The organism is Pseudomyxococcus flavus (genome assembly GCF_050038885.1).
GTDB lineage: Bacteria > Myxococcota > Myxococcia > Myxococcales > Myxococcaceae > Myxococcus > Myxococcus flavus.
On sequence record NZ_CP143624.1, the window covers coordinates 8,615,938 to 8,731,280 of the forward strand.

Genomic DNA, 115,343 nt, shown 5'->3' on the forward strand with positions numbered 1-115,343 from the left:
CGTGCATCAGCCTGCCGTTGTCTCCGGGAATCATGCGCAGCCGCTGCGCTCCGAACACCTGGACGAGGAAGTCGATGGTCCTGAGCGCGCCGTCGACGACCAGGTACGGCGCCACGGATGTGTAACCGTCGGGTTTGTAGGCCATGGGTCCTCCAGGGAAGTCAGCCGCACGAATCGACGGATGAACGTGCCCCCGCTCGCCTGGGGTGGCAAGCGCCAGGGCGCGTCCTCGCAGCAGCGGCGCACCCGCGACCCACCCGCACGGCATGAAACACAGCGGCCCGTGAAACATGGACCGTGACGCCGTCACCCGCTCCAGGAACGGACCGGCAGGCTGCCGAGGCCGCTCAATCCCTCGCACGCCCGGCCCGGCTCCGGATGTCTCACCCGGGCCCGGCAGCGCTCCGTGAGCGCGCCGCCCCTGCCCTCCTGCTGCCTCGCGCGGAGGACACCCCGACGCAGCGTGCGACCTCCCGGTTTTCGCGACTTCGACCCACCATGCCCGTGCGTGTTCGTTGTGACATCCCCGCGCGTCGCGAGTAACCTGCCGGGGAGATGACCCCCGCCGCCAGGGCCGACATGGAGTCACGTGCCGATCGCGCCCTGCGCCGCGGCGAGCTCACCGAAGCGCTCGGATTGTACGAAGCGCTCGTCCGCGCCTTTCCGGACGACGCGACGCTCGCCCACAAGCTCGCCAGCGCACGCGAGCTGCTCCAGCCCGCCGAGCTCGAGGTGCTCGAAGCGGCCCGTGCGGAGGCCCACATCCCGCTGCCCGTGGGCCCCTCCTCCCCCGTCCAGGAGGGCGAGCGCCTCTTCGCCCTGGGGGACTACGCCGGAGCCGCCGCGTGCTACCGCCGCGCACTCCAGGAGCGGCCGGACAGCGAGCTGCTCAAGGAGCGGCTGATCGAGCTGTATGGCCTGGCGCGCGCGATGCCCCTACAGTCACCGACAGATCGGGCCCTCCCCGACAAGCCGGAGCCCCGCCTGCAGGCCCTGCTCGATAGGGTCGCCTCGCGCCGCCGCCTGAAGCGCGACTGAAGGAAGGGCCCGTCACCACTCGCGAATCCGCCCCGGTCGGTGATTCGCGCGTTGCACCCCCTGGGGGGCCCCCCTACAATCAGGTCCGACGTTTCTGTCATGGTGCAGCACCCTCCCTCTGACACCCGCGTCCGACCTGTATGACCCGACCCATGAGACTCGGAGTCCTGACCGGTGGCGGAGACTGCCCCGGCCTCAACGCGCTCATTCGCGGCCTCGTGAAGCGAGGCACGCACGAGTTCGGCCACGAGTTCGTGGGCATCGAGAACGGCTACATGGGCCTGGTGGAGCCGGGGCTCGCCCGCCCGCTCACCGAGGAGGACACGCGCGGCATCCTCCCCAAGGGCGGCACCATCCTGGGGACCTCCAACAAGGCCAACCCGTTCGCCTACGCAACCCGTGAGGACGGGCACTGGGTGGAGCGTGATGTCTCCGACCAGGTCCTCCGCCGCTGCGAGGAGCTGCGCCTGGACGGCCTCATCGCGGTGGGCGGCGACGGCACGCTGTCGATCGGCCACCGGCTCTCCGAGAAGGGCCTCAAGGTGGTCGGCTGTCCCAAGACGATCGACAACGACCTGTCCGGCACGGATCAGACGTTCGGCTTCGACACCGCGCGGCTCATCGTCACCGAGGCGCTCGACCGCCTGCACTCCACCGCCGAGGCCCATGACCGGGTGATGGTGGTGGAGATCATGGGCCGTCACGCCGGCTTCCTCACCCTGGAGAGTGGTATTGCCGGAGGCGCGGACGTCATCCTGATCCCGGAGATTCCGTACCGCGTGGAGGCCGTGGTGGAGAAGCTCCGCCGCCGCGCCACCCGGCGCCGCAGCTTCTCCATCATCGCCATCTCCGAGGGCGCGTTCCCGCAGGGCGGCGAGCTGGCCGTGCTGGACTCGGCGGAGGCCATCCCCGGCCGCGGCGTGGTGCGGCTGGGCGGCTCGGGCAAGGTGCTGGCGGACCTGCTGGCCCGGCACATCGAGGCGGAGATTCGCGTGACGGTGCTGGGCCACCTCCAGCGCGGCGGCAGCCCGAGCGCGGCGGACCGGGTGCTGGCCACCCGCTACGGGTGCAAGGTCCTGGACCTGGTGAGCGCCGGGCAGTGGGACCACATGGTGGCGCTGCGCGCGGGAGAAATCGTCGCGGTGCCCCTGAGCGAATCGCGCAAGGAGCGCCGGGTGGATCCCGCGGGCGAGCTGGTGCGCTTCACCAAGAGCATGGGCATCAGCTTCGGGGACTGAGGGAGTTCACCGCACGCCATGACGACGCTCGTCGGCCGCCATATCGGTCGCTATCGCATCCTGGAGCAGCTCGGCTCGGGGGGCATGAGCGTCGTGTACAAGGGGCTCGACACCGCCCTGGACCGCGAGGTGGCGGTGAAGGTGCTGCACCCGCACCTGGCTGGCAAGGACGAGTCGCGCCGGCGGCTGGCCCGTGAGGCCCGCGCGGTGGCCAAGCTGCACCACCCCAACATCCTCGAGGTGTTCGACTTCTCCGCCGCGGACGCGCAGGACGCGTTCATCGTCACCGAGTACATCCGTGGCCAGACGCTGAAGGCCTTCCTCGACGAGGGCCCCATGGATCCGCCGGAGCTGGCGGCCATGGTCATCCACGAGCTGGCCGCGGCCCTGGCGCACGCGCACGAAGCGGGCGTCATCCACCGCGACCTCAAGCCGGAGAACGTCATGGTGCGCGAGGACGGCGTCCTCAAGCTCATGGACTTCGGCATCGCCCGGCTGATGGACATCGAGGAGCGGATGACCGTCACCGGCACGCTGGTGGGCTCGCCCGCGCACATGTCCCCCGAAATCATCGAGGGCCTGGAGGCCGGTCCCCCGGCGGACGTCTTCAGCGTGGGCATCATGTTCTACGCGGCGATGACGGGCCGCCTGCCCTTCCTCGCGCCCAACACCACCGCCACGCTCAAGCGCATCCTGGACGGGGACTATGAGGACCCGCGCCGGCGCGTGCCCGCGCTGTCCGACGAGCTGGCGGACATCTGCGCCATCTGCCTCCAGCGCGACCCGCAGCAGCGCTACCCGGACGCGGCCCGGCTGCGCGACGCGCTCGCGGACTACCTCGCCGGGCTCGGCTTCGCCCGCGTGGGCGAGGAGCTGGTCTCCTTCTTCGCCGACCCGCAGTCGTACCGGAAGCTCGCCCGTCAACGCATCGTCGCGACCCTGCTGGAGCGCAGCGAGCGGCAGCTCGCGGAGAAGCGCACTCCGCGCGCCCTGGCCAGCCTCAACCAGGTGCTCGCGCTGGACGCCACCAACGAGCGGGCGCTCGCGCTCCTCAAGGGCATCCAGCGGACGCAGCGCCTCAAGACCTGGCGGCGCCGGGGCCTGCGGCTGGGAGTGGGCGTGGCCGCCGCGGGCCTGCTGGGCCTGGGCGGCTGGAAGGCCCGGCATGGCACCCATGACGTGGAGGCGCACGAATCCCCGATGACGAGCTCGCCGGGGGACGGCATGGCCTCGAAGCCTCCGTCGGAGCCCGACAGCGCGCCGCTCGCCACCACCGCGCCGCCCCGCGGCCCCGCGGGCGGGGGGCCCGGTGCCCAGGAGAACGCGGGACGGCCCGGCCCGGGCGCGGCACAGCTGACCCGACCCGCGGGGCCACCACCCCGGGCCGTCAAGGCGCCTCCGGGGCCCGGCGGTCTGCCCTCGCGGTCCGAGAGCACGCCGGCCGTCGGCGGCGCCGTCCGCACGGGCACGGCGCGCCCCTCCGCACCGGACGAAGAGGACGCGCCCCGCAAGCCGCTGGTGCGCAAGCTGCCCGTGTCCATCCTCGTGCGGCCCTATGGCAGCATCCGGGTGGATGACGGTGACCTCAGCGCCCAGCCGCTCCAGAAGCACGACGTGGAGATGACGCCGGGGCGCCATACCATCACCATCTCCTGCGACTACTGCGAGGACGTGGTGGACACCATCGACGTGCAGGCCGAGGGCGACAACGTCTTCCACCTGCGCGCCCAGCCCAAGCCCTCGCGCCTGTCGGTCGACTTCGAGCCCGCGGGCGCGCAGGTGCGCGTGGGCGACCAGCTTCGCACCGCGGCGGAGAGCCTGGTGACGCCCTTCGAGGTTCGTTCCCCGCGGGGCCCCGCGGGCTTCCAGCACACCGTGGTGGTGGAGGTCTCCCACCCGGGGTTCGTGCCTGAGCGGCGGGTGGTGCACCTGCGGCCGGGCGAACCCACTACCCTGCGCGGGAGCCTCCGCCCCGAATGAGCCGCTGCCTGCCGCTTCTCCTCATCGCGCTGACGCTGCTCGCTCCGGCCACCCCGTTTGCGCAGGAGGCCGGGGATCCAGAGGTCGCCGCGCTGCGCGCCAGCTTCGAGTACGGCAAGTACGCCGAGGTCCTGGACCGCGCGGGCTCGCGCATCGACCGGGGCGGCCTGGACGAGGACGACCTGGTGGAGCTGCACAAGCTGGCGGGCCTGGCCGCCTTCAACCTCGGACGCACCGAGGACGCCCGCCGTCACCTGCGCGCCCTGCTCCGGTTGGACCCGGACTACAGCCTGGACCCCTTCGTCGTCCCGCCGCCCGCGGTGGCCTTCTTCGACACGCTCAAGGAGGAGATGGACACGGAGCTGGACTTCCTGCGCCAGGAGCGGCGCCTGCGCAAGGAGCGCGAGAAGGCGGAGGCCGAGCGGCGCGAGCGAGAGCGCCTGGAGGCGGAGATGCAGCGCCGCCGCGCCGAGGAGCTGGCGTCCCAGGTCACCGTGCGCACGGTGGAGAAGCGCAACTTCCTGGTCAACTTCGTCCCCTTCGGCGCCGGCCAGTTCCAGCAGGGCCGCACCAGCCTGGGCATCGTCTTCGCCGCCACGGAAGGCGTGCTGGCGGTGACGAGCATCATCTCCTTCTTCGCGTACGAGTCCCTGTTCGAGGAGCGCACCATCGACCTGGACAACGTGCTGGACCCGGACGGCCGGGCCTCCGTCACCGTGCGCTACATCCCCACCAACCGGGCGAAGCAGCGGGACGCGTGGCAGCTGCTCAAGCTGTCCTCGGCCGCCGGCTTCTACGCCATCTACGCCGTGGGCGTGGTGGACGCGCTCTTCCACCATGAGGACCAGGTGGTGCGCAGCACGGTGGAGCCTCGCGCCGAGCAGCCCGAGGCCCCTCCCCAACGCCCCAGCCCCGCGCGAGCGAGCGCGCCGAAGACGCATGCGCGCGTGGGCCTCTACCCGACCTCCGGCGGACTCGGCGCCGGTCTCACCCTCTCCTTCTGACGGAGACTCCCTCCAGGTACGTGAAGCCATGGCCAGCCTCACCGTCCGCACCCCCGATGGAAAGGTCCGTGCGGTCTCCCTGCTCAAGCGCCTCACCAGCATCGGGCGGGGTCCGGACAACGACATCCAGCTCGAGGACGCCTCCGTTCCCTCCAGCGCCCTGCACGTCACCTTCGACGGCACGCGCTACGAGGTCGGCAGCCTGGGCGCCACCTTCCACGTCAACGGCAAGAAGCGCGACGCCCACGCGCTCTCCACGGGTGACGTGGTCCGCGTGGGCCACACCGAGCTCATCTTCGCCCGGGACGACGCCCCCCGCGCACCGGCGCCCGCGCCCACGCCCCGGCCCGAGGTGACGCGGACGTCCAGCCCGGACTCGCACACGGCGGAGCTGCCCGGCGTGCCCGGCCGCGAGCTGCTGCTGCTGCGCCGGCTCACCGCCTTCAGCGAGCGGCTGCTGGGCCTCTACGACCTGGACCGCATCCTGGAGGGCCTCATGGACGAGGCCATCGAGGTGACGCGCGCCGACAAGGGCTTCCTCATCCTCATGGAGAACGGGGAGCCGCGCATCAAGGTGGCGCGCAACGTGGCCCGGGAGAACCTCGAGGACACGGTGGAGAAGGACAAGATCTCCGACTCCATCATCGCCAAGGTCGTGAAGGAGCAGAAGGCGCTCATCGTCGCGGACGCGCTGGACTCGCCGGAGTTCAACAAGAGCGACTCCGTGGTCAACCTGCGCGTCCACTCCGTGCTGTGCGTGCCGCTGATGCAGAAGGGCGACCTCTTCGGCGTCATCTACGTGGGCAACGACCGGCTGGTGAACCGGTTCGAGCCCAAGAGCGCGGACATGCTCACCATCTTCGCGGCCCAGGCGTCGCTCATCCTGCAGAACGCGATGCTGGTGAGCGACCTCAAGCTGGACAACACGGAGCTGCGCCGGAAGCTGGAGGACCAGCGCTACGGCGACATCGTGGGCGCCTGCCAGGGCATGCGCGACGTGTACAAGCGCATCGACAAGATTGCCCCCACGGACATCTCCGTGCTCATCACCGGCGAGACGGGCACCGGCAAGGAGCTCATCGCCCGTGAAATCCACCGGCGCTCACCGCGCGCGAAGGGCCCCTTCGTCACCATCAACTGCGGCGCCATCCCGGAGAACCTGCTGGAGAGCGAGCTGTTCGGCCACGTGAAGGGCGCCTTCACCGGCGCGGTGGCCACCAAGGCCGGCAAGTTCCAGGCGGCCATCGGCGGCACGCTCTTCCTGGACGAGGTGGGCGAGATGCCCCTGCAGCTCCAGGTGAAGCTCCTGCGCGCGCTCCAGGAGAAGGTCGTCTACAAGGTCGGCGACAACCGCGGCGAGCCGGTGGACATCCGCGTGGTGGCCGCCACCAACAAGGTGCTCGAGGACGAGGTGAAGAAGAGCACCTTCCGCGAGGACCTGTACTACCGCCTCAACGTCGTCACCCTGAAGCTGCCGCCCCTGCGCGAGCGCGGCGAGGACGTGGTGGTGCTGGGCCGCTTCTTCCTCCAGAAGTACGCCCGGGAGTTCAGCTCCAAGGCGCGCGGCTTCACCCCCTCCGCCACCGTCTCCATGCGCAAGTACGGCTGGCCGGGCAACATCCGCGAGCTGGAGAACCGGCTGAAGAAGGCGGTGGTGCTGGCGGACAAGCCGCTGCTGGGCCCGGATGACCTGGATTTGAAGCCGGAGAACCTGGAGCCCATCATGCCCCTGCTTCAGGCCAAGGAAGAATTCCAGAAGCGTTACATCAACGAGGTGCTCGCCCGGAACAACGGGAACCGCACCAAGACAGCCAAGGACTTGGGCGTGGATCCGCGGACCATCTTCCGGCATCTGGAGAAGTTGGAAGCGGAGAAGTCGGGACGGCCTTTGCCGCCCGAGGAGGGCGACGAGCTACTCTGAGGGCGCGACTCGCACGGATGATGGAAGCCACGACGCGGCAAGACCCCGGGAGAAGACGGCTGCGGCTGCTGGTGGCCGCGAGCTGCGCCGCATCCGGCTGCCTCATTCCCCAGGACGACACCCTGCTGGACAACGTGCCGGACTTCATGAACCGGCCGCCGCGCATCATCGAGAGCCTGGTGGTGCCCCAGGAGCGCTTCATCCCGGACTTCGGCGAGGAGTCCTGCGACCTCACCTTCGAGGTGGCGGTGGAGGACCCGGACGTGGACGACCGCATCGTCGTCCACTGGTACGTGGACTACAACCCGCAGGACCCGCGTGGCCCCTACCGCCAGTACGAGCTGGCCAACACCCGCGAGCCGCGGCGCTCGGACCGGGGCACGCTGCTCATCAGCCTCGCTTCCGCCAACAACCCGCTGGGCACGCCCGGCCCCCACCTGGTGGAGGCGCTGGTGAGCGACGCGGAGCTGGTGGACCGGGTGGTGCGGCCCCGCCCGGTGCAGTTGCCGGACGGAACCGAGGTGGAGAACCCGGGCTTCGTCGTCACCTACTCGTGGGTGGTGAACACCGTCCAGGGAGACTGCCGGTGAGGCGCGGGCGACAGCTTGCATGGGCGGCGCTGCTGGCCGTGCTGGGCGGCACCGGCTGCATGTTCCTGGAGGAGTCGCCGGACCCGAGCCAGCTCGTCTGCCGCGCGGACACCGACTGCGCGCACAACGAGGTGTGCTTCCCCGACGGGTGTGGTGACCCGGGCCGCGACATCGTGGTGGAGGTGACGCCCAACCCGGATGACGGCCTGCATGCCCAGGACTTCCGGGTGGAGGCCATCCGGCCCGAGCTGGACCTGGCGCTGTTCGGGCCCGCCACGGTGCAGGGCAGCACGGTGCGCGTCACGTCCGCGCCCGGAGAGGGAGGCACCACCACGCGCCCCTACTCCGAGCCGCTCCGCCTGAGCGCCAGCGGCGAGAGCGCGCTGCTGCCCGGCGTGGTGCGCAGCTTCACCGCGCACCTGGTGCCCATCAACGGCCGGTGGGAGCTGCCCGTGGGCACCGGGACGTACACGGTGACGCTCTCCCCGGAGGACCTGGGCCTGCCCCCCGTTCGAGGCTCCGCCACCGTGGAGCCGGGGGGCGCCGTGCCCCTGCCGCTGGTGCTGCCCTCCCCCCACCAGGTGGCGCGGCTGGAGGGCCAGGTGGTGCGCCAGGGCGCCGAGTTGGTGGACGCCGACCTGGAGGTGCAGGCGCTGGATGCGGACCTGACGCCGCTGTCCCAGCGCGTGCCGGTGGCGCGGGCGACGGGGGCCTTCGCGCTGGCCCTGCCCGTGGAAGCCGCCCAGCGGGCCAGCCTGCTCCTGCGGGTGACGGCGGCGGGCGCCCCGTGGGTGCCTCAGAAGACGTTCACCGTGGATCCACGCGAGCCGCTCACCGCCCCCCTGGAGCTGGGCGACGCGGGTGAGCCGGTGCAGGTGTCTGGCCGCATCCTGGCGCGCGACGGCCAGCCAGTGGCCCAGGCCTCGGTGTCCCTGCGGGGCACGGTGGGTGGCGGCGGAACGTTCCAGGGACCCCTGGCCGTCACGGACGCGGAGGGCCGCTTCACGGTGCAGACACTCCCTTCGGCGCCGGGCAGCCGCCTGTCGCTGGTGGTGGTGCCGCCTTCGGGCTCCACCGCCGGCCTGACGGTGCAGGCGGTGGACGTGCCTCGCGGCGGCGCCGTCCTTCCGGACGTCGTCTGCCCGGAGCGGCGCATCCTCCGGGGGACGCTCCTCCAGACGGACAACACGCAGCCAGCGCCGGGCGTGCGCGTGCTCGCGGAGCCCATTGGCCAGGTGCCAGGGTGGCCCCGGCCCCCCGCGGGCGGCGAGTCCCTGGGCACCACGGACGACACCGGCTCCTTCCGGCTGTGGCTGGACCCGGGCATCTACCGGGTGGACTTCATCCCCACGGAGAACCTGCCTCGCGTCAGCCGCGTCGTCACCGTACAGCCGGGGGACGACACGGGCGAGCAGGTGCTGGCCACCTTCCCGCTCCAGCGCGGCCGCACCGTGCGCGGCACGGTGACCGAGGCCGGCCAGGCCGCGCCCTATGCCTCCGTGCGCTTCTACCGGGTGGCGAATCTGGAGGGGAGGCCCTCCTCCGTGCTGCTCTCCCAGACGGTGTCGGACCACCTGGGGCGCTACACCGCGCTGCTGCCCGTGCGCTGAGGCTCAGGGCAGCCGGCCGGCGCCGGGGTTGCGGCCCGCGGTGTCGAGCGCCTCGTGCAGGGCGTCCACCGCGCCGCCGACCTCGCCCGCGTACTGCACCGCATGGATGGCATAGAGGTCCTGCACCCGCACCAGCCGGCGGAACACCTCACGCAGGGAGGCCCGCTCGCGGGAGTCGAGCGCGCACTCGGACTCGCGCACGCGCAGCTTCTGCAGCCACGCGGTGCGGAAGCGCATCCACTCCTGGTCGACGCTCTTCGCGGGGGAGACGTTCACCAGCTTCTCGCGCCCGGACTCCAGCTCCGTCCAGAGAGAGCGCGCGCCGTCCAGGCATTCGCGGTACGTGAGCGCCACGGGGGCGGGCGGCAGCTTGTCCGGCGTCATGGCCGACACCGAGCGGCCGACACACCAGATGAGCCACAGCGAGAACAGCGTGGTGACGGTGATGTAGATCCCATACGCGGCGCCTCGGAAGCGGCGGAAGCGGGGATCTTTCCGGGAGTCGGGAGCGGACACGGGGCCCAGGTCTTACGACCGTGGACCCCGTGTGGCAACGCTTCCGTGTGGCCACCGTCCGGTGGCGGGCCCCTGGCCCCCGGCGGACTACTGGCCGGGCTGGCTGGTGGCCTGCGCCGGGGCGGCGGGCGCGGCGCCGGACTCCGGGTTCATCAGCCGCTTGACGGTGGCGATGCGGCCCCGGAACTGGGACTGGTACTGGCTGTTGAGGTAGGTGCCGGCCGCGTCGCGGGCGACCTCGAGCGCCTTCTCGTACTGGCCCACCTCCTGGTAGGAGTGCGCCAGCAGCAGCATGGCGTAGTCACGCGTCTTCGACTTGCGGTCCCCTTCGACGAAGCGGGCCAGCAGGGGCACCGCCTTCTCGTGGTTGCGCGTGTTGTTGTACGCCGTGCCCAGGAAGAAGGACGCGTCCAGCGCCTGGTCCTGCGGCGGGTTCATGGCCAGGAAGCGCTCCATGTTGGAGATGACGCCGTCCATCTCGTTCTTGCGGAAGGCGATCTTCCCCTGCTCGAACGCGGCGTCACCCACCTCGCGGCGCAGCACGGCGGCGCGGTCGTTGAGGGCCTGGCGCTCCAGGTTGGACAGCCGCGAGGTGTCCAGCTTCACCAAGGCATCGATGCCCTTGAGGCGCTCGTCGCCGGGGAGGCTGGTCATCATCTTGTAGACCTTGTTCGCCTCCTGCTGCACGGACTGGTGCGCCGCGGTGTCCGCGCGCTGCTTCTCCAGCTGACCGGTGAGGTCGGCGACCGTCTTCTCCAGGCGCTCCTTCTCGTTGGTGGCGGCGGAGCTGCGCGCGCTGGTGATCATCAGCGCCGCGCCCACGGAGATGACCGCGAACAGCACGTAGGCCACCGCGGACGACAGCCACTGGCGCTTCTGGAAATCTTCGTGGCGCTTGCCAACCGCCTTCACCTCCGCATGGAGGTTCTTGAGCAGGTTGTCGCTCTTGATGACGAGGTTGCGTGCCTCGACGATCTCACGGCGCAGCTCCGTGAGCTCCTTTTCCACATCCGTCTTCGGCTGGTCTGGCATGGACATCTTCCTAGGCCCGGAAACGATCTCGGCCGATTCACGCATCGTAAGGAGTTCTCCCGGTCATGCGGCGATAATTTCCGCAGCGGAACAGCCCTGCTTCGCCCATGCATTTCCGGAACTGACCTGGCCGCGCCCGGCTCGCCTGCCTCCCCTACAGACTGCCTGAGAGCGGCCGGGATGGCTCGGCGGGAAAGCTGTATGTCACGCCCAGCGAGAGCCAGCTTCCCCCCATGCTGAACGAGCCCACGCGCGCGGTGGAGGGCCCCACCGGGCCTCGCAGGAAGGCGAGCCGATAGTCCGCGGTGATGCCCCACCGGGGCGTCAGCCGCAGGGTGGCCCCCACGTTGGCCATCCAGGCATGGGTGGTGGTCTCCTGGAGCTCCTCGCCCTTTCGCTCCGACGAGGCGAGCGTGGGCCCCGTGAGCAGGCCCGCGTAGGGCACGAGCCCGTGCGGTCCCAGCTGGGGCACGACCGTCTGGAAGCGCAGTCCGATGAGCGCCCCGTAGCCCAGCGTGTCCACCGGGCGGGCCTGGGCGGGCTCGCCCTCGGCGCCGGGCTCGTTCAGGTAGAGGCGGCTCTTCGTGCCGAACAGGTCGATGCCCACCTCCAGCAGGTCGGAGATGGCGTAGGCGAAGGACGCCACCACGATGGGCGCGCCCGTGACCTCCCGTGCGCGCGCCAGGCCCTGGTTGGCCGGGCGCTTGTACCAGCCGTCGTACAGCGTCTTGTTGGGAGTGATGCGCCAGCCGCCCTGGACGGTGATTCGCCCCACCCCGTTGAGCGAGGTGGATACCTCCTCGTCCTCGTAGGTGAAGTCCTGGGCGGCGGCGGGAGCGGAAAGCAGCAGTGCGAGCGGAAGGAGGCGTTGAAGCATCAGGGGCGGCTTGGCGTCAGGGGCGCTTGGGACACAGCGCGATTTCCAGGAAGGTGGTCCGCTGGCGGCGCAGCGACGCCACGAGACAGCGCACCACACACACCGCGCCGAACTCGCGCAGGACCACGCCAAGGTTCGCCACCACGTCCCGCAGGGTGATCACACCGTGCATGTGCCCGCTCCTGTGCGCTGCGGAGGTTGGCCTGGGTGCTACAGGCGTGTGGCGCACCGTAACAGCGAGGGCGGACCCGTCAACTTTCGGGGCGCTCAGCGGGCGCGGCGCTCCAGCTCCAGCAAGGGCATCTCCAGCACCACCACCGTGCCGTGGCTGCAGGTGGGATGGAAGTCGGCGCGGTCGAGCTCGCCGAGCAGCGCGCGGAACTGCGCGTCCGTGAGGGGCACGGCGCCGGCCTGGCGCGCGGCGTGACAGGCCATGACCCGCACCGCCTCCGCCAGGGTGACGGTGTCCAGCTGGGCGCCCTTGGGCGGCAGCGCCCGCGCGAGCGCCTCCAGCAGCGCGCGCGCATCCGCGCCCTCCAGGCCGGGCGGCACCGTCTTCAGCGCCACCGTGGTGCCGCCGAAGGGCTCCACGTCGAAGCCCAGGCGCGCCAGGGCCTCCCGGCCTTCCACCAGCGACTTCGCGATGGGGACGCTCAGCTCCAGCGTGGTGCCGAACAGCGTGGGCGCCGGAGGCGGCTTGCCGGCCTCCAGCGCGCGCAGGTAACCCGTCAGCCGCGCGCGCTCCAGCGCCGCGTGGGGATCCATCACCACCAGCGTGCCGCCGGGCCCTTCACAGACGTGGAAGCGGCCCCCCAGCATGCCCAGGGGCCGCAGCGCGCCGAAGTACCCCGGCGGGGGCGCCTCGTTGAGCTGGGGCTGGGCCTGACCGAAGGCGGGCGCCTGCCCCAGGGCGGCGGCGAAGGGCAATGCCCCGGGGCGCGGGCCCTGCCCCGCCGGCAGCATCGACGGCACACCGCCGGGCCCGGGGCCGGGGGCGTCCATGGCGGTGGGCAGCGGCGCGCCCCAGGCCGCTTCCTGGGCGCGGGTGAGGAAGCGCTCCACGGCGTGGGCGTAGTGGGCGGCGTCCATGGGCTGGCCCGCCTGGGGGGGCGCGCCCTCCACGCCCGAGCCCAGCCACGGCGCGGCGCGCAGCATGCGGTTGAGCGCGGCCGTCACCGCCTCCTGCACCCCCCGGGCGTCGGCGAAGCGGACCTCCTGCTTCTGGGGATGCACGTTGACGTCCACCGCGCGCGGATCCACGTCGATGTGGAGCACCACCACCGGCTGCCGGCCGGCGGCGAGGAAGTCCTGGTACGCCCGCTGGATGGTGCCAATCAGGCCCCGGTCCCGGATGTAGCGGCGGTTGACGAAGGTGTAGAGGCCGCGCGCGTTGTTGAACGTGAACTCGGGCGAGGCGGCATACCCGGTGACGGCCACGCCCAGCCGGCGCTCCTCCACGGGGAACAGATGCGGGTGGGCGGACGAGCCCAGCGCGGCGGCGATGCGCTCGCGCGGGTCATCCGGACAGGCCGCGCTGGAGAAGAGCGTCCCGCCCTCGTGCGACGCGAAGAAGCCGACCTCCGGGTACGCCAGGGCCAGGCGCACCACGGCCTCCTCGGCGTGCTTCAGCTCGGTGTCGCCCCGGCGCAGGAACTTGCGGCGCGCGGGGACGTTGAAGAAGAGGTCCTCCACGGTGATGACGGTGCCCATGCGCGGCGGCGCGTCCTCCACCTCCGCCGGCCCGCCCCCCTCCACCACCACCCGCGTGCCCACCTCCGAGTTCGGGTCGGCGGTGTGAAGTGTGAACCGGGAAACGGATGCGATGGCGGGGATGGCCTCGCCCCGGAACCCCATGGAGTCGATGTGGAACAGGTCGTCCAGCTCGCGCAGCTTGCTGGTGGCATGGCGCTCCAGACAGGCCACGGCGTCGACGCGCCCCATGCCGTGCCCGTCATCGGACACGATGATGCGGTCCACGCCCCCGCCGTCCAGCTCGACGCGGATGGTGCTGGCCCCAGCGTCGATGGAGTTTTCCACCAGCTCCTTCACGACGGACGCGGGGCGCTCCACCACCTCGCCGGCGGCAATCTTGTTGATGAGGACATCACTGAGGCGGGCAATCCGGGACATGACGGCCGGACACCCTCCGCCACCCAGCCGACGTTGTCCAGCAACACCACATGGCTGGCGGCTGACAATCCCAGGCGGCTGGGCTAACACACGACACCGCGTATGGACGTGTCACGACCAGGCAAGGGGCGGCTGCGCGTTGCGGTGACCGGCGCGAGTGGAGACTACGGACGGCTCCTGCTGTCGCGGCTGGAGCAGGACCCGGAGGTGGAGAGCATCCTGGTGCTCGACGTCGCCCGCCCTCCGGACGGCAACGCCAAGATGGAGTTCCACCGGGTGGACCTCACCCGCTACGACGCGGAGAGCGAGCTCACCGACGCGCTCACCGAGCGGCCCGTGGACGCGCTCTACCATCTGGCGTTCCTGTTCGGTCCCATCCGCAACGGCTCCATGGCGCACGAGCTGGAGGTCATCGGCACCATGAACGTGCTGACCGCGGCGGGCCGCTCGCGGCTGCCCCGGTTGGTGGTGCCATCCATGACGGCCGTCTACGGCGCGCGTGGCAACAACCCGGCGATGCTGCGCGAGGACTCCCCCCTGCAGGGTTGCCCGCACAGCCGCTTCGTCACCGACAAGGTCGAGGTGGAGGGCCAGGTGCGTGCCTTCCGCGAGCGGCATCCAGACATGCGCGTGCTGGTGCTGCGCTTCGCGCCGGTGCTCGGCCCCTCGGTGGACAACCCGGCCACGCGGTTCTTGAGGAACCCGGTGGTGCCCACGCTGCTGGGCTTCGACCCGCTCTGGCAGGGCCTGCACGAGGAGGACGCCGCGCGCGCGCTCCACCTGGCGCTGCGCGCGGACACGTCCGGTGAAATCAATGTCGTGGGCCGGGGCGTCATGCCGCTGTCCGGCCTCATCCAGCAAGCGGGAGCCCGGCCGCTCCCCTTGCCGGGGCCCCTGTTCCGAGCCGCGTTGCATGCGCTGGACGCGGTGGGGGCGGGCACGTTGCCCGTGGCCCTGCTCGACTACATCCATTACTCATGGGTCGCGGACGGCGAACGCGCCGAGTCCGCGCTCGGATTCATCCCCCTCCACCATGTCAGGGACGCCGCTGCGGCGCTGAAGAGGAGCTAGTCATGGCCAAGGGTGTCCTTGGGAACGATCCCTTCAAGCGCGGCGCTGCGTCGCGCCCTTCGGAGTCCGGCGCGCCGGAGACCCCGCCCGCGGAGGCCGCGCCGAAGAAGCCGGCGAAGGGCAAGGCCGCGTCCCCGAAGGCGGGAGGCAAGGCTGCGTCCGCCGCGTCCCGGAAGCCCGAGCCACGCAAGGCACCTGGCAAGGCCCGAGGCGGCAAGGCGGCCGCGGCGGACAACCGTCGGAAGGGCGCGAAGGCCCAGGGTGCAGCCCCGGCCAGTGCGCCGCCGCATGCGGCGCCCGCCCGGTCCGAGCCTCGTGAGGAGCTGCCAGCGACCTCCGCACGCGGCGCGAAGACGGGCGCCCCTGCCGAGCACGAGGGCTTCGCGTCCGCCGCGGAAGAGGCCGCCTTGCCACTGCGTGAGCCCGCGGCCGCCACCGAGCCAATCGCGGAGGGCACCGCCGCCGGTCCCGTGAACGAGGCGGGCCCCCGAACGGACAGTCAGCGCGAGGTGGATCATGCGCTGACGGAGGCCCTGGCGTCCGAGGTGGCCGAGGCGTCGGCCACGGCCGCGGTGGAAGAGGCCCTGGGCGGGGAAGCCGGGCAGGACGCGGACGTCGAGCGGTTGATGGCCACGGAGATGGCGACCGAGCTGGCGGAAAGCGCCGTGGAGGCGCTGCTGGAGCAGGGCCCACCGTCACAGCTTCCGGAACAGGAGCGGGAGCTCGCCGTGTCGGTGGCCGCACAGGTGGCGGAGGCCGCCGCGCGCGCCGCTGCCGACGAGATGCGGTCCATCGAGGCAGCGCAAGAGCTGATGGCGGAGGCGCCCGGGACGCAGGGCGCCCCAGAAGCCTCGAGCACGGAGGAGGCGTCAGCGGAAGCGACGTGGACGCACGAGGCCTCGGTCAGCGTCTTGGTGACGGAGGAGTCGGACACCACCGCCGTGGAGCCGGAGGTGGAGCTGCCGGATGCCACGCGCGACGAGTTCCCGCCGGGACGTCGCGGGCCGCTGTCGCTGGTGCCGCCACCCGCGTCCGCGTCCGCCGAAGACGCCGCGCGCGATGCCTTCCCACCGGATGCCGGGCGCAGCAGCCATGAAAACGTCCGCCCCCTGGCGGAGCGCGCCGTCGCGGCCCTGTCGCTGGCGCGGGACATCGCGGGTCAGGCGCTCGCGAGCGAGAGCCTGGGCCGCGCGCTGCTCGCGGTGAGCGGGCTGAAGGACATGGTCCGCGCCGGGCTGGGCACCGGCGGCGGAGCGAACCTCGACGAATACGGTAAGGATCCGGCGCTCGTCGAGCGGCTGGAGCCCGTGCTCGAGTTCCTCTACTCGCAATACTGGCGCGTGGCCGTGCAGGGCGTGGTCCACGTGCCGCAGGGCGCGGCCATCCTGGTGGCCAACCATTCAGGGGCCCTGCCCTACGACGGGCTGGTGATGTCCATGGCGCTCACCCGGGAGCGCCCCGACCTGCGAGAGCCTCGCTGGCTGGTGGAAGACCAGGTCTTCCATGCGCCCGTGCTGGGCACGCTCTTCAACCGCCTGGGTGCGGTGCGCGCCTGCCCGGAGAACGCCCTTCGCCTGCTGGACGAGCACCGCCCGCTCGTCGTCTTCCCCGAGGGCTACCAGGCGCTCAGCAAGCCCTTCGGCGAGCGATACCGGCTCAAGCGCTTCGGCCGCGGCGGCTTCGTGAAGCTGGCGCTGCGCACCGGCGCGCCCATCGTCCCGGTGGCCATCGTCGGCGCGGAGGAGACGTCTCCCCTGCTGGGACGCATCCCCGCCTCGTTCCTGGGCCTGCCCTATGTGCCGCTGACGCCGCTGGGCCCCCTGCCGCTGCCGGCCAAGTGGAGCATCCGCTTCGGCGAGCCCATTGGCGTCGAGGACTTCCCACCGGAGGCGGCGGATGACCTGGGCGAGGTGCAGCGCCTCACGGAGCGCACCCGCGAGGCCATCCAGAGCATGCTGCAGTCGCTGCTGCGCGAGCGCCGCTCCGTGTTCGCTGGCTGAGCGGCCTCCTCGTGCCTCCGCCCGGTGCAGGCGCCCGGGCGGCCGCGCGACCGGGGGGCCGGGCCATCAGCCCACGACGCGGTTGCGGCCCGTCGTCTTCGCCTCGAAGAGCTTCTCGTCGGCGTCGCGCACCAGCTCACCGGGCTCCCGGTGGAACGGCTCCAGCACCGCGAGCCCCACCGAGACGGTGACGGGAATCACCTGCCGGTCGAACTCGAAGCGCTGCTTCTCCACCAGCCGCCGCACCTTCTCCGCGAGCTGCCGCGTGCCCGCCAGCGACACCTCCGGCAGGAGGATGGCGAACTCCTCCCCGCCGTAGCGCGCGAACACGTCCTCGCGGCGGATCTTCGTACGCACGGTGGACGCGAGCTGCTTGAGCACCGAATCCCCCGCCAGGTGCCCGAACTTGTCGTTCACCGCCTTGAAGTGGTCGATGTCCAGCAGCACCAGCGACAGCATGCGCTCGTAGCGGCGGCTGCGCGAAATCTCCCGGTCCAGCTGCTCGTCGAAGTAGCGGCGGTTGTAGATCTGCGTCAGGCCGTCCATGGTGGTCAGCCGGTAGATCTCGTCATGGTACGCCGCCTCGATGTTGCCACCGGCGATGTACTTGAAAATGGTCCGGCCAATCTTCACCAGGTCGCCGTTGCGCAGCTCGCGGCCGCCTTCCACCAGCTCGTCGTTGATGAACGTGCCGTTGGTGGACCCGAGGTCGCGGATGCGCACACCCTCACGCGTGTTGGTGATGCTGGCGTGGTTGCGGCTGACCGACTCCTGATCGATCTGGATGTCCGCCTTCGAGGAACGCCCGATGAGGGTCTCCTCCGACGTGAGGTCGAACTTGCGCCCCAGGTCCAGGCCGTAGATCACCACCAGCGCCGCGTCGAGGTTGACCGGCCGGTCGGAGATCTTCGAGATGACCGTGACGACCGTCTCCTTCTGCACCTTGCCTCCCGGGGCCGCAACGCTACCACCCTGCAAATCAAGAAAGCGAGCCAGAGCACGGGAAGCCGGGTGGGTTCCCCGCAACTCGGGCGCCCTGCCCATCAGGGGATGTCCACTCGCCGCGTGGCGGTGACGAGCGGGCGCAGGGCGTCGCCGTCGGAGTCCACCAGGGTGGCCACCAGCGTCACGTCCAGGCCCGAGCACTCCGCGGGCAGTTCCAGCTCCACCTCACCCCGTCCGGGCGCAATGGGCTCGGCGCTCGTCAGCACCTGGCCTTCGCAGCCGCTGCCTCCCCGCAGGGTGACGCGCACCGCGCCCTGCCCTGTCGGCGCGCTGCCCAGCCGGAATCCGGAGATGCCGACCCGTACCGCGCTGCCGCGCGCCAGGCGCTGGCCATCCGCCTCGGGGTGCCGCCAGACCACCTCCGGCCGGCCCAGGCGCAGCACGGAGATGGCGTCCAGCAGGTCGGCGAGCCGCTCCATGCCCGGCCCGTCCGCCGCCGCCAGTACGGCCGGCCCGTCACCCTCGCGGCGCGCCAACCCGCTCGCGCGCAGGACCTCCACGTGGAGCCGCGAGCGGCCGCCCAGGAGCACGGAGTCATACGTGCGGTCCTCGACACCCAGGGGGGGACGCGGCACCCGCACGCCATCCTCCGTGTCGTCGGGGGTCATCAGCACCGTCCAGCGCCGGCCGGCGCGGGTGCTGAACTCGGCCCGCACCAGGCTGGCGCGCGGGTCCACCGTGGCCTTGAGCTCTCGGCCTTCGAGGCCCTGGTAGGGGTCGCCGTCGAAGTTGTAGCGAGCCGATTCGGGGATGGCGAGGAAGCCCACCCCCGCGTCCACGGGCTGGTGGCCCTCCGGGTCGAACCGGGGGCCGGGCAGTCCCACGACGAGCGTGCTCGTGGCCACCGAGCCATCCGACGCCTGCGAACCCGCCGCCGTCACCACCAGCCGGTAGGGTTGCCCCTCCAGGCCCTGGTGCGCGGGCGCCATGCGCACCGCCACCTGCCCCGGCCGACCCAGCCGCGCATCGGCATCCGTGTTCGGATCCGCCGGCGACACATTGGCCGCGGCGCCCAGCCCCAGGGGCACCATGCCCCGGCCCGGCACCGACACCGTGGCCAGCACGTAGGCCCGCGCCAGGTACGCGCCCTGGTATTGAGGAAGTGGCGGTACCCGCACCGCGAAGGGGAAGGACAGCCGCACGCCCGGAGCGTCCGGCGCGAACGGCAGCGGCTGCGCGTACTCGACGGCGCTCAGGTCCGGCTCGCCGGTGCCGATGCCCGGCGTGGGCGCCAGCGTGAAGCGCGCATCACGCGTCAACGTCGAGTAGAAGCCCGTCGAGCCCGGCAGCAGGCGCCCCAGTTGCAACAGCGGGTCCACTCCCGGCTGCAGCACGATGAGCGGCAGCTCCTTCAACGGCACCGCCCCCGTCAGGGCCCACGCCGTTCGGGTCCCGCAGGCACCGCTGCGAATGGCCTGCTCTACGTCCCCCACACCGGGCAGCGAGCTGTCGCATACACCCGCGATGCCCGGGGCCGCGACCTCGGGCGCGGCGCTGCCCGTCAGCCAGAGCGCGCTGCCCGAGGGAAGCGACACCGAGGACGGCCCCTGGCCTATGGGGAGCGCCACCTCCCGCTCGGGGCCCAGCAAGGACTCGGACGACAGCTCCGACGGCAGGCCAGGCACTGACAGGCCCGTGAGCCCCATGCGAAGCGACGTCGATGTCGTGAACGTCTGGTCCACCGCGGGGAAGGTGCCCTGGACACCGCCGAAGCGGTCCAGCGGGTTGCGCCGGAGCGCCAGCCGCACGTCGCGGAAGCGGCTGGCGTCGTGGCGCGCCAGCGTCAGGTAACCGTAGTCCGGGTGATAGGCCGTCAGCCCCACCTCGCCGGACGCGGGCACCCAGGTGGCGCCCTCCGCGTTCGTCACGAGCGCGCCCGTCAGCTCGCCGTCATCGTCCGACACCGCCACCAGCGCCAGGGGCACCGGGCGGCCCGTCAGCGCGTCCACCACCACCACCCGCACCCCGCCCGGCGGCACCTCCGGTGGGAGGACGGTGACGCGGGCCTGGCAGGAGGCGCGGCCCACCCGGACCGCCACGGCGGCGTGCTCGGAGGCGGGTTCGGCCAGGACGAAGGTCCCCGCCGCGCCGGAGCCGCTCCCCACCACGGACGAAGTCAGCGCCTCCCACGCGATGCCATCGCGCAGCACCACGGGGCGGCCGCTCGCATCCCGCACCCACACGCGGAAGTCCACGGACAACCCCGGGCTGCCGACGACGACGTCCGGCGTCACCTCGCAGGCCTCCGCCAGCGACGCCGAAGGCGGCGGTCCGCAGGCCCCGTCCCGGCACACACCGTCTTCGCCGCAGTCCGAGTCGGTGGCGCACACCGCGGGCACGCACCGGTTCATGTCGCACTGGCAGCCCATGCCACCGCTCTTGTCGCACACGGCCAGGGCATGGAGGCCCCGGCGTTCTCCGCGGCAGTCCTCGCGCGTGCGGCAGGCGGCCTCGCAGCGCGAGGTGGTCGTGTCGCAGATGAACAGGTCTGGATCCGGGCAGTCCTGGTCGACGGCACAGAAGCCACTTGGGGGGGGCGGCCCCCCGGGGACCGAGTAGCCCTCATCCATGGCGCCACAGCCGCTCACACACAGCAGCACGCAGGCCAGGCAAGCCAGTCGGGAGAAACGGGGGGTGGGACTCATACGGACACGGCTCCGGGGGGACCGTCCGCGACCTTACAGGCAGGCCGCGCGCTGCGCGACGGTACGCGGCGCCGGCCGCCGCCCTTCATGCGCCACTATACCCCGTCCGCCCGCCAGGCGCCCCTCCCGTGCAAGGGATGGTTGGCTTTCGGATTTCCCGGATGGATGATCGGCCCTCATGGCCCGCGGCGAGCCCAAGTCCCTGGAAAACCTCCTCCCTCGTGTCCTGGCGCGCCTCGCCGGTGAGTCCGGCAAGGGGCACCCCCTGGCGCCCGTGTGGGCGGCGGTGGTGGGGCCCCACCTGGCCCGGCACACCACGCCCCAGGCGCTGCATGGCACCACCCTGGTGGTGGCGGTGACGGGCGCCGAGTGGGCGCGCTCACTCGAGTCGGAGGCCGCCTCGCTGTGCGAGCGGCTCAACGCGCGGCTCGGCCCGGGCACGGTGACGGCGCTCACCTTCACCTTCGGGGTGAGCCGCCGATGATGGCCCTGTTGGTGCTGGGGGTCTTGCTCGCGGCGGCGCCTCCCACGACGGACGCCATGGAGCGCAGCGCCGCCCAGCACGTCGGCCGCGAGTTCGAGCGCGTGGGACGGCGCGTCCCGGTGGAGGACCCGAAGCTGTCCACCGCAGCCCGGCGTCTGGCCCGCGAGGTCCTCACAGACTACACCACGGGCGCCCCCGGCCTCTTCACCCTCACCCGCGCCGTCAGCGACGCGGGGGCCGCCGACCCGTCGCCGCGCACGCTCGTCATCCGGGCCTGGGTGCCACGCCACGCCATCGAGACCTTCCTCGACCGCGATGACTTCAACGGTGAGCGCGCGTCGCACTTCGGCGTCGGCGTGGCGGTGAAGGCCGAGCGCGCGGCCCTGGTGCTGCTCCTCGTGGACCGCAAGGCGGACCTCCAGCCCTTCCCACGCAAACTCGAGGAGGGCGAGCCCGCTGCGCGGACGCTCTGCGGCACCCTGGTGTCCCCCCTGCGCCAGGCGGAGGTGTATGCCACCTGGCCGGACGGCACCGTGCACCTGGTTCCCGTCCAGAAGCGAACACCCCGGGGCGGCTTCTGCAGCCGGCTGACCTTCGCCATGCACGGCACCTACACGCTGGAGGTGGTGGGCCGCGCGGAAGGTGGGCCGGAGGTGGCGGCCCTCTTCCTGGTGGACCATGGCACCCCCGGGACGCGCAGCGCGAGCGATGACGCGGCCGAGCCCACCACCCTGGAGGATGCCCGTGGGGCGCTGTACGAGCGCATCAACGCCCTGCGCCGCGCCCACGGCGTCCCCGAGCTCTCACCGGATGCGGTGCTGGAGCGCGTGGCCCTGGACTACAGCACCCGCATGGCGAAGGAGGGCTTCTTCGCGCACATCGCCCCGGACGGCTCCACGCTGGCGAAGCGGCTGCCGTCCACGGCGCGCTACGTGCGCGCGGGGGAGAACCTGGGCCTGGCCGCGGGCCCGCTGGCGGCCCACTTCGGCATCGAGCACAGCCCCGGCCACCGCCGCAACCTGCTGGACCCGGGCTTCCGCTACATGGGCGTGGGCGTGGCCTTCCACACCGTGAACGGGCGCCAGGAGGCCATCCTCACCGAGGTCTTCACCGTCGCGCCCCCGGCCACGCCGGAGCTGGCGGACCCGCAGCAGGAGGCGTACGACACGCTGAGCCGGCTGCGCGCCTCGCGCAAGCTGCCGCCGCTGACTCGCAACGCGGCGCTGGAGGCGCTGGCGCGCGCCCATGCGCGACGGGCCCTGGAGCTGGACCAGCCCTCCGCCCAGCCCGGTGAGGCCCCCGTGCACGACCGCGTCTTCGAGGTGCTGCCCGACGCGGGCACCGCTTCGGTGGACTTCTTCGTGGTGTCGGACCCCACGGCGATTCCGGAGTCCCGCAGCCTGGCCGACGCCACCAACAACCGCGTGGGCGTCGGCGTCGTCCGAGGAGACTCCCGCCGCTTCGGGACCAATCAGTACTGGGTGGCCGTCATCTACGCGGCCGTCCCCTGAAAACCCGCACGGCACGGCCCGTGCGGGTGTGCGCCTCGCCATCTCCGCGGGGACGGGAACCCCTGGCTCAGACGGGCCGACGCTGCGTCGCGTAGGCCTCGAGCCCCATCTGCGGCGGTGCCACCTGCTGATACATCGGGCACTTCATGCAGGTGAACGACTGCCATCCCCGCCGGACGGCTTCATCCAGGCAGTTGTCATACTGATGGCAGTTGAGATTGCGGTGGGTCTCGACGCCGGCACGCTTGGGCCCGGCTTCGGGGTTGATGGTTTGTGGCAGATCGGCTGGACACGGCTTCATGAAGCCCTCCCTCTGAACTGTTTCCCCCCCGAGCGCTGTGAACGAGCAGTGCTACCTGACGACAACGACTGGACCCGCCAGACAGTGGCGGACCGGAGTGGCGCTGAGCGGCGGCGCAAGGTAGTGATTCACTCCGGGTGACGCAATGGGTCGGCAGTTCCTACCCAAGTGCACGTAATCGCCTGGACGCTTTCAGCGAATGACATCTGGTGCTGAACAGTCAGGACTGGCCCGACGCCGCGCGGATCTAGGACTTGTCGCGCCCGCTGTCAAACCACCCTCCCCAAAGTGCAAGGGGAATGATCGGTGAGTCCGTCTCGTTGGCAGGCCGCAAAGCCGCGTCGTGAAAGGAAGACCACATGAGTTGGAGCGGGTGGGTTGCGGGGGTGGTTGCGGGGATGTCCCTGGGCCAGTCCCCCGCGACGCTGGAGGCCGTGCGGCTCCACAAGCCTGACGCGGCGGCCCTGGCGCGCGCCGAGCTGACGGCCTGCATCGAGAAGAAGTGCGAGGACGCGGGCAGGCTGGCGCTGCTGGCGGGAACGCTCGCCCTCTCGGACGGACAGGCCGCCGAGGCCCGGGAGCTGCTGGCCGCCTGGCCCGCCCCGCCGCTGCTGGCGCCCTACCATGCCTTCTACCTGGGCCAGGCCCGCTTCTACGCCGGAGACGCGGAGGGCGCCGCCAAGGACTTCGAGCGGGTGCTGGCGTCGAAACCACCCGCGGAGCTCGCGGCCCGGGCGCGCGCGCGGCTGGGCGAGTCGCTGCTGAAGGCCGGCAAGGCCAAGGACGCGGCGCGCGTGCTGGAGGCCGCCGCCAAGGCGTCTCCCTCGGTGGAGCTGCTCTTCCAGCGCGCCCAGGCGCGAGGCGCCACGGGGAACCGGGCGGGCCAGCGCGCGGACCTGATGACGGTGGCGCTGCGCTTCCCCACACATCCCTACGGCGACGAGGCCATGACCTGGCTGACGGAGGTCAGCGCGCCGCCGGTGAAGCTGGGCTTCACCGAGCGCACCACTCGCGCCGACCGCTTCCTGGATGCGGGCGTGACGAAGCGGGGACTCGACGAGCTCGCGGCGCTGGACGGCGTGAAGCTGGACAAGGCCCAGGCGGCGAAGGTGGCGCTGCTGCGCGCCCGGGCCTTCTTCGCGTTGGGGCAGACGGCGAACGCGGAGAAGGCGCTCGCCCTGGCGCGCAAGGGCCCCGCCGCCGTGGCCGCGCAGGCGGACCTGCTGGTGGCGCGGCGCGCGCTCCGCGCCGACGACAACGACAAGGCCCGCACGCTGATGGCGGCGCTGGACCAGAAGTACCCGTCACAACCGGCGGGTGACGAAGGGGCCTTCTTCGCGGGCTGGCTGGACCTGCAGTCGGGCCGCTTCGCGGACGCGGTGAAGGCCTTCGCTTCCTTCGAAAAGCGCTACCCGCGCTCGCGGCGCCGCGACGAGGGCATGTGGTTCCGCGCGCTGGCGCACCTGCGCCTGGAGGAATACGCGAAGGCGCGCGACGCGCTGGAGTCCTTCCTGGCGGCCTATCCCAGGAGCACCATGGGCCCACAGGCGCGCTACTGGATGGCGCGCAGCCGCGAGCTGGAGGGCGCGAAGGCGGACGCGCTGGGCCCCGCCTACACCGCCGTCATCACCACCGCGCCGGCGTCCTTCTACGCGCTGATGGCGAACGAGCGGCTCAAGGCGCTGGGCTTGAAGGCCCCCGCCCACTTCCCGGCGCCCCCCAAGCAGCTGGAGCTGCCGCGCCCGCCCGAGCTGGAGCTGGCCGTGGAGCTGACGCGCGCGGGCCTGTATCGCGACGCGGCGGACGAGGTGGAGGCGCACGCGGGCCGGCTGCGCTCGGCGGACCAGGCCCTGCCCTTCGTCCACGCCTTGCTGGGACTGGGCGAGTACGGCCACGCCTATACGGTGGCCGCGCGCCACCTGTGGGGCCGGGCCTTTGGCGCGCGGGAGCCGGACGCCCTGGCCGCCTTCTATCCCCGCGCCTACGCCACCGCCGTGGAGGGCGCGGCCGCGAAGCACCAGGTGGACCCGTACCTGGTGTGGGCCATCATGCGGCGCGAGAGCGCCTTCCGGCCGGAGGTGATGAGCGTGGCCGACGCGCGCGGGCTGATGCAGATCATCCCCAGGACGGCGAACGCCATCGCGGAGAAGCTGGCCGAGCCCGTCCCCGCGCCCGCGGACCTCTTCTCGCCCGAGCGCAACATCCGCTACGGCGCCTGGTACCTGGCGCGGCTCATGGACCGCTTCGGCCACCCGGTACTCGCGGCGGCCGCGTACAACGCGGGCCCCAGCTCAGCGGCGAAGTGGGCCCAGGAGCGCGGCTCGCTGCCATTGGACCTCTTCGTGGAGACGATTCCCTTCCGGGAGACGCGCGGCTACGTGAAGCAGGTGGTGGCGGACCTGTTCCTCTACCACGCGTTCTACGGCGACGGCGCGAGCAAGCTCCAGCTCCCGCTGGTGGTCCCCGCCCCCACGAAGGAAGGCGTCACCTTCTAGGCGCGGCCGGCCATGCGGCGCAGGATTTCGGACTCCAGGCCGTGCACCACCTCGGACAGGGGAATGCTGCTGGAGTCCACGTGGATGGCGTCCTCGGCGGCCTTCAGCGGCGCCACGGCGCGCGCGGAGTCATCGCGGTCACGCTTCATCTGGTCCGCGAGCACCTCCTCGAGCGAGCTCTCCACGCCCTTCTGGAACAGCTCCTCGTAGCGACGCCGGGCGCGCACCTCGGGGCTGGCCGCCAGGAAGAACTTGGCGTCCGCGTCCGGGAACACCACGGTGCCAATGTCCCGTCCCTCCAGGATGGCGCCCTTCTGCGACTCCAGCGCCAGCCGCCGCTGGAGCTGCAGCAGCCCCGCGCGGACGACGGGGCGGCTCGACACCTGCGACGCCGCCATGGAGATGTCCGGCGTGCGAATCTCCCCGGACACGTCCTGGCCGCCCAGGAAGACGTGGTTCTCCTCGCCCACCACCTGGAAGTGGATGTGCACGCGGCCCAGCAGCTCGCCCAGGCGCGCGTCGTCGTCGAAGGCGATGCCCTCGCGCTTCGCCATCAACGCCACGCACCGGTAGATGGCGCCGGTGTCCACCAGCGAGAAGCCCAGGCGGCGCGCCAGCAGCTTGGACACCGAGGACTTGCCCGCGCCGGCCGGGCCGTCGATGGCGACGATGAAGGGCCGTGCGCTCACGAGAGGATCTCCTTCAGCGCCTGGACGCACCGCGCGTTCTCCGCGGGCGTGCCCACGGAGATGCGCACGTGGTTCGCGAAGCCCTGCCCCGCGAAGGGCCGGACGATGACGCCCTTGCGCAGCAGCTGCTCGTACAGCGCCACCGCGGGGCGGCCGAAGTCCACGAACACGAAGTTGGCGTGGCTGTGCGTGAGCGTGCCTCCCAGCTTCGGCAGCTGCTCGGCGAAGTAGCGCAGGCCCTCGCGGTTCACCTCGCGCGTGCGGCGCACGTGCTCGGTGTCCTCCAGGGCCGCCATGCCGGCCGCCTGCGCCAGCACCGTCAGATTGAAGGGCATGCGGGTGCGGTGCAGGTACGCCGCCAGCCGCGCGTCCATGATGCCGTAGCCCAGGCGCACGCCCGCCAGGCCGTGAATCTTGCTGAAGGTGCGCAGCGCCACCAGGTTCGGATGCCGCGCGAGGAGCTCCACGGCGCTGGCGTACTCCGGCCACTCGACGAACTCGAAGTAGGCCTCGTCGTGCACCACCAGCACCTCCGCTGGCACCTTCGCCAGGAAGGCCTTCAGCGCCTCGCGGCCGAACGCGGTGCCCGTGGGGTTGTCCGGGTTGGCCAGGAACACCAGGCGCGTGCGCGGGGTGATGGCCTTCGCCATGGCGTCCAGGTCGTACTGGAAGCCCTCGCGCATCGGCACCTCCACGAAGGGCCGCCCATGGGCCTGCGCGGAGATGCGGTACGCGGAGAACGAGCCCTGGCACAGGAGGATTTCGTCCTCCGGCGTGGTGAAGGTGCGGATGAGCAGCTCGATGAGCTCGTTGGAGCCGCTGCCGAGCACCACCTGCTCCGGCTTCACGCCCACGTGCGCGGCCACCTTGCGCACCAGGTGGAAGGACGCCGCGTCCGGGTACAGGTGCGACGCGATGGCCGCCTCGCGCATGGCCTCCACGGCGCGCGGCGAGGGCCCCAGCGGATTCTCGTTCGAGGCCAGCTTGATGACGCCCTTCAGGCCGAACTCGCGCTCGGTCTCTTCAATGGGCTTGCCGGGCACGTACGGCTTGAGGGTCTCGACGTGGGGGGGAACGAGCGGTCGCATGATGGAGCCCTGATACGTGGTTTCAGCGTCCGGAGAACACACCGAGCGCGCGGAACTTCGCGTACCGGTCCGCCACCAGTTCATCGGGCGACAGCTCGGCGAGCTGGCCCAGGTGCTTGCGCAGCGTCTTGCCCAGCGCCTCCGCCATCTTCGCCGGGTCGCGGTGGGCACCACCGGCCGGCTCGGGGATGGCCTCGTCGATGATGTTCATCTCCAGCAGGTCCTTGGCGGTGAGCTTCATCGCGTCCGCGGCCTTGTCCGCCTTGGCGGCGTCGCGGAAGAGGATGGAGGCACAGCCCTCCGGGGAGATGACGGAGTAGACGCTGTTCTGGAGCATCAGCACGCGGTTGCCCACGCCAATGGCCAGCGCGCCGCCGGAGCCGCCCTCGCCCACCACGGTGGAGATGATGGGCACGCGCAGGCGGCTCATGACCTCCAGGTTGACGGCGATGGCCTCGGCCTGCCCGCGCTCCTCGGCGCCGATGCCCGGGTACGCGCCCGGCGTGTCGACGAAGGTGAGGATGGGCTTCTCGAAGCGCTCGGCCAGCTCCATCAGGCGGCGGGCCTTGCGGTAGCCCTCCGGGCGCGGCATGCCGAAGTTGCGCGCCATGTTCTCCTTGGTGTTGCGGCCCTTCTGGTGGCCCATCACCATCACCGGCTTGCCGTCGAAGCGCGCGAAGCCGCCGACGATGGACGGGTCCTCGCCGAAGTGCCGGTCGCCGCACAGCTCGACGAAGTCGGTGAAGAGGTAGTGGACGTAGTCCAGGAAGTACGGGCGGTTCGGATGCCGGGACATCTGCACCACCTGCCACCGCGACAGGTCACTGAAGATCTCCGACTGGAGCTTCTTCGCCTTCTTCTCGAGCTTGGAGATCTCCGACGAGAAGTCCACCGTGCCGCTGGTGGAGAGGACCTTGAGCTCGTCAATCTTCTTTTCCAGCTCGATGAGGGGGCGCTCGAAGTCGAGCACATAGCTGGTACCGGTTGCCATGGCGCGGAACTAGCACCAGGGTATGGCGGCTTTCAACGCGCAAGCGGTTACGCACCCCTCCTGGAAAGCCCATGCACCCGGTCCTGCCCCTGCTCCTCCTGGCCCTCTCGGGCGCCGCCAGCACCCCTGCCGCCCGGGAGCTCAACACCCAGGGTTTCCGGCTGTATCAGGCGGGCCGCTACCCGGAGGCCCTGGAGCGCTTCCAGGCGTCCGCCCGGGAGTCCCCGGGCTACGCGCTGGCCCACTACAACCTGGCCGCCACGCTGGGCGTGCTCCGCAAGCAGGGGCAGGTCTGCGAGTACAGCGCCCACCGGGACGTCATCGTCGAGCACCTCTCGCGAGCGGTGTCGCTGGATGCCCGGCGGCTGACGCGGGCCCGCGAGGACGCGGACTTCGACCCCATCCGGGACACGCTGGGCTGGCAGAAGCTCCAGGGCCGCAGCCCGCAGCGGGAGGCGGACGTGCCCGCGCTCCTGCGCGACGTGTCATGGTTCGGCCCCGGCGTGGGCGTCTACGGCACCACCCAGCGCCTCCGCTTCGCCGCCAGAGGCCGCGTCACCCTGTGGACGAAGGAGGTGGACGCGAACGGCACGCCCCGCGAGAAGCAGACACGCGGGCGCTACTCCGTCAGCGGCCGCCAGGTGACGCTGCGGCTGAACGGCCGCCCTCCCGTGGAGGGCACGCTGACGCAGACGGGCGCGCTCACCTTCCCCGGCTGGGAGACGTTCACCGACTCACCTTCGGAATGCGACGCGTGAGCCCGCCAGGGCCGCCGGGCGTTCCCAGCCGTCAGTCACCGCCTGGCCCGCGCTCGCTTTCAGATAGGGCCCTCACGGCGTACTTGGAACTCATGATGCGCGCCGTCATGGTGCGCGCATGGGGGCAGGCGGGAAGGGACGATTCTTCGGCGTGGACGCTGGGCGGGAGGCGGATGCGGCGGCGGCCCCCTCTTCATCGAGGTGATACCTGGGCGAGCCCGCCGGGCGGCGTGAGGCCCGGCAGGGCGCCCCCCTTCAGGTCAGCACGGCAACCATGGACCAACGCCCCGGTCGCACGAGGCATAGCAGTCCTGGGTCAGGTCGTAGCAATCGGAATACGTCGCCTGGCACTGCTCCGGGCACAGCGGCAGGAACTGGAAGCACTGGTCGTAGCAGGACACCGCGGCCTCGGACACCTCGGCAGCCGGGGCCTGCGGCTCGGCAACGGGTTCGCCACCACAAGCCACCAGCAACAGCGCGGGCAGCGAAGCCAAGAGCGACGGGCGGATGCGCTTCGAGGACATGGGACTCCCGGGAGGACAGCGAGTGGACACGGCACCCGCCAGTCTATCTCCAAGGACTTCCCAGAACCTCAGGCTGCCTTGATTTTCGCGGCTGGCGGCGACAGCGCGTACCACGCGGTGCGGAAGGCCTTCAGCTCGCGCAGGCCCGCGGGGTGACGGCCGAGCGCCGGCGCCATGGTGACGGGCAGGCCCAGCTTCTTCTCGATGGCCTTCGCCGCGTTGAGCTCCAGCTTGCGCCGGTTCTCGCACTTCTCGCAGGTGGACTTGGGGCCCACGCGGTTGACGAGCACCCGCTCCACCGGGAGCTTCTTCTCCTTGAGGTACTCCACCAGCCGCTCCGTGCGGGCCGCCGCCAGCTCCTCGCCACGCGTGACGACGACGAAGCGCGCCTCGCTGGGCGTGGCCAGCGCGTCCTCGAAGCGCTTCACGTGCTTGATCATCGCCGCGAGGTCATCCGCCAGCTCGCCCAGGCCCTTGGCGCGGTGCTTGTTGAACACCGCGTGCAGCGCGCCCAGCCACGTCTTGGCCGTCTCCGCCAGCTCCACCACGCGCACCGACATCACCACCGGCGACGAGTCCACCACGATGCGCTTGAAGCGCTCCTGCACCAGCGCGTCCGTGAGGCACGACAGCGCGGCCAGCTCGTCGATGCCCGGCGGCGCGCACTCCAGCAGGTTGCGCAGGTAGAGCAGATCCGCCGGCACGTCGCTGCCCGAGCGCGGCGCGCCCTCGAAGGCCTTCTCCGCCTTCTCCTTCAGCCGCTTGCGCAGGGCGTTGAACCAGCCGGCGATGTCCAGCTCGCGCGCGTACAGGCCCTTGGTGCCCTTCACCTGCGTCTCGGTGTCCGTCAGGCGGCTCTGCAGCACGTCCGACAGCGAGTGCGACGGATCCGTGGAGATGAGGAGCACCGGCCCCTCCTTCTCCGTCAGCGTCACCGCGGCGGCGGCGGCGCACGAGCTCTTGCCCACGCCCCCCTGCCCCACGAAGAAGATGAGCCGCGTGGGCGGCAGCGGCGGCGCGGCGATGGGCGGCATGGACGGCGCGCGCACCAGCGCCGGAGGCCCCTCGGCCGCGGCGAACTCCAGCGCCTTCGTCTCCTTGCCACCGGCCCACGCCTTGGCGAACAGCGCCAGGCCGTCCAGCCCGCGCGGCGCCACCTCGCGCCGGCCCAGCAGGTGCACCGGCACCGTCTTGTCCAGGGCCTGGAACTTGCGGACGTGGGGCGCCTGGAGGCCGCGGCGCCCCTGGCACGCGGGACAGCCGCCCTTGTCCTCGATCTGGTTGACGACGATCTCCGTCACCGGCAGCCCGCGCTCGCGAAGCTGCGCGAAGAGCATGCGCGTCTGCGCCTCGGGCACTGGCTCCGCCAGGGCCACCAGGTGGAAGGCCGTGCGCGTGGCGTCCTTCAGCAGCGCCAGCAGCTTCTCCGCCTTCTGCCCCACCTGCTCCAGGAAGCCGGGCGCCTCGGCCGCCGCGGCCTTCTTGCCCTTCTTGACCGGCGCCTCCGCCTTGGCCTCCCCGGCCTTCACCAGCCCCAGGAACTTGCGCAGGCCCACCGGCAGGTCGAACAGCCGCAGCGTGTGGCTGGTGGGCGCCGCGTCGACGACGATGCGGTCGAACGACTCGTCCTCCAGCAGGTCCACCACGTGGAAGAGCGCCACCAGCTCCTCCAGGCCCGGCACGGCCTGCTGGAAGAGCTTGCCCATGTCGTCCTCGGACACGTGCGTGCCCTTCGAGGCCGCCTTCGCCAGCGCTGGCAGGTAGGACGCCAGGAAGGGCTTCATCAGCGCCGCCGGCTCCACTTCCATGCCGTACACACCGCCATCCCCCTTGCCGGGGACGAGCTTGGTGGGCTTGGCCGCGAGCTTCTTCTTCACCAGGTCCGACAGGGAGCGGACCGGATCCAACGACACGAGCAGCACCCGTTCCTTGGGCGCCTCCTCCGACAGCCTCAACGCATATGCTGCCGCGAGCGTGGTCTTGCCTACCCCGCCCTTGCCGCCGAAGAAGTGAAGTACTCGCGCGTCGCTCATTGCGTTGTGGCCTTCCTTGTGCCCCCCCAGCGGCACCCGATGCATACTCCTGGACGGCCGATGAAATGGCGCCGGAGCTGCCCGAGGCGTGGACATGTACGGCCGGGCACTCCCTGTGGGTGGGAGACGCCCCGAGAATCCCCCGTCCGGAGGTCAAAAGTCAAGAATTGACGGGGGTTTCGCGGCGGGGTTGCCGCCCAGGCGGCCGTCCCCTCCGAGCCGGGCCAAGAGCCCGGAATCCGGAGGGGATTCCTACCCGTGAGGTCAGCGGATGACGAACGAATTGGCGCCCAGGGCGCCCATCGCGCCGTCGCTTCCCTGCCCCCCCAGCGGGCCACCACCGCCGCCGCTGGGGCCCTGCTGCTGGGCGCGCGCCTCGGCGGCGTAGCGGTTGAGCTTGTTGTAGAGCGTCTTCTCGCTCACCCCCAGGACCTCGGCGGTGCGGGCCTTGTTGTTCCCGTTCCGCTGGAGGCTGCCCAGAATGTACTCCCGCTCCACCGCGTCCAGGCTCAGGCCGAAGGGCAGCCGGAAGGTGTGCCGCTCCGGGCTCTTGCCCGCCATGTCGGGGGGCAGGTGCTCGCGGGTGATGAGCTCGCCGTCGCACAGGATGACGGCGCGCTCCACCGCGTTGCGCAGCTCGCGGATGTTGCCCGGCCAGTCGTAGTTCTTCAGGACCTCCATCGCCTCCGGGTGCACGCCGCTCACGCGCTTGCCGGAGTCGCCGCGGAACTTGTCCACGAAGTGCTGGACCAGGATGGGCACGTCGTCGCGGCGCTCGCGCAGCGGCGGCAGGTGGATCTGGAACACGTTGAGGCGGAAGTACAGGTCCTCGCGGAAGCGGCCGTTCTTGATCTCCTGCTTGAGGTCGCGGTTGGTGGCGCACAGCACGCGCACGTCCACCTCGATCTCCACCTTGCCGCCCAGCCGCCGCAGCTTCCCCTCCTCCAGCACGCGCAGCAGCTTGGCCTGCAGCTCGATGGGAATCTCGCCCAGCTCGTCCAGGAAGAGCGTGCCGCCGTGGGCCATCTCGAACACGCCGGGCCGGCGCTGATCCGCGCCGGTGAAGGCGCCGCGCTCGTGGCCGAACAGCTCCGACTCGATGAGCGTGGCGGGGATGGACGCGCAGTTGATGGCGATGAAGGGCTTGTCGCGGCGCAGGGACAGGTTGTGCACGGCGCGGGACACCACCTCCTTGCCCGTGCCGGACTCGCCGCTGATGGACACGCTGGCCTTGGAGGGCGCCACCTTCTCCACCAGCTCGATGACCTTGCGCATGCTGGCGGACTGGGCAATCAGGTCCGATGAGCCGAGCTGCTTCAGCCGCCGCCGCAGCGTCTGCACCTCGCGCAGGGTCTCCTTCTTCTCCAGCGCCCGGTCGATGCAGACCTTGAGCCGCGCGGTGTCCAGCGGCTTGACGATGAAGTCGTAGGCGCCCTCGCGGATGGACTCCACGGCGGCGTCGATGGTGCCCCGCCCCGTCAGGAAGACCACCGGGCAGTCCGGCAGCTCTTCCTTCAGATTGCGCAACAACCAGAGCCCATCCGTCTCCGGCATGGCCAGGTCCGACAGGACCACGTCCGGCCGGAACTCGTTCGCCTTGCGGAGGGCGTCGTGTCCGTCGAATGCGATCTCGACCTTGTGTCCCCAGGCGCTGAGCATGTCCGCCAGCGCCTCACAGGTGTCGCGTTCGTCATCCACGGCCAGGATTCGTGCGCTGCCCAAGTGAAGACCTCCCGTACTGCGTCGTGACGCGAAGTTGTCGTGACTCGAAATCAGAAGCCGGCCCGGCTGGAAGCCACACTCAGGCGCGGGGGAAGAGCAGGCGGCACACGCCCGCCCGGATGAACAGGTCGACGCCGAGCTGCGAACAGCGCAGCCGCAGGGCCTCCACGGCCTCCGGCAGGGGCTCGGTGCTGGCGCCGCCCGAGTCCTCGATCTCCAGCACGGCGCTCGCCGCCTCCCCGCGCACCGTGACGCGGACCGAGCCGCCGCTCTCCGCGCGGCGGTAGGCGCGCAGCAGCGCCTGGATGAGGAAGAACCCCAGCTCCGACGTGTCGCCGAGGCGGATCTGCACGCCCGCCTCCACCGCCGACTGCACCTGCACGCGGCGCTTGCGGCCCTCGTGCCCCAGCACGCCCAGCGCGCGCGTGGTGGCGTCCGACAGGTCCGCCACGCCGGTGGTGCCCCCGCGGAAAACGAGGAAGTCGCTGAACAGCTTCAGGATGCCGTCCACGCGCTGGATCTGATCGCGCATGGCCTTCAGGTTCTTCTCCTGGGACGCAGGCACCTGCCCCGTCTCCGCCTTCAGCTTCTCCGACAGGACCTCCAGGTGGATGGCCAGCGCGTTGAGCGGATTGCGGACGTCGTGCAGCAGGCTGTCCATCAGCGTGGGGACGGCCAGGTACCGGGCCGCGCCCAGGACGGGCTGCGGCGCGTCCTCCACGGAGGATGCACTATTGGACATTGCTGTCGAGGTAACCAACTGGAACTCCTCAAGTTTTTCCTGATCCACCCCCGCCGCCACCCAACCGGAGCCAAGAGTTAGGGAGCGCTTCCGGCATCGTCAACCCTGGGTCGGTAATTCTTGCCGGAAGTGGCAAATTCCCCATGCGTGGCGCGGACTTGCGTCCGCCCACGAGTGTCCTTCAGGTGACGATTGAGGAGCAGGTGCGGGCCGCGCGGCGGCGCCCTCGAGACACCGCGGCGCGGGGCGATCAGGAACCCGAGGCGGGAGGGCGCGCGCCCTCACCCAGACCCACGAGGTCCAGCTTGAGCCGGGCCGCGTACTCGAAGATGCGCGGGTCCCGGTAGAACTCGCCGAACACGATGCGGACCAGGCCCGCGTTGGCGATCAGCTTGAAGCACGGCCAGCAGGGGCTGGCGGTGGTGTAGATGGTGGCCCCGTCGATACCGACGCCGTTGGTGGCCGCCTGGATGATGGCGTTGGCCTCCGCGTGGACGGTGGCCACGCAGTGTCCATTCTCCATCATGTGGCCCACGTCATCGCAGTGCGGCAGCCCACGGATGGCGCCGTTGTAGCCGGTGGACAGGATGGTCCGCCCCCGGACGATGACGGCGCCCACGTGCTTGCGATCGCACGTGGCGCGCGTGGCCACCTGCTTCGCGATGTCCATGAAGTACTGATCCCACGACACACGTCCGGACATCCCACGCCTCCTTCCCGCCGGATGTACTCCGCTCCCGCGCGGTGTCGAGAAACCAGCCGGGCGCCCGGCCCTACCGCCCGGCGGCGTGCGCGACGCCGCCCTCGGTGGTGGGCTTGCGAGCCAGCAGCCGGCCAAAGCCCTTCGCCTGGAGGAACTGGCGCACCTTCGCGCTGGGTGCGGCGAATGTCTCTCCCGGCATGGGCACGTCGAAGCTGTAGTTCTCCTGCTGCACCTCGAAGTCCACCTTCGCGGTGCGGTAGCCCTCGACGATGGCCAGCAGCCGGCCCGTCGTCAGACTGAAGATGCCCCCGCCCGAGGCGCCATAGCCAATGGGGGCGTCCGTCTTCACCATCTTCGGCCGCTGGGACGCCTTGTCCCATTCGACCTGCGACAGCATGCCGCCGGACAGTGACAGCGCGCGGCCGAACGGCGAGGCGGCCACCACCACGTCCTCGCCCAGCTCCAGCTCCGCGTCATCCGCCAGCTCCACGGCGGGCAGGTCCAGCCCCGGCACGCGCACCAGCGCGAGGTCCAGCTCCGGCACCTGGCCCATGGCCACCACCTCGCCCTGGTGCTCGAACGACTCCGCCCGGCGGTCCACCAGCACGCGCAGCTGCGGGGCCTCCAGGCCATCCATCACCACCGCGTGCGCATTGGTGACCACCCAGGCCACCGGCGCGCCGTTCGCATCCCGCTCGGCGCCCACCACCACGCCCGAGGCCGTGCTCCGCACCCTGCCCTGCGAGGCAATCTGCAGCCGCACGTTGTGCGGAAGGATGCGCTGCACCCGCTCCCGGCGCGTCATGCGCGGGGCCTCGCGCACCGCGAGGACACGCTCGACGACAGGGGCTGCCTGAGGCGCGGGTGTGGTGGCGGCCGGCTGCGAAGGCGCGCTGGCGCACGACACGAGGGCGAACAGGGCGGGAGCGCCCAGGAGGAAGCGGGTCATCGACTCTCCGGTCTGGGGGGAAAAACGGATGCAGCCAGTAGAACTCCCTGGCTGCTCCCATCATCCCGAGCCCTTTCCGGCTTTGAAAGCAGGCGTCCAGGCGGGCCCCGGACGCCTGCCCCGTCACGCGTACCGCTTCTTCATCAAGAAGAGGATGGCGTCCTTGGCGCACGACTCGCAGTAGCCGTAGCGCTCCGACATCGTCTTCAGCGTGCTCTGCACCTGCGCCTGCTCGCGCGCGGTGAGCTGGTTGCGGTCCTCGGAGAGGTACTTGAGGACGTTCTCCTTGTTCTTGCGCAGCACCCGCTTGCGCTCCTCGAAGTAGTGGTCGCGCAGGCGCTTGAACATGTCCGGGAAGATGCGGCCGTAGTCCATGTCCGAGTCCGGGTGGTCCAGCCGGTGCGCGCCGATGGAGGCGATGAGGCCGCGCCGGAAGTCGGCGGCGTCCTCGCCCCGCGGCATGATGATGGCCTCCACCTCCGCCATGCGCTGCTCGTCGGGCGGCTCCATCACCCCGGTGACGCGGTTGCGCATCTTCTCGCCGCGCACCCAGTGGCTGATGGTCTGGATGTAGCGCTCCACCAGCTCGCGGTACTGCCCCTCCGACACCAGCCCCATGGACTCGCGCACCTCCGAGTCCACGCGGTCCAGGTACTCCGTCTCCACCAGCCGGACGAAGGACTCGTGGTCGTGGTAGCCGTCCACCACCTCCTGCAGGAGGAACTCGTAGACGCTCTTGTCCTTGCAGATGGCGAACAGCTCCTCCAGCACGGCCAGCGCGTTGAGGCACTTGTAGTCGGCGTTCTGCGCGGCGTTGAAGAGCGCCGTCTTGATCTCCCGCGCACTGGCGCCCGAGCGCCCCTCGTAGTTGGGGTAGGCGTCGGACTCGGTGAACAGCTCCTCGCGCAGCTTGCGCAGCTCCTTCGTGTTGGCCAGGCTCAGCCGGTCCGGAGGCGCACCCTCCTCGTAGAGGTGCAGCTTCTCCATGGGCGTCACCTGGTCGATGAGCTCCTTCACGTCATTGGGGTAGCGGTCCGGGATGGGCTTCTTGAGGCGCGTGAGCACCGCCCACATCGCCGCCAGCTCCGTGGCGTGGGGCGCCACGTGCTTGCCCACGGTGGTGGAGGTGATCTGCGCGTCGTAGATCTCCTGCTCGGTCCGGTAGCGGCGCAGGTAGGGCACGCGCACCAGCTCGATGCGCCCCTTGAACGACGCGAAGTCCGGCAGCTCCTTGAAGGCCCCCAGGTGCTTCTCGTTCGCGGACGCGATGAGCACCTCGTCGAGCTGGAGCACGAAGGGCTCCAGGGGGACCTCCCCCGTCTCGCTGAAGCCCAGGAGGTACTTGAAGGCCTCCAGCGGCCGCTTGAGCAGGTCCGCGTACTCGATGAGGCCGCGGTTGGCGTGGACCAGGGGGCCATGCGGCTCGAAGAGCACCGTGCTGTGCAGCGGCGCGGGCACGTTGAGCTGCGTGCGGTCCGCGGTGATCTGCTGGACGACGGCGTCCACGCTCATCTGCGGCTCCACCGTCACCGTGCCGACCTGGTAGCGGCGCGACACGTAGAAGCGCTCCACCTGGACATGGCGCATCACCTTCAGCCAGTCCCCACCGTAGGAGTTGAGCAGCGCGGTGTAGATGCGGCGGCACTTGGAGCACAGCTCGCCGTCGCGCACGTAGTCGGACAGGATGAAGTCGCCCGACTCGCCGTCGCCGTTGCCCAGGCCCTTCTTCTTCAGGGCCGTCTCCAGCAGCTTGCGTCGCTCGCCGGGCGGCACGGCGAAGAGCGGGTGGTCCCTCAGCTCGCAGGGCATGCGCAGGTCGATGGACTCCGCGTCCAGGTGCGCGAAGGTGGCCAGCTCGCCACCCTGGGTGTCCCGCTCCCCGAAGCCGATGGAGCCCTTGATGAGCTTCTCCGAGGGGAAGACCCAGGCGATGCGGTAGAGCGCGCCCTGCGGCAGCCGCGAATACGCCTCCATGCCCTCCTTCAGGGCGTTGACCAGGGTGGACTTGGCGCTGCCGTTGGGGCCGTGCAGGAGGATGAGCTTGTTGATGCGGCCGGCGCGCACGAAGTTGCCGAGCAGCCGGTAGATGGCGTTCTGGACCTCCTCCTGGCCCGCCACCCGGTCATCCCGGTCCCCGCCCGGCGCGTCAAACACCTTGAAGCGCCGGATGGTGCCGGTGGGGTGCGGCACCTGCGTGGTCCCGAAGTGGTCCATCACGTCCCGGAGGTACTGGGCCGCGTTGCGCGCCTGGCCCTTCGGGTCGTTGAAGAAGAGGGAGAGGTATTCCTCGAAGGAGAGAATCGACCGGTTCTTGACGAAGTCGGCGTTCACCTGCGCGCCCACTTCCTGCAGATAACCCTTCGCGTCCAAGTTGACTCTCCTGTGTGGTCAGGCTTCCACCAGCAAGTTTTCCGTCCGGGCCACCAATGTCCAGCACCCTGGATGCCATTGTCGGCTGGGGCACGCGCTCCCGGCCACCGGCCGGGCACGCAGGACGCCACGCTCCCCTCCTGGGGAAGCAGGGAGCCCGGCCCATCATTCCCGGGGAGCGGAAAACGTCGCGGTGTGTGAACTCGCGCGGGACGCGCGGGTGCGCTACGGTCTTTCCTTCCTCTGCGGCCTACCCACCCGGAGTCCACACACGATGCACAAGGAGCCCATCATCGGCATCGACCTCGGCACGACCAACTCGTGCGCGGCGATCGTCGAGGACAGCGGGAACGTCAAGCTCATCCCCTACAAGGGCGGCGAGTACACCATCCCCTCGATCTTCGCGATCGACGACAAGGGGAACGAGCTCATCGGCTACGAGGCCAAGCGCCAGTGGCAGCTCAACCCGCGCAACACCGTCTACGGATCCAAGCGGCTGGTGGGCCGGAGCTTCGGCAGCGACGTCGTCGACACGATGAAGAAGGTCGTGGCGTACAACATGCGCCCCGGCAAGAACAGCGACGTCACCCTGGACGTGGGGAAGAAGGAGTTCGCCCTCCAGGAGATCAGCGCCAAGATCCTCGGGAAGATTCGCGAGGTCGCCTCCAACTACCTGAAGATGCCCATCAAGCGGGCGGTGGTGACGGTGCCGGCGTACTTCAACGACCGGCAGCGCCAGTCGGTGAAGGACGCGGGTAAGCTCATCGACCTGGAGGTGGTGCGCATCATCAACGAGCCCACCGCGGCGGCGCTCGCCTACGGCGTGGGCAAGGGGCTGAAGGAGAAGGTCGTCATCTACGACCTGGGCGGCGGCACCTTCGACGTCTCCATCATCGAGATTCGCGACCGCGTCTTCGAGGTGAAGGCCACCGGCGGTGACGTCTTCCTCGGCGGCATCGACTTCGACAACGCCATCATCCACCACGTCCTCAAGGACTTCGCGGCGAAGACGGGCATCGACCTCGCCACGGACCCGGTGGCCATGCAGCGCATCAAGGACCTCGCCGAGCGCACGAAGATCGACCTGTCCGCGCGCGAGGAGGTCCCCTTCAACATCCCCTTCATCACGATGACCTCCCAGGGCCAGCCCCTGAACATCGAGATGAAGTTCACCCGGAAGATGCTGGAGCAGCTCACCAACCAGCTCGTGGACCGCACGCTGCAGATGGTGGCGCGGGTGCTGGTGGACTCCGGGCTGTCCACCAAGGACGTCGACGAGGTCATGCTGGTGGGCGGGCAGACGCGCATGCCCATCGTCCAGGACCGGCTGACCAAGTTCTTCGGCAAGCCGCCCAGCAAGGGCGTCCACCCGGACGAGGCGGTGGCCATTGGAGCCGCGCTCTACGCGCACTCGCTGCAGGACGACACCAACCTGCGCATCCAGCTGCTGGACGTGATTCCCATGGCCATTGGCCTGGAGAAGGCCGGCGGCGCCTTCCACGTCGTCTTCCCGCGCAACGCGGCCATCCCCAACGCGAAGGCCCTGCTGGCCACCACCAGCATGGACAACCAGACCGAGCTCGCCGTGCGCATCTACCAGGGCGACCACGAGCTGGTGGCGCGCAATGACCTGCTGGGCGAGTTCACCTTCTCCGGCATCCAGCCCGGCCGCGCCGGCAGCGCGCAGGTGGAGATCACCTTCGACGTGAACGTGGAAGGCATCCTCACCATGCGCGCCCGCGACCCGGCCTCGGGCCGCGAGATGAAGACCACGGTGCGCGTCACCCAGGCCTGAGTGCCCGCGCTCCGGGTCGTCAGCCCCGCGGGGTGCCCTGGCTCACCGCCGGGGCCTCCGGGGGCATGAAGCGCGTGGAATCCTCCGAGCCCAGGGCGGCGTCGCCCTCGCGGCGCACCAGTTCGAAGAGCCCCTCCTCCACCGGCCGCAGCGCGTAGGGCTCCCGGACCCGCTCCCGGGCGCGCTGACTCACGAGCACCTGCCCCCGCCCGGCCCGGGCCGCCAGCCGCGCCGCGGTGTTCACCACGTCTCCCAGCACCGTGTAGTCCAGCCGGCCGGAGGCCTTGGCGCCCACGCTGCCGGCCACCAGGTCTCCCGAGTCCAGGCCGATGCAGACGCCGTGCGCGTAGGGCGCGCTGTCGCCGCCGCGCGCCGCCAGGGTGTCGAGCTGCCGGCCGATGGCGAGGCACGCCTCCAGGGCCAGGTCCACGTGGCCCGGGCCCCGGAAGACGGCCATCACCGCGTCCCCCATGAACTTGTCCACGGTGCCCCCGCGCGCGAGCAACTCCGGGACAATGGCCTCGAAGTTGGCGTTGAGCCGGCGCAGGGACTCCGGGGGCGCCTGCTGGTGGAGCACCGGCGTGAAGGCATCCACGTCGATGAATACCACCGTGCCGTCCACCCACTCGCCCGCCATGGCGTCCGAGCCCTGGAGCAGCGGGGGAAGGCGCTCCAGCACCCCGCCCGGGACGAACATCCGGAGCAGCCCGTTCTCCTCCGTGTAGCGCACGGTCCGGCGCAGCTCGCGCACGTGCTTCAGCGTCTTGGCGAGCGTGGCCTCCAGGTCCGGGAAGTCGATGGGCTTGGTGATGAAGTCGAACGCGCCCCGGTTCATCGCCGTGCGGATGTTGCTCATGTCACCGTACGCGGAGACGATCACCACCCGGGTCAGCGCGCTGATCTCCCCCACGCGGGACAGGAAGGTCAGCCCATCCATGCGCGGCATGTTGATGTCGCAGAGGACGACCTCGACGTCCGGGTGCTGGCGCAGCTCCTCCAGCGCCTCCTCGCCGTCCGCGGCGAAGAGGAACTGGTAGACGTTGCGGCGGATCTGCTTGCGGAAGCTCTGCTCCATCAGCACCACGACATCGGGCTCGTCGTCGACGACCAGGACCTTCGCCGGGCGCGCCGGCCGCCCCGCCTCCACCGCGTGCGTGAGCGCGGACGCGAGCTCGTGCGCGGACTGGTAGCGGCGTGACGGGTCCACGTCCAGGGCCCGCGCGAAGAAGGCATCCACCTCCGCGCCCAGCTCCGGAGACAGGCTGGACGGCGCCGCGGGCGGCGGCGGCACGTTGCCCAGGCGCATCTGGCGCAGGGACTCCAGGGGGAAGGGGTGCTGGCCCGTCACGGCGCGGTAGGCCACCACCGCCAGCGCCCACAAATCACAGCGGTGGTCCAGCCGCGGCGCCAGGCTCCGGAGTTGCTCGGGGCTCATGTACCGCGGGGTGCCCGCCATCTCCTCTTCGGGATGCGGCCGGGCCGCGCCGCCGGACATCAGCAGGGCCAGGCCGAAGTCCAGCACCTTCACCTGCTCGCCGCGCTCGGTCCGCGCGAGGAAGAGGTTGGCGGGCTTGAGGTCGCGGTGGAGGACGCCCGCGGCGTGGGCGGACGTGAGCGCGCGAGCCGTCTGCGTCACCAGCCGCTCCACCATGGCCAGCGACAGCCGGCCCCGGCGATTCAGCAGGGCCTCCAGGTCCTCGCCCACCAGCCACTCCATGACGATGTAGGGCGTCTGTCCGGAGAGGTCACAGTCGTGGACCTGGATGACGTGGGGATTCTGGAGGCGGGCAATGGCCTGGGCCTCCCATTCGAACTGCTGGCGCGCCAGGGGCGCCGGCGCGCAGTGGGACGCCATCAGCTTGATGGCCACCCGCCGCTGGAGCTTCGGGTCCAGGGCCACCCAGATGGTGCCCATGCCTCCGCCGGCGAGCCGGCGCTCCAGGACGTACCGGTCGCCCACTGTCTGCTGCTCGGAGTGTGTGTCTTCAGCCATGGTGAGGGCCTCGGGTGAAACACCCGGGAGCAGCGGCCAGTGTCTCACAGCGGCTCTCCTCGGGGTACTGGGCGTGGGCGGCCTCGCCCAGCCGCCTGCCGGGGCGCCAGGCACGGCACGCACCGGCACGCATGGTACGGTCCGGCGCCCTCAACCTCGACACGGTGTGCACTCGCCCAGCCCGTGGAGGCGTCATGCCTGACACTGATACCGCTCCGATACATCAAGACCGCGCGCGTCCCCTGCCCCCCTCCTCCAACACCGAGCCGGAGGGACGGGCGCTGCCCGGGCTGGAGGTCCCACCAGGGCTCCGGCCAGGCATGCCTCGCAACGCGATGTCCAGCAGCGCCGTCGAGTACGTGGATGAGCCGCTGCAGGTCCTCGCCGGGACGCTGCCGGAAGACTTGCAGGGCCACGTCTACGTCGCCGGGCCCAGCGTGCACGCGGGCGCGCCCGCCCTGGCGTCGGACGGCCTCGTGCTGCGGCTGGACTTCGAGGTGGGGCGCGCGAAGTTCACCTCCGCCATCATGCGGACGCCGTCGTACTACGCGCGGCAGCAGGTCGACGCGGGAGCGACGGCGCGAGGCCCGGTGACGCGGCTGCTCAACCGCTTCCGCGAGACGACGCTGGCGGACGTGTCGCTCACGCTGGGGCCGCAGGAGACGCCCAACACGGCGCCCTTCCTCGTGGAGGGCGAGCGGATGCTGCTGGTGACGACGGACGCGGGGCGCCCCTGGGCCATCCACCCGAAGACGCTGAAGGCGTACACCCCCCTGGGCTACCTGCGCGAGTGGAAGCGCGCCCTCCCCGTGCCCTGGGCCTTCCCCCTGCTGCAGAGCACCGCGCACCCGGCCTTCGACCCCGAGGTCCTCCCGGCGCGCGCCGCCGAGCAGCCCCAGCGGCCCCGGCTCTTCTTCACCAACCACGCGCCGAAGTGGCCGCTGGGCTCCGGCTACACGCAATTGGTGAGCTGGGACACCCGGGAGAACCGGCTGCATCACTGGGCGCTGATGGACGCGGCCACGGGCGAGCCCGTGGTGGCGGCCTCGCTGCACCAGATCGCGGCCACGCGGGACTACGTGGTGCTGCTGGACGCCAACTTCCCCATCAACTTCTGGCAGATCGCCGCTCAGGCGGCGGTGCCCTTCATGCCTCGCGTTCAGCGAGCGGTGGAGTGGCTGACGGCGCAGCCCTCCGCGCCGCAGGCGGTGTTCTGGGTGGTGCGGCGCGCGGACCTGCAGACCTCGCCCGGCACACTGGACCCGGAGAACCCGCCCCTCGTCCCCGCGTACCGCTTCCAGTCCGGCGGCGGCGGCCTGCACTTCGCCGCGCTCTACGAGAACGAGGACGACGTCATCACGCTCGTCGCGGGCCATTCGCCCACCGAGGACCTGTCCCACACGCTGGAGCCGGGCGAGCTGCTCATCAACGGCAACCGCGTCCAGGACTGGCAGGTAGGCATGCCCACCGCGGTGCCCGTCACGCGCAGCTCGCTGGGCGTGCACCGCATCGACATGAAGCGGCTGCGCATCGAGTCCAGGCTGTACTCGCATGACGACTTCACCTGGGGCCTGACGGTCTTCTCCAACACGGGCCTGGTGAACGGCGAGCTGGAGGCGCACCTCCGACTCGCCGGTCACGTGGTGAACGCGGCCGTGCCGCCGCGCGAGCTGGCGCTGTACTTCAACTCGGACGGCTTCACCGCGGACATGATTCCGGAGCGGCTCTACCAGCTCTACAAGCCCGTCGTCGGCGACAAGAGCGCCCTGCCCATCCGCGACGGGCGCGCGGCCAGCTTCTTCAAGTTCTTCGTCCACTCGGGCCGCTTCGAGGGCTACGTGCTGCCCACCGGCTGGTTCGGCTTCGCGCCCCAGTTCGTGCCCAGCGCGAAGTTCCCCGCCGTGCCCCAGTGGAAGGGCTACGTGGTGGCGCTCGTCGTCTCCGACCCGACGCCGGACCTCCCTCCTGGCTCCACGGGGGACGAGGTGTGGATCTTCGACTCGGAGGACCTGGCCAAGGGCCCCATCTGCCGGCTGGGCAGCCGCAACTTCGACGTGGGCATGACGCTGCACACCACGTTCCTGCCGGCGGGCCTCCCCGACATCCTGGACGGCCGGATTCCTGATCCTGGCACCCCCTATTGCGTGGACGTGCGGCAGGACCTCGACATGGACGCCATCGAGCGGACCTACCTCGAGTGGCCCGAGACGCTGCTTCCCCGGGTGCCACGCGCGCTGTTCCTGCCGTGGCGACTGGGAGTGAAGTGGGCGCTGAACTTCCCCAAGCTGCGCCAGGTCCTCACCCAGGACGTGTATCCACACTTCCCGCGCAGGTGACCGTGTTTGGGATTGCAGGGTGTGAGACACCCCAGGTCTGAAACACCCCTCAATCCCAACTCACCTGCGGGCCCGTCCGGTTTGACAGGATTTAAATTGACATATTGAAACTTTATTTTATCCGCGCTATGGCTGCGTTCGGTTGCTGACACTCCCACGAGTGGGCGGGTCTGGCCGAGCGGAGACATGCCCGCGCGTCCAGAACGGCGTGGGTGCAGGCCTGTCCTCCCGCCGTTCGACGCGGATACGCATGACCTCCTACATGATGTGCTGTTTCATGGATGCCCCCGGCCCGGGGCACCGACTCCGGCAGGCGTGTGTCCGCCCGCGGGAGCAGGTGCCATGAGCGCCGGCATGGGAGGGCCGCCGCCCGGGCTGAGCGCGGAGTGGCAACAAGTCCTGGCCATCTTCGCGGACGAGGCGGAGGAGCTGCTCTCCTCGATGGAGGAGACGCTCATCGCCCTGGAGGCGCGTCCCGACGATGAGCGACTTCGCGCGCTCTTCCGGCTCGCACACAACCTCAAGGGCAGCGGGAGCTCGCTGGGTTTCCAGGCGCTGACGGACTACGTCCACGGTGTCGAGGACCTCATCCAGGCGCTGCTCGACCAGCGGCTCACGGTGGGTGAGCCGTGGATTTCCCTGCTGTTGAGCGCGGTGGACCACCTGCGCGAGCTGACGCGCGCCGCGCTGGCGGGCGTGGACCAGCTGGGCCCCGCGCACCAGGCGCAGCTCGACCGGCTGCGCGAGGGCGGCGCCACCGGCAAGTCCGCGGGTGGCGCGACATCAAATCCCGTGGCCGTTCCGTTGGACGATGGGTCCCTGCGGGTGGAGACGCGTGTGGCGTCCCGAGGACGCTCGCTGCGGATGGATGTCGAACGGCTGGATCGCATCGTCACCCTCACCGCGGAGCTGTCCATTGCGCGGGGCCGGATGACGCAATTCCTCGTGGAAGCGGAGGCCTCCGGCGCGAGCTGGGACGAGGCGCTCACCCAGCAACGGGAGATGGACCCACTCTTCCAGGAGCTCCAGGAAGAGGTGATGCGGGTGCGCATGGTGCCCGTGGGCCCGCTGTTCCGGCAGCACCTGCGGACGGTGCGTGACCTCGCGAGGGCCCAGGACAAGCTGGCGCTGCTGGAGCTGGAGGGCGAGGACGTGACGATGGACACGGCCGTGCTGGAAGCCCTGCGCGACCCGCTGCTCCACCTCCTGCGCAACGCGCTGGACCACGGCATCGAGACCCCGGCGGAACGCCAGGCAGCGGGCAAGGACGCCTGCGGACGCCTCCGCCTGCGCGCCTTCCATGACGCGGGCAGCGTCGTCGTCGAGCTGTCCGACGACGGCCGGGGCATCCAGCGCGAGCGGGTGAAGGACCGCGCCAGGGAGCGGGGGCTGGTGTCCGCGCCGGAGCGGCTGCGCGACGAGGAGGTGGACCGGCTCATCTTCGAGCCCGGCTTCTCCACCGCGAAGACGGTGACGGAGCTGTCCGGCCGCGGCGTGGGCATGGACGTGGTCCGGCGTGACGTGGAGGCCCTGCGCGGCACGGTGGCCGTGCGGAGCCAGGAGGGCGAGGGCACCACGATGACGCTGCGCCTGCCGCTCACGCTCGCCGTCATCCAGGGCTTCGCCATGGGCGTGGGGGACCAGGTGTACGTGGCGCCCATCGAGATGGTGCAGGAGTGCCTGGAGCTGCCCGCCTCGCAACGGACGAGCGACGAGTCCGGCATGCTGTCCCTGCGAGGACAGCCCCTGCCCTACTTGCGCCTTCGCACCGTCTTCGGCGTGGGCGGCTCGCTGCCGGCGCGGGAGAACGTCGTCGTGCTCCGCCACCCGGACGGCGTCGTGGGGCTGGCGGTGGACGCACTCCTTGGAGATGGCCAGCGCGTCATCCGGCCCCTGGGCCGACTGTTCCAGGACGCCCCGGGCATCTCCGGGTCGACGATCCTGGGTGATGGCCGCGTGGGCCTCATCCTCGACACCCCCGCGCTGGTTCGCCGGGCCATTCGCCGGGCCGCCGAAACCTCGCATTCCGCACCCGCCGAATCAGCGTTCACGGACGAGGCCGTCGCCCGGCCGCAGCCATCCTGAAGCACGGAGCCGTCATTCATGTTCGAAAACCTGAGCATCACCCGCAAGCTGCTGCTGGCGTTCACCTTCATGGTGGCCATCCTCATCGCCATCGTGCTGGCCACGTACACGACGCTGGACCGCACCGCGGCGGCGGACCTGGAGAACAAGCAGAGCACCGAGGTGCTCCTGGCCGTCCGCACGCTGGAAGGCGACCTCGCGGACCTGGAGACGGGCCAGCGCGGCTTCCTCATCACCGGTGACGAGCGCTTCCTGGAGCCCTACACGTCCGCGCGCGTCAGCTTCGGGCAGAACCTCAACCGCATCCGCGAGCTGACCACGGACAGCCCGCAGCAGCAGGAGCGGATTCAGGAAATCCGGGATCTGCTCCAGCAGTGGCTGAGCCAGCACCTCGAGGCCACCATCAGCCAGCGTCGTGAAGTCAAGGCCGGCCGGGCGGACTTGAACGCCCTCTTCGACGTGGAGAGAGGGGCGCGCGGCAAGGAATTCGCCGACCGGTTGCGCACGCTCTTCTCCGAGGTCGCGAACGAGGAGACCACGCTCCAGGCGAAGCGCACCGAGGAGGTCAACAAGCTGGTCGCGCTGCTGTACGACACCCTCGTCTTCGGTGGTGCCCTGGGCGTGACGCTGGCGGGCCTGCTGTCCTTCTTCCTCACGCGCAGCATCGTCCGGCCGCTGACCGAGGCCGTGCAGGTCACGGAGCAGGTGACGAGCGGAGACCTCACCGCGAACGTCACCATCCGTGGCAAGGACGAGACGGGACAGATGATGACGGGCATGCGGGAGATGATCCACCGCCTGTCGGGCGTCATCAGCGAGGTCCGGGGCGCGGCGGGCGCGCTGTCCTCCGCCTCCACCCAGGTGGCCGCCGCCTCGCAGGGGCTGTCCCAGGGCACCAGCACGCAGGCGGCCTCGGTGGAGGAGACCACCGCGAGCCTGGAGCAGCTCAACGTCACCATCAGCCAGAACGCGGAGAACAGCCGCGAGATGGAGCAGATGGCGCTCAAGGGCGCCCGCGATGCCGAGGAGAGCGGCCGTGCGGTGAAGGAGACGGTGGAAGCGATGAACGCCATCGCGGAGCGCATCTCCATCATCGAGGAGATTGCCTACCAGACGAACCTGCTGGCGCTGAACGCCGCGGTGGAGGCCGCGCGCGCCGGTGAGCACGGCCGGGGCTTCTCGGTGGTGGCCACCGAGGTGCGCAAGCTGGCCGAGCGCAGCCAGAAGTCCGCGAAGGAGATTGGCGCGATGGCCACCACGAGCGTCCGGGTCGCGGAGCGCAGCGGGCAGCTCTTGACGGAGCTGGTGCCCGCCATCCGCCGGACGGCGGAGCTGGTGCAGCAGGTGACGTCGGTGTCGAAGGAGCAGGCCATCGGCGTGTCGCAGATGAGCCGCGCGATGGTGCAGGTGGACCAGGTCACGCAGCGCAATGCGTCCGCGGCCGAGGAGCTGTCCTCCACGGCCGAGGAGATGGCGACGCAGGCCGAGTCCCTCCTGCAGATGATGACCTTCTTCCGCCTGGCGGATGGGTCGGGGTACACGGGCCGCGGCGCGCCGATGCCGAAGTCCCCTGCCCCGCGGCTGCCTTCGTCGCCAGCGAAGGGCCTGTTCGCGGCGGCGCAGGGGCCCGTCCCGTCCGCGCCCCCGGCTTCGTCGAACCAGGACTTCCAGCGCTTCTAGGCGGCGACTCCCATGTCCATGAGCGACTCATACGCCAAGGCCACTCGCTCCAACTACCTGAGCTTCATGCTCGCGGGTGAGGAGTACGGCGTCGGCATCCTGCGGGTGCGGGAGATCATCGAGCACCGCCCCATCACCCGGGTCCCAGGCATGCCCGCCGCCGTGCAGGGCGTCATCAACCTGCGAGGCAGCGTGGTGCCCGTGGTGGACCTGGCGGTGAAGTTCGGGCTGCCGCCGCGCCCCATCACCCGGTGGACCTGCTTCGTCATCGTCGAGGTCGCGCTCGACGGGCAGCAGACCGCCATTGGCCTGCTGACGGACTCCGTGAGCGAGGTGCTGGAGCTGGGTCCTGAGGACATCGAGGTGCCGCCCGCCTTCGGCACGCGCGTGCGGCTGGACTTCCTGCTCGGCATGGGGCGGCACGATGACAAGTTCATCATGTTGCTCGACCTGGACCGGCTGCTGTCCGTGTCGGAGCTGCTCAGCTTGATGTCCGCGACGTCCGAAGAGGCGCAGGCCTCCGAGCCCGCGGTCCCCGCGGCGCCGCCCCCGGAGCCCGACAGCGCCCCGGATGAAGCGCCGCCCGGAAACGGCTGACGCGGGATGACGTCCATGCCGCACCTTCCCACCGCGCCCCCGGTCCTCACGGCCCGGGAGCTCGCCCTGTTCCAGGCCCTGGTGGAGCGCGAGGCGGGAATCCACCTGTCGCAGGCGAAGGATGCCCTGGTGGCCAACCGGCTCGCGCGACGGCTGCGCGAGCTGGGGTTGACGTCCTACGGGGCGTACTACGCCTACGTCACCGAGCGCGGGCACGAGGCGGAGAAGGTGCGGATGCTGGACAGCCTCTGCACGCACGAGACGTCGTTCTTCCGCGAGCCGCAGCACTTCACGCTGCTGCGCGAGCGGATCTTCCCCGAGTGGATGGCTCAGGCCAACGCGGGCCGGAGGGCCCGGAGCATCCGCGTGTGGAGCGCGGCGTGCTCCACGGGGGAGGAGCCCTACTCCCTCGCCATGAGCCTCTTGGAGGCGTTTCCACGAGGCTCGGGGTGGAACCTGGAGGTCCTGGCCACGGACCTGTCCACGTGGGCGCTGGAGCGCACGCAGGAGGGCTTGTGGAGCCTGGACCGTGCGGACACGATTCCGCAGCACCTGCTCAAGGCCTTCATGCTCAAGGGCGTGCGGAGCCAGGAAGGGATGATGAAGGCCGGGCCGGAGCTGCGGGCCATCATGCGCTACGGCCGCGTCAACCTGAACGCGCCGGGCGAGTGGCCCGCGGGACCCTTCGACCTCATCTTCTGCCGGAACGTCCTCATCTACTTCGGCGCGGAGGCGCGGAACCGCGTGATTCGCGGGATGCTGCAGCGGCTCGCGCCCACCGGGTACTTCTTCCTGGGCCACGCGGAGAGCCTGATTGGTATCGACGTGGATGTCCGCACCGTGAGCGCGAACGTGTACACGCCGCGCTCCGGGGCCGCGGACCCTCGGTACTGACGGCACGACTCAGAACTGCCACTCCTTGCCCTTCTCGCTCAGGGCCTCGCGGGTCGCGGCCACGTCCCGGAGCGCCTTGAACGGGGAGGAATCGGCGAGCTTCAACACCGAGTCGAGGACGGCGCCGGTGAGCTCGGGATTGTTCGCGGCCATGGCGGCGTCGAGCCGCTCGAAGAGCTGACGGAAGTTCTCCTTTCGCTCGTCGAAGGAGCGGTCCAGGTAGCTGATCACCATGTCCCGCACGGCATGGATCTGCTCGACGTTGACGCGCGCGAACTCCTGCACCCGGGCCTGCGCTGTCTTCTCCTTCTCGATGTCACGAACGCATTCCGCTACGAACTTTAGACCATCGAGCACCTCGGACAGGCCCGGATTGACCACCTTGGACAGTGGTTTCCCGCTCATGTCATGACCTCCTGAAGCAACTGTCGTTGCTGGGCCAGCAGCGACTCGGTTTGCGCGTTGATGTTGCCTTCGGGGGTGAAGATGGCGACGCGGAGGAGCTCGCTCTCTGCCTTCGCCAGCTGCATCGCCACGGCGAAACGACGGAGGTGCACATCATCCTCCGCGTCGAACATTCCCTCGAGCGCCCAGAGGGCGTCGATGGCTCGGTTGGCACGTGCGTCGAGCTCCGACGTGGCGTGCTGCAGTTCATCCACGCGGGCTTCGGCTCGGCAGAGGAGCGCGATGGCCGCTTCCAACTGCGCCACCTGCTTGTCCACCTCCGCCTCGAACTCCAGTGCCTTCGTCCTCGCCTTCTCGCCTTCCCTGGCGATGACGAAGCCAGCGACCGCGGCCGCTGGGGCAATGGCAATTCCCCCCAGGACGACCGTACCGCCCGCGACACCAAGGCCTCCACCCGCGAGCGAGCCACCGCCCAACCACGCGAGCAACGCGCTCTTCGCCGCGGCTCCTGTCAAACCGGTCATCGCGGTTCCCGTCCCCGCAGTGGCGAAGGTCGTGACCAGGCTGGTCGTCACCGCACTCGCCCCCGCGCCGGTGAGCGTCGCGGCAACGGCTCCCGAGAGGGCGCCACCTGCTTCCACGTACTGTGCGGCGAACCGGCTGACCTCCTCACGCGTTACCCCCAGCTCCCCCAGGCTTTCCAGCGCGGACAGCCGTGCCTTCTGGTCGAGCCGCTCCAGGAAGTCGAAGAGCCTTCGGAAGGTCGTCGTCGTGACGGCCTGCCGTAGTGACTCCAGCGCATCCAAGCGCGCCTGAAGCGCAGCGCGCGATGCATCGAGCCGCCCCACCCACTCCTGATGGCGGGCCTCCGCTGCTTCCCCAATGTCCTTGGCCTCCTTCATGGCCTGGACGCCGTCATAACCTTTCTTTCCGCCATACCCGAGCAGGGCGGCGACACCGAGCGCGACAGGAATCAGTGGCAATGGCATCGAGCTTCCTCACATCCGGACTCTATGAAATTCAAGTGCCCGATTCAGGTGAATGACTGTCAGCCAATCGATGACATCCGGTTCGCTGATGAAGGTATCCCCGCGGCGTCTGCTGCATCCGCGGCCCGACGGGTGTTGGCCTCGATGGCGACCTGGCACAAGGCGGACTGCGCCTGGAGCTGAAGCACGAACGCGCGGCCACGACCGATGCTCACGCCAATCAGTGCGCCGACGAGCCCACCCACCAACGTGAAGACCCCCGACCTTCCCTCCGTGGTCGCGCCCAGGAGCGATCCGGCGATGGCTCCGACGATGAATCCGAGAACCCCCGTCGTGAAGACGATGCGAGCGGCTCGGCTGTAAAGCGCGGCGGCGTGAGCGTGGATGATCTGCGGGTCGTACTGCACATGCATGTCGAGTTCCCCAGGAAAGGGCCCTTACCTTGGCAGGGCGGCGCGGAGGTTCTCGCGAGTCCCCGTCGGTTGAACATCATCCTGGAGTGGTATGTCAGCGCGTGCCTGCTTGGGGCAGGCCTGCGAAACCACCTTGCAGGCCACCTGAACCGCCCCGAGGCTGCTACGCCACACGGGAACTGGTGTTGGCAGAGCTTCTGGAGCCCCCCGAGCTGCGGGCGCAGGCGTACCCTGCCTGCAGCCCGACTTCCCAGATTCAATACACTCGATTCACAAAGGGACTGAGCGGCAAATGGCTCGGAGCAGCAGTCCCGTCAGCTCACATGCACACGGGGAACTGCTCGCAGATGCAGTGAGGCCCCAACTGGAAACACTGATAGAAGCAGGTGCAGCTCTCATCGGTACACTGGTTTTGACACGAGTCCACGCTGGCCTGGGCCTCGACCGGATGAACCGTCCCCAGCACGCCTCCGAACACAACTCCCACAACGAATACCCACTTCTGGATTCCCTTGCGCATGACAATCCTTTCGTTGGGAACTGCGAAGCAGACGTTAGCACAGGCCAGAAAGCCCACTGCCAGACATGTATATTTTTGAACCTTCGCTACACGCGCGGAATGACTGTGTCCACGATCTTGGCGGAGCACAGCACCGCAGGCAGCCCGGCTCCGGGATGCGTGCCCGCTCCGACCATGTAGAGGCGGTCCACATCCTCACTCCGAGCCTGCGCCCGAAGGAACGTGGTCTGCATCAACGTGGGCGCGAAGCTGAACGCCGCGCCTCGGAAGGAGCGCAGCTCGTCCCGGAAGTACTCCGGTGTCACCATCCGGGACGTCACCACTTCCGAGCCAAGCCTCGGCAGCACGGTCCGCGACAGCCGCTCCTCGAGGGCACTCCGGAATGACTCCGCCCGGAGCGTCCATTCCGAGCCTGACCCCAGGTGCGGAACCGGCGCCAGCACGTAGAAGCCGTCGTGCCCAGGCGGGGCCAGGGCCCCATCCGTGGCCGTGGGCCTGTGCAGGTACAGCAGCGGGTCCGCAGACGGCTGCCCTGCCCCTTCCAGGCCCGAGAACATGCCCCGGAAGTCCTTGCCGAACAGCAGCGTGTGGTGCGCCACCTCCGGGTACCGACGCCGCGTCCCGAAGTACCAGAGGAACGCGCTCATCGAGTACCGCGCCCGGTTGATGCGCTCGTCCGTCCAGTGCTTCCGGACATGCCCCGGCAGCAGGTATCGGTACGTCCACGCCGCGTCCGCGTTCGACACCACCACGTCCGCGGACAGCACAGAGCCATCGCCGAGCCGGACGCCCGTCGCCTTCCGCCCATCCAGCGTGATCTCCGTCACCTCGCTGCCGTAGCGGACCTCTCCGCCCAGGTCCTCCAGCAGCGCCACCAGGCCCCGCACCAGCGCCCCCGTGCCGCCCACCGGGAAGAACGCGCCCCAGCGTCGCTCCACGAACTGGATGGACGTGTACACGGCGCTTGCGGTCGCGAAAGGGCTGCCCCCAATCAGCAGCGGATGGAAGCTCAGCGCCTGCTGGAGCCGCTCGTCGCGGATGTACCGGGACACCCAGCCGAACATGGTCCGGAAGGCCTCGTCCCGCAGCAGGGCCGGCGTGAAGGGCGCCAGGCTCAGCACATCCGGCACCGGCGTGCTCATCAGTGGCCCGAGGCCGCTCTCGTACATCCGCTCCACGCGCTCGCACAGGGCCAGGAAGCCCGCTTCATCCCTGGGGGAGAAGCGTCGCACGGACTCGCGCATCGCCTCGCGGTCGGTGTGGTAGTCGAACGTGGAGCCATCCGGGAACCGCATCCGGTACAGCGGCACCACGGGGCGCAGCTCCACGTGGTCCGCCATGCGTTGCCCCGCCAGGGCCCAAAGCTCCTCCAGCAGATGCGGACACGTAATCACCGTGGGGCCCGCATCGAACGTGAAGCCGTCCTGCTGGAAGGCGTTCGCCCGCCCGCCCGGTCCATCCCTCCGCTCCAGCACCGTGACGCGCCATCCACGGGCCGCCAGCCGGATGGCCGCCGCCAGCCCGCCGAAACCACTGCCAATGACGAGCGCGCGCCTGCCGCTGATTCGTGCATCCAAGCCAGTCGTCCCAGGAGGTCTCAGCACGGTGCATTGATCCATCGCACACCCGCGAGACGCGCTCCACTCCCACCGGCCAGGCATCCGGCCATGCTGCGTCGAGGCTCGGTTGCGAGCCCTGGAAGCCACGACTACCCTCGCCCGCCTCAACGGGGAGTGCGCTCCTGCGCGCACGGGTGAAACACATGATGGAAGTACCCGGCTACCGTATCGGCAGAGAGCTCACCCACGCTGGCGCCTTCCAGCTGCTTCGCGCCACCCGCGAGGACGACGGCACCCCGGTCATCCTCAAGGTCCCCGACGCCTCCCGCCCGCAGTCCGTCTCGTCCCGGCTCCGCCACGAATGGGAGCTCACGAATACGCTGCGCCTCGACGGCGTCCTGCAACCGCTCGCCTTGGCCGAGGCCGCCGACGGCGCCCCCGTCCTCGTCCTCGAGAGCTTCGGCGATACGACGCTGGCCCAGCGCCTGGCCCAGGGCCGGATGACGCCACGCGCCGCGTGCCGCATCGCGCTGTCCCTGGCACGCGCCCTGGGCGCCATCCACGAGCAGGGCATCCTCCACCGGGACCTGACCCCGGCCAGCATCCTCATCGGCCCGGATGGCGAGTCCGTGAAGCTCACCAGCTTCACCCTCGCCACGCGGCGGGCCCGGGCGGAGGTGGCACCGCTCGCGCCCGAGCGCCTGGAGGGCACCCTCGAATACCTCTCCCCCGAGGGCACGGGCCGTACCCACCGCAGCGTGGACTCGCGCGGTGACTTCTACTCCATGGGCGTGGTGCTCTACGAGCTGCTCACCGGACGCCGCCCCTTCGCGGACACGGATGCGCTGGGCCTCATCCATGCGCACGTCGCCTCGACCCCGCCGCCGCCCATCGCCATCGAGCCCGGGCTCCCCCAGCCGCTCTCGGACATCGCGCTCAAGCTGCTGGCCAAGTCCCCCGAGGACCGCTACCAGAGCGCCTACGGCCTCGTGGCGGACCTCCAGCGCTGCCTGAGCGCCCTGGACGCTCCCGACCCCGTTTCGCCATTCCAGCTGGGCACCAAGGACGTCCCCGAGCGCTTCGCCGTCCCCGAGAAGCTCTACGGCCGTGAATCCCAGCAGGCCGCGCTGCGCGACGCCTTCGAGCGCGCCGCGTCCGGCCGCTCCGGCTTCGTCCTCGTCTCGGGCGCCGCGGGCATGGGCAAGTCCGCGCTCACCGGGACGCTCAAGCGCCCCGTGGCCGAACGGCACGGTCACTTCGCGCGGGGCAAGTACGACCAGCTCCTGCGAGACACCCCCTACAGCGGCATCTTCGAGGCCTTCCGCGAGGTGGCCCGAGCCCTCCTGGGCGAGCAGGAGCAGGACCTGGCGTCCTGGCGCCAGCGCCTCGTCGAAGCCGTGGACGGCATGGGCCGGCTGGTGGTGGACGCGGTGCCGCGCATGGCCCTGGTGCTCGGCGATCAACCGCCCGTGCCCGAGCTGGGCCCCGCCGAGTCGGAGCTTCGCTTCCAGCTCGTGCTGCGCAAGCTGGTGGCCGCGCTCGCCACGCGGGAGGAGCCGCTCGTGGTGGTGCTGGACGACCTCCAGTGGGCGGACGCCGCCAGCCTCCAGCTCCTGCGGTTGCTGCTGACCGACCGCGACATCGAACACCTGCTGGTGGTGGCGGGCTGCCGCACCGAGGAGCTAGGCCCGGAGCACCCGGTGGAGCGCCTCGCGCACGCGCTGCAGGAGCACGGCACGCCCGTCCACCGCATCGACCTGGAGCCGCTGTCTCCGGAGCACATGACGAAGCTGGTGGCGGACGTGTTCCCACCCGCCGAGGGCCAGCACGACGCGCAGCTCGACACGCTGGTGCTCTCGCTCACCGAGGGCAATCCCTTCCACGCCGTGCAGCTGCTGCGCACGTTCTACGAGCGTGGGCTGGTGCGCTTCGACGCGGACGGAGGTGGCTTCCGGTGGGACGCCACCGCGCTGCGCGGCCAGGACTTCAGCGACGGCGTGGTGGCGCTGCTCACCTCGCGCATCCGCGAGCTGAGCTCGTCCGCGCAGACCCTGCTCCCGATGGCCGCTGCGCTGGGCCACACCTTCGACCTGCGCAGCCTCGCCATCGTCCTGGAGCAGACGCGAGAGGAAGCAGCGCAGGGGCTCAGCGAGGTGCTCGAGGCCGGCCTCGTGGCGCCCATCGACGACTCCGACCCCGAGGCCGGCGGCGCGTACCAGTTCAGCCATGACCGCGTGCAGCAGGCCGCCATGGAGCTGACGCCCGCGGACGTCCACCCGGAGATCCACGCGCGCATCGGCAGGCTGCTCCTGCGGCACACGCCCCCCGAGCGCCTCGACGAAGGCCTGGCCGAGCTCGTCAGCCACTTCCACCTCGCGCTCCCGGTGCTCCGCGACGCGGAGGAGCGGCACCGCGTGGCGGAGCTGGACCTCCGCGCGGGTCGCAGCGCCAAGTCCCGCGGCGCCTGGTCCGGCGCCCTGCGGCTGCTGAGCACGGGCCTCTCACTGCTCGGCGACGACGGCTGGCGAAAGGACCGCCGCCTCAGCTTCGACCTCCACGTCGAGGCGGCGGAGGCGGCCTACCTCGCGGCGGACTTCGACCTGATGGAGCGGCTCGCGGCGGCGGCCCTGGCCCAGGCGGTCAATGGCGCGGAGGAGCTGCGCGTCCAGGAGGTCCGCCTGCAGTGCTTCGCGCACCGGGGTGAGCACTCGCGCGGCGTCGACCTGGGCCTGGAGGTCCTCCGCAAGCTGGGCCAGCCCCTGCCCTCCAACCCGAAGCAGGCGCACGTGCTGGCCGCGGTGGCGAAGACGAAGGTGCGCCTGGGCCTGCGCAAGCCCGAGGACCTCGCGGCCCTGCCCGAGTGCACCGACCCGCTGCTGCTCGCCACGCTGCGGCTGATGGTGAAGCTGTCCTCGCTGGCCTTCATGGCCCGCCCGCTGCTCTTCCCGCTGGTGGTGCTCCGCGTCCTCCAGCTCACCATCCGCCACGGCGCCACGGGCGTGGCCGCGTTCGGCTACGTGGGCTACGGGCTGATGCTCAGCGTCCACCTGGGCAACCCCGAGGAAGGCTTCCGCTACGGCCGGCTGGCGCTGAAGACGCTGGACCGCTTCCAGGCGGAGAGCCTGCGGGCGATGGTGACCTTCGTCTTCAACCTCTTCATCCGTCACTGGAAGGAGCCGCTGTCCGCCTGCATCGACGACTTCTTCGCCGCCGCGAAGAAGGGCCAGGAGACAGGTGACATCGAGTACCTCGGCTACGCGTCGAGCGCCGGCTGCGCCACCACGCTCATCACCCGGGACGGATTGGCCGAGGTCGGCCCGCGCATGGACCGTTTCCGGGACACGCTGGTCAGCCACCGTCACAAGAACGTGCGCTTCGTCGAGTACATGCGCCACACGCTCGACGCGCTCACGGGCGACTTCACGGGAGACGTGGAGGCGAGTGAGGAGGAGCTGATCGCGCCCTACCGCCAGCTCGACTACCGCAATGGCATCGCCACCTGCGAGGTGATTCGCACCCTGCGGCGCTGGCTGTGGAGCGACCCACGCGGCGCCCTCAGGAGCGCCGAGGCCGTGGACGCCCAGGTGGCCCTCATCGAGGGGCAGATCTACCTGCCCTGGTACAAGTTCTTCCAGGGCCTGGCGCTCATCGCCATCCACCCCACGCTGGGGCCGCTGGACCGCCTGCGCTCGTCTCGTGCCATCGACGCCATCCGCAAGTCGATGCGCGGCTGGGCTCGCATCGCGCCCATGAACTACGGCGCCCGGGCCGAGCTGCTGGACGCCGAGCGGGCCCGCCTGGACGGAGACGAGGACACGGCCGCGGACGCGTATGACCGGGCCATCCGGCTGGCGCGCCAGTTCAGCCTCTCGCTGGACGAAGGCGTGGCGTGCGAGGCCGCGGCGCGCTTCCACCTGGCTCAGGCCCGCGAGCGCGTGGCCCGGACCTACCTGGAGGAAGCCCGCGCCGCGTATCTGCGCTGGGGCGCGCGGGCCGTCGCCGCCCGGCTGGAGCGGGACCACCCCCGCCTGCTCCCCTCCACGCCCGAGCCCGCGCGCACGGATGAACCCGCTGGCACCTCGCTGGCCGCGCTGGATCTCGAGTCCGTCATCAAGACGGCGCGCGCGCTGTCGGGCGAAATCGTGCTGGGCAAGCTGCTGCGCAAGCTGATGACCCTGGTCATCGAGAACGCGGGCGCGCGGCGCGGCGTGCTCCTGCTGAAGCGGCCCGAAGGCCTGGTCATCGCGGCGGAAGGCTCGGTGGACAGCGATGGCGTGGTGCTGGAGGCGCCCGTCCCGCTGGAGTCCTCCACGGCGCTGCCCGCCTCCATCATCCACTACGTGGTGCGCACCGGAGAGACGGTGCTCCTCCACGACGCGGCGGCGGAGGAGCCCTTCTCCGAGGACCCCTACGTCCGCAGCGCGCAGCCCAAGTCGCTCTTGTGCAGCCCGCTGCTGAAGCAGGGCGCGCTCACCGGCGTGCTCTACCTGGAGAACGACGCCACGCGCGGCGCCTTCACCCGCGAGCGGCTGGAGGTGCTGCGGCTGCTCTCGTTCCAGGCGGCCATCTCCCTGGAGAACGCCGGCCTCTACGCCAGCCTGGAGGAGTACAGCCGGACGCTGGAGCGCCGCGTGGAGGAGCGCACGGCGGAGATTCAGCACAAGAACGCGGAGCTGGCGGAGACGCTCACCCGGCTCCAGGAGATGCAGCGCCAGCTCGTCGCCCAGGAGAAGCTCGCCTCGCTGGGCGCGCTCACCGCCGGCATCGCACACGAGCTGCAGAACCCGCTCAACTTCGTGAACAACTTCTCGAACCTGTCCTCGCGGCTGGCCGGCGAGCTGGAAGAGACGCTTCGGAGCATGGCGGACCGGCTCGACAGCGAGGCGCGCGAGGACGTGCTGGAGACGCTGCAGGACCTGAAGCAGAACGCCCAGCGCATCCACACCCACGGCAAGCGGGCGTCGGACATCATCAAGACGATGCTCCGCCACTCGCGCAAGTCCGAGGGCACGCGCTCCAAGGCAGACCTCAACGTGCTGGTGCGCGACAGCACGAATCTGGCGGTCCAGGGCCTGCGCAGCCGTTCCGGGGGCGCCAGCGTGCAGATGGAGACCTCGCTGGACCCGGCCGTGGGCGTCGTGGAGCTGGTGGCCAGCGACATCAGCCGCATGGTCACCAACATCCTGGACAACGCCTTCTACGCCGCGATGCAGCGGCAGCAGGAGGTCGACGTGGACTTCACGCCCCAGGTCCACCTGAGCACCCGCCGCCTGGGGAACAAGGTGGAGCTGCGGATTCGCGACAACGGGCCGGGCATCTCCGAGGCCATCCGCGAGAAGCTCTTCCACCCCTTCTTCACCACCAAGCCCGCGGGCGTGGGCACGGGCCTGGGGCTGTCGCTGTGCCACGACATCGTCCAGGAGCACCAGGGCGACATCCGCGTGGAGAGCACGCCCGGCGCCGGGGCCGAGTTCATCGTCACCCTGCCCGCGCCCTGAAAAGCGAAGGCCCCGCCTCCCGGGAGGGAAGCAGGGCCTCGAGACGGCAGGAGAAGCGAGACGCCGCTAGGCCGTCTTCTTCTCCTTCTCCATGACGAGCTGGGGCGCCTCGTGCTTGGTGATGACCTGCTCGGTGATCTTGCACTCCTTGACGCCCTCGCGGAACGGCACGTCGTACATGATCTCCAGCATCGCGTCCTCCAGGATGGCGCGCAGGCCGCGGGCTCCGGAGTGACGGCGCATCGCCTCGCGGGCAATGGCGCGCAGCGCTTCCTTGGTGAAGGTGAGCTTCACCTTCTCCATCTCGAAGAGCTTCTGGTACTGCTTCACCAGCGCGTTCTTCGGCTGCGAGAGGATGATGACCAGGTCCTCTTCCTTCAGGTCGTTGAGCGTGGCGATCATCGGCAGGCGGCCGATGAACTCCGGAATCATGCCGAAGCGCATGAGGTCTTCCGGCTCGGTCAGCGCCAGCAGCTCGCCCACGCTGCGCTCCTCGCGGTGGGTGATCTTCGCGCCGAAGCCGAGGCCCTTCTCGCCCACGCGGCGCTTGATGACGCCGTCGATGCCGTGGAACGCGCCGCCGCAGATGAACAGGATGTTCGTCGTGTCGACCTGGACGTACTCCTGCTGGTTGTACTTCTTCCCGCCACGCGGCGTGACGTTGGCGCGGGTGCCTTCGATGATCTTCAGCAGGGCCTGCTGCACGCCCTCGCCGCCCACGTCGCGGGTGGCGCTGGGCATGTCACCCTTGCGGGCGATCTTGTCGATCTCGTCGATGTAGACGATGCCGCGCGAGGCCTTCTCCACGTCGTAGTCGGCGTTGTGGAGGAGGTTCTGGATGATGTTCTCCACGTCCTCGCCCACGTAGCCGGCCTCGGTGAGGCTGGTGGCGTCGGCGATGGTGAAGGGCACGTTGAGGAAGCGCGCCAGCGACTGGGCCAGCAGCGTCTTGCCGCTCCCCGTGGGGCCGATGAGCAGGATGTTGCTCTTGCTCAGCTCCACTTCCTCGCCGCCGGGGCTCTTCACACCCGGGCGCGGCCGAGAGGTCGGCTTCTTCTGATAGATGCGCTTGTAGTGGTTGTACACCGCCACCGCGAGGACCTTCTTCGCCTGGTCCTGTCCGATGACGTAGTCGTCGAGGAACGCCTTGATCTCCGCTGGCGTGGGCAAGCTGACCTGGGGCTTGCCCTCCTCGCGCTCGTTCTCGTCCGCGATGATGTCGTTACACAGCTTGATGCATTCGTCGCAGATGTAGACCGTCGGGCCCGCGATGAGCTTGCGGACCTCGCGCTGCGACTTGCCGCAGAACGAACAAGACAGGTTGACGTGGTGCTCCTTCTTCACTGCCGCCTCCGAGTTCGCCGGCCCCGGTCAGCCGGAGCCTCCTACGCCGTCCACCGCTCCCCTACCCGCACGGCCTGCCCACGTCTCGAACAGCCGTCAGGCCCACCTACACGGGACCCTGAACCACTATAGGGCCCTCCCCTTCGGGCAGGAAGCCCGGCGGTACAGGCCCGTTGCCGAGCGTACAGCCCCGACCCCGGGTCAGCGTTCAGTAACAGCGGCTCAGGCGTCCGTCACGCCCGAGGCGACGTCCTCGAGGTCCTCGGCCAGGGCGGCTGCCCGCTCGGCGACGGCGTTCGGAATCCGACGGCACCCCGCCAGCTCGCTGGCGAGCTTGCGGGCCATCTGGGCCAGCTTGCGCACCTGGGCGCTCTCCGGGGGCGGCTCCGGGGGGGGACGGGGGAAGCGCTCGGCGAACTCCTTCTTCAGCTCGGACGGGCTCTTCTCCGGGCTCCAGATGCTGTCACGCAGGGACTTGTACTCCGTGGGCGACAGCTGCCCCCGCTCCTCGGCGTCCGCCAGGACCTCGATGACCTCGAAGGCGGGGGCGCGCTGGGGGAACTCCTGGGCCGTGAGCTCCTCCTCGGGCTCGTGCTTGGTGAGGAAGCTGAACGAGCGGGTGAGCTTCAGGGCGGTCTGCTTCTTGATGTGCAGTTCCTTGAGGCAATAGGACTCGAAGGAGGGGTAGCCCCACTCCTCGAACTTGGCCTCGTCGCGAACCTGGACGAGCAGCTTCCCCAGCTCGGCCCAGGTGGACTTGAAGCGCATGGCGGCCGTCAGCACGGTGTGACGGAAGGTTCCCGGGGGGACGCTCAGCGCCTTCTTGGCAATCTCGGTCTCTGCAACGGATGCGGCGGACATGCGCACGGTATCGGGCATGCCCGGGGGGTCGGCAAGAAAGTGACCCTACCCCCGCTTGCCGATGGTGAACGACAGGCCCACCGTCGCCCGCTCGCCCTCGTAGGCCCGGAACGGCCACTTCTGCATTTCGGACAGCAGGCACTCGTAGAGTGGACCCTTCTTGAACTGGGGGTTGTCCACCCACAGCTTGCTCACCCGGCCGTCGTTCCCGATGACGAACTCCATGGGGACCTTGGCGTAGAGCCCGGGGCTGCGCGCCGCCTCTTCCTTGAAGCAGCGGAAGAGCGTGGACTTGTTGCTGGCCACGACCCGGTTGATGGCGGACTGGTCGAACTGCTGCGCCACCTCCATGCCATCCGGGTCCGTGCTCACGCTGCCGCCAGGGCGGGGTCTGGCGGGCGCCCGGGTGGTCGAGGCCATGGCCACCTTGCCGGGCCCACTGCCGCCAGGGGTCGGCTTCGCGCCGGACGTCCCCGCGGGGCGAGCTCCGGCGCCGGGATATTCGAAGAGCTCTTCCTCGTCCGCCCGCGCCTGCGCCACGCGGATGGTGATTTCGCCCATCTCGAAGTCGTCGTGCGCGAGCTCCTCGGCGCCGAACCAGCCGTGGACCGCGGCGTTTCGCGCCACCTGGACGCCGACGATGCCCAGCACCACCACGCCCGCCGCGGCGGCGCCTCCGAGAATCTTCAGGCGCCGGGCCGACTTCGCGCGCTCGACGACGACGGCGGCGGCCACGCGAGCGGCAGCCTCGGCACGGGCGATGTGGACGCGGAAGGCATCCACCTCCGACATCCGGTGGAAGTCCCGCTCTCCGGCGAGCGCCACCCACGTCTCCGGCGTCAGCTCACCCGTGGTCAGCTTCTCTACCAGGTGGGCACCACTGACGGGCCCGAGCACCAGGTCCCCATGCTTGTAGAGCCACTGTCCGTCCACGTCCGCCGCAGGGTCTTGTCCAGCCGCCATTGCGCGCGCGAGTATCCCGTGCTTCCCCACACTCAGGCAACGGCGTGCTCCCATCGACTTCCAAGCGGATTCCTGTCGCACTGTGGATCTGGTACCGCGGCGGAATCTTCCGGGGCTTCCAGCGCCAGCCGGAGGGGCCCACCGTCCAGTCCGCGCTGGAAGAGGCGCTCCAGTCCGTGGGCGTGCCCGCGACCTTGATGCCTTCGGGGCGGACGGACCGCGGCGTCCACGCGCGCATGCAGGTGGTGAGCGTCCGCCTGGAGCCAGGAGATTCGGCGGAGTCGCTCGAGCAGCGGCTGCCCGCACGGCTGCCGCCGGGGCTGGGGCTTTGCGGGGTGCGCCGGCCGCGCTCCTTCCATGCGCAGTGGAGCGCGAGCGGCAAGGAGTACCGCTACCGGCTCCAGCTGGGCGGCACCGCGACCCCCTCCTGGGCACCGTACGTGCTGGACGTTCCGGCCGAGCCGCTGATCCACGGCGCCACCGTGACACCGGAGCGCCTGGCGGAGCTGCTGCGTCTGGCCGAGGGGACGCGGGACTTCATCGCGTTCCACGAGAAGTCCAGCCCGCGCAAGCCCCGCACGCTGGAGTCGGCCACCCTGCACGCGCTGGGCGGTGGACTCTATGAGGCGCGGCTGTGTGGGGACGGCTTCGCGCGCTACCAGGTTCGCTATCTCATCGGGAGCGCGTTGAAGGTGGCCGCGGGGCTGCTGCCGGAAGAGGCGTGGCGCGCGGCGCTCGAGACTGGGCAGGCCATGGAGGGCTTCAAGGCGCCCGCGCACGGCCTGGTGCTCTGGGAGGTTCGCTACCCTCCCGGAGTGGACCCCTTCACCACCGGGGAGCGTCTCCATCCCCCGGGGCTTCCGCTGGAGCCACCCTTCCACTTCGGGTGACGCGCGGTGGGGCCCGGACGGCGGTCTTCAGTCGACCAGCCGCTCCTCGTACTTCGCGAGCAGGTCGGAGATGGCCTCGCGGAGGTACTCGCTCTGGCGGATGCGGGTGGAGCGCGACAGGTCCTTGAGGGCGTCGAGCTTCTCGCGGTTGAGCCGGAAGACCACAGAAGTAAGGCGGGGGTTCATGTCCATGTGCGCGACCTCCTACAGATGCGCACACATTCTCACAGGTCGGTCGGATCGCAAGAAATTCACTTCGATCCAGCCGGGAAGATCCACTGAACCCCGGTGAAGGCTTCGGCGTCTCCGCGCAGACCCGCGCCGAACCCGAGCGAGAGCCCGAGCCCCCCGAACACCGCGAGCCGGTCGGAGAAGGTGTGTCGCGCGCCCAACGCTACGCGAGGCCCCAGCCACGGCCCAGAAAACGGCCTGATCAGCAGGCTGAGATCATAGAAGGTCTGCCAGGACCCATCCCCGAAGAAGCTCCGGTAGCCACCGGCCACCGAGAGATCGGGCCCGCGCAGGCTGCCGCGGATCAGCAGGAAGAGCTCGTCTCCGTCGTAGCCCACCGTCCGGTTGACCCCGAGATCCAGGTGCGCGTCCCCGCCCTTCAGGGCGTCGTCTTCCGTGCGGTTGATCATCTCGGTGTAGGACGCGCCGGGTCCGAGGATCAGCGAGAAGGCCCGCCGATCCACATAGGGCGTGTCCACGTACTCCGCCGCGCTGGCGGCCGAGGGCAGGAGGACGGCGAAGGCGCTGATCAGCGCCTGGGCGCGGGGAGTCCGGCGAGAACCTGCGTGGGGTATGTGGGCGCGATCGCGGACCATGGCGTGGACGACGCTTCTAGCAGGGTCCTCGCTTCGAATCGGGCGAGTCGGTGCTCACCCCAGCCATGGCCTGCCGGGCCAGGTCGCTCCGCATCCTCGGCGTCACAGCCGTGCGCTGACCAGGGCCTGCAAAAGTTGAGTCTGGCTGTGCAGCTTGCCTCAGGGCTCCACGACGCGCCCGATGAGAGCGCAGCTCATCCCCGGCTCCTGGTGCAGGCATCGGTTCGTGCTCCCCCAAGCCCTTCGGCGCGCGCGAGGACGGCGGATCATGCGACTCCCCGCCACCGGAACCAAGACAGGGCCTGGAGCGCCGCGAGCCAGGCCCCCGCCACGAGCACGTGGCGCAGGTGATTCATCCGGGCCCAGGTCATCGCGGTCTCCACGGCGGCCGCGTTGTCGGGCGCCTGCATCAGCCGGAACATCGTCGGGATGAAGTACGAGAACGTGAGGAGCCGGTCGGCGAGCGCGGCCAGCGCGGCGCCGATCCACCAGGCCCGCATTGGACCGGACGACTGGTAGGCGAAGTAGAGGCTCGCCAGGGTGAGCAGCGTCATGGGCCCGGTGCTGACGAACGCCCAGAAGCGGAGGCCCACGTTGTCCTGGCTCGCGGCCTCCGCGGACCAGTGCCCCCCTGTCATGTCGAGCCACCGAGGCAGTGAGATGCGGTGCTCGTAGAGGCCCGCGCCGAACGCGATGCCCAGGTTGATCACGAACAGCCAGAGGACGATTGCCGCGACGGAGTGCTTCAGGTTGATCATGGCGCCAGGATGCGCGCCGGCCACTCGGGCGTCTTTCCCACCCTTGTGCCGTTTTTCTCCTTCCTGCGGAGTTCTGCATGGGTCCCCTGCCCTCCCTGCTCGCCCAGATTGGCGCGGACGTCGTCCAGTTCCAGGACGCTTCCGCGGAGTTCGATGCCATCGTCGGCAAGGTGCTGGCGCTCGGGCGCGCGGAGCTCTCGTGTCTGGCGCAGCTGCACTTCGGAGGCCCCACACCCCTGAATGCCATCGCGCGGGGAACCGATGTGGAGCGGCTGGAGCTGGCTGGCTATGTCCAGAGGGAAGCGACTCGCGGTGGCCGCCGGCTGGTGCTGACCGCGCACGCTCGCGAGTGGATTGAAACCCTGTGGGGCCCACTGCAGGCGGATGGGCACCAGCTCATGGCGACCCTCCCCGAGGAGCACCTGCGAATCGTCGCCGGGTTCCTGAGCGCGGCAAGGGCGATCCAGGACCGCCATGCGGCGCGGGTGGCCAGCCTGCTGGAGGAACCCGGAAGCTCACGGGCGGCACGCCAGCGAGGCGGGCTGTCCCCCGCGGCGCTTCACCGGGTGAAGCTCTACGTCGAGGCACACCTCGCGCGGCGGATTCTTGTGGGGGAGCTGGCTCGCCGTGCCGGGTTGAGCGTCTTCCACTTCACCCGCGCCTTCCGTCAGTCCACCGGGATGACGCCGCATGCCTGGGTGCAACAACGGCGCGTGGAGCGAGCACGCGGCCTGCTGAGCCAGTCCTCGCTGCCACTGGGGGACATCGCGCTCGCGGTCGGCTTCAGTTCGCAAAGTCACTTCACCACCGTATTCCGTAGAATCACAGGCCTGACTCCGGCCGTCATCCGGCGCGATAGGCGTCGACGAGCCCAGTGACCTGTCGTCCCAAGGCCCCCATCGAACCTCCTCAACTGGCATGCGCACGGATTCCCCTCGGCTCCTCGGACTTCTCCTCGTCGTCGTGACGGCCTGCGCTCCCCGGTCCGCGACGGTCATTCCCTCCCCCACCCCGCCTGCCGCCGTGGCGACCGCCTCGCGGCCACTGCTCACGGTGTTCCGGCTGAGCCCGGATGGAGCTCGCACCGAGCACGCGCGGTTGCCACCAGGGCCCGAGGGCTTCGAGCCCCCTTCCACCGGCCACTGGTACGCGGAACCGCTATTCGCCGTCACTACCGAAGCCGAGGCCCGTGAGCTGGCTGCCGTGCTGCGCACGTACCGCGTGCCGGAAGTGTCCTTCGAGGATGCCGGGCTCCCCGCTCCTGCCTTGCTGGCAGCGATGGTCAGCGACTCGGGCGTTCGCTCGCTCCAATTGTCCGGGACCGACTTCCACGACGCGCATCTCGCCGCGCTTCGGAATGCCACCGGCCTCGAAGCCCTGCATCTCAATGGGACCCGAGTCACCAGCGCGGGACTGGCGCACCTCCAGGGAATGCAAGGGCTGGCCGTGCTGCGGCTGGACGAGACCTCCGTCTCGGACGAGGGCCTCACGTCGCTGTCAGGGCATACCACGCTGCGCAGGTTGACGCTCGCGGGCACGGCGGTCACCGCGCAGGGGCTCGACTTCCTCGCGAGGCAGCCTGCGCTCGAGGTGTTGGACCTCTCCGACACAGCGGTGGACGACACGGTCCTCGCGAGCATCCCAGGCGCCCACCTGAAAACGCTCAGCCTCAGCGGCACGAAGGTGACGGATGCCGGCCTCCGGACCCTCGCCGGAATGGCCGCACTGAAGTGGCTGGGACTTGCACGGACCTCCGTCTCGAACGCCGGCCTCGCGCATATCGCGGGGCTGCGCGAGCTGGAGGCCCTCCACCTGGGCGAAACGCGAGTGACGGACGCGGGGCTCGTCCACCTCTCGAAGCTGAGCGCCCTGCGAGCGCTGGTCCTCAGCAAGACGCGCATCGGAGGTCCAGGCCTCCGTCATCTCGCGTCACTGTCCCGGCTGGAGGCACTCCACCTCGACGACACCCGCGTAGGCGACCCGGCGCTACGAGACCTTCGCGAGCTCCGTCTCCTGCGAGAACTGAACCTCTCGCGCACCGCTGTCACGGGAGCGGGGCTGCGAGAGCTGAGCGGCCTGACGGCGATTGAGATCGTCGGACTCTCGGGCCTCACGCTGAAGGATGACGCGCTGACGGCGCTCGCACCGCTCAGGCAGCTCGCGCGCCTCGACCTCAGTCACACGCCCATCGGCCCGGAGGCGCTGAAGCACCTGGGCCCCCGCCCCCTCCTCCGACACCTGGACCTGAGCCGAACGGGCTTCAACGATGAATGGGTTCCCACGGTCCTTTCATCGTTCCCGGGGCTGCATTCGCTGCGCGCCGAGCGCACGATCCTCACGGACGTGGGGCTGGGCCAGCTCGCTGCCCTCCAGGACCTGAAGGAAATCCATGTCGCGGGAACGCTCATCAACGGCTCGGGCCTGGCGAACCTGCATGCCCTTACGCATCTCACGACGCTCGACCTCGGCGCGACCTGGTTGGAAGCTGACGGCCAGCGAGCCCTCCATGGGCTCACGAAGCTCGTCTGGTTGAGCCTCGCGGGCGTCCGCGCGGGAGACGAGCTGCTGGACCACCTCCCCGGCACGCTCCGAACGCTCTACCTGACGCGCACGAAGGTCACGGATGCCGGACTCCCGGCCCTGGACAAGTTGACGCGCCTGCGTGAGCTCGACCTGCGCGGAACCTTGGTTTCCGCAGAGGCCAGGGACGCGCTGATCCGTGAACGCGGCATCCAGCTGATCACCGGCTTGTAGCCTGTCAGCCTCCAGGCTCCACCCCAGAGGGCACGAAACCCGGCGCGGCATCGCGCGCCACGGACAACGATGAGCCCTCTGGCTTGTCCACCACCCTGGGCCGGTCGACACCGGCCGAGGGGCACACCGCTCAACTCACCACGGGCAGCGAGAAGCCCTCCGGCTTGCCCGTGGCCCCGGGCCTCACGACACCCGCCGCATCGTTCATGCGGCCCGAGCGGAACGGCTCCAGGTCCAGCGCCACGAACTTGAACCCCAGCGCCAGGAACGCGGTGTTGATCTGCTGCCGCACATCCGCCGCCAGGAAGCGCTCGTACTCCTCCGCCGCCACCTCCAGCCGCGCCACGTCCTGGTGGTACCGGACCCGGAACTGCCGGAAGCCCAGCTTGCGCAGCTCCGACTCCGCTGCGGCGATCTGTAGCAGCCGGTCCCGCGTCACCGCCGTGCCATAGGGAATCCGCGACGCCAGGCACGCCATCTGCGGCTTGTCCCACGTCGGCAGCCCGAGCGACTGGCTCCACGCGCGGATCTCCTCCTTCGTCAGGCCCGCCTGCGCCAGCGGCGACACCACCTTGTGCTCCTGCGCGGCCTTGTGGCCCGGGCGGTGATCCTTGAAGTCATCCGCGTTGAAGCCGTCCAGCACCACCGCCAGCCCCAGCGCCTTCCGCTGCGCCTCGCAGATGTCGTACAGCTCCGTCTTGCAGAAGTAGCAGCGGTTGGTGGGGTTGGCCGCGTACTGCGGATTCGCCAGCTCGTTGCTGCCCATCACCACGTGGCGAGCGCCCAGCCGCTGGGCCAGCTCGCGGGCCTCATCGGCCTCCTCGGGCGCCACGGACGCGGACAGCGCGGTGAGCGCGAGCGCCCGGTCGCCCAGTTCCTCGACCGCCACCTTCAGCACGAACGTCGAGTCCACGCCGCCGGAGAACGCCACCAGCGCACTGCCATGGGCCCGCAGCGCGGCGCGCATCGCCTCCAGCTTGGGACGCGAGGATTCACAAAGGGCCTGGATCCGCTCGGGGCTCAACATGAGGCTCTCCTAAAACGGAAGGGCCCCGGATTGCACGCGCGTCGCGCGGCAACCTGGAGCCCTTCAGGGATGACACCCAGGCCCGAAAGCCCGGCCGCCTAGCGGGCCTTCCGCTTCGCGGCCTTCTTCGCCGCCGCAGCGGGCTTGGCCACCCGGGCCGCGCGCGTGGCCGGACGGGCCTTGGCACCCTTGTCCGCCTTCGCGGCCTTCGCCGGCTTGGCCTCCTCGGCACGGCGCGCCTTGGCGCTCCCCTTCTCCGCCTTCTCGGGCTTCTCGCCCTTGGCCGGCAGCGGGTTGGCCTTCATCTTCTTGCCGGTGATGATCTTCAGCTCCTCCGTGGACATGTAGCCAAGGTCCAGGAGCGACTGGAAGATCTTCGCCGCGCCTTCCTCCACCGACTCGACGTCGGAGTGGATAGTGACCTCCGGCGAGTTGGGCGGCTCGTACGGCTCGGTGATGCCGATGAAGTTGGGGATCTCCCCGTTGAGCGCCTTCTTGTAGCGGCCCGTGCTGTCGCGCTCGATGAGCTTCTCGGTCGGGCAGTCGACGTAGACCTCCACGTACCGGCCGATGGCGCGACGGTTCTCCTCGCGGCCCGGCTTGTACGGGCTGACACAGGGCACCAGCGCCGCCACACCATTGCGCGTCAGCAGCCCCGCGATGAAGCCCAGGCGGCGCACGGCCGTGATGCGATCCTCCTTGGCATCTCCCAGCCCCGCCCAGAGCGCCTCGCCCACTTCACCCTCGTCGAGGATCTCGACGTTGCGGCCCACCTGCCGCAGGCGTGCCGCGATGTACGCAGCGGTGGTGCTCTTCCCGGTACCGGACATGCCGGTCAGCCAGAGGGTGAAACCAGTGTTGGAGGCCATATGGGTCGTCTACTCCCTGCGTCCGGAGCGCTTCTTGCAAGCCGCGGTGGGACGCCGCAGATCCAGAAGATGGACGCGGTTATAGACGAAAACCCGGGCACTTGACAATTCGCGCCCACCTTTCCGCAGGTGGGGGTAACGGGCGCTCAAGTGCCTGCTCATACAGGGCTTTTTCGTTTCTGAAATGAACGTTTCAGCGGCTTCGAGCCTTGAAGTCACCGTCCCGCCACTCGTACTCCGACAGGCAGCGGACACAGCCGCGATGTATGGATCCGATGAGGTAGGAAACATCGGGGAGCAGCGGATGCCCGGCCGGAGCCGCCTGTCGCAGGTCCTCCTCCGAGAAGATGGCCGGCGCATCGACATGCGAGTGGAAGACGCACACCACGCGCTCTGAGTGCACATCCGCCTCCATGCACACCGCCAGCCACTCCTCGGGGGCGAATGCATAGGCACGCCCGGGATTCGCGGCGGCATTGCGAAGGGGCCGGACGCGGAAGTATCCGTGCGCCTCGTTCTGGAGGATCACCCCACAGCCCTCCAGCGGGTATGTGGCCTCCAGGTGCCGCGCCACCTCGGCCCGGACGTGCTCGGGCCAGCGCATCACGGCGACGCGGCGTCCTCGCGGCCCGCACAGCGGGAGCAGCGGCGAAGCTCGAGCGCCTCCACGACACCCGGCGCCACCAGCCACCGGCCTCCCAGCGACGGCCCCATGCCGAGGCGGAGCCGCTGGAACACCAGCGCCCCCAGCGCCCCCAGGGCCACGCCCAGCGCGCCATCAGGAGGCGAGCCCAGGTGGCGCACCGTCTCACCGAAGCACCAGACGCAGCCCTCGGCGCTTCGGAAGACGACGGCGGCCCGCATGCCGTCTCCGCCCAGGGCCACCCAGGGCGCCTCACCGCTCCAGGCCGCGGGCAGCTCCGCCACCAGTCCCCCGCCCGGCCCGGGTGGGGCCGCGTCCGGATTCAGCGCCGGCACCTCGCGGGCGAGCGCCTCCGTCACCGGGAGTCCCACGTCCGAGGCTCCCATCAGGAAGCCCGGCGCCCAGGGGCCCAGGGTGAGCGAGCCCGCGCCCGCCACGGGGGTACCGCCGCCCGCGAGATAGGCCGCTGCCGTCAGCCCCGAGACCCCGATGCCATCCACCCGTGCCGGGCCGGACAGCAGCGCCTCCTGGCCGCGACCGCCCACCTCGCGCAGGAGGATCTGCCGGGAGTAGCGGACAATCTGATCTTCCCGCAGCGCCATGGCCGTCAGCCTCCCGCCATCGCTGGGATGAGGGTGATCCGATCCGAGTCCTTCACCGGCGTGTCCAGCCCGCTCAGCGCGCGGATGTCCTCGTCGTTGAGGAACACGTTGACGTAGCGGCGCACCGCGCCGCGCTCGTCCAGCACCCGCCCGCCGATGCCCGGGTGGCGCGCGTCCAGGTCCTTCAGCACCTCGCGCACGGTGGCGCCAGCGGCGGTGACCTCCGCCTGGTTGCCGGTGAAGGCCCGCATCGGAGTGGGGATTCGAAGGGTCGCCATGTCTCACCTGCCCTGCTTGCGGAGCACCAGCCGGTGCGTCCCGTCGGGGAGCGCGTCCAGGGATACGACCTCGTGGCCCTCGTCGCGCGCGTTGCGGGGCACGTTCTTCAGCGGTTCGGTGCCCTTGAGGCGCACCTCCAGCAGCGTGCCGGGCTCCAGCGTCTCCAGCTTCAGCTTCGTCCGCACGTAGGTCATCGGACAGACCTCGCGGGTGATGTCCAGCGTCGCCGTCATGTCGCGCACGCCTCCGAGGACTCGGGATACGCCGGCACGGCCATGACGCGGCAGCCCTCGCAGTCCGCCGCGCGCGCCACGCGCGTTCGCCGCCCCAGCAGGGACACGCCATCCAGGACATGGAGCGTGGCCTCACCCGGGGCAGCACGTGCGGCGCCCGACAGCAGCTCCAGGGCCAGCAGGGCCTGCACCGCGCCCACCAGCCCCGCCAGCGAGCCCAGCACGCCCGCCTGGGCGCACGTGGGCACCGCGTCCGGCGGAGGCGGGGCTTCATAGAGGCAGCGCAGGCACGGCCCGCCCGGATCCACGCGCATCGCCTGCCCCTGCATGCGCAGTACGCCGCCATAGATGAGTGGCACGCCCGTCAGCACCGCGACGTCGGACAGGAAGAACTTGGTGGCCACGCCATCCGTGGCGTCGATGACCGCGTCATGCGCGCGGAACAGGCCCTCCGCGTTGCTCGCGTCCACGCGCTCGGCGAGGGCCTCGGTGGACAGCCCGGGGAAGGCGCGCGCCAGGCCCTCCGCCGCGGACTCCGCCTTGTTCCGGCCCACGTCCGACGGCCGGTGCCACAACTGGCGCGGCAGGTTCGTCACGTCCACCCGATCGGGATCCGCCAGCGTCAGGTGCCCGACACCGGCCTGCGCCAGCGCCAGCGACGCCGGGCAGCCGAGCCCGCCCGCCCCCACCAGCAGCACGCGCGCGCGCTCCAGCCGGGACGCATGGGGAATTCGGGGATGGTGGTCTGTACCGTGGCCATGCATCGGATTGCTGCTCCACGAGGTCGGAAACGAATATGGTGGGTTCGCCTGCGTACCACCTTGCAGAAAGGCGCAGGTGCCCTTCCACCGTCCCGCCTCCGCGCGGTCCTCACCTGCCAGGACATATGAAAAACCTGACCGGCGTGCTCGTCTTTTCCGCTGCCCTCCTCCTGGCCCCTGGCTGCTCCCGCAAGACGGGCGAGGCGCCGGGCCCCACCGACGCCTCGGCCACCGGCGAATCCGCGAAGACGGGCGCCAGCAAGGGCGCGCTGGAGACGGGGAGCGACTCGGGCGCGGCCACCTCGTCACGCGTGGCCCAGGAGGCCTGCGTCGACACCTGGCTCCAGAAGCACGGGATGGACGCCTACGGCAACCCGGAGGGCACCATGTACGCGGGCGGCACGCCGCTGTTCAACGAACGAACGGGCGAGCAGCTCGACCGGCTGGAGTTCATCTTCAAGAACAAGCCCGAGGTGCGGCAGGCGTGCTCGGGCGACGCCTCCGCCGAGTGACGCGGCGCGCCCTCCCGGCGCGGGGCCTGCCTCCTCGCCCTCCCGGTGGCGGATCGAGCCGCCTCCGGGATTCCCGCCCACCCGGTCGCTCCCGTAGACTGCCGGCCGAATGGATTCCCATCTCGCACTGGGCGAGGAGACACCTGCCAATGACCTGCGCGCCCGGGTGCGGAAGGTCCTGGAGCGCCGCAAGCTGACCGACAGCGTGTCGGCGGAGCAGGCGGCCGCCTCGTGGGAGCAGGACCGCTTCGTCGCCCGCGCCCGCGCGCTCTTCTACGCGCGGATGATGTTCCTCACGCTGGGCCTGCTCATCCTCGCGGTGCCAGCCTGGAGCAGCTACTTCGGCCTCACCGGGCCCTTCGCCTTCGTGGGCTACTTCGCGATGCTGCTCTACAGCGTCGCCAACCTCCTGGTCATCGACCATCCGAAGGCCGGCCGCTGGGTGACGTACATCACCCTCTGCCTGGACGTGGCCATCAGCGTGGTGCTCATCGTCAAGCCGCACGTCGGCGGCGGCCTCCAGAGCCCGCTGCTGGCCACGCAGCTGCTCTTCACGACCCTCTTCGCCATCCTCTATCCGAAGCCGCTGGCCATCCTCCCGCCGCTGCTGGCACTGCCCATCACCACGCGGCTGGACCTGCTCCTCAACCGCTCGGTGACGGCGGTGGAGCTGCTGACGCTGCTCTGGTACCTGGCGCTCAACTTCATCATCGTCTACGTGCTCGTGTACCTGAACGAGCGCGAAGCCGCCGCGCACCGCGAGGTGGTGTCCCTCCAGGGAGACCTCAAGGAGCTGGCCGTGGTGGAGGAGCGCAACCGGCTGGCGCGCGAGATTCACGACGGCCTGGGCGCGTCCCTCTCGTCGATGATCATCCAGTCCGAGTACATCCTGAACCTCGCGCGCGAGGACGGGCTGCGCGAGGAGATTCGCGAGCTGAAGCTCACGGCGGAGGAGTCCATCGAGGAGCTGAGGCGCAACCTGCGGATGATGCGCGAGGACTTCGAGCTGGCGCAGGGCCTGGAGGACTACGCGAAGACGTTCCGCGAGCGCACCGGCCTGGACATCCGCTTCGAGCGCACCGGCCTCCAGCGCAAGCTCAGCCCGGACGCGCAGCTGGCGCTCTTCCGCATCCTCCAGGAGTCCCTGTCCAACGCGGTGAAACACGCGGAGGCCCGGGGCGTCCAGGTGCGGCTCGACTTCAGCGAGGACCGCGTCAACCTCGTCGTGCGCGACGACGGGAAGGGCTTCGACCCCGCCCGGACGCCGCGCGGCCACTACGGCCTGCTGAACATGCGCGAGCGTGCCATGAAGCTCGGTGGCCAGCTCATCGTGGACTCGTCACCCGGCGCTGGCGCCCAGGTGGCATTCTCTCTTCCCTGTCGCCCGTCATGACCGGAGCCCCCGTGGACGCCCCGCTGCCGCCCTCCTCCCCGCCCATTCGTGTCTTCGTGGTGGAGGACCAGACGAAGATCCTCAAGAACCAGCTCCGCCTCTTCGAGAGCCACCCGGAGATGGACATCATCGGCACCGCGCTCTCCGGTGAGGCTGCCCTGGAGGAGGTGCCCAGGCTGATGCCGGACGTGCTCCTGCTGGACCTGGGGCTGCCGCGCATGAGCGGCATCGACGTCACGCGCGAGGTGAAGGCGCGCTTCCCGAAGATTGAAATCCTCATCTTCACCATCTTCGACGAGGAGGACAAAGTGCTGGAGGCGGTGAAGGCCGGCGCCTCCGGCTATCTCCTCAAGGGCGCCCCGGTGGACAAGATCATCGAGGCCATCAAGGAGGTCCGCGCGGGCGGCACCGTCATCCAGCCCAACCTCGCCCGCCGGCTGCTGCGCCACTTCCGCGTGGAGCCCGACGCCAACCCCGTCCCCACCGAGCCCGTGACGGCGGTGCCCGCCGAGCCGCAACCCGCGGAGGGGGACTCGCTCCAGGAGCCGCTGCTCAAGCCCCTGTCGGACCGCGAGCGCGAGATCCTCCAGCTCATCGCCAAGGGCGTGTCCAACAGCGAGGCCGCGCGGCTGCTCGACCTCAGCAAGGCCACCATCCGCACCCACCTGGAGCACATCTACCGGAAGCTCGAGGTCACCAACCGCGTGGAGGCCGTCACCGAGGGCATCCGCAAGGGCCTCATCTCCGTCTGAGCGCGCAGCGCGGCGGGCGAGCCTTCCCGCCGCATCCCTCGGAGAAGCGACCGCCAGGCGACCTTGATGCCCGGTTACAACCCCAAGCGGGTACGCGGTGAAGCCACCAGGGCCGCGAGCGGCGGGCTCAGCGTCCCAGGGAGAACGCCGCGCCGGGTCGCTCCGCCGCCGCGGCCTCGATGACGAGGTCCGCGTAGCGGTTGACCGGGTCTCCGGGCTGGGTGCCGTCCCGGAAGTAGAACGTGTAGCCATCCCACGCATCCGGCCGCGTGTCGTTGGCGAACAGCCACAGGGCCCCGGCGCCCACGCCCTCGTTGCGCAGGCACTCCAGCCATCCCCGGTAGAGCGCTCGCCGCTGCGAGATGTCGAAGTCTCCCTCGTTGCGCAGGCCCAGCTCGCCCACGAACAGGGGCTTGCCCAGGCTCCGGGCAATGGCGGCGTGCTCGCGAATCCAGCGGGCGCCGGCCTCGGCCGTGTCCATGCCGCCCAGGCCCCAGGACTCCGGATAGAAGTGCACGGACGCGAAGTCGATGTACGGCGACGCCGTGTTGCGCGTGAAGCTGGAGCCGGGCGTGCGCAGCACCGTCGACCGGGCGCGAGACCAGAAGACCGGGTCATACCCCTCGGCGGACGGCTCGAAGCCCTCTTCCCCCGTGCCCACCAGGTGGCCGGGCGCCAGCGACTTCACCTCCCGGGCCACGTCATCAATCCAGGCGCGCAGGCGCGCGCCGTCCCGGTCCAGCCCCCGGCCGCGCGGCTCGTTGAGCAGCTCCCACGCCAGGACGGAGGGGTGGTCGCCGTAGCGGATGCCATCCACCGTGTTCACCCGGTTGAGCAGCCGCGTGATGTGCGCCTTGTAGTGCGCCACCACCGCTGGCTCGGTGAAGAACCGAGGGTCCCCTTCGACGGGGTTGGGAAGCCCCGCCCACGCCACGTACTGGCGCGCGCCGCCATAGGCATCCCAGTAGTTCCCCAGGGGCAGCACCAGCCGCACGCCATGGACCCGGGCGCGGGCGAGCACCCAGTCCAGGCCGATGAGCGCCGTCTCGTCATACTGCAGCGGAGCCACCTGGATGGCCGTGTCCCCTACCTTCTCCACCGCGTCGTTGTGCCCGTTGGTGCGCAGGGCCCGGACCCCCATGGCCGCGGCCTTGGCGAGCACCTCCTCCAGGACCGGCGACTCCGTCGCGCCACGCCGGACGTCGCGGGTGGCCTCCTCCTGGAGGAAATAAGCGTTGAGCACCATGGTGCCGGCCGGCAGCCGGCCCAGGTGCTGCGCCGGCCCGCCCGGGCAGCTCGCGGCCACCGCCTCCAGCATCACCGGTTCGCCATCACCACAGGCCCCCAGGAAGACGGCGAGGGCGGCGATGGTGCTCCGGCGAGGTAGAGACATACCCTCCATGGTAACGGCGCCAGGCGCACCACGCATCGGTCCCGAGGACTGGGCTAGGGTCTTCCGCCATGGAGCTCAAACTGGAAGGCGTGTCGAAGACCTACCCCAACGGCACCCGGGCGTTGCAGGGTGTCAACCTCACCATTCCGCGCGGGATGTTCGGACTGCTCGGCCCCAACGGCGCTGGCAAGTCCACGCTGATGCGCAGCATCGCCACACTGCAGGACGTGGACGCGGGCACCATGACGTTCGACGGCATCGACCTGCGCCGGGACAAGGACCGGCTGCGCGAGGTGCTCGGCTACCTTCCGCAAGACTTCGGCGTGTACCCCAAGGTGACGGCCTGGGACATGCTGGACCACCTCGCACAGCTCAAGGGCCTGGCCCAGCGCGGCCCGCGCCATGACGCGGTGAAGGCGCTCCTGCAGAAGACCAACCTCTGGGAGCACCGCGACCGGCGGCTCGGTGGCTTCTCCGGTGGCATGAAGCAGCGCTTCGGCATCGCCCAGGCGCTGCTGGGCAACCCGAAGCTGCTCATCGTGGACGAGCCCACCGCCGGGCTCGACCCCGCGGAGCGCTTCCGCTTCCACAACCTGCTGGCGGAGATCAGCACGGACGTGGTGGTGCTGCTGTCCACGCACATCGTCTCCGACGTGGCGGACCTCTGTCAGAACATGGCCATCCTCGCCCAGGGGAATGTCGTGACCAGCGGCCACCCGCTGAAGCTGGTGGAGTCGCTGAGCCAGCGCGTGTGGAAGCGCTTCGTCCATCACCAGGACGAGCTGGACGCGCTCATGAAGGAGCTGGAGGTCATCGCCGTGCGCCGCGTCGCGGGCCAGCGGCTGGTCCACGTCTACGCGGAGTCCCCGCCCTCCGGCTTCGAGCCCGCCAACCCGGACCTGGAGGATGTCTACTTCCACGCGCTCGCCCGGGCGTCCAAGCAGACCTGAGGGTCCGTCCATGTTCTCCGCCCTCCTGATCTTCGAGCTGAAGCGCCGGGTGAAGATGATCTCCACCTGGATCTATGCCCTGTTGCTGGCCGCCGCCGCGGGGGTGATAACCCTGGGCATCGGCGCGGTGTTCAAGGGCTTCGCGGTGGCATCCGGTCCCGAGCTGGTCCGCATCAACAGTCCGCACTCCGTCTTCGATCTCACCACCGGCGTTGCATACGCCGGCCTCTTCATGGTGGCGGCCGTCTTCGGCCAGGCCGCCTACCAGGACTTCGGCCACAACACCTGGATGCTCGTCTTCACGAAGAACGTGAAGAAGGCTCCGTACCTGCTCGGCCGCTTCCTGGGCGCGTACCTCTTCAGCGCCGTGCTGATGCTCGCCATCCTCCCCGGCCTCATGCTGGGCGCGGTGGGCGTGTGGATGGTGGACGCGGAGAGCCTCGCGCCCTTCAGCCTCGCCGCGTACCTGTGGCCCTTCGTCGTCGGCGTCTGGCCCACGCTCTTCGTCTGCGGCGCCGTCTTCTTCACGCTGGCGGCCCTGACCCGGCGCATGGCCCCCGTCTACGTGGGCGTCGTGGTGCTGGTGATGGGCTACCTGGTGCTCAGCGCCGCCATGTCCGACGTGCAGAACCAGGACCTGGCCTCGCTGCTGGACCCGTTTGGCTTCCACACCTTCGACAACGCCACCCGCTACTGGACGGCCGCCGAGCGCAACCGCGACCTCGTCCCCTTCCAGGGCCTGATGCTCGCCAACCGGCTGTTGTGGTGCGCGGTGGGCGCCGTGCTCCTCGCGCTGGCCGTGCTGCGCTTCCGCACCACCGTGGAGGAACAGCGCGGGCGCGGCACCCACGCGGAGGTCGAGGCCCCGGCTCCGGTCGCCATTCCCGCCACCCTCGCGGCCCCCACGACGACCACCTGGCTGCGCACGGCCGTCTCCGCCGCCTGGCTGGCGTTCCGGGACGTGCTCCGCTCGCCGGTGTTCTGGTCCTTCGTGGTGGCGGGGCTCGCCATGGGGACCATGGGCATCTCCATCTCGAAGTCGGTGTACGGCACCGCCACCTGGCCGGTGACGTGGCAGGTCCTGGAGACGGCCTCGCGCACCTTCCAGCCCTTCCTGCTCATCACCATCACCTTCTACGCGGGCGAGCTGGTGTGGAAGGAGCGCGACGCGAGGCTGGCCGACATCGTGGATGCGACCCGCGCGCCGTCCTGGGTGGGCTACAGCGCCAAGCTGGGCGCGCTCCTGCTGGTGGCGTTCTCCCTCAAGGGGGTGGCCATGCTCTCCGCGCTGCTCTCCCAGGTGCTGCGCGGCTACTTCGACATCGAGTGGGACCTCTACGCCATCGAGCTCGTCCTGATGGACTTCCCGCACGACGTGCTGATGTGCGTGCTGGCGTTCTTCGCCCAGGTGCTCATCCACCAGAAGTACCTCGCGTACCTGGTGATGGTGCTCTACTTCGTCCTCCAGGGCGCGCTGCGGCTGGTGGGCGTGGAGGATGACCTGCTCCGCTATGGCTCCGAGCCCGTCCTCCGCTTCTCGGACATGAACCGGTTCGGTGGCATCGTGCCGGCGCTCGTGTGGTTCCGCGTGTACTGGTACGGGCTCGCAGCGTTCCTCGTCGGCGTGGGCTACCTGCTCGCCGTCCGGGGCAGGGAGACACGCTGGAAGCAGCGCTGGGCCGCGGCGAAGGCGCGGCGCACGACGGCATGGACCGTGGCCGCGGCGGTGTCCCTCTGCGTCTTCGTGGGCGCGGGCGCGTTCATCTTCTACAACACGCACCTGCTCAACCCCTACGTCACGAAGAAGGACCGTGAGCGGCGGCAGGCCCGGTACGAGAAGGAGTACGCGTCCTACGCAGCCCTGCCCCACCCGCGAATCACCGCCGTGGACGTCACCTTCCACATCTACCCGGAGGCGCTCCGCCTGGAGGCCTTGGGCACCTACCGCATCCGCAACAAGACGGATGCGCCCATCTCCAAGGTCTTGCTCAGCCTGCCAGACGACGCGCAGGTGCGTGGCCTGTCGCTGGCGGGCGTGACGACCCCCGCCTCGCACGACCCCGAGCTCGGCACCTACGTCTACGAGCTGCCCACGCCCCTGGCGCCGGGCGCGGAGTCCGCCCTCGTGTTCGACCTGAGCTTCGGCCACCGGGGCTTCAAGCACGGCGGGCCGCGCACGGACATCGTGGGCAATGGCACCTTCTTCAACAACGACAACCTGCCGGTGCTGGGCTACCAGCGGCACGCCGAGCTGGAGGATGACGGGGACCGGAAGGACTACGACCTGCCACCGCGCGAGCGCCTGCCCGACCGGGACGACCCGAAGGCGAAGCAGGACCACTACATCCGTCAGGACTCGGACTTCATCCAGTTCCAGGCCACGGTGAGCACCTCGAAGGACCAGATTGCCATTGCCCCTGGCTACCTGGAGAAGGAATGGATGGAGGGCGAGCGCCGATTCTTCCGCTACCGGATGGACCAGCCCATCCTCAACTTCTTCTCCGTCCTGTCCGCGCGCTACGCGGTGCTGCGCGACACGTGGCGCGACGTGAAGCTCGAAGTCTACCACCACCCCACGCACACCTTCGCGCTGGACCGGATGATGCGCGGCATGAAGGACACGCTGGAGTACTGCAGCGAGCAGTTCGGCCCGTACCAGCACCGCCAGGCGCGCATCCTGGAGTTCCCCCGCTACGGAGTCTTCGCGCAGGCCTTTCCCAACACCATTCCGTACTCGGAGGCCATTGGCTTCATCGCGCGCGTGGAGGACGGCCGCGCCGCGGACATCGACTACCCCTACTACGTCACCGCCCACGAGATTGCCCACCAGTGGTGGGCACACCAGGTGGTGGGCGCGCGGGCGCAGGGGGCCACGATGACGTCGGAGACCCTGGCGCAGTACTCGGCGCTGATGGTGATGAAGCACCGGTACGGGCCGAAGAAGATGAAGCGCTTCCTCAAGTTCGAGCTGGACCGCTACCTGGCGGGCCGCGCGTTCGAGCAGAAGAAGGAGGTGCCGCTGTCCCGCGTGGAGAACCAGATGTACATTCACTACCAGAAGGGCAGCCTCGTCATGTACGCGCTGCAGGACTTCATCGGCGAGGAGCGGGTGAACCGCGCCCTGAGCCGCTATGTGGAAAAGGTCCGCTTCCAGGGCCCGCCGTACACCGGCTCCACCGAGCTGCTGGGCTTCCTCCGGGAAGAGACGCCCCCCGAGTACGCGTACCTCATCGAGGACCTGTTCGAGACCATCACCCTCTATGACAACCGCGCCATCTCCGCGCAGGTGCGGCAGAACGCCCAGGGCTCCTGGGACGTCACCCTCAAGGTGATGGCGAAGAAGTTCCGGGCGAACGAGACGGGCGAACAGACGGAGGTGGACTTCAACGACTGGATCGACGTGGGCGCGCTCGACGAGCGCGACCAGGCCATCTTCCTGGAGAAGCGAAGGGTCCAGAAGGGCGAGTCGGAAATCACCTTCACCGTCCCCGTGAAGCCCGCCCAGGTGGGCATCGATCCCCTCAACGTCCTCATCGACCGCACGTCCACCGACAACGTGACGGTGCCCACCGTCGGCACCTCGGTGGCCATGGGGGGCCCCACCACGCCCTGAGGGCGTCAGCGCCAGCGGATGCGCAAATCGAAGCCGTCGGGCGGCTCGTAGCGCTCCACGACGACCTCGGGCTCGCTGGCGCCGGCCTGCCGTAGCGCACCTTCACAGGTGCCTGCGGCGGCCTCCGCTGGAAAGGGATAGCCCCGGAAGCGGGCGCGCCAGTTGGCGGGGCCCTGCGACTCGACCTGGATGTCCACCGGGTCGAACACCGAGCTGAAGCTGAGCCCCACGCGCTTCATCGCGCGCTCGGGCCCGGCCACCTTGAGGGCAATGCCCACCACCTTGCCCACCATGGTGTCGAAGTAGCTGCGCACCAGGCCGCGCCCCAGCTCGCGGTAGGCGGACTTGCGGTCCATTCCCGCGAACCGGTGGCGCACGACTGCGTCCTGGCAGGCGATGAACACGGCGGAGGGGTAGCTGGCGCGCGGCTTGTCCATGTCGAAGCCCGCGGCCAGGAACTCGGCCTGGAGCGCCGCATCCGGCTTCGCCAGGCGGACCAACGACTCGAACAGCGTGGATTGAACGGTGACTTCGGTCGTCATGGGTGGCGTGGCACCCTAGGAGAGTCGATCCGCCCGGGGAAGGAAATGCCTGGGCGGACATCGACTCGCCAACGTCTGGCTCCAGCCTCCTCGAGCCTCCGGACCATGTCTCGCAATGGTAGCCGAAGAACAGCCGCGCGCCCATGGGCGTGAAGTCGACCTGGATGCGCGCAGCGCGCCGGATGTCTCAGCCATTGAGAATGTATCATCCAATCCCGCGACAAATCCCTCCACGTAGCGTGCCGCGCCACCGCCGTCTCGCATTGCGAGAATTCGGATGGACGGCCCTCTGTCGATGATGAGCACCACCTGCGGCGAGGGCAGCTCGCGGCGGCGCATGGGGCCCGGCGTCCGCTCCTCGCGGCCCCATCAAGGGCTCCGCACGAGCGCCCGCGGACGCGCATCCGGCAGGCGCGTCACCATCTCCCAGCGGCCCTGGCCCGGCTCATGACGGATGATTCGGGAATCAGGAACGCGCGTGGACACGAACGGGCCTCATGGGTGTCAGACAGGGCTGAGAGGATGCTTCCGGGAGTCGAACTCGGAGGGGGACCCCAGACGCGCCTTTTTCAAATCCTGGCTGAAGACATCCGGAGTCGACCGTTCATACACCCACCTGAAACGGTGGGCCTCCGAGGACACGTGGTTGTGACAGGCGTTGTAACCCATTCATACACAACCACTCTCGACAGTTGAGAAGTGAACCATTGCTTTACGGGCAATCCGCCACTCGCGTAGGTTTTTCGACATGAGCGCAGTGTCCAATAGTGTGCACGACCCCATCGCAATCATTGGCATCGGCTGCCGTTTTCCGGGAGGGGCGAAGTCTCCGCGACACCTCTGGGAGCTGCTCACGCAGGGCCGCTGCGCCATCGTCGAGGTCCCCAAGGAGCGCTGGGACCATCGCCGGTATTACGACCCGGACCCGGACAAGCCGGGCAAGACCTATGTCCGCTCGGGTGGCTTCCTCCAGGAGGCCATCGACACCTTCGACGCGGCCTTCTTCTCCATCTCACCGCGAGAGGCGGCGACGCTCGATCCGCAGCAGCGCCTGCTCGCGGAGGTGGCCTGGGAAAGCCTCGAGGACGCGGGCCTGCCGGCCGACAGCCTCGCGGGCAGCCCCACCGGGGTCTACGTGGGCGGCTTCATGCTGGACAGCATGCTCACGCACATGGGGCCCATGAACCGTGAGCTCATCGGTCCGCACACGGCGGTGGGCTCGACGATGACGGTGCTCTCCAACCGCCTGTCGTACATGTTCGACTTCCGGGGGCCGAGCATCTCGCTGGACACGGCGTGCTCCTCGTCGATGGTCGCGGTCCACCTCGCCTGCCAGGACCTGCGGAGCGGCGCGACGTCGCTCGCGCTGGCCGGCGGCGTCAACGTCATGTTCCGGCCCGAGATTTTCGTGGCCATGAGCAAGGGCAAGTTTCTCTCGGCGGACGGCTACTCCAAGAGCTTCGACACGCGCGCGGACGGCTACGGCCGCGGCGAGGGCGCCGGCATCGTGGTGCTCAAGCGGCTCTCCGACGCGGTCCGGGACCAGGACCGCATCTACGCCGTCATCCGGGGCACCGGCGTCAACCAGGATGGGCACAGCGAGTCCATGACGGCGCCGAGCTCGAGCGCGCAGGAGGCGCTGATTCGCCGCGTCTGCGCCAGCGCCTCGCTGTCCCCCACCGACATCCATGCCTTCGAGGCCCACGGCACGGGCACCGCCGTCGGCGACCCGGCGGAGCTGGGGGGCCTGGGGGCCGTCTCGAAGCGGGCGGATGGGCCGGGCCCCTGGGTGGGCTCGCTCAAGGCGAACATCGGCCACCTCGAGGCCGCGGCCGGCGTGGCGGGCCTCATCAAGGCGAGCTTGTGCCTGCAGAACCGGCAGTTGCCTCCGCAGGCCAACCTCCACCAGCTCAACCCCGCCATCCCCTTCGACACGCTGGGCCTCCGCATCCCACGCCAGCTCGAAGCGCTCGCGCCCCGCGATGGCGAGCCCCTGCGAATGGGCGTCAACTCCTTCGGCTATGGCGGGACGAACGCGCACTGCGTGCTTGAGCAGGCGCCGGACGCCGCACCGGTGACGCGCGACGAGGCAGACACCGGCCCGCTGCTGCTCCCGCTTTCCGCGCGCAGCCCCGAGGCGCTGCGGGCGCTCGCCCGTTCGTACGCGGAGCTCCTGGCCGCGCCGAGCCCCACGCCGCTCGCGGACATCTGCTTCTCCGCTGCCACGCGCCGCGGCCACCACGAGCACCGGCTCGCCCTGCTGGGCACGGACGACCGGGCCGAGCTCGCAGCGCGGCTGGCGTCCTTCGCTGCGGGCAACCCCGCGGAGCTCGGGGCCTCCGGACGGACGATGCCCGCCGCGGAGGCCCGGCCCGTGTTCGTGTTCACGGGCATGGGGCCCCAGTGGTGGGCCATGGGACGCGAGCTGTACGCGCAGGACCCGCTCTTCCGCGCGACGCTCGACCGCTGCGACGTCCTCTTCCAGCAACGGGCCGGGTGGTCGCTGCTGGAGCAGATGCTCGCGGACGAGGCGTCCTCCAACATGGCCCGGACGGACATCGCGCAGCCCGCGAATACCATCCTCCAGATTGGCCTGTTGGAGATGTGGCGCCGGGCGGGAATCGAGCCCGCCGCGGTGATTGGCCACAGCGCGGGCGAGGTCGCCGCGGCCTATGCCGCGGGCCGGTTCACGCTCGAGCAGGCGATGTGGGTCATCTACGAGCGCAGCCGCATCCAGGCCAAGGCGGCGGGGCTCGGGAAGATGGCGGCGGTCGGCCTCTCCGAGGAAGGCGCGCGCGCCGCCATCCGCGGACGCGAGGACGTGGTCTCCATTGCCGCCATCAACGGGCCCAACGCGGTGACGCTGTCGGGCGAGGCGAAGGCCATCGAGGAGATTGCCGCCGAGCTGGAGGCACGCGGCGTCTTCCAGCGCATCCTCAAGGTCGAGGTGCCCTACCACAGCCCCGCGATGGAGGGCCTCAAGCCGGAGCTGCGCCGGTGCCTCGCCGCGCTCCGGCCGTCCGCCGGCCACCTGCCCACCTACTCCACCGTCACGGGCGGGCGCATCGAGGGCGTCTCGTATGACGCCGAGTACTGGTGCGACAACATCCGCGAGCCCACCCTGTTCGCGAAGGCCGCCGGGCAACTGCTGAAGGACGGCTACCGCCTCTTCATCGAGCTGGGCCCCCACCCCGTCCTGCTGGCCTCCATCAAGGAGTGCTGCGCGGAGGCTCGCGTCGAGGGCCGCGTCCTCACCTCCCTGCGGCGGCAGGAGCCCGAGCGGAAGACCTTCGCCAGGGCGCTCGCCGAGCTCTACGTCGCCGGCATCCGCATCGACTGGAGCGGGCTCTACCCGCGAGGCGCCCGCTTCACGCCGCTCCCCACCTACCCCTGGCAGCGGGAGAAGCACTGGCACGAGTCCGAGGAGGCCCTCACGGACCGGCGAGGCACGGACGAGCACGCCCTGCTCGGGCCCCGCATCTCCGCCCCGCTCCCCACGTGGGAGCGGGGGCTGAACGCGCGCTTCCTGCCGTGCCTCCAGGACCACCGCGTCCGGGGCTCGCTCGTCGTCCCGGGCGCGACCTACGTCGAGCTGGCGCTCGCCGTGCGCCGCGCCATGGGGCTGGCCGAGCCACATGCCCTGGAGGAGGTGCGCTTCGAGAACGCGCTCGTCGTCTCCGGCCATGACGAGCCTGTCGTCCGCACCACCTATGACGAGGCGGCGCAGACGGTGACCATCTACAGCCGGCCGCGCGACAACCGCACGGCATGGACGCGGCACGCCACCGCGCGCATCCGCCGCGACGTCCACACGCCGCCCGAGGCACGAGTCCCCGTGACGGAGCTCGGCATCCATTCCGAGACGCCGCTCGACACGGACGGCCTCTATCGGATGCTGGCCGGGCGTGGGCTGGAGTACGGCCCCAGCCTCCGCGGCATCCGCTCCCTGCGCCGGAACGAGACCGAGCTCCTCGCCGAGATTGCCCTGCCCGCCTCCGAGGCGGCGCGCATCGCCGCCGACACGCAGCTGCTGCTCGACCCGGTGTGGCTCGACCCGTGCCTCCAGGCCATGGTGTCGTGGCTCCCCGAGGACGACACGCGCCTCTACCTGCCCATGGGCTGCCGCGGCATCCAGCTCAGCCAGGCGCCCAATCCCCAGGCGTCGCTGTGGTGCCACGCGCGCATCCGCGAGCGCACGGCCCACACCCTGGCCTGCGACATCACGTTGATGGACGGCGAAGGCCGGGTGGCCGCGCGGTTGTCGGGCGTCGAGTGCGCCGCGCTCGCGAGCCGAGAGGAGTCCGTCCCCAGGCCCGCCTTCTACGACTGGACCTACGCGCACACCTTCGAGGCCACCGCCGAAGAGATGCCCGCGAAGAACACCGGTGCCTGGCTCGTGTTCGCCGACCAGGGCGGCACTGGCGCTGAGCTCGCGCGCGCGTTCGAACGGACCGGGCTCCAGGACGTGGTGCTGGTGACGCGCGGCGAGTCCTTCGCTCGCGCGCCGACCGGTGGCTTCCAGGTGCGACGGGGTGCGGCGGAAGATGTCCGCCGCGTGGTCGAGGCCGTCGGCCGCGCCCGCATCCAGAACGTCGCCTATCTCTTCGGCCTGGACGCGAGCCCAGGCCATGAATCGGACGAGGTCCAGTCGCTCCTGGACGTGGTGCTGGCACTGGCCCCCGGCGACGGTGCGTCGATTCGCATCGTGACACGGGACGCGCAGCGTGCGCTCCCGGGCGACGCCGTGAGCGCGCTGTCCGTCGCGCCGCTGATTGGCTTCGCGCGCGTCGTTCCCGCGGAGCTCCCGCATCTGCGGACCCGCTCCATCGACCTCCCCCGGGACGCGTCCGCGTCGCAGCAGGAGCTGGTCGAACGGCTGGCACGCGAGCTCCTGGCGGAGACGAAGGAAGAAGAAGTCGCGCTGCGCGACACCCGGAGGTTCGTGCGTCGCCTCGCGGCGAAGCCCCTGCCGGAGTGGGAAGCCCAGGCCCAGGGGACGCCGCCCCCGGCGGGCACGGAGCAGGTGTTCGAGTTCGCCCTCGACGGCACCGAGCGCCGTCCGCGGCGCGCCTCGCGAAGGCAGCCCGGGCGCGGTGAGCTTGAAATCAAGGTCGCCAGCGTGACGCTGACACGCGCGGCGGCGGTGCAGGGCCGGCGCGCCTCCGATGCCCACTGGCCCCTGGAGGTCGGCGGAGAGGTCGTCGCGCTGGGCGCGGAGACCACGGGCTTCTCCCTCGGACAGCGGGTGCAGGCGCTGGTCGCGCAGGAATCGCCCGTGGTGGGGAGCCACCTGATGCTGTGCGTGGAGCGTGACCACGTGAGCACGGGTACGTCGCCAGGGCGGCTGCTCCCCTACCTCAGCGCGGAGTGCGCGTTGCAGGCGCAGGGCCATCTCCAGCCGTCCGAGCGGCTCCTCGTCGTGGGTGACGTGGGTGGGGTGGGCGCGGCGCTCGTGCAGCTCGGCGTCGCCATCGGCGCGCGGACGGCCATCGTCCTCGACTCCGTCACCGGGAATGTGCCCGAAGGCGTCCAGGTCTTCGACCGGCGCTCCCCGGCCCTTCCCGAGGAAATCCTGGCCTGGACGGGGGGGACCGGTGTGGACCTGCTGGTGAATGCTTCGTGCGACGCGGAGCCCACCATCACCAGCGTGCTGGGTGCCTTCGGCCGCTTCGTCGATGCGGGACCGCTGGCTCCGGCGGAGGGGCTCTTCGCCACCGCGTGGCCACGGGGCGCGGCCTGCTCGCGCGTGGACATCTCGGCCCTGGTACGGCAGCGCCCGAGGGAGGCCGCGGCGCGGCTCCAGGCCGTTCTCGGCCGGTTCCCGGAGCTTCCTCCCCTGCCTTCCGAGGTCTGGCCCGTCTCTCGCGTGGAGGAGGCGTCCGGCTGGCTGGCGGAGCACTCACGTGCGCAGGGACTGGCCCGGCTGACGCTGTCGCTGGCCGGAGCGGAGCCGCTGGCCCTCGCACCGGCGGCGGACGAGCCGCTCTTCGACGCCAACGCCACCTACCTCGTCACCGGCGGCTTCGGCGGCTTCGGTCTGGCGCTGGCGCGCTGGATGGTGGCCGAAGGGGCCCGCCACCTCGTGCTCACTGGCCGCAAGGGCGCCTCCACGCCCGAGGCGAAGCAGCTGGTTCAGGAGCTGGAAGCCGCGGGGGCCCGCGTCACGGCGGCCGCGGCGGACGTCAGCCGCATGGACGACATGCGGGCCTTGTTCGCGCGCATCGATGCCGGGCATCCGCCCCTCAAGGGTGTGCTGCACACCGCGGCCGTGCTCGATGACGCTCCGCTCCCCGACTTGAGCCTGGAGCGCATCCAGCGAGTGATGACGCCCAAGGCCGGCGGTGCCTGGGTCCTCCATGAGCTCACCCAGGACCGGCCGCTGGACCTCTTCGTCCTGTTCTCCTCGGTCGCCGCGCTGATTGGCAACCCGCGCCAGGGCAACTACGTCGCGGCCAACAGCTACCTGGACGCGCTCGCGGAGCACCGTGCCGCGCGGGGCCTCGCCGCCGTCAGCATCCACTGGGGCGTGCTCGGCGAGCTCGGCATGGCCCAGGATGAGGCGGTCCGCACGTACCTCGAGTCGCTCGGTCTCAACCCGATGGCCCCGGCCGCGGTGCTGGCGGCGCTCAAGCGGGTGCTGCGACTGCGCACGCCGCAGCTCGGCCTCTTCGACGTCCACTGGTCCAAGCTGGGCCGTGCGGCGCCGCACCTCGGCAAGTCCGCCCGGACGGCGCATCTGCTGGGCAGCACGCAGGGCGGCGCCCAGAACGAGGCGGAGCAGCTCCGCGACCACCTCACCGCGCTTGGCGCGGAGGCCCGGAAGCCGGAGCTGGAGAAGTTCCTGGTCGAGCGGCTCGCCGCCATCCTCCAGATTCCGGCGGAGCGCGTGGAGCCGCGGAAGCCCCTGTCGCTGCTGGGGGTGGACTCGCTCCTGTCCATGCAGGTGCAGCGGACCATCCGCGAGGCGCTCGGCATCGAGATTCCCGCGCTCGAGCTGCTGCGCGCCGGGAGCCTGGTGGAGGTCGCGGGCAGCCTGTCCGCGAAGTTCGACACGACCGGCACGGCGGCACCGGCGATCGAGCCCGCCACCGAGGAGGCGGAGATCGAGCAGCAGGTGAACAGCATGTCCGAGGGCGAGCTGGACACGATCCTCCAGGCCATGCTCGCGGCCCAGACGGCGCAGGAGCGGGAGACGGCATGAGCACCCCGACCGACAACATGAAGAACCTCTCCGTCGAGGAGAAGCGCAAGCTCCTCGCCGAGCTCATGGCGAAGTCCGGGAAGGCGGCCCCCCGAATCTTCCCGCTCGCCTCCGGCCAGAAGGCGCTGTGGCTCCTGCACCAGCAGGACCCGCGGAGCGCGGCCTACAACACTCCCTTCGCGCTCCGCATCCACGCGCAGGTCGACGTGGCGGCCCTCAAGCGCGCCTTCGGGATGCTGGCCGAGCGCCACCCAGCGCTGCGCACGACATTCGCCTCGACCGCGGATGGACAGCTCCTCCAGACGAGCCATCCCGCACTGGAGCCGCAGTTCACCCAGGTCGACGCGCGGGGCTGGAGCCCCGAGCAGCTCCAGTCCGAGGTCGTCCAGGCCTACCGGCAGCCGTTCTCCCTGGAGCGGGGCCCGCTGCTTCGCGGCCAGCTCTTCTCGCTGGCTGATGACGACCACGTCCTCCTGATGACCGTCCACCACATCGTCTATGACGGGTGGTCGGCCGGCATCCTCCAGCGGGAGCTCAACCAGCTCTATCAGCAGCTCGCCCGCGGCGAGCAGCCGTCACTGGCCCCTATCACGGGCAGCTATGCCGGCTTCGTCGCGCAGCAGGCGGAGCTGGTGTCCGGCGCCACGGGGCGGGCCCACTGTGACTACTGGCAGAAGAAGCTGGCCGGGGATCTCCCGGTCCTCGCGTTGCCGGCGGACCGGAGCCGCTCCGCGGTCGCGGACAACCGGAGCGGCGCGTGTGCGTTCCGGCTGTCGCCGGAGCTGACGGGCCGCATCAAGGCGCTCGCGCAGAGCGCGGAGGCCACGCCCTTCGTCGTCCTCGTGTCCGCCTACGCGGCGCTGCTCGGCCGATTGGCACGGCAGGAGGACATCCTGATTGGCTCACCGACGGCGGGGCGTCCCGGCTCGGCGTTCCACGACGTGGTGGGCTACTTCGCCAACGCCGTGGCACTGCGAGCCGACCTCTCAGGCGCCCCCTCGACCCGGACGCTGATGGCTCGGATGCGCGAGGTGGTGCACGAGGCGCTCGCGCACCAGGACTTCCCCTTCGCGTCGCTCGTGGAGCGGCTGGGCATCGAGCGGCGCCCCGGCGTGTCGCCCCTCTTCCAGGCTTCCATCTCCCTCCACGCCTCACGCGAGGGTGGTGGTGCCATGGCCCTGTGGGCCACGCCCGATGAGGATGCCCGCGTCCACTGGGGGAGCCTGGAGCTGGAGCCCTTCCCCATCAGCGACCAGGAGTCACAGTTCGATCTCACGCTGGAGATGTGGGAGGCCCGCGGCGCCTTCTCCGGCGCGCTGCGCTTCAACCGCGCCCTCTTCAATGACGACACCGTCGCCCTGTGGCGCTGCTACTTCGAGAAGCTGCTCGAGGCGATGGTTCGCACGCCGGATGAGCCGGTGGCCCGGCTGGCCCTCTCGGCCCCGGCTGCGCCCGCTCCGCTCGCACTGGAGGCGCGCTCGGAGCCTGCCCCGGTCGCCGCCGCCACGGGAACCCTCTCCGCCTGGTTCGAGGCGCAGGCCACGCGCAGCCCGGACGCGGTTGCCCTGACCTTCGGTGAGACGCACCTGAGCTACGCCGAGCTCAATGCCCGTGCGAACTGCGTGGCGCACGCGCTTCTCGACCGCGGCGTGGGCCCCGAGTCCCTGGTGGGCATCTGCGTCGACCGGAGCGCGGAGCTGGTCATCGCCATTCTTGGCGTACTCAAGGCGGGCGGCGCCTACGTTCCGCTGGATCCGGCCAGTCCGAAGGACAGGCTCGCGCTGATTCTCGACGACGCCGAGGTCTCCGCGCTGGTCACCGAGTCCGGGCGCGCGGCGGAGCTCCCGACGGAGCGGGTGCCCACCCTCTTCGTGGACACGATGCCCTGGCAGGAAGGCCGGCGCGCGCCGGACCCCGATTCGGGCGTCACACCGGACAACGCCGCCTACGCCATCTACACCTCCGGTTCGACGGGACGTCCCAAGGGCGTCATCGTCACGCACGCCAACGCGACGCGCCTGTTCACCGCCTCGGAGCCGCTCTACGGCTTCGGGCCGAGCGATGTGTGGACGCTGTTCCACTCGGCCGCGTTCGACTTTTCCGTCTGGGAGCTCTGGGGCCCGCTGCTGTACGGAGGGCGCCTGGTCGTCGTGCCGCACTGGATGACGCGCGCGCCCGAGGCGTTCGGTGAGCTGATTGCCCGCGAAGGCGTCACCGTCCTCAACCAGACGCCTTCCGCGTTCCGCGCGCTGGTTCGGACGCCGTCCATCGCGGACGGCCGGGGCGGGCGCAGCCTCCGGTGGATCATCTTCGGCGGCGAGGCGCTCGACGCGGCCACCGTCCGCCCGTGGTTCGAGAAGTACGCGGGGACAGAGACGCGCCTCATCAACATGTACGGCATCACCGAGACCACGGTGCATGTGACGTACTACCAGGTGACCGAAGCGGACCTCACCTCCGCGGCCAGCCCCATTGGCCGGCCGCTGCCCGACCTCGAGCTGCGGCTACTCGATGAGCAGGGGCAACCCGTGCCCGTGGGGGTCCCCGGAGAGATGTACGTGGGTGGAGCCGGAGTCGCCCGGGGCTACCTGAAGCGCCCCGAGCTCACCGCTCAGCGCTTCATCGAGGACCCGACCGCGCCCGGCAAGCGGCTCTACCGCTCGGGGGACCTCGCCATCCGCCTGCCGGATGGTGGCTTCACGTACCTGGGCCGCATCGACGACCAGGTGAAGATTCGCGGCTTCCGTATCGAGCTGGGGGAGATCCAGTCGGTGCTCGCCACCCACCCCGCGGTCGCGGACGCCTACGTCACCACGCACGAGCGCAGCGCGGATGACCGGCGCCTCGCCGCCTATGTCGTCCCCAAGCCGGACGCCGCGGAGACGCTGCTGTCCTCGGGGCCGGATGGCGGCGTGGGGGACACTCACGTGGGCGAATGGAAGTCGCTCTACGACGACCTCTACGCGCGCTCGGCCAGCGAGCCGCAGACCGACCCCAGCTTCAACATCGCGGGCTGGGACAGCAGCTACACCGGCGCACCGCTCAGCGCGGAGGCGATGAAGGAGTGGGTCGACCACACCGTCCGCCAGATTCTCGTTCGTGCACCGCGGCGCGTGCTCGAAATCGGGTGCGGTACCGGCCTGCTCCTCACGCGCATCGCACCGGCTACCGAGGCGTACTGGGCCACGGACGTCTCGGGCGTCGTCGTCGACATGCTCCGCGGCGTGACGGCGAAGACCGAGGGGCTGCGGCACGCGAAGCTCTTCCACTGCGCCGCGGACCAGCTCGATGGCATCGACTTCGGAGACGCGCGCTTCGATGCGGTGATGCTCAATTCGGTGGTCCAGTACTTCCCCAGCGCGGAGTACCTTGCCAGCGCCCTGGAGTCCGCCGCGCAGCGCCTGGACACGGGGGGCGTCATCTTCGTGGGCGATGTCCGGAACCTGCGTCTGCTCGAGGCCTTCCACGCGTCCATCGTCCTCGCGCAGAGCGCCGGCACGCTGGAGCCCCAGGCGCTCAAGGCGCGGGTGGCGCAGCGGCTGGCCGCGGAAGAGGAGCTGGTGCTGGACCCGGACTTCTTCTGGGCCCTGAAGCAGCGAATCCCCCGACTCACCCACGTCGAGGTGCGCCCGAAGCGAGGGGCGTGTCTGAACGAGCTGACGCGCTTCCGCTACGACGTGCTGCTCCACCTGGACACGCCGCCGAGCGTCGCATCCGACGTGGCGTGGGGGCCCGGCAACGTGAGCCTGTCCGCGCTTCGCGCCCGGCTGACCCAGGCAGGCACCCGGCGCGTCGGACTGCGGGGCATCCGCAACGCGCGTGTCGAGGCGTCGCTCGAGGCCCTGGCCAGCGTGTCGGGAGGACCCACGGCGCGCGCCGGCTCGGCCGAGAAGCTCCGCAAGCGGGTGCTGGACCGCGATGCCACGAGCGCCGCTGTCGAGCCGGAGCCCGGAATCGACCCCGAGTCCCTCCACCGGCTCGCGGAGGAACTGTCGTTCGACGTCGCCCTCGACTGGTCTCGCGGCGGCGTGGACGGGGCCTATGACGCGGTCTTCACCCCGGCCGAGAAGGCCGTGACGGGCCCCGTGGCGCTCTTCGGGAGCGCGCCCGTCCCCGCCCCCGGAGTGCGCCAGGCCAATGATCCGCTTCGGAGCCGGGTGGAGCGCCGCCTGGAGGCGGAGCTCCGGAAGCGGACTCAGGCCCACCTGCCCGAGTACATGGTGCCGTCCAGCATCATGGTCATCGACAAGCTGCCGTTGACCGAGAACGGGAAGGTGGACCGGCGCGCCCTGCCCGTCCCTGTCGTCTCGCAAGGACTGGAGACGGACTACGTCGAGCCGCGCACCGGTGAGGAGGAGATCCTCGCCAGCATCTTCGCCGAGCTGCTCGGCGCGGAGCGGGTGGGCGTGCACGACAGCTTCTTCGACCTTGGCGGCCATTCGCTGCTGGCCACGCAGGTCGTGTCCCGGATTCGCGCCGTGCTGGGCGTCGAGCTGCCGCTGCGCACGTTCTTCGGCGCCCCGACGGTGAGCGGCCTCGCGACGGCGGTTCATCAGCTGCGCAAGCGCCCGGGCACCCAGGTGGTCGACTTCACGTCACCCATGGAGCGCCCGGAGCGGATTCCGCTCTCCTCGTCCCAGGAGCGGCTGTGGATCGTCGACCGCATCGAGGAGACACGCGCGCCCATCTACGTCATCCCGCTGGTGCTCCGCCTGCGGGGGCCCCTCCACCACGAAGCGCTCCGGCACAGCCTGGAGGCCGTCATCCAGCGGCACGAAGTGCTCCGCACCTGCTTCCCCGCGGAGGGGGCCCAGCCGTACCAGGCCATTACCGTCGACCTCACCGCCGAGCTTCCGCCCGCCGAGGAGCTGGTCCATCCGCCCGGAGCGACCGATGCGGAGCTGCTGAAGCGCGTGCAGGTACAGGCGGGCCTGGAGGTCTCACGGCCGTTCGACCTGGAACGAGGCCCCCTGCTCCGGATGCGGCTCTTCCGCATCTCGGAAGCCGACCATGTGCTGGTCCTGACGATGCACCACATCGTCTCGGACGGCTGGTCCGTGGGCATTGTCGCGCGAGAGCTCGCGGCCGGGTACAACGCGCTGCGTTCGCAGCGTGAGCTGGCGCTGCCGCCGCTCCAGGTCCAGTACGCCGACTTCGCGCTCTGGCAGCGGCAACTCCTGAAGGACGGAGCGCTCGCGGAGTCCATCAAGGCCCAGCGGCAGCGGCTGGCCGGGGCGCCCACCTCGCTCAACCTTCCCAGCGACCGGCCTCGTCCGGAGACGCCCACCTACCAGGGCGGCGTGGTCCGGTTCTCGGTGGACCGCACGCTGACGGCGCGTCTGAAGGACCTGAGCCGCCGGGAGGGCGCGACGCTGTACATGACCCTCCTCGCCGCCTTCTCCGCGTACCTGTCACGGCTGAGCGGCCAGCATGACCTCATCATCGGTTCGCCGGTGGCGAACCGGAACCGCGCCGCGACGGAGCCGTTGATCGGCTTCTTCGTCAACACGCTGGCGCTTCGGATGGACCTGTCGGGCGAGCCGACGTTCCTGGAGCTGCTGGCGCGGGCCCGGAAGACGGCCCTGGATGCGTATGCGGACCAGGACGTGCCTTTCGAGAAGCTGGTGGAGGTGGTGGCCCCCGAGCGCAGCCTGAGCCGGCAACCGCTGGTGCAGGTGATGTTCGCGCTCCAGAACGCGCCCTTCTCACCGCCCGCGCTGGACGGCCTGGACGTGGAGCTCCTCGACCTGGACAGCGTCACCGCCAAGTTCGACCTGACCCTGTCCATGCAGGAGTCCGCGGACGGGCTGAGCGGACTGCTGGAGTACAGCGCGGATCTGTTCGACCGTGAGCGCATCGAGCGCATGGCCGAGCACCTGGTGACGATGCTCCAGGCCGCGGTGCAAACCCCCGAGCGTCGTGTCATCGAGCTCGACCTGCTTGGGACGAACGAGGCCGGCCTGGTGGCGCAGTGGGAGCAGGGCCCCAGCGCGCCTCCCGCGCCCGGCTCGGTGGTGGAGCTGTTCCAGGCCCAGGTCGCGCGTGCGCCAGAGTCCATCGCGCTGGAGCACCGTGACGAGCGCCTGACCTACGCCGAGCTGGACCGGCGCGCCTCCCAGCTGGCGCGGCACCTGGTGTCACTCGGCTTCGGGCGTGAGAAGCGGGCCGCCATCTGCCTCCCGAAGTCCGTCGACTTCATCGTCAGCATCCTCGGCGTGTGGAAGGCGGGCGGTGCGTATGTCCCGCTCGACCCCGAGTACCCCGAGGCCCGCCTCGGCCACATGCTGGAGGATTCGGGCGCGGAGCTGCTGCTCACGGCGCGCGCCCTGGGCGAGCGGCCCGGGTTCCGTGGCCAGACGCTCTGGGTGGGCGAGGCCCTGCCGGACCCAGGCGCGTCGGTCCCCCTCCCCGTCCCCGACGGGAGCAGCGCCGCCTACGTCATCTACACCTCGGGCTCCACCGGGAAGCCGAAGGGCACGGTGCTGGAGCACCGGGGCGTGACGAACCTCGCCGTGGCCTCGGTGCCGCGCTTCGGGCTCGGCCCCGACAGCCGGATCCTCCAGGCGGCCTCGCTGTCGTTCGACGTCTCTGTCTGGGACATCGTGATGGCCTTCGCCAGCGGCGCGCGGCTGGTGCTGCCCCCCGATGAGACCGCGCGGGTGGGCGAGGCCCTGGGCGCTGTCCTCACGGACAAGCGCATCACCCAGGTGGTGCTGTCGCCGTCAGCGCTCGCCACGCTGCCACAGGGGGCATACCCCGACCTCCGCGTGCTCATCACGGCGGGCGAGGCCTGCCCCGCGGAGCTGGTGAAGCAGTGGGCGACGGACACGCGCCGCTTCATCAACGCCTACGGGCCCACCGAGACCTCCGTCATCGCGACGGTGGCGGAGCTGAAGCAAGGCGACACGGGGATGCCCTCCATCGGCCGCCCCCTTCCTGGCCTGGTGGCGCGCATCCTCGATGTCCATCAGCGGCAGGTGCCCATCGGGGTGCCGGGCGAGCTGTACATCGGAGGCATCGCGCTCGCGCGCGGGTATCACGGCCTCGACGAGCTGACCCGGGCACGCTTCATCCGCGACCCGTTCTCGGAGCGCCCGGACGCCCGCCTCTACCGCACGGGCGACCTCACGCGCTGGCGCACGGATGGGAACATCGACTTCCTGGGCCGCATCGACGACCAGGTGAAGCTGCGCGGCTATCGCATTGAGCTGGGCGAAGTCGAGACCGTCATCGACGGTCACCCCGCGGTGCAGCGGTCCGTCATCGTCGTCCATCAAGGCCAGCTCGCGGCCTATGCCACCGCGCGAGCGGGTACCACGCTCGACGTCCAGTCCCTCCGCGAGCACGCGATGCGCCAGCTCCCGGCCTACATGGTGCCGGCTCACTTCGTGATGCTCGAGGCGTTCCCCCTGACGCCCAGCGGCAAGGTGGACCGCAAGAAGCTGCCGGACCCCATTCAGGCCCAGGCGCCCACGGCCTTCGTCGACCCTCGGTCACGCGAGGAGCAGCTCCTCGCCGACATCTGGGCGTCGGTGCTGAAGAAGTCCTCCGTCGGCATCCACGACAACTTCTTCGCGCTCGGCGGCGACTCCATCCTGGGGCTGCAGATCATCTCGCGGGCCACCCAGCAGGGCCTTCGGCTCCGGCCGCGCCAGCTCTTCGAGCACCAGACCATCGCCGAGCTCGCCCGAGCGGCCTCCAGCGCCCAGGGCATCCATGCCGACCAAGGATTGATGACGGGCAGCGCGCCGCTCACTCCCATCCAGCGCTGGTTCTTCGACCAGGGCCGCGCCGAGCCACACCACTTCAACATGGCGGTGATGCTCGACGTGGAGCCTGGCATTGACCTCGGTGCGCTTCGCGGCGCGCTTGACGCGGTGGAGCGCCACCACGACGCGCTCCGCCTCCGTTACCGGCAGGAGGACGGAGCGTGGCGTCAGTTCCACGAGGACGCCGCCGCGCGCACCGGCATTCCGCTGGATACGGTGGACCTGGACGGGCGCGCCAGCGTGGAGGAGGCGCTCGCCGACCTCCACGAATCCCTGGACCTGGAACAAGGCCCCATCATGCGCGCCGCCCTGCTGCGCTTGGGGGGTGATTCCGCGCGGCTCGCCCTGGTGGCGCACCATCTGGTGGTGGACGCCGTCTCGTGGGGCATCATCATCGAGGACCTCCTGACGGCCTACAGCCAGCTCTCGAACGGGCAGCAGGTGGGCCTGCCCCCCAAGACGACGTCGTTCCAGCACTGGGCGCAGCGGCTCGAAACCTATGCTGCGTCGCCGAATGCCCGATCCGAGCTCGATGCCTGGCTCGCCGCCGCGCACCGGGACGACGCCCAGGGCCTGCCGCTGAACGACCCATCTGCGCCGGACACGGTCCAGGAGGCGGGCACGCTCGTGTCGTGGCTCGAAGCCGAGGAGACCCAATTGCTGTTGAACGAGGTCCCCACGGCCTACGACGTCAAGGTGAACGAGGCACTGATTGCCGCGCTGGCGCGCACGCTCTCGGGGTGGTCCGGCCACGGCACGGTCCGCATCGACCTGGAGGGCCACGGCCGTGAGTTCCTGTTCGACGACATCGACCTGAGCCGCACGGTGGGCTGGTTCACCGCGATCTTCCCGCTCCGGGTCCACGTCGGGGCCAGGGAGGGCATGCGAGAGACGCTCGCGCGCACCAAGGATGCGCTTCGCCGGATACCGAAGGGTGGCATTGGCTACGGCGTGCTTCGCGCGCTGTCTCCGGATGCGACCATTCGCTCCAGGCTCCAGGCCATCCCGAACGCGGGCGTCGTCTTCAACTATCTCGGGCAGATGGGCGCCGTGCCAACACAGGGCGTGGTCCGCGGCCGGGCTCGCGAAGGCCTGGGCCCGCTCCACTCGCCCTGCGCCGCCAGGCCCCATCGCATCGAGCTCAACGCCGTCGTCGAAGCGGGGCAGCGGCTGCGCTTCGACTGGACCTTCGGCGCCAGGGTCTTCCGGCAGGAAACCATCGAGCGGTTGAACGCGGAGCTCCATGGCCACCTGAAGGCCATCATCCGGGAGCGCACGGAGCCCACTGCCACGGTTCGCGTGGCCGCGGATTTCCCGGCTGCGCGCCTGAGTGCCAGGGATTTGAAGCGCGTGCTGACGCTAACCAAGAAGCCGCGATGAGTCGGGTGGTCGGTGAGGGGGAGGACTTCTCAATGACGTCTGAAGAGTCGATCGAGGACATCTACGAGCTCGCGCCCATGCAGCAGGGCATGCTGTTCCATGCGTTGCTGGATCCCGGCGCGGGCATGTACGTCGAGCAGTTGAGCTGCGAGGTTCGTGGTTCGCTGCCCATCGCGCGGTGGAAGGAGGCCTGGCAGCAGGTCCTCGCACGGCATCCCATCCTCCGCTCGGCCTTTCTCTGGGAGGGACTGGAGAAGCCGCTCCAGGTCGTCTCGGTGGCGGCCGAAGTCCCCTGGCGCCTGGAGGACCTCCGGGGAATGCCCGGGGACGCGCAGCAACGGTGGATTGACGACTTCCTGCGAGCGGACCGTCTCCAGGGCTTCGACCTGGGTGCGCCGCCACTGATGCGCTGCGCCCTGCTGCGCCTGGACGACGACCGCACCCTGTTCGTGTGGACGTACCACCACCTCCTGCTGGACGGGTGGTGCTTCTCCATCGTCCTCCGTGAGGTACTGGGCGCCTTCGAGGAAGGCGTCGCCTCGCTCCCCCCACCGGCGCGGCCCTACCGCGACTACATCACCTGGTTGCAGGAGCAGGACCCCGCTCGCGCGGAGGTCTTCTGGCGCGAGCTGCTCGCGGGCTTCAGACAGCCCACGCCACTTCCCTTCTCGGAGCGCCAGGACAGCGGCGAAGCCGCCCACGGCACCCAGCCCCTGGTGACCCGGCGCCTGTCTCGCGAGCGCACCCAGCGGCTGACGGGGTTCGCGAAGGAACACCGGCTGACGCTCAACACGCTCGTGCAGGGAGCGTGGGCGCTGCTCCTGGCGAGAGCGTCTGGCACCGACGACGTCATCTTCGGGGTGACGGTGTCTGGCCGCCCGGCGGATCTGGCAGGCTCGGAGTCCATCGTCGGGCTCTTCATCAACACCCTGCCGCTACGGGCGCGGCTGGATGAGCGCGCTCCCGTCACCGCGTTCCTGTCCACCCTCCAGGCCCAGCAGGGCACGGTCGAGCCCTACAGCTACACCTCGCTCGCGGACATCCAGACCTGGTCGGACGCGCCGCATGACCGGCCGCTCTTCGAGAGCATCCTCGTCTTCGAGAACTACCCGCTGGACGCCTCGACGCTCCTCCCTCGGAGCGGCCTCACCATCAGCGGCGTCGATACCCACGACCGCATCAGCTATCCGCTGGCACTGGTCGCCATTCCGGGTGAGTCGCTCGAGCTCCGGGTGATGTACGCGGTGGACAGGTTCTCCCATGCGGCGGCCGAGCGCGTCGGCCGGCTGCTCGAAGCCGCCCTGCATGCGCTGGTCAGCGCGAAGACGGTGGGCGAGCTCGACTTGCTGGAGCCGGCCGCCCGTCGAGTGCTTTCGGAGTGGGGGCAGAATGCCCGCCCCTTCGATACCCGCGAGCCGATTCACCTGCGCGTGGCCCGGGCTGCCCCTGGCGCCACCGCCGTGGTCGGCGCGGATGGCGAGTCCCTCAGCTACCGCGAGCTCGACGCGCGCGCGGAGCACGTGGCGCGGCACCTGCGGCAACTGGGCGCGGGACGGGAGCGAATCGTCGGCGTGTGCATTCCCAGGTCCGCAGACATGCTGGTGGCCCTCCTGGGCGTGCTCAAGGCGGGCGCCGCCTACCTGCCCCTGGATCCCAACTACCCCGCAGAGCGACTGGAATACATCGTCGGGGATGCGGCGCCCGTCGCGATCCTCAATACGGGCTCGGACCCCATCGCGAACACGCGGGTTCCGAGACTCGACGTCACGCACGTCACGGAGGTGCCCGAAGCGCCCGCCCGCGAAGCCGTCCAGTTGGAGGACCTCGCCTACGTCATCTACACCTCCGGCTCGACAGGCTTACCCAAGGGCGTGCTCGTCACCCACCGGAACCTGCTCAACCTGGTGGACTGGCATACGGCGGCCTTCGGGCTCACGGCCAAGGACCGGACGACGCAGGTGGCCAGCATCGCCTTTGACGCCGCGGTCTGGGAAATCTGGCCAACCCTCGCTGCCGGTGCCGCGCTGCATCTCGTCCCACCCGAGTTGTCCTCGGCTCCGGCCGAGCTCGTGCGATGGCTCGTCGAGCGAAAGATTTCCGTTAGCTTCCTCCCAACGGTGGTGGCCGAGGCGGCCGTGGCGCTGCCGTGGCCTTCCACTTGCGCGCTTCGGTACATGCTCACCGGTGGCGACAGGCTCCACGCCGTTCCTCCCCCGGGCCTCCCTTTCCGGCTGGTCAACAACTATGGCCCCACCGAAACGACGGTGGTCGCCACCTCCGGCGTCGTGGACCCGGAGTACCGCCAGGGACTGCCTTCCATCGGACGCCCCATCGCGAACGCCCGCATCTACATCCTCGACCGGCAACGGCGGCCGGTCCTCCCGGGCGTCATCGGCGAGCTGTACATCGGCGGCGCAGGCGTCACCCGGGGTTACCTCAACCGCCCTGAGCTCAACGCGGAGCGCTTCGTCCCCGACCCCTTCTCCGGCGAGCCCGAAGCCCGGATGTATGCCAGCGGTGACTTCGCCCGGTTCCTTCCCGACGGCACCATCGCCTTCCACGGGCGAGCGGACCGGCAGGTCCAGGTCCGCGGCGTGCGCGTAGAGCCTGGCGAGATTGAGGCCGCCCTGGCACGGCACCCCGACGTCACGGCCGCCGCCGTGGTGAGCGAGGCGCAGCGCCAGAACGGCGATGTCCGCTTGATTGCCTTCGCCGCCAGCACGGCAGCTACCCCGCCGGAAGCAAATGCGCTCGCGGCCTTCCTGGCCACGAAGCTGCCCGTGGCGATGCTCCCCAGCCGCGTCATCGTCGTCGAGGCACTCCCGCTCACGCCCAACGGCAAGGTCGACACGGCAGCGCTCGAAGCGCACGCTCGGGAGTTCCACGGCCAGACGGAAGTGGCGGCACCACGCACGCCCCACGAGGAGATCCTCACCGGTATCTGGAGTGCAGTGCTGGGGAAGGAACGCGTCGGCATCCACGACGACTTCTTCGACTTGGGCGGCCATTCACTGAAGGCAACTCAAGTCATCGCCCGCGCTCGGGAGGCCTTCGGTGTCGAGGTTCCCGTTAGGGCCATTTTCGAGCGTCGCACTGTGGCGCAGCTCGCCGAGGCGCTCACCACTCAAGGCGCGGCTACCGAGCCCATCACACGCATTGACCTGTCCGGTGGTGCCAGCCTCGCCCCAAGCCAGGAGAGCCTGTGGTTCATCGACGCGCTCGGTGATGGGAGTGCTGCGTACAACGTCCCGCTGGTGCTCCGGCTGCAAGGGGCGCTCGATACCGTCGCACTCGCGCGCACGCTCTCCATCCTGGTCGAGCGCCACGAGGCCCTCCGCACCACCTTCCACGAGCATACGGGGGCTCCACGCCAGCACGTCGGAACGACTCCGACCTCGGTCCTCACCAGCGAGGACGTGTCGGCCAATCAGCTCGACGCTCGCATTGAGGCGGAAATCACCCGGCCTTTCTCGCTGACGCAGGGTCCGCTCTTCCGCGCCCGGCACTTCCGGCTGGCTCCGGACGAGCACGTGCTGGTCATCAACCAGCACCACATCATCGCCGACGCCTGGTCCGTCGGCATCCTCCTGCGTGAGCTCTGCATCACCTATGCGTCCCTCCTCAGCGGCGCGACGCCGGTGCTGCCCGAGCTGCCCACTCGCTACGCCGACTGGGCCTCCTGGCAGCGGCAACGGCTCGCCTCCGGCCGCTTGGAAGCCGGCCTGGCCTACTGGCGCGACGCCTTGAAGGGTGCCCCCTCCGTGCTCGCGCTTCCGACGGACCGGCCCCGCCCCGCGCGCCAACGCTTCCTTGGCAAGACGCACTCCTTCCTCCTCGCTGCGCCGCTGGGACTGCGCATCGAAGCCCTCTCCCGGAGCTCGGGCACCTCGCTGTTCATGACGCTCCTCGCCGCTTTCGCCGCCTACCTGGGGCGCATCTCCGGCCAGGAGGACATCGTCATCGGCTCGCCCATCGCCCAACGTGACAGGCACGAGACGGAAGGCGTCGTCGGCTACTTCCTCAACACCCTCGCCCTTCGCATCGACCTCTCCGGCGACCCGACCTTCTCCGAGCTGCTCTCACGCGTCCGCAAGTCCGCGCTCGACGCCTACGCTCACCAGGACGTCCCTTTCGAGAAGCTCGTCGCGGCACTCGAGTTGCCCAGAGACCTGGCTCACAACCCACTCTTCCAGGTGATGTTCGTCCTCCAGGGACAGAGCAGCGGCGAGCTGCAGCTCCCCGGCCTCCGCGCCGAAATCCAGCCGCCCGAGAGCACCTCCTCCAAGTTCGACCTCACCTTCTTCGTCGAGCCCAGGGACGGCGCCCTCGCGTGCAGCCTCGAGTACGACACCGACCTCTTCGACGCACCTCGAATCGAGCGGATGGCTTCGCACCTGGGCCGGCTGCTCGAGGCCATCGCCGAGGCGCCAGAGCTGTCAACCTCCGAGTACTCGCTCCTCTCCGAGGACGAGCGACGCCTGCTGGCAGACATTAACCGCACCGAGCGCGTCTTCCCCAGCTTCACGCTCCCCGAGCTCTTCGCGCGACAGGTCCAGACGACTCCAGATGCCATCGCGCTCGAACATCGAGGCGAGACCAGGACGTATCGACAGCTCGACATTGAGGCGGAGGCCCTGGCGGATCGGCTCACCTCGCTGGGCGTCGGGCCTGGCGTCCGCGTCGCAATCTGCATGGAGCGCTCCATTCCCGCCCTGGTCGCCGTTCTCGCGACCCTGAAGGCGGGAGGCGCCTATGTCCCATTCGACCCTGCGTACCCCGTCGAGCGCCTGCGGTACATGCTCGAAGATTCGCAGCCCCGCGTCCTCCTCACGGAGCGGCGGCACCAGGACCTGCTCTCTTCCCAGGGGCTGACGCGCGTCATCCTGGACGAACCGGGAGCACCTGCCACCAAGGCGCCGCGACCTCGGTTGGAGCCGCACCACCTCGCCTACGTCCTGTACACATCGGGGTCCACGGGCAAGCCCAAGGGCGTGGCCATGCCCCAGCGGGCACTCGTCAACCTCATCGAATGGCAGACCGAAAACGCCCGGGCGCTGCGCACGCTCCAGTTCGCGCCGCTCAACTTCGACGTGTCGTTCCAGGAGGCCTTCTCGACGTGGTGCTCGGGCGGCACGCTGGTGCTTGTCGACGAGGCGACGCGGCGTGACCCGGACGCACTGGTCGAGCTGCTCGACACCGCCCGGATCCAGCGGCTCTTCCTCCCCGCCGTGGCGCTCCATCACCTCTCGCTGGCCGCTTTGCGTGCCTCTCGACGTGTGCCCGAGCTCGTGGAGGTCATCACCGCGGGCGATCAACTCCGCATCACCGAGCCCATCCGTCGTTGGTTCCAGGCCGGGAAGATGCGCCTCGACAACCACTACGGCCCCACCGAATCGCACGTGGTCACGGCGCATGTGCTGGAGGGAGCGCCTGAGGACTGGCCCGGCTTGCCCTCGATTGGCAAGCCCATCGCGAACGCGGCGGTCCATCTGCTCGACGCCAACCGGCGTCCCGTTCCCGTGGGAGTCCCTGGCGAGCTGTACCTGGCGGGAGCCTGCCTCGCGGACGGCTACCTGTCCCGGCCGGACCTCACCGCCGAGCGGTTCATCGAGTTGCCACTCACGCCTCCCGTCCGGGCCTACCGGACCGGAGACCTGGCCCGCCTGTCGCCGGATGGAACGCTCGAGTTCCTCGGGCGCGCGGATGACCAGGTCAAGCTCCGAGGTTTCCGCGTGGAGCCAGGCGAGATTGAACGCGCGCTGTGCGCCCACCCCGACATCCACGATGCCGCGGTCATCGTGGACGGTGACGACGCGCGCGAGAAGCGGCTCATCGCTTATGTCGTGCCGGAGTCGGCGCCCATCGACGCGCTTCCCGCGTTCCTCGCCAGGGAACTGCCCGACTACATGGTCCCCTCGCTGTTCATGCCGCTCGCGGCACTGCCCCGGACGCCGAGCGGCAAGGTCGACCGCCGGGGCCTCCCCGCCCCGATTCGGCCCGAACAGGTCTCGGTGCCCGCCGAGCCCCGCACACCGACCGAAACCGCCGTGGCACAGGCCTTCGAAGAGGTACTGGGGCGCGGCGGCATCGGCCTGGACGAGGACTTCTTCAGGCTGGGCGGCCACTCCCTGCTTGCGATGCAGGTCGTCGCTCGCATCCGCGGCGTGGTGGATAGCGACCTCCGCGTCTCCGACCTCTTCGAGAATCCCACCATCGAGGGGCTGAGCGGGCTGCTCGACGCACGACGAGGCAGCCAGACGCTGAAGCGCTTCCGGATTGAGCCCGCGCCCGAGGGCGCCGCGATTCCCCTGTCGTTCTCGCAGGAACGGCTCTGGTTCCTGGAACAGCTCTACCCCGGCACTTCGACCTACAACCTGCCCATGGCGCTGCGGCTGACGGGCACGCTCGATGTCGATGCCTTCCGAGAGAGTCTGGCCGCCATCCTCCAGCGGCACCGCGTGCTGAGGATGCGCTTCGTCGAGCGCGACGGCCGTGTGTGGCAGGAGCCCTGCCTGCGCCAGGAAGCGCCCTTCGATCACATCACCGTGGGGGCGCTGTCCGACGAGGCCCTGCGCCGAGCCATCGAGGAAGAGGCCGCGCGCCCCTTCGACCTCACGCGCGGCCCCCTGTTCCGGGCGAAGCTCCTCCAGCTCAGTGAGACGGAGCACGTGCTGGTCGCGACGATGCACCATACCGTCGGAGACGGCTGGTCCATCAGCATTCTGGTGCGCGAGCTCTCCCAGCTGTACGCCGGACGCGTCAGCGGACGCTCCGTGTCGCTGCCGGAGCTTTCCGTCGACTATCTCGACTTCGCCTACCAGCAGCGGCAGTCCCTTCAGGGTGACGCGCTGGAGGAGCGGCTCGACCACTGGAGGAAGACGCTTCAGGGGGCCCCCTCCGCGCTGGAGCTGCCGATGGATCGGCCGCGCCCTCCCCGGACGACCTTGCGCGGAGCCACCCAGCGAGTCGACCTGGGCAAGGCGCTGAGTGAGGCCATCGAGACGCTCAGCCTCCGCACGGGGGGAACCAGCTTCATGGTCCTCCTTGCGGGCTTCGCGGCGTACCTGTCGCGCATCACCGGGCAGGACGACATCGTCATCGGCACGCCCGTGGCCAACCGGGACCGCGCGGAGCTCGAATCCCTGATTGGCTTCTTCGTGGGGACGGTGCCACTGCGCGTCGACCTGTCCGAGAACCCGACCTTCGAGGAGCTCATCGCGCGCGTCCGCGCAGTGGCCCTGGATGCGTATGCGTACCAGGACGTCCCGCTCGAGAAGATCGTCGAGGCGCTTGGCGTCGAGCGGAACTTGAGCCACGCGCCGCTGTTCCAGGTGATGCTGATGCTCCAGAACACGCCGGAGGGCCGCCTGAGCCTCCCCGGACTGTCCCTGGAGCCCATCGACCTGACGGGCCAGAGCGCGAAGTTCGACCTCACGTTGAGCTTCGAGCCCACGAGCCACGGCCTGGCGGGAGCCATCGAATACAGCACGGACCTCTTCGACGCGGACCGCATCGAGCGGATGGTCGCGCAGCTCCAGGTGCTCTTCGCGGATGCGATGGCGAATCCCGCGAAGCGGCTCTCCGACCTCTCCCTCCTGCCCGAGCACGAACGAAGGGCCGTCACCGCGTTCGCACAAGGACGGGTGGTGGAGCCCGCCCGACAGGTGCCGGCGTATCGGCTCGTGGAGGAACACGCGCTGCGCTCGCCGGAGGCCATCGCCCTGGAGCTCGGCACACAAACGCTCACGTACGGAGAGCTGAACCGGCGGGCGAATCGCGCCGCGCACCAGCTCATCGCGATGGGCGCCGGCCCGGAGACGCTGGTGGCCCTGGCGGTGCCCCGCTCCTTCGAGCTGATCATCGGCCTGCTCGCCATCTGGAAGGCAGGTGCCGCCTACGTCCCGCTGGACCTTTCGTACCCGAAGGAGCGCCTGGACGGCATCCTCGAGGACGCGGGCGCCACGCTCATGGTGAGTACGCACGGCGCCGAAGCACGCTGGCGCGCGCCGCACGTGCGCACGCTCTGGCTCGACGAGGTCGCGGGCACGCTTCCCTCTGGCAACCCGGAAAGCGACGTGCGCCTCGAGAACGCGGCGTATGTCATCTACACCTCGGGCTCAACGGGCAAGCCCAAGGGCGTTGTCCTGGAGCACCGCGGCCTCGCGAACGTCGTCGAGATTCAGCGGCACGAGCTGGACGTGGACGCGAGCTGCGTCGTGCTCCAGTTCTCGTCCATCTCCTTCGACGTCTCGGTCTGGGAGATCGTCATGGCCCTGGCCAACGGTGGTCGGCTGGTGCTGGCTCCTGCCGACACGCTGCTCGCGGGCGACGAGCTGGCCAGGGTGCTCATCACCCACGGCGTCACGCACATGATGCTGCCGCCGAGCTCGTACGCGGCGCTCCCCACGGACCGTGTGTATCCCGCGCTGCGAATGCCGTCCGCGGCCGGCGAAGCGCTGCCTCCCGAAGTCGTGCGCACGTGGGCACGGTCAGGCATGCCGTTCGTCAACGGCTACGGCCCGACCGAGGTGTCCATCATCAGCACGATTGGGTTCTGCCGTCCGGACGACCCCGGCGCTCCGACCATCGGGCGTCCCGCCCTCAACCTGGAAGGGTACGTCCTCGACCGCCACGGCGCCCTCCTGCCCATCGGCGTCCCGGGTGAGCTGCATCTCGGCGGCGTTGGCGTCGCCCGGGGCTACCTGCACCGCGAGGAGCTCACACGCGAGAGGTTCATCCCGCATCCGTTCAAGCCGGCGGCACGGCTGTACCGAAGTGGGGACCTGGTGCGCTGGCGCAAGGACGGCACCCTCGAGTACCTCGGCCGTATCGACCAGCAGGTCAAGCTGCGCGGCTACCGCATCGAGCTGGGGGAAATCGAGGCGGTGCTCGCCACCTACCCGGGCGTGATGAAAGCGGTGGCCCACGTGTACGCAACGGGGGACTCGGGTGGCGTGAAGACGCTGGTCGCGTACGTCATGTGCGCGGAGCCCGTGGACACCCAGGCGCTTCGCGAGCACGCCCGGAAGACGCTGCCCGAGTTCATGGTGCCCGCGGACATCATCCGCCTGGAGGCGCTGCCCCTGTCGTCCAGCGGCAAGGTGGACAAACGGCGCCTGCCCGCTCCGCGGTTCACGGAGCACACTGTGGAAACGCGCTTCGTGGCGCCGAGCACTCCCACGGAGCAGGCGCTGGCCTCGGTCTGGGAGTCCGTGCTCGAACGCCGCCCGATTGGCGCGGAGGACAACTTCTTCGACCTCGGAGGGCACTCGCTCCTGGCCGCGCAGGTGATGAGCCGGGTGCGGAGGACCTTCGGCGTCGACGTCCCCCTCGCCGCCATCTTCGAGCAACCGACACTGTCCGCGTTGGCCGCCGTCATCTCCGCCCAGGAAGCCGCGCCGCGGCTCCCACCCCTGGTCCGGTGGACGGGCACGGGCGACCGGCCGCTTTCGTTCGCCCAGGAGCGCCTGCGGTTCCTCGCCGAGCTCGAAGGCGACAGCTCGGCCTACAACATCCCGATTGCGTTCACCCTGCGAGGCGTGCTCGACGTGGACGCGCTGAGGCGGAGCCTCCAACGCGTGCTCGAACGCCACGAGGTCCTCCGGACGCGCTTCCCGCTCGTCGATGGTCAGCCCGTGGCGCGCGTGGCCGACGCGGAGCTCTCGCTATACACCGAGGACCTTCGTGGCCCGGGTGCGCCTTCGCTCGACCACCGATTGGCCGAGGAGTCCGCGCGCCCCTTCGCATTGGACCAGGGCCCCGTCGTGCGCGTGCACCTGTTCCAGCGCGCGGGCGACGAATCCGTGCTGCTGGTGAACATGCACCACATCGTGTCCGATGGCTGGTCCTTCGGCGTGATGATGCGTGAGCTCTCCGCGCTCTACGCCGCGGAGGTCCGTGGCGAGGCGCTGCAGTTGCCTGCCCTGCCCATCCAGTACACCGACTACGCGGTATGGCAGCGCAGCTGGCTCGACGGAGAGGCCCGGGAGCAGCAGCTCAGCTACTGGCGGAAGGCGTTGGCGGGGGCTCCCGCCGTGCTGGCGCTGCCCACCGACCGGCCCCGCCCCGCGGTCCGGAGCCAGAGAGGGGCTACCGAGCCGCTGTCGTTGGGCGCCTCCACCGCCCAGGCGCTCGCCACGCTGTGCCGTGAGCAAGGCGTGACGACCTTCATGGCGCTCCTGGCGGCATGGGGCGCCTACCTCGGACGCGTGAGCGGACAGGAAGACGTGGTCATCGGCTCACCGTTCGCGGGCCGCCGTCTCACGGAGACCGAGCCCCTCATCGGCTTCTTCGTGAACTCGCTGCCGCTGCGTATCGACCTGAGCCGCGAGCCGACTTTCGTCGAGCTTCTCCAGCGCGTCCGGCGGCAGGTGCTCGATGCCCACGAGCACCAGGATGTCCCCTTCGAGAAGCTCGTCGAGGTGCTCAAGCCGGAGCGTGTCCTCGGAACCAGTCCCCTCTTCCAGGTGATGCTCGCGTTCCAGCAGACGCACGCGGAGGGAATGACGCTGCCGGACCTGGAGGTCACCCCCCTGGCCCTCCCCAGCGGCGCCGCGAAGTTCGACCTCACCCTGACGCTGTCCGAGTCGCATCAAGGCTTCACGGGCCTCCTCGAATATGACCTCGACCTCTTCGACGCCTGGCGCATCCAGGCGATGGTGCGCCAGCTCGAAGGCTTCATCACCCGGCTCGCCACGGCGCCACGAACGAAGGTCGCGGACATCGAGTTGCTGAGCGCCGAGGAGCGCGCCAGGCTCCTTCCCTCGGCCCCCGCGGCGCATCCCCGGCAGCCGGCCGTCCACGAGGTCATCGCCGCCCAGGCCCGAAAGACGCCCGCGGCCATCGCCGTCGAGTCCGAAGACGGCAGCCTCACGTACGAAGCCCTGGAGGCGCGCGCGAACGGCGTGGCCCAGGCGCTTCGCCAGCGGGGTGTCCTGCCGGGAACGTTGGTGGCCCTCGCCGTGGAGCGGTCCACCGGGATGATGGCGGGCCTGCTCGGGATTCTCAAAGCAGGGGCCGCCTACCTCCCGCTCGATCCGGCATACCCACGTGAGCGTCTGGACTTCATGCTCGCGGACAGCGGAGCCCGGGTGGTCATCACCCAGGCGCACCTCGCCTCGAGGTTCCCGCAGGCGGACGTCCTGGTGCTGAGCGACGACACGCTGGCCACGTTCGAGCCCGTGAACAGCGACCTCGCCTACTGCCTGTTCACCTCCGGCTCGACGGGCCAGCCCAAGGGCGTCCTCATCGAGCATCCCGCCCTGTCACACCACATGGCGTGGATGCATGACGTCATGCCGCTGGGGCCCGGGGACCGCGTGCTTCAGCGGACGTCGCTCAGCTTCGACGCCTCTGTGTGGGAGCTGTTCGCGCCCCTGATGGTGGGCGCTCGGCTCGTGCTCGCGCCGCATGGGCTCGGAGCGGACACCGACCTCCTGGCGCGGGTGCTGCGTGAACGCGGCATCACCGTGCTCCAACTGGTGCCCTCGCTGCTCACCGCCCTGGTGGAGGCACCGGGCTTCGCCCACCTGCCGGCGCTCCGACGCATCTGCGTGGGCGGCGAGCCGCTGCCTTCGGCGACCGTGCGAAAGGTCTTCGGCCTCTCGAAGGCGGAGGTCTGGAACCTCTACGGCCCCACGGAGGCGACCATCGACGCCCTGGCGCACCGATGCCTGCCCGAGCACGTCGGGGCGCATGGGGCCACCGAGCCGATTGGCCGCCCCATCCATCGGATGGAGGCCCTCATCCTGGATGGGAGGCTGCGCCCCGTGCCCGACGGCGTGCCCGGGGAGCTCTACCTCGCGGGGCCCGGACTGGCGCGGGGATACCTGAACCGCCCGGAGTTGACGGAGGCGCGGTTCATCGAGCACGCCTTCCCGGAGGGCCCGACGCTCCGCCTGTACAAGACGGGCGATGTGGTCCGGAGGCTCGCGGATGGGACGCTGCTGTTCGTGGGCCGTGCCGACCGACAGGTGAAGCTGCGCGGTCATCGCATCGAATTGGGCGAGGTCGAAGCCGCCGTGGCCCGCCACCCGTCGGTGCGCGAAGCCGTCGCCCTGGTGCTCGGCACGGGCGGGGTCGCGCGGCTGGTGGCCTTCGTGGTGCCCCGTGCGTCCGCGCCGCGCCCCGAAGCCACCGTGCTCCGTGGCTTCGTGGAGCAGCAGCTCACGGCGACCATGGTTCCCGGGCAGTTCGTCGTGCTGGACGCGTTGCCGCTGGCGCCCAACGGCAAGGTGGACACCCGCGCGCTGGGCGCGTTGGAGCTCGCCGAAGAGCGCGTCACGTCTTTGGAGGGACTGCCCCGCGATGCCCTCGAGCTGGAGATGGTGCGGCTGTTCGAGGAGGTCCTCGGGGTGCGCGCCGTGGGCATCCACGACAGCTTCTTCGACCTGGGGGGACACTCCCTGCTGGCGCTCAAGCTGAAGCTCGCGGTCGAGAAGCGGCTGGGGCGCCCCTTCCCTCTGGTGACGCTGTTCCGCCATCCGACGCCGGCGCAGCTCACGGCGGCCCTCCGGACCGAGAGGGCGGCCCACTCTCCGCTCGTGCCGCTGACGCCCGCCGCGCACGCGCTCATGTCCGGGAGCACGGGCGCAAGCCAGACGCCGGTGCTCTACCTCGTGCCCGGCGGTGGCTCGACGCCTTTCTACCTGTTGTCCCTGGCCCGGCACCTGGACGGCGTCGCCGTGTTCGGGCTCCAGCCCCAGGGCCTGGACGGCGAGGCACCACCGCACGAGACGGTGGAGGCGATTGCGTCCTGGTATGCGGACGTCATCCTCGCCCTGCAGCCCGAGGGGCCGTACTGCGTCGGTGGACACTCCATGGGCGGACACATCGCCTACGAGCTGGCACAGGAGCTCAAGTCGCGGGGCCGGGAGGTGGGCGTCGTCGCCATGCTGGACACCCTGGCCCCCTTCCCGGAGGCCACACGCCCTCAAGGCGAGGGCTGGGACACCGCGCAGTGGATGGTCCACCTGGCCGGCATCATGGAGGAGTTCTTCAACGTGAAGATCGACCTCCTCCTGCCCGAGGTGCGCGCCATGAGCGAAGCCGAGCGGCTCCAGTTCTTCGTGACGCGGCTCCAGGCTGCGGCGGTCCTCCCCGAGGGCGCGCAGCCCGTCCACGTGCAAGGCATCCTCGACGTGGCACGAGCGCATGATGGACTGAACTACCGCCCGACACGGACGCTGCCGGTGCCCGTGGCGGTGTTCCGCGCGGACGACCGGGGTGGGGCCATCCCCCCGCCGCTGGCCCACATCGTGGAGGACGGCACGCTCGGTTGGAGTCGGCTGACGCAGCAGGTCTGCGCGGCCTACCCCATCCCCGGCACCCACCTGTCCTTGCTCCGAGACCCGCATGTGACGGTGCTCGCGCAGCACCTGCTCACGCACCTACCCCGCCCGAAGCCTGCCGCATGAACGTCCCCAAAGTCCTGAAGCTGCTGCACCTCATCGCCGTGGTGGTGTTCCTGGGAGACATCGTCGTCACGGCTGTCTGGCGCCTGCTGGCGGACCGGACGCGCGAGCCGCGCGTGATTGCCTATGCGCTGAGGCTCGTGAAGATCACCGACACGTACCTGCTGGTGCCCAGCGTCTTCACGCTCGCCGTCACGGGCATGCTGCGGGCGCACCTGGAGGGAATCCCGCTGTGGACGAACCCCGCGCTCGCCGCCGGGCAGGTGTGCTTCATGCTGTGCGGTGTCGTCTGGAGCCAGACGCTGCGCCCCATCCAGGCGCGGCAGCTGGCCATGGCGGAGTCGCTCGGCGCCGCCGGAGCGGCCTTCGACGACTACCTGCTGCTGACGAAGAAGTGGTTCCGCTGGGGCATCCTGGCCATGGCGCTCGCCTTCGGCTCCATGGTGCTGATGGTCCTCCACTGAAAACACGGCGGGGAGCCCACGCCGCCCGGCACGGGCCCCCCGAGGGTGCTTCGAAGTCAGCGGCTCAGAACCACTTGGGCGACGGACGCCGCGGAGGCAGCGGCGGGGCCTCCGGCGACTTCGCCGGAGACGTGCTCACCGCGCCCGAGGGACGGCCGCCACTCTGGCTCCGCGAACCGCCCGGGCTGCCCCGGTTGGCGCCCGAGCCACCTCCGCCCTGTGCGGCGCGGCTGCCCTCGGGACGGCCCTGGCCCCGGCCGCCACCGCCACCACCGCGGCCGCCCCGGCGCCGACGAGACGCCCCCGAAGGATGCCCGCCGCCACCGTTGCCGGCGGGACGCTGCCCGCCCTGCGGACGGCCACCATTGCCCGAAGGACGGGGCTCTGGAGCAGCGCCGGAGGCATGGCTCGCCGGCCGCGGCGCGGGCTGACCCGAGCGGTACGGGTGGTCCTCCACCACCGGCACGTTGCGGCGGATGGTGCGCTCGATGTCACGCAGGTACGCGCGCTCCTCGGCGTCACAGAAGGACACGGCGGTGCCGCTGGCGCCCGCGCGACCCGTGCGGCCGATGCGGTGCACGTACTGCTCGGGCACGTTGGGCAGGTCGTAGTTGACGACGTAGCTCAGCCCGTCGATGTCGATGCCGCGCGCGGCGATGTCCGTGGCCACCAGCACGCGGAGCGTCCCGGACCGGAACTCGTCGAGCGCGCGCTCGCGGGCATTCTGGCTCTTGTTGCCGTGGATGGCCGCCGAGCTGACGCCGGCGCCCTCGAGCTGCTTCGCCACGCGGTTCGCGCCGTGCTTGGTGCGGGTGAAGACGAGCGCGCGGGTGATGTTGCCTTCCTTCAGCAGGTGCGTCAGCAGGCCGCGCTTCTGCTCGCGCTCCACGAAGTACACCTGCTGGCTCACCGTCTCCGCGGTGCTGGAGGCGGGCGTCACCTCCACGCGGACGGGGTCCGTGAGGATGCTGCGCGCCAGGTCGACGATGTCCGGAGGCAGCGTGGCGCTGAAGAACAGCGTCTGCCGCTTGGGCGGCAGCGCCTTGATGACCCGCCGCACGTCATGGATGAAGCCCATGTCGAGCATGCGGTCGGCCTCGTCGAGCACGAACACCTCGAGCGAGCGCAGCGACACGTAGCCCTGCTCTATCAAATCGAGCAGCCGGCCCGGCGTCGCCACCAGCACGTCCACGCCGCGCTGCAGCGCCTGGACCTGCGGATTCTGCCCCACGCCGCCGAAGATGACGGTGTGGCGCAGCGGCAGGTTCTTTCCATAGGTCGCGAAGCTGTCCCCCACCTGGCCCGCGAGCTCGCGGGTAGGCGTCAGAACCAGGCAGCGCACCGGACGGGCACCGCCCGGGGGCGCCTTGGCGGACAGCCGCTGGAGGATGGGGAGCGCGAAGGCCGCCGTCTTGCCCGTGCCCGTCTGGGCCACGCCGAGCACGTCCCGCCCCGCCAGCGCGTGCGGAATGGCCTTCTGCTGGATGGGGGTGGGCGTGGTGTAACCCTCCGCCTTGACGGCGCGCAGGAGGGTTTCGTGAAGCTGGAGTTCGTCGAAAGTCATGGGTTCCTGAGGTGAAGAGAGCCCGCCCCCTCCCCAAGGGAGGAAGCCCGCGCAGCGCGCCCGTTCGGGCAATTGCCCGGGGCGCCTGGCGGTGCGCGGTCGGGCCCGGCCGGCCGAACCGCTCTGGGAACGGATGGAAACAGGGGGTGGCCCCGACCCATTCCGGAGATTCGGCGCGCGACCCTGCACTTTCCCGCTCCGGAAGTCCCGTGAAATCAACGGCTTAATCACCGGATTTCCGAGCACTGGTGGACATGGGCGCAGCCGATTCAGGGATGTCCCGCGAGCCCCGGGAGCCCCTGGCGGGGGCTCCCAGGGCCTCTGTGTCACCTCAGGCCCGCGCGTCCAGCGACGCCGCCGGCTGGAGCGCCTCGGGGATGGGCTCGTACGTCCCCAGGCGCATGCTGGCCTGGGCCCGGCCCTGCGTGCGTCCGCGGAGGCTCGTCACGTAGCCGAAGAGGCTGGCCATCGGCACCCGCGCGGAGACGACCCGCACCACCCCACGCGCCTCCATGCCCAGCACCCTCCCGCGCCGCGCCGCCAAGTCTCCCAGCACCTCGCCCAGGTACTCCTCGGGCGTGGTGACCTCCACCTCCATGACCGGCTCCAGCGGCTGCACGCCCGCGCTGCGCGCCGCGGCCTGGAGCGCCAGCGAGCCAGCCATGGCGAACGCCTGGGGTGTGGAGTCACGCACGTGCGTGTCCCCATCCACCAGCCGCACCTCCACGTCCACCAGTGGCACGCCGTCGCGCACGCCCCGTCCCATGGCGCCCGCCACGCCCTTCTCGATGGCCGGCACCAGCTCCTTGGGGATGGTGCCGCCGCGGGTGTCGTCCACGAAGACGAGCCCCGCGCCCCGAGGCGCCGGCCCCACGTCCAGCACCACGCAGGCGTACTGGCCGGGCCCGCCGGACTGGCGGACGTGCCGGTACTCCTGGCGCACCTTGCGCCGGAGCGTGTCGCGCCACGCCACCTTGGGCTGGCCCACGCGCGCCTCCACGCCGTACTCCGTCTTCAACCGGTCCACGACCACCTCCAGGTGCAGCTCACCCATGCCGGACAGCAGCACCTGGCCACTCTCCGGGTCCACGCCCACCCGAAGCGACGGATCCTCCGCCGCCAGTCGGTTCAGGCCTTCCTCCAGCTTCGTCAGCTCCGCGGGCGAGCGCGCCTCCACGGCGAGCTGCACCACGGGCTCCATGACACCCAGCGACTCCAGCACCACCGGCGCCTCCGGGTCGCACAGCGTGTCGCCGGTGCGCACGCCCTTCAGGCCGAGCGCCGCGCAGATGTCGCCCGCATGCACCTCCGCCACCTCTTCCCGGCGGTTGGCATGCATGAACATCAGGCGCCCCACCCGCTCACGCCGCCCGGTGGCGGGGTTGAGCAGGACGGTACCCGCGCGCAGCGTGCCCGAGTAGACGCGCAGGAACACGATGCCCCCCACGGCCTTGTCGCTCATCAGCTTGAACGCCAGGGCGCAGGGTGGCCCCACGTCGGACGGGGGCCGGGAGACACGCTCGTCCGTGCCCGGGACACAGCCCTCGACGGCGGCCACGTCCGACGGCGCGGGGAGGTAGTTGACGATGGCATCCAGCAACATCTGCACTCCCTTCTTCTTGAAGGCCGACCCGCACAGCACCGGCACCAGCGTCCGCGCCAGGGTGCCCGCGCGCAGGGCGCGCTCCAGGTCCTCGGCGGTGATGTCCTCCAGCCGCCCGTCCACGAACTTCTCCAGCACCGTGGCGTCCACGTCCGCGCACGCCTCGATGAGCCGCAGCCGCTGCGCCTCCACCTCCGCGCGCACCGACTCCGGCACTGGCAGGCCATCCCGGAAGCTCCCGTCCTCCGCGTCGAACGTCACCGACGCCATGCGCACCAGGTCCACCAGGCCGAGGAACGACGAGCCCTCGCCCAGGGGCCACTGCACGGCCACCGGCCGCGCGCCCAGCCGCGTCTGGATGGACGCCACGCTCATCGCGAAGTCCGCGCCCACCTTGTCCATCTTGTTGATGAAGGCGATGCGCGGCACGCCGTAGCGGTCCGCCTGCCGCCACACCGCCTCGGACTGGGGCTCCACGCCCTGGCTCGCGTCGAACACCGCCACCGCGCCGTCCAGCACGCGCAGCGAGCGCTCCACCTCGATGGTGAAGTCCACGTGGCCCGGCGTGTCCAGGATGTTGATGCGGTGAGGCACGCCCGCCCCTGGCCCCTGCCGGGGCTGCCAGAACGCGGTGGTGGCCGCGGAGGTAATCGTGATGCCGCGCTGCTTCTCCTGCGGCAGCCAGTCCATCTCCGTGGCGCCGTCGTGCACCTCTCCCACGGCGTGGATGCGGCCGGTGAAGAAGAGGACGCGCTCGGTGAGCGTCGTCTTCCCCGCGTCGATGTGCGCCATGATGCCGATGTTGCGGTACCGCTCGATACGAGTGCGGCGAGACATAGAGGACTCCCGTTCCCGTCGGACAGCGAGGTCCGCGGGTGGTGTGGTGTTGAGGCGCTGGTTGGACAGACACGACGCGGCGGGGAGGCCTCAATGGCAGACACGCGCGACACGCCGGAGGGGCACGGCTGGCCCGCTCAGGGACGCGTGAGGACACACGGAGGCACCGCGAGAGCCAGGGCGGAGCCGGGACTCACGGCACACGGGAACCAGACGACCCGCGCGCCGGAGGACACCGGTCCGCCGACTCAAATATCGAGCAGAACCTCGTGACGGGGGGCGAGGCACACGTCCGCCGCCGGCGCGAACGAGCGCGCACACAGCAGGGCGTTGAAGGAGACGGGCCTCATGATGCGCTTGAGATAA

Annotated in this window: 74 protein-coding genes (2 of these 74 only partly in view); 32 read left to right on the forward strand and 42 right to left on the reverse strand. The window is 70.3% G+C overall.

The window, feature by feature from the left end:
* A protein-coding gene (locus VZL07_RS35735; RefSeq protein WP_426752420.1) for a VOC family protein crosses the window boundary here: on the reverse strand, window positions 1-145 show its beginning. The gene continues 239 nt to the left of window position 1, outside the view; 145 of the gene's 384 nt are visible here — the first part of the coding sequence; its start codon is at window positions 143-145; its stop codon lies off the left edge, out of view.
* Between the two features lie 410 nt (window positions 146-555).
* Here VZL07_RS35735 and VZL07_RS35740 point away from each other — a divergent pair, with 410 nt between their 5' ends.
* The 7 genes from VZL07_RS35740 (at window position 556) to VZL07_RS35770 (ending at window position 9,381) form a co-directional block, all read left to right on the forward strand.
* Complete coding sequence (locus tag VZL07_RS35740) at window positions 556-1,038, forward strand: tetratricopeptide repeat protein (protein WP_426752421.1); 483 nt, start codon at window positions 556-558, stop codon at window positions 1,036-1,038.
* Between the two features lie 152 nt (window positions 1,039-1,190).
* Window positions 1,191-2,276, forward strand: a complete 1,086-nt coding sequence (locus VZL07_RS35745; RefSeq protein ID WP_426752422.1) for a 6-phosphofructokinase — start codon at window positions 1,191-1,193, stop codon at window positions 2,274-2,276.
* Window positions 2,277-2,294: 18 nt separating this feature from the next.
* Window positions 2,295-4,256 (forward strand): protein kinase domain-containing protein, encoded by a 1,962-nt coding sequence (locus tag VZL07_RS35750; RefSeq protein ID WP_426752423.1) that lies wholly within the window; start codon window positions 2,295-2,297, stop codon window positions 4,254-4,256.
* The gene (locus tag VZL07_RS35755) at window positions 4,253-5,260 is read left to right on the forward strand and encodes a hypothetical protein (protein WP_426752424.1); all 1,008 of its coding nucleotides are present in this window, start codon (window positions 4,253-4,255) and stop codon (window positions 5,258-5,260) included. Before VZL07_RS35750 ends, VZL07_RS35755 begins: the two co-directional genes overlap by 4 nt.
* Before the next feature lie 28 nt (window positions 5,261-5,288).
* Window positions 5,289-7,181 (forward strand): sigma 54-interacting transcriptional regulator, encoded by a 1,893-nt coding sequence (locus VZL07_RS35760; RefSeq protein ID WP_426752425.1) that lies wholly within the window; start codon window positions 5,289-5,291, stop codon window positions 7,179-7,181.
* Window positions 7,182-7,198: 17 nt separating this feature from the next.
* Window positions 7,199-7,771: a hypothetical protein gene (locus tag VZL07_RS35765; RefSeq protein WP_426752426.1), complete on the forward strand. Its 573-nt coding sequence runs from the start codon at window positions 7,199-7,201 to the stop codon at window positions 7,769-7,771.
* Entirely contained in the window at window positions 7,768-9,381 is a 1,614-nt protein-coding gene (locus tag VZL07_RS35770) for a carboxypeptidase regulatory-like domain-containing protein (RefSeq protein WP_426752427.1), read from the forward strand. Before VZL07_RS35765 ends, VZL07_RS35770 begins: the two co-directional genes overlap by 4 nt.
* A 3-nt stretch (window positions 9,382-9,384) precedes the next feature.
* Here the strand turns inward: VZL07_RS35770 and VZL07_RS35775 are convergent, their stop codons facing one another.
* The 5 genes from VZL07_RS35775 to mutL form a co-directional block, all read right to left on the reverse strand.
* Entirely contained in the window at window positions 9,385-9,897 is a 513-nt protein-coding gene (locus VZL07_RS35775; RefSeq protein WP_426752428.1) for a hypothetical protein, read from the reverse strand.
* A gap of 87 nt (window positions 9,898-9,984) precedes the next feature.
* Window positions 9,985-10,974: a tetratricopeptide repeat protein gene (locus tag VZL07_RS35780; protein ID WP_426752429.1), complete on the reverse strand. Its 990-nt coding sequence runs from the start codon at window positions 10,972-10,974 to the stop codon at window positions 9,985-9,987.
* Window positions 10,975-11,083: 109 nt separating this feature from the next.
* Window positions 11,084-11,806, reverse strand: coding sequence for a hypothetical protein (locus VZL07_RS35785; protein WP_426752430.1), 723 nt, complete (start codon window positions 11,804-11,806; stop codon window positions 11,084-11,086).
* A gap of 16 nt (window positions 11,807-11,822) precedes the next feature.
* On the reverse strand, window positions 11,823-11,978 hold the full coding sequence (locus tag VZL07_RS35790) for a hypothetical protein (protein WP_002636470.1): 156 nt from the start codon (window positions 11,976-11,978) through the stop codon (window positions 11,823-11,825).
* Window positions 11,979-12,073: 95 nt separating this feature from the next.
* The gene (gene mutL / locus VZL07_RS35795) at window positions 12,074-13,936 is read right to left on the reverse strand and encodes a DNA mismatch repair endonuclease MutL (protein WP_426752431.1); all 1,863 of its coding nucleotides are present in this window, start codon (window positions 13,934-13,936) and stop codon (window positions 12,074-12,076) included.
* Window positions 13,937-14,038: 102 nt separating this feature from the next.
* Here mutL and VZL07_RS35800 point away from each other — a divergent pair, with 102 nt between their 5' ends.
* On the forward strand, window positions 14,039-15,007 hold the full coding sequence (locus VZL07_RS35800) for an SDR family oxidoreductase (protein WP_426752432.1): 969 nt from the start codon (window positions 14,039-14,041) through the stop codon (window positions 15,005-15,007).
* A 2-nt stretch (window positions 15,008-15,009) separates the two neighbouring features.
* Window positions 15,010-17,007: a 1-acyl-sn-glycerol-3-phosphate acyltransferase gene (locus VZL07_RS35805; protein WP_426752433.1), complete on the forward strand. Its 1,998-nt coding sequence runs from the start codon at window positions 15,010-15,012 to the stop codon at window positions 17,005-17,007.
* Window positions 17,008-17,073: 66 nt separating this feature from the next.
* On the opposite strand, the gene VZL07_RS35810 is transcribed toward VZL07_RS35805, so the two are convergent.
* Together VZL07_RS35810 and VZL07_RS35815 are read right to left on the reverse strand one after the other, a co-directional pair.
* Window positions 17,074-17,949 carry a diguanylate cyclase gene (locus VZL07_RS35810; protein WP_426752434.1) on the reverse strand — a complete coding sequence of 292 codons (876 nt, stop codon included), beginning with the start codon at window positions 17,947-17,949 and terminating at the stop codon, window positions 17,074-17,076.
* Window positions 17,950-18,050: 101 nt separating this feature from the next.
* Entirely contained in the window at window positions 18,051-20,657 is a 2,607-nt protein-coding gene (locus VZL07_RS35815; RefSeq protein ID WP_426752435.1) for a carboxypeptidase regulatory-like domain-containing protein, read from the reverse strand.
* Between the two features lie 178 nt (window positions 20,658-20,835).
* Here VZL07_RS35815 and VZL07_RS35820 point away from each other — a divergent pair, with 178 nt between their 5' ends.
* Together VZL07_RS35820 and VZL07_RS35825 are read left to right on the forward strand one after the other, a co-directional pair.
* Window positions 20,836-21,141: a DciA family protein gene (locus VZL07_RS35820; protein ID WP_426752436.1), complete on the forward strand. Its 306-nt coding sequence runs from the start codon at window positions 20,836-20,838 to the stop codon at window positions 21,139-21,141.
* Complete coding sequence (locus VZL07_RS35825; RefSeq protein WP_426752437.1) at window positions 21,138-22,652, forward strand: CAP domain-containing protein; 1,515 nt, start codon at window positions 21,138-21,140, stop codon at window positions 22,650-22,652. The genes VZL07_RS35820 and VZL07_RS35825 overlap by 4 nt, the downstream gene beginning before the upstream one ends.
* Before the next feature lie 67 nt (window positions 22,653-22,719).
* Here VZL07_RS35825 and VZL07_RS35830 read toward each other — a convergent pair whose 3' ends face one another.
* Window positions 22,720-22,953, reverse strand: coding sequence for a hypothetical protein (locus VZL07_RS35830; RefSeq protein ID WP_002636478.1), 234 nt, complete (start codon window positions 22,951-22,953; stop codon window positions 22,720-22,722).
* A gap of 359 nt (window positions 22,954-23,312) precedes the next feature.
* Here VZL07_RS35830 and VZL07_RS35835 point away from each other — a divergent pair, with 359 nt between their 5' ends.
* Window positions 23,313-25,448 carry a transglycosylase SLT domain-containing protein gene (locus tag VZL07_RS35835; RefSeq protein ID WP_426752438.1) on the forward strand — a complete coding sequence of 712 codons (2,136 nt, stop codon included), beginning with the start codon at window positions 23,313-23,315 and terminating at the stop codon, window positions 25,446-25,448.
* Here the strand turns inward: VZL07_RS35835 and cmk are convergent.
* The 3 genes from cmk to VZL07_RS35850 are packed head-to-tail and all read right to left on the reverse strand — an operon-like array spanning window position 25,445 to window position 28,216.
* Window positions 25,445-26,137, reverse strand: a complete 693-nt coding sequence (gene cmk, locus VZL07_RS35840; RefSeq protein WP_426752439.1) for a (d)CMP kinase — start codon at window positions 26,135-26,137, stop codon at window positions 25,445-25,447. The two genes, VZL07_RS35835 and cmk, sit on opposite strands and share 4 nt — an antisense overlap.
* A complete protein-coding gene (hisC, locus tag VZL07_RS35845; RefSeq protein WP_426752440.1) occupies window positions 26,134-27,225 on the reverse strand; it encodes a histidinol-phosphate transaminase in 1,092 nt (363 codons plus the stop codon). Before hisC ends, cmk begins: the two co-directional genes overlap by 4 nt.
* A gap of 22 nt (window positions 27,226-27,247) precedes the next feature.
* Window positions 27,248-28,216, reverse strand: coding sequence for an acetyl-CoA carboxylase carboxyltransferase subunit alpha (locus tag VZL07_RS35850; protein WP_426752441.1), 969 nt, complete (start codon window positions 28,214-28,216; stop codon window positions 27,248-27,250).
* Between the two features lie 71 nt (window positions 28,217-28,287).
* Here VZL07_RS35850 and VZL07_RS35855 point away from each other — a divergent pair, with 71 nt between their 5' ends.
* Window positions 28,288-28,974 (forward strand): hypothetical protein, encoded by a 687-nt coding sequence (locus tag VZL07_RS35855; protein WP_426752442.1) that lies wholly within the window; start codon window positions 28,288-28,290, stop codon window positions 28,972-28,974.
* Window positions 28,975-29,234: 260 nt separating this feature from the next.
* Here VZL07_RS35855 and VZL07_RS35860 read toward each other — a convergent pair whose 3' ends face one another.
* The 7 genes from VZL07_RS35860 to VZL07_RS35890 all read right to left on the reverse strand — a co-directional run bounded on the left by VZL07_RS35860 (window position 29,235) and on the right by VZL07_RS35890 (window position 38,017).
* The gene (locus VZL07_RS35860; protein ID WP_426752443.1) at window positions 29,235-29,498 is read right to left on the reverse strand and encodes a hypothetical protein; all 264 of its coding nucleotides are present in this window, start codon (window positions 29,496-29,498) and stop codon (window positions 29,235-29,237) included.
* Between the two features lie 68 nt (window positions 29,499-29,566).
* Window positions 29,567-31,531, reverse strand: coding sequence for an ArsA family ATPase (locus tag VZL07_RS35865; protein WP_426752444.1), 1,965 nt, complete (start codon window positions 31,529-31,531; stop codon window positions 29,567-29,569).
* A gap of 264 nt (window positions 31,532-31,795) precedes the next feature.
* Complete coding sequence (gene nla6, locus VZL07_RS35870) at window positions 31,796-33,253, reverse strand: enhancer binding protein Nla6 (RefSeq protein WP_426752445.1); 1,458 nt, start codon at window positions 33,251-33,253, stop codon at window positions 31,796-31,798.
* Window positions 33,254-33,332: 79 nt separating this feature from the next.
* The gene (locus VZL07_RS35875) at window positions 33,333-33,995 is read right to left on the reverse strand and encodes a sensor histidine kinase (RefSeq protein WP_426752446.1); all 663 of its coding nucleotides are present in this window, start codon (window positions 33,993-33,995) and stop codon (window positions 33,333-33,335) included.
* Between the two features lie 250 nt (window positions 33,996-34,245).
* Complete coding sequence (locus VZL07_RS35880) at window positions 34,246-34,698, reverse strand: deoxycytidylate deaminase (protein ID WP_426752447.1); 453 nt, start codon at window positions 34,696-34,698, stop codon at window positions 34,246-34,248.
* A 70-nt stretch (window positions 34,699-34,768) separates the two neighbouring features.
* Window positions 34,769-35,647, reverse strand: a complete 879-nt coding sequence (locus VZL07_RS35885; RefSeq protein ID WP_426752448.1) for a S1 family peptidase — start codon at window positions 35,645-35,647, stop codon at window positions 34,769-34,771.
* Between the two features lie 123 nt (window positions 35,648-35,770).
* Window positions 35,771-38,017, reverse strand: a complete 2,247-nt coding sequence (locus VZL07_RS35890) for a PrkA family serine protein kinase (RefSeq protein ID WP_426752449.1) — start codon at window positions 38,015-38,017, stop codon at window positions 35,771-35,773.
* 274 nt (window positions 38,018-38,291) lie between these two features.
* On the opposite strand from VZL07_RS35890, the gene VZL07_RS35895 reads away from it, so the two are divergent.
* Complete coding sequence (locus VZL07_RS35895) at window positions 38,292-39,812, forward strand: Hsp70 family protein (protein ID WP_426752450.1); 1,521 nt, start codon at window positions 38,292-38,294, stop codon at window positions 39,810-39,812.
* Window positions 39,813-39,831: 19 nt separating this feature from the next.
* Here the strand turns inward: VZL07_RS35895 and VZL07_RS35900 are convergent, their stop codons facing one another.
* Window positions 39,832-41,805, reverse strand: a complete 1,974-nt coding sequence (locus VZL07_RS35900; RefSeq protein WP_426752451.1) for a protein kinase domain-containing protein — start codon at window positions 41,803-41,805, stop codon at window positions 39,832-39,834.
* A 194-nt stretch (window positions 41,806-41,999) separates the two neighbouring features.
* Here VZL07_RS35900 and VZL07_RS35905 point away from each other — a divergent pair, with 194 nt between their 5' ends.
* The 5 genes from VZL07_RS35905 (at window position 42,000) to VZL07_RS35925 (ending at window position 49,397) form a co-directional block, all read left to right on the forward strand.
* The gene (locus VZL07_RS35905; protein ID WP_426752452.1) at window positions 42,000-44,141 is read left to right on the forward strand and encodes a carotenoid oxygenase family protein; all 2,142 of its coding nucleotides are present in this window, start codon (window positions 42,000-42,002) and stop codon (window positions 44,139-44,141) included.
* 342 nt (window positions 44,142-44,483) lie between these two features.
* Window positions 44,484-46,226, forward strand: a complete 1,743-nt coding sequence (locus tag VZL07_RS35910) for a chemotaxis protein CheA (protein WP_426752453.1) — start codon at window positions 44,484-44,486, stop codon at window positions 46,224-46,226.
* A gap of 18 nt (window positions 46,227-46,244) precedes the next feature.
* On the forward strand, window positions 46,245-47,906 hold the full coding sequence (locus VZL07_RS35915; protein WP_426752454.1) for a methyl-accepting chemotaxis protein: 1,662 nt from the start codon (window positions 46,245-46,247) through the stop codon (window positions 47,904-47,906).
* 18 nt (window positions 47,907-47,924) lie between these two features.
* Window positions 47,925-48,503 (forward strand): chemotaxis protein CheW, encoded by a 579-nt coding sequence (locus tag VZL07_RS35920; RefSeq protein ID WP_426752455.1) that lies wholly within the window; start codon window positions 47,925-47,927, stop codon window positions 48,501-48,503.
* A gap of 15 nt (window positions 48,504-48,518) precedes the next feature.
* Window positions 48,519-49,397, forward strand: a complete 879-nt coding sequence (locus VZL07_RS35925) for a CheR family methyltransferase (protein WP_426752456.1) — start codon at window positions 48,519-48,521, stop codon at window positions 49,395-49,397.
* Window positions 49,398-49,406: 9 nt separating this feature from the next.
* Here the strand turns inward: VZL07_RS35925 and VZL07_RS35930 are convergent, their stop codons facing one another.
* From VZL07_RS35930 to crtI, 4 genes are all read right to left on the reverse strand, one after another.
* Entirely contained in the window at window positions 49,407-49,802 is a 396-nt protein-coding gene (locus tag VZL07_RS35930; RefSeq protein WP_426752457.1) for a hypothetical protein, read from the reverse strand.
* On the reverse strand, window positions 49,799-50,791 hold the full coding sequence (locus VZL07_RS35935) for a hypothetical protein (RefSeq protein ID WP_426752458.1): 993 nt from the start codon (window positions 50,789-50,791) through the stop codon (window positions 49,799-49,801). Before VZL07_RS35935 ends, VZL07_RS35930 begins: the two co-directional genes overlap by 4 nt.
* A gap of 59 nt (window positions 50,792-50,850) precedes the next feature.
* A complete protein-coding gene (locus VZL07_RS35940; RefSeq protein WP_426752459.1) occupies window positions 50,851-51,204 on the reverse strand; it encodes a hypothetical protein in 354 nt (117 codons plus the stop codon).
* Between the two features lie 606 nt (window positions 51,205-51,810).
* Complete coding sequence (crtI, locus tag VZL07_RS35945; protein ID WP_426752460.1) at window positions 51,811-53,301, reverse strand: phytoene desaturase family protein; 1,491 nt, start codon at window positions 53,299-53,301, stop codon at window positions 51,811-51,813.
* 185 nt (window positions 53,302-53,486) lie between these two features.
* Between crtI and VZL07_RS35950 the strand changes: the two genes are divergently transcribed.
* The gene (locus tag VZL07_RS35950) at window positions 53,487-58,781 is read left to right on the forward strand and encodes a trifunctional serine/threonine-protein kinase/ATP-binding protein/sensor histidine kinase (RefSeq protein ID WP_426752461.1); all 5,295 of its coding nucleotides are present in this window, start codon (window positions 53,487-53,489) and stop codon (window positions 58,779-58,781) included.
* Window positions 58,782-58,847: 66 nt separating this feature from the next.
* On the opposite strand, the gene clpX is transcribed toward VZL07_RS35950, so the two are convergent.
* The 3 genes from clpX to VZL07_RS35965 all read right to left on the reverse strand — a co-directional run bounded on the left by clpX (window position 58,848) and on the right by VZL07_RS35965 (window position 61,949).
* Window positions 58,848-60,125: an ATP-dependent Clp protease ATP-binding subunit ClpX gene (gene clpX / locus VZL07_RS35955; protein ID WP_426752462.1), complete on the reverse strand. Its 1,278-nt coding sequence runs from the start codon at window positions 60,123-60,125 to the stop codon at window positions 58,848-58,850.
* A gap of 222 nt (window positions 60,126-60,347) precedes the next feature.
* Complete coding sequence (locus VZL07_RS35960; RefSeq protein ID WP_426752463.1) at window positions 60,348-61,004, reverse strand: hypothetical protein; 657 nt, start codon at window positions 61,002-61,004, stop codon at window positions 60,348-60,350.
* Between the two features lie 27 nt (window positions 61,005-61,031).
* Window positions 61,032-61,949 (reverse strand): AgmX/PglI C-terminal domain-containing protein, encoded by a 918-nt coding sequence (locus tag VZL07_RS35965; protein ID WP_426752464.1) that lies wholly within the window; start codon window positions 61,947-61,949, stop codon window positions 61,032-61,034.
* 44 nt (window positions 61,950-61,993) lie between these two features.
* Between VZL07_RS35965 and VZL07_RS35970 the strand changes: the two genes are divergently transcribed.
* Window positions 61,994-62,839 (forward strand): tRNA pseudouridine synthase A, encoded by an 846-nt coding sequence (locus VZL07_RS35970; protein ID WP_426752465.1) that lies wholly within the window; start codon window positions 61,994-61,996, stop codon window positions 62,837-62,839.
* 27 nt (window positions 62,840-62,866) lie between these two features.
* On the opposite strand, the gene VZL07_RS35975 is transcribed toward VZL07_RS35970, so the two are convergent.
* From VZL07_RS35975 to VZL07_RS35985, 3 genes are all read right to left on the reverse strand, one after another.
* The gene (locus tag VZL07_RS35975; RefSeq protein WP_426752466.1) at window positions 62,867-63,031 is read right to left on the reverse strand and encodes a ribbon-helix-helix domain-containing protein; all 165 of its coding nucleotides are present in this window, start codon (window positions 63,029-63,031) and stop codon (window positions 62,867-62,869) included.
* A 59-nt stretch (window positions 63,032-63,090) separates the two neighbouring features.
* Window positions 63,091-63,666, reverse strand: coding sequence for a hypothetical protein (locus VZL07_RS35980; protein WP_426752467.1), 576 nt, complete (start codon window positions 63,664-63,666; stop codon window positions 63,091-63,093).
* 266 nt (window positions 63,667-63,932) lie between these two features.
* Window positions 63,933-64,424, reverse strand: coding sequence for a DUF1772 domain-containing protein (locus VZL07_RS35985; protein WP_426752468.1), 492 nt, complete (start codon window positions 64,422-64,424; stop codon window positions 63,933-63,935).
* A 77-nt stretch (window positions 64,425-64,501) separates the two neighbouring features.
* Here VZL07_RS35985 and VZL07_RS35990 point away from each other — a divergent pair, with 77 nt between their 5' ends.
* Both VZL07_RS35990 and VZL07_RS35995 read left to right on the forward strand, forming a co-directional pair.
* Window positions 64,502-65,302: a helix-turn-helix domain-containing protein gene (locus VZL07_RS35990; protein WP_426752469.1), complete on the forward strand. Its 801-nt coding sequence runs from the start codon at window positions 64,502-64,504 to the stop codon at window positions 65,300-65,302.
* 145 nt (window positions 65,303-65,447) lie between these two features.
* Window positions 65,448-67,178, forward strand: a complete 1,731-nt coding sequence (locus tag VZL07_RS35995) for a hypothetical protein (protein ID WP_426752470.1) — start codon at window positions 65,448-65,450, stop codon at window positions 67,176-67,178.
* A 130-nt stretch (window positions 67,179-67,308) separates the two neighbouring features.
* Here VZL07_RS35995 and larE read toward each other — a convergent pair whose 3' ends face one another.
* The 7 genes from larE to VZL07_RS36030 all read right to left on the reverse strand — a co-directional run bounded on the left by larE (window position 67,309) and on the right by VZL07_RS36030 (window position 71,595).
* A complete protein-coding gene (larE, locus tag VZL07_RS36000) occupies window positions 67,309-68,205 on the reverse strand; it encodes an ATP-dependent sacrificial sulfur transferase LarE (protein ID WP_426752471.1) in 897 nt (298 codons plus the stop codon).
* Window positions 68,206-68,303: 98 nt separating this feature from the next.
* On the reverse strand, window positions 68,304-69,074 hold the full coding sequence (gene cysC, locus VZL07_RS36005) for an adenylyl-sulfate kinase (RefSeq protein ID WP_426752472.1): 771 nt from the start codon (window positions 69,072-69,074) through the stop codon (window positions 68,304-68,306).
* Window positions 69,075-69,267: 193 nt separating this feature from the next.
* Complete coding sequence (locus VZL07_RS36010) at window positions 69,268-69,678, reverse strand: Mov34/MPN/PAD-1 family protein (protein WP_426757443.1); 411 nt, start codon at window positions 69,676-69,678, stop codon at window positions 69,268-69,270.
* Window positions 69,678-70,319, reverse strand: coding sequence for a ThiF family adenylyltransferase (locus VZL07_RS36015; RefSeq protein ID WP_426752473.1), 642 nt, complete (start codon window positions 70,317-70,319; stop codon window positions 69,678-69,680). Before VZL07_RS36015 ends, VZL07_RS36010 begins: the two co-directional genes overlap by 1 nt.
* Before the next feature lie 5 nt (window positions 70,320-70,324).
* The gene (locus tag VZL07_RS36020) at window positions 70,325-70,597 is read right to left on the reverse strand and encodes a ubiquitin-like small modifier protein 1 (RefSeq protein ID WP_426752474.1); all 273 of its coding nucleotides are present in this window, start codon (window positions 70,595-70,597) and stop codon (window positions 70,325-70,327) included.
* Between the two features lie 3 nt (window positions 70,598-70,600).
* On the reverse strand, window positions 70,601-70,840 hold the full coding sequence (locus tag VZL07_RS36025; RefSeq protein WP_426752475.1) for a sulfurtransferase TusA family protein: 240 nt from the start codon (window positions 70,838-70,840) through the stop codon (window positions 70,601-70,603).
* Window positions 70,828-71,595 carry a HesA/MoeB/ThiF family protein gene (locus VZL07_RS36030; RefSeq protein ID WP_426752476.1) on the reverse strand — a complete coding sequence of 256 codons (768 nt, stop codon included), beginning with the start codon at window positions 71,593-71,595 and terminating at the stop codon, window positions 70,828-70,830. The genes VZL07_RS36025 and VZL07_RS36030 overlap by 13 nt, the downstream gene beginning before the upstream one ends.
* A 32-nt stretch (window positions 71,596-71,627) precedes the next feature.
* On the opposite strand from VZL07_RS36030, the gene VZL07_RS36035 reads away from it, so the two are divergent.
* From VZL07_RS36035 to VZL07_RS36045, 3 genes are all read left to right on the forward strand, one after another.
* Window positions 71,628-72,104 carry a hypothetical protein gene (locus tag VZL07_RS36035; RefSeq protein WP_426752477.1) on the forward strand — a complete coding sequence of 159 codons (477 nt, stop codon included), beginning with the start codon at window positions 71,628-71,630 and terminating at the stop codon, window positions 72,102-72,104.
* 109 nt (window positions 72,105-72,213) lie between these two features.
* Window positions 72,214-73,497, forward strand: a complete 1,284-nt coding sequence (locus VZL07_RS36040; RefSeq protein WP_426752478.1) for a sensor histidine kinase — start codon at window positions 72,214-72,216, stop codon at window positions 73,495-73,497.
* Window positions 73,494-74,249 carry a response regulator gene (locus VZL07_RS36045; RefSeq protein ID WP_426752479.1) on the forward strand — a complete coding sequence of 252 codons (756 nt, stop codon included), beginning with the start codon at window positions 73,494-73,496 and terminating at the stop codon, window positions 74,247-74,249. Before VZL07_RS36040 ends, VZL07_RS36045 begins: the two co-directional genes overlap by 4 nt.
* Window positions 74,250-74,376: 127 nt before the next feature.
* On the opposite strand, the gene VZL07_RS36050 is transcribed toward VZL07_RS36045, so the two are convergent.
* Window positions 74,377-75,642 carry a glycoside hydrolase 5 family protein gene (locus VZL07_RS36050; RefSeq protein WP_426752480.1) on the reverse strand — a complete coding sequence of 422 codons (1,266 nt, stop codon included), beginning with the start codon at window positions 75,640-75,642 and terminating at the stop codon, window positions 74,377-74,379.
* A 68-nt stretch (window positions 75,643-75,710) separates the two neighbouring features.
* Between VZL07_RS36050 and VZL07_RS36055 the strand changes: the two genes are divergently transcribed.
* Window positions 75,711-76,592, forward strand: coding sequence for an ABC transporter ATP-binding protein (locus VZL07_RS36055; protein WP_426752481.1), 882 nt, complete (start codon window positions 75,711-75,713; stop codon window positions 76,590-76,592).
* Window positions 76,593-76,602: 10 nt separating this feature from the next.
* Window positions 76,603-80,205, forward strand: a complete 3,603-nt coding sequence (locus tag VZL07_RS36060) for an ABC transporter permease/M1 family aminopeptidase (RefSeq protein WP_426752482.1) — start codon at window positions 76,603-76,605, stop codon at window positions 80,203-80,205.
* A 5-nt stretch (window positions 80,206-80,210) separates the two neighbouring features.
* Here the strand turns inward: VZL07_RS36060 and VZL07_RS36065 are convergent, their stop codons facing one another.
* Complete coding sequence (locus tag VZL07_RS36065; protein WP_426752483.1) at window positions 80,211-80,747, reverse strand: DUF2378 family protein; 537 nt, start codon at window positions 80,745-80,747, stop codon at window positions 80,211-80,213.
* Window positions 80,748-81,495: 748 nt separating this feature from the next.
* On the opposite strand from VZL07_RS36065, the gene VZL07_RS36070 reads away from it, so the two are divergent.
* The 4 genes from VZL07_RS36070 to VZL07_RS36085 are packed head-to-tail and all read left to right on the forward strand — an operon-like array spanning window position 81,496 to window position 110,973.
* Window positions 81,496-87,948, forward strand: a complete 6,453-nt coding sequence (locus VZL07_RS36070; RefSeq protein WP_426752484.1) for an SDR family NAD(P)-dependent oxidoreductase — start codon at window positions 81,496-81,498, stop codon at window positions 87,946-87,948.
* A complete protein-coding gene (locus VZL07_RS36075; RefSeq protein ID WP_426752485.1) occupies window positions 87,945-97,097 on the forward strand; it encodes an amino acid adenylation domain-containing protein in 9,153 nt (3,050 codons plus the stop codon). Before VZL07_RS36070 ends, VZL07_RS36075 begins: the two co-directional genes overlap by 4 nt.
* Before the next feature lie 32 nt (window positions 97,098-97,129).
* A complete protein-coding gene (locus VZL07_RS36080; protein ID WP_426752486.1) occupies window positions 97,130-110,512 on the forward strand; it encodes an amino acid adenylation domain-containing protein in 13,383 nt (4,460 codons plus the stop codon).
* Window positions 110,509-110,973 (forward strand): DUF2269 family protein, encoded by a 465-nt coding sequence (locus VZL07_RS36085; protein WP_426752487.1) that lies wholly within the window; start codon window positions 110,509-110,511, stop codon window positions 110,971-110,973. Before VZL07_RS36080 ends, VZL07_RS36085 begins: the two co-directional genes overlap by 4 nt.
* A 64-nt stretch (window positions 110,974-111,037) precedes the next feature.
* Here VZL07_RS36085 and VZL07_RS36090 read toward each other — a convergent pair whose 3' ends face one another.
* The 3 genes from VZL07_RS36090 to VZL07_RS36100 form a co-directional block, all read right to left on the reverse strand.
* On the reverse strand, window positions 111,038-112,537 hold the full coding sequence (locus tag VZL07_RS36090) for a DEAD/DEAH box helicase (RefSeq protein WP_426752488.1): 1,500 nt from the start codon (window positions 112,535-112,537) through the stop codon (window positions 111,038-111,040).
* 331 nt (window positions 112,538-112,868) lie between these two features.
* Window positions 112,869-114,977 carry an elongation factor G gene (gene fusA / locus VZL07_RS36095; RefSeq protein WP_426752489.1) on the reverse strand — a complete coding sequence of 703 codons (2,109 nt, stop codon included), beginning with the start codon at window positions 114,975-114,977 and terminating at the stop codon, window positions 112,869-112,871.
* A gap of 248 nt (window positions 114,978-115,225) precedes the next feature.
* Window positions 115,226-115,343, reverse strand: partial view of a hypothetical protein gene (locus VZL07_RS36100; RefSeq protein ID WP_426752490.1) — the 3' portion only. The gene runs 14 nt beyond the window's last position; 118 of the gene's 132 nt are visible here — the last part of the coding sequence; the start codon falls outside the window, past its right edge; its stop codon occupies window positions 115,226-115,228.

Bases quoted from the DNA above. Each gene is read 5' to 3' on its own strand.
- VZL07_RS35740 (WP_426752421.1), top strand. From the start codon at position 556: ATGACCCCCGCCGCCAGGGCCGACATGGAGTCACGTGCCGATCGCGCC.
- VZL07_RS35745 (WP_426752422.1), top strand. From the start codon at position 1,191: ATGAGACTCGGAGTCCTGACCGGTGGCGGAGACTGCCCCGGCCTCAAC.
- VZL07_RS35750 (WP_426752423.1), top strand. From the start codon at position 2,295: ATGACGACGCTCGTCGGCCGCCATATCGGTCGCTATCGCATCCTGGAG.
- VZL07_RS35755 (WP_426752424.1), top strand. From the start codon at position 4,253: ATGAGCCGCTGCCTGCCGCTTCTCCTCATCGCGCTGACGCTGCTCGCT.
- VZL07_RS35760 (WP_426752425.1), top strand. From the start codon at position 5,289: ATGGCCAGCCTCACCGTCCGCACCCCCGATGGAAAGGTCCGTGCGGTC.
- VZL07_RS35765 (WP_426752426.1), top strand. From the start codon at position 7,199: ATGATGGAAGCCACGACGCGGCAAGACCCCGGGAGAAGACGGCTGCGG.
- VZL07_RS35780 (WP_426752429.1), bottom strand. From the start codon at position 10,974: ATGCGTGAATCGGCCGAGATCGTTTCCGGGCCTAGGAAGATGTCCATG.
- VZL07_RS35785 (WP_426752430.1), bottom strand. From the start codon at position 11,806: ATGCTTCAACGCCTCCTTCCGCTCGCACTGCTGCTTTCCGCTCCCGCC.
- VZL07_RS35790 (WP_002636470.1), bottom strand. From the start codon at position 11,978: ATGCACGGTGTGATCACCCTGCGGGACGTGGTGGCGAACCTTGGCGTG.
- mutL (WP_426752431.1), bottom strand. From the start codon at position 13,936: ATGTCCCGGATTGCCCGCCTCAGTGATGTCCTCATCAACAAGATTGCC.
- VZL07_RS35800 (WP_426752432.1), top strand. From the start codon at position 14,039: ATGGACGTGTCACGACCAGGCAAGGGGCGGCTGCGCGTTGCGGTGACC.
- VZL07_RS35805 (WP_426752433.1), top strand. From the start codon at position 15,010: ATGGCCAAGGGTGTCCTTGGGAACGATCCCTTCAAGCGCGGCGCTGCG.
- VZL07_RS35815 (WP_426752435.1), bottom strand. From the start codon at position 20,657: ATGAGTCCCACCCCCCGTTTCTCCCGACTGGCTTGCCTGGCCTGCGTG.
- VZL07_RS35820 (WP_426752436.1), top strand. From the start codon at position 20,836: ATGGCCCGCGGCGAGCCCAAGTCCCTGGAAAACCTCCTCCCTCGTGTC.
- VZL07_RS35825 (WP_426752437.1), top strand. From the start codon at position 21,138: ATGATGGCCCTGTTGGTGCTGGGGGTCTTGCTCGCGGCGGCGCCTCCC.
- VZL07_RS35830 (WP_002636478.1), bottom strand. From the start codon at position 22,953: ATGAAGCCGTGTCCAGCCGATCTGCCACAAACCATCAACCCCGAAGCC.
- VZL07_RS35835 (WP_426752438.1), top strand. From the start codon at position 23,313: ATGAGTTGGAGCGGGTGGGTTGCGGGGGTGGTTGCGGGGATGTCCCTG.
- hisC (WP_426752440.1), bottom strand. From the start codon at position 27,225: ATGCGACCGCTCGTTCCCCCCCACGTCGAGACCCTCAAGCCGTACGTG.
- VZL07_RS35850 (WP_426752441.1), bottom strand. From the start codon at position 28,216: ATGGCAACCGGTACCAGCTATGTGCTCGACTTCGAGCGCCCCCTCATC.
- VZL07_RS35855 (WP_426752442.1), top strand. From the start codon at position 28,288: ATGCACCCGGTCCTGCCCCTGCTCCTCCTGGCCCTCTCGGGCGCCGCC.
- VZL07_RS35860 (WP_426752443.1), bottom strand. From the start codon at position 29,498: ATGTCCTCGAAGCGCATCCGCCCGTCGCTCTTGGCTTCGCTGCCCGCG.
- VZL07_RS35865 (WP_426752444.1), bottom strand. From the start codon at position 31,531: ATGAGCGACGCGCGAGTACTTCACTTCTTCGGCGGCAAGGGCGGGGTA.
- VZL07_RS35875 (WP_426752446.1), bottom strand. From the start codon at position 33,995: ATGTCCAATAGTGCATCCTCCGTGGAGGACGCGCCGCAGCCCGTCCTG.
- VZL07_RS35880 (WP_426752447.1), bottom strand. From the start codon at position 34,698: ATGTCCGGACGTGTGTCGTGGGATCAGTACTTCATGGACATCGCGAAG.
- VZL07_RS35885 (WP_426752448.1), bottom strand. From the start codon at position 35,647: ATGACCCGCTTCCTCCTGGGCGCTCCCGCCCTGTTCGCCCTCGTGTCG.
- VZL07_RS35895 (WP_426752450.1), top strand. From the start codon at position 38,292: ATGCACAAGGAGCCCATCATCGGCATCGACCTCGGCACGACCAACTCG.
- VZL07_RS35900 (WP_426752451.1), bottom strand. From the start codon at position 41,805: ATGGCTGAAGACACACACTCCGAGCAGCAGACAGTGGGCGACCGGTAC.
- VZL07_RS35905 (WP_426752452.1), top strand. From the start codon at position 42,000: ATGCCTGACACTGATACCGCTCCGATACATCAAGACCGCGCGCGTCCC.
- VZL07_RS35910 (WP_426752453.1), top strand. From the start codon at position 44,484: ATGAGCGCCGGCATGGGAGGGCCGCCGCCCGGGCTGAGCGCGGAGTGG.
- VZL07_RS35915 (WP_426752454.1), top strand. From the start codon at position 46,245: ATGTTCGAAAACCTGAGCATCACCCGCAAGCTGCTGCTGGCGTTCACC.
- VZL07_RS35920 (WP_426752455.1), top strand. From the start codon at position 47,925: ATGAGCGACTCATACGCCAAGGCCACTCGCTCCAACTACCTGAGCTTC.
- VZL07_RS35925 (WP_426752456.1), top strand. From the start codon at position 48,519: ATGCCGCACCTTCCCACCGCGCCCCCGGTCCTCACGGCCCGGGAGCTC.
- VZL07_RS35930 (WP_426752457.1), bottom strand. From the start codon at position 49,802: ATGAGCGGGAAACCACTGTCCAAGGTGGTCAATCCGGGCCTGTCCGAG.
- VZL07_RS35935 (WP_426752458.1), bottom strand. From the start codon at position 50,791: ATGCCATTGCCACTGATTCCTGTCGCGCTCGGTGTCGCCGCCCTGCTC.
- VZL07_RS35940 (WP_426752459.1), bottom strand. From the start codon at position 51,204: ATGCATGTGCAGTACGACCCGCAGATCATCCACGCTCACGCCGCCGCG.
- VZL07_RS35950 (WP_426752461.1), top strand. From the start codon at position 53,487: ATGATGGAAGTACCCGGCTACCGTATCGGCAGAGAGCTCACCCACGCT.
- VZL07_RS35960 (WP_426752463.1), bottom strand. From the start codon at position 61,004: ATGCCCGATACCGTGCGCATGTCCGCCGCATCCGTTGCAGAGACCGAG.
- VZL07_RS35965 (WP_426752464.1), bottom strand. From the start codon at position 61,949: ATGGCGGCTGGACAAGACCCTGCGGCGGACGTGGACGGACAGTGGCTC.
- VZL07_RS35975 (WP_426752466.1), bottom strand. From the start codon at position 63,031: ATGGACATGAACCCCCGCCTTACTTCTGTGGTCTTCCGGCTCAACCGC.
- VZL07_RS35980 (WP_426752467.1), bottom strand. From the start codon at position 63,666: ATGGTCCGCGATCGCGCCCACATACCCCACGCAGGTTCTCGCCGGACT.
- VZL07_RS35985 (WP_426752468.1), bottom strand. From the start codon at position 64,424: ATGATCAACCTGAAGCACTCCGTCGCGGCAATCGTCCTCTGGCTGTTC.
- VZL07_RS35990 (WP_426752469.1), top strand. From the start codon at position 64,502: ATGGGTCCCCTGCCCTCCCTGCTCGCCCAGATTGGCGCGGACGTCGTC.
- larE (WP_426752471.1), bottom strand. From the start codon at position 68,205: ATGTTGAGCCCCGAGCGGATCCAGGCCCTTTGTGAATCCTCGCGTCCC.
- cysC (WP_426752472.1), bottom strand. From the start codon at position 69,074: ATGGCCTCCAACACTGGTTTCACCCTCTGGCTGACCGGCATGTCCGGT.
- VZL07_RS36010 (WP_426757443.1), bottom strand. From the start codon at position 69,678: ATGCGCTGGCCCGAGCACGTCCGGGCCGAGGTGGCGCGGCACCTGGAG.
- VZL07_RS36015 (WP_426752473.1), bottom strand. From the start codon at position 70,319: ATGGCGCTGCGGGAAGATCAGATTGTCCGCTACTCCCGGCAGATCCTC.
- VZL07_RS36020 (WP_426752474.1), bottom strand. From the start codon at position 70,597: ATGGCGACCCTTCGAATCCCCACTCCGATGCGGGCCTTCACCGGCAAC.
- VZL07_RS36030 (WP_426752476.1), bottom strand. From the start codon at position 71,595: ATGCATGGCCACGGTACAGACCACCATCCCCGAATTCCCCATGCGTCC.
- VZL07_RS36035 (WP_426752477.1), top strand. From the start codon at position 71,628: ATGGTGGGTTCGCCTGCGTACCACCTTGCAGAAAGGCGCAGGTGCCCT.
- VZL07_RS36040 (WP_426752478.1), top strand. From the start codon at position 72,214: ATGGATTCCCATCTCGCACTGGGCGAGGAGACACCTGCCAATGACCTG.
- VZL07_RS36045 (WP_426752479.1), top strand. From the start codon at position 73,494: ATGACCGGAGCCCCCGTGGACGCCCCGCTGCCGCCCTCCTCCCCGCCC.
- VZL07_RS36050 (WP_426752480.1), bottom strand. From the start codon at position 75,642: ATGTCTCTACCTCGCCGGAGCACCATCGCCGCCCTCGCCGTCTTCCTG.
- VZL07_RS36055 (WP_426752481.1), top strand. From the start codon at position 75,711: ATGGAGCTCAAACTGGAAGGCGTGTCGAAGACCTACCCCAACGGCACC.
- VZL07_RS36060 (WP_426752482.1), top strand. From the start codon at position 76,603: ATGTTCTCCGCCCTCCTGATCTTCGAGCTGAAGCGCCGGGTGAAGATG.
- VZL07_RS36065 (WP_426752483.1), bottom strand. From the start codon at position 80,747: ATGACGACCGAAGTCACCGTTCAATCCACGCTGTTCGAGTCGTTGGTC.
- VZL07_RS36070 (WP_426752484.1), top strand. From the start codon at position 81,496: ATGAGCGCAGTGTCCAATAGTGTGCACGACCCCATCGCAATCATTGGC.
- VZL07_RS36075 (WP_426752485.1), top strand. From the start codon at position 87,945: ATGAGCACCCCGACCGACAACATGAAGAACCTCTCCGTCGAGGAGAAG.
- VZL07_RS36080 (WP_426752486.1), top strand. From the start codon at position 97,130: ATGACGTCTGAAGAGTCGATCGAGGACATCTACGAGCTCGCGCCCATG.
- VZL07_RS36085 (WP_426752487.1), top strand. From the start codon at position 110,509: ATGAACGTCCCCAAAGTCCTGAAGCTGCTGCACCTCATCGCCGTGGTG.
- VZL07_RS36090 (WP_426752488.1), bottom strand. From the start codon at position 112,537: ATGACTTTCGACGAACTCCAGCTTCACGAAACCCTCCTGCGCGCCGTC.
- fusA (WP_426752489.1), bottom strand. From the start codon at position 114,977: ATGTCTCGCCGCACTCGTATCGAGCGGTACCGCAACATCGGCATCATG.